This window comes from Microcella sp. (assembly GCF_046296455.1).
GTDB lineage: Bacteria > Actinomycetota > Actinomycetes > Actinomycetales > Microbacteriaceae > Microcella.
On sequence record NZ_JBKBLF010000002.1, the window covers coordinates 56,973 to 165,057 of the forward strand.

A 108,085-nucleotide genomic window follows, 5' to 3' on the forward strand; every position below is an offset into this window, starting at 1 on the left:
ACGAGCGCGAACGGCACGGCCGACAGCAGCTGCCCGCTCTGCCCGATCGTGCCCACCCACTGCGAGAGCTGCGGCAACCGCCCGGGCGAGAACCACGCGCCGAGAAGCCGCAGCACCGAGATGAAGGTCATGGCGTCGCCCGCGCCGACGAGCACGCGCCCGACCACGGCGACGGCGAGCTCATCGGCGTACGCGACCGCGATCTGGCCCCCGGCCATCGTCAGGGCCCCCGTGACGATGAGCACACGCGGACCGACACGATCGACGAGCACGCCGACGGGAATCTGCAGCAGCGCGTAGACCAGCAGTTGCAGCACCGCGAGGCTCGACAGCGCCGTCGCGTCGACGATGAAGCGCTCGCTCGCCGCGACCCCCGCGACGCCCATGCTCGAGCGCTGCAGCACGCCGACGATGTAGGCGAGCATCGCCACGAGCAGCACACCCCATGCGCGTCGCGAGTCCACCCCGTCAGCCTAGGTCGGGGCAGGGCGGCAGCCGCGCGGGCGTGCTACCGCGACTCGTCGTCGTCGGTCGCCTGGCGGAACGCGAGGAACTTCTCGAGCTCGGCAGCGATCGAGTCGGCGCTCGGCAGCTCGCCGTCTTCGTCCGTCAGCGGAGACCGCAGCGGGTTGTCCTCCATGTAGCTGTCGTGCCGCTCTTCGAGCGTGCCGACGAGGCGTGCGAGCTCGATGTTGCCCTCGACCTCGCCCTCGATCTTCGCGAGAAACTCGCGGCCATCGGCGCGCAGGCGATCGGTGGGGAAGAGGAGCCCCGTCGCTGCGGTGATGCTCTCGAGCGCCGTGACCGCCGCGGAGGGGAACTCGGTGTCGGCGAGATAGTGCGGCACGAGCAGCACGAAGCCTGCGATCGGATGCTGCGACTCGGTAAGCCGGTACTCGAGCAAGTGCAGCACGTTGCCGGGCACCTGGGTGGTGGGCCGCCACACCGAGAGCGACTCGATGAGCTCATCGCGCGTGCCGCTCACCGTGACGCCGATGGCGCGCGTGTGCGGCACGGGCATGGGGATGGCGTGCACCCACGTCGTCGTGGCCACGCCGTAGCGCTCGATGATGTCGAGCAAGGCCTGAACGAAGCGCTCCCACTGAAAGTCGGGCTCGTAGCCCGTCAGCAGCAGGAAGGGCGCGCCGAGGTCGTCGTGCGCAAGACGCAGGGCGAGCTGTGGGCGGCGGTAGTCCGTGATGCGGGTCTCTTCGAAGACCATGATCGGGCGCCGGGCGCGGTAGTCGAGCAGCTCGTCGTTGTCGAAGACGACCACGTCGCGGTGATCCAGCTCGTCGAGCAGGTACTCAGAGACCTGGGCGACGGCACCGCCCGAGTCGACGAAGCCCGTGAGGCCGACGACGAGCGGCAGATCGCGCGGCACCTCGTCCTCCGTCAGCACGACGGAGTAGAGATCAGCCGGATTCCGCATGCCTCCATGGTAGGTCGCGCCGCGCCCTCGACCCGGCCGCGCGGGGCGCGCTGAGAGCGAACATTGCCGCCCGACCGGCGTCGGTGACGCGGTGCGGCTCGCCGCTGCCGCGCGGATAGCCTGGAGCGCATGGCCTCCCCCGCGCTCTCCGTGTCGTCCCGTCCGCCCGTCGAGATCGCGTGCGATGCGCTCGTCGTCGGCATCGCCCCGGCGGCCGACGACGGCATCGCGGTCGTCGGCATCGACACCGGTCCGCTCGCGGCGCTCGCCGGGGGCCTCCGGATGCTCGGGCTCACGGGCGCCGTCGACGAGACCGCCCGAATCCCCGCGCCCGAGGGCGTCGCCGCCGCCAGCGTTCTCGTCATCGGCCTCGGCCGCGCTCCCCTCACGCCCGAGAGCCTGCGCAGCGCGGCAGGCACCGCCGCGCGGTCGCTCGGCTCGGCCGCGCGCATCGCGTTCGCCCTGCCGACGAGCTGGCCCGCCGACGTGCAGGCGGTGCTCGAGGGCGCCGCGATGGGCGCCTACCGCTTCACGGGATACCGATCGGGCGAGTCGGTCGCCGGCACGACCGAGATCGAGCTCGCCACCACGGTCGACGCCGCCGAGGCCGCGGCCGACGCCGCCCGGGCCACGTCGAGCGCCGTCGCGCTCGTACGCGACCTCGTCACCACCCCTCCCAACGACCTGTACCCCGCGAGCTTCGTCGAGCGCGCCCGCGCAGCAGCCGTCGGCCTGCCGATCGAGTTCGAGGAGTGGGGGCCCGACGAGCTCGCCGCGGGCGGCTTCGGCGGCATCCTCGGCGTGGGTCAGGGATCGTCGCGGCCGCCGCGCCTGCTCGCCGTGCGCTACCGGGCCTCGAGTGACCACCGGCATCTCGCGATCGTCGGCAAGGGCATCACCTTCGACTCGGGAGGGCTCTCGCTCAAGCCCGCCGCCGCCATGGTCGGCATGAAGTACGACATGACGGGAGCCGCCACGGCGCTCGCCGCCGTGATCGCGGCCGCGCGCCTCGACCTGCCGGTGCGCCTCACCGCCTGGCTCTGCCTGGCCGAGAACATGCCGTCGTCGACGGCCATGCGCCCCAACGACGTGCTCACGATCCGCGGTGGCACGACGGTCGAAGTGCTCAACACCGACGCCGAGGGCCGACTCGTGCTCGCCGATGGGCTCGTCGCGGCGAGCGAGGAACGACCCGACGCGATCGTCGATGTCGCGACCCTCACGGGCGCCGCGCGCGTCGCACTCGGCGAGCGCTATGCGGGGCTCATGGGCGACGATGCCCTCGTCGATGAGGTGCGAGCGGCGGCGGCCGACACCGGCGAGCTCGTGTGGCCCATGCCCCTGCCGGCTGAGCTGCGGCCGCTGCTCAAGAGCGATGTCGCCGACATCGCCAACGCCAAGCCGGGAAGCACCGCCGCGGGGATGCTGCTCGCGGGCGTGTTCTTGCGGGAGTTCGTGGGCCGCACTGGCGATGCTCCCGATGCGCCGCGCATCCCGTGGGCCCACCTCGACATCGCCGGCCCGGCCAACAACCCGGCGGCGGCCTTCGGATACACCCCCAAGGGCCCGTCGGGCGTGACCGTGCGCCTGCTCGTTCGTCTCGCCGAGCGGCTCGCGACCAAGTAGTAGGCTCGTCGGCGGGCACGTGACCGTCGTGCCGCACATCGGGTCGACCCGCCACCTCGACGTCGACCCCCGCACGACAATCCTTCGCGGATAAAGGAGTCTCTGCCGGTGTCTGACCAGACCTTCGACCTCGTCATCCTCGGTGCCGGAAGCGGCGGGTACGCCGCCGCCCTCCGCGCCAGCCAGCTAGGCATGAGCGTGGGGCTCATCGAGAAGTCGAAGGTCGGGGGCACCTGCCTCCACGTCGGCTGCATCCCGACCAAGGCCCTGCTGCACGCCGCCGAGGTGGCCGACGCCGCGCGCGACTCCGCCAAGTTTGGTGTCAAGGCCACGCTCGAGGGCATCGACGTGCCCGCGGTGAACCAATACCGCGAGGGCATCGTCTCGAGCAAGCACAAGGGCCTTCAGGGCCTCATCAAGGCCCGCGGCATCACGACGATCGAGGGCGAGGGGCGCCTCACCTCCCCCACGACTGTGCAGGTCGGCGACAGCACCATCACGGGCAAGAACGTCGTGCTCGCCACCGGCTCGTACTCGCGCACCCTCCCGGGGCTCGAGATCGGCGGCCGCGTCATCACCTCCGAACAGGCGCTGCAGCTCGACTACGTGCCCAAGAAGGTCGCCGTGCTCGGCGGCGGCGTCATCGGCGTCGAGTTCTCGAGCGTGTGGCGCTCGTTCGGCTCCGAGGTGCACATCATCGAAGCCCTCGCGCACCTCGTGCCGATGGAGGAGGAGTCGATCTCGAAGCAGTTCGAGCGCGCCTACCGCAAGCGCGGCATCGAGTTCACGCTCGGCGTGCGATTCCAGAGCGTCACCCAGAACGACCAGGGCGTCGTCGTAACGCTCGAGAACGGCGCGACCATCGAGGCCGACCTGCTGCTCGTGGCCGTCGGCCGCGGCCCCTCCACGGCCGGCCTCGGCTTCGAGGAGGTCGGTGTGGCGATGGATCGCGGATTCGTGCTCACGAACGAGCGGCTCGAGACGAGCATCCCGGGCCTCTACGCCGTCGGCGACATCGTCCCCGGCCTGCAGCTCGCGCACCGCGGCTTCCAGCACGGCATCTTCGTGGCGGAGGAGCTCGCGGGCCTGAACCCGGTCGTGATCAGCGACGTCAACATTCCCAAGGTCACCTACAGCGAGCCCGAGGTCGCCTCGGTCGGCCTGAGCGAGGCCAAGGCCAAAGAGCAGTACGGCGAGGCCGCCGTCGCGAGCTACGAGTACAACCTCGCGGGCAACGGCAAGAGCCACATCCTCGAGACGGCGGGCTCGATCAAGGTCGTGCGCGTCGTCGATGGCCCCGTCGTCGGCGTGCACATGATCGGCGCCCGTGTGGGCGAGCTCATCGGCGAGGCGCAGCTGGCGGTCAACTGGGATGCCCACCCCGAAGACGTCGCCCCGCTGCTGCACGCCCACCCGACGCAGAACGAGGCCCTCGGCGAGGCGTTCCTGGCGCTCGCGGGCAAGCCCCTGCACGCGATGTGACCCCCGCCCGACCCCGCAACTAGTCTGAAGACACATTGAAGGCTTCGAAGGAGCACTACTGATGAGCGAATCCGTCAACCTCCCGGCGCTCGGTGAGAGCGTCACCGAGGGAACGGTCACCCGATGGCTGAAGAACGTGGGCGACCGGGTCGAGGTCGACGAGCCGCTGCTCGAGGTCTCGACCGACAAGGTCGACACCGAGATCCCCTCCCCGGTCGCGGGAGTCATCGAAGAGATCCTCGTGGCCGAGGACGAGACCGTCGAGGTCGGCACGCCTCTCGTCCGGATCGGTGACGGCGGCGGTGCCGCCGCGGCTCCCGCTGTCGCGCCCGTCGCGGCACCGGAGCCCGTCGCGGCACCGGAGCCCGTCGCTGCTCCCGAGCCCGTCGCTGCTCCCGAGCCCGTCGCTGCGCCCGAGCCCGTCGCTGCGCCTGAGCCCGTCGCCGCGCCACCCGTTGTCGCCCCCGCTCCCGTCGTCGCGCCCGCCGCCCCTGCCGCCCCTGCGGCAGCCCCGGCTCCCGCAGCGAACGCCGCCGCGTACATCACGCCGATCGTGCGCAAGCTCGCAGCCGAGCACGGCGTCGACCTCGCGCGCGTCACCGGCACCGGTGTCGGGGGGCGGATCCGCAAGCAAGACGTCATCGCGGCCGCCGGGTCGACCGCTGGTGCCGCGGCGCCTGCGGCCCCGCGCGCCGAGCTCGAGGTGTCGCCGTTGCGCGGCACGACCGCGGCGATGTCGCGCCTGCGCAAGGTCATCGCCGAGCGCGCCGTCATCTCGATGCAGTCGACCGCGCAGCTCACGACGGTCGTCGAGGTCGACGTCACGAAGGTGGCCGCGCTGCGCACCGCGGTCAAGGGCGACTTCGAGAAGGCGACCGGCACGAAGCTCTCGTTCTTGCCCTTCTTCGCCAAGGCCGCGACCGAGGCGCTGCGCGCCTTCCCGATCATCAACGCCACGGTCGACGGCGACTCGATCGTCTACCCCGACACCGAGAACCTCTCGATCGCGGTCGACACCGAGCGTGGCCTGCTCACGCCGGTGATCCGCAACGCCGGCGAGCTCAGCATCGCCGACCTCGCTCGCGAGATCGCCGACCTCGCCGCCCGCACGCGCGACAACCAGCTCAAGCCCGACGAGCTGGCGGGGGGAACCTTCACGCTCACGAACACCGGCTCGCGCGGCGCGCTCTTCGACACGCCCGTGGTCTTCCTGCCCCAGGTCGCCATTCTCGGCACCGGCATCGTGAGCAAGAAGCCGGCCGTCATCCAGGTCGACGGCTCCGACGTGATCGCTGTGCGCTCGATGGTCTACTTCGCCCTGTCGTACGACCACCGCATCGTGGATGGCGCCGACGCCGCGCGCTTCCTCAGCGCGGTGAAGGCGCGGCTCGAAGAGGCCGACTTCGACGGCGACCTCGGCATCTAGCCGAGCACGTCGCGCAGACGCCATCCGGCCTCGCTCCTCACCACGAGGAGCGAGGCCGTCGTCGTCGAGTCGACCACGAGGTCGACGATCACCGCACCCCCCATGCGCTCGACCACGACGGCCTCGCCGTCACGATCGCTCCACTGCGCCAGCAGAGCGTGGCGATCGTCGTCGATGCCGATGAGCCGCGCGGCCGCCGAGCCGGCATGCGCGACCGTGTGACCGCACGCGTCGACGTCGCTCGTGCCGGCCCTGGCCCGACAGGTGTTCCAGCGACCGACCAGCTCGTCGACGATCGCCTGCCACTGCTCGGCAGCCGGGTGCGGGATGCGTTCAGGAAGCCCGGGCTCGAGCCCGGCGTCGACCGGTCGCGTCGCATCGTCGATCGCCGCCTGCTCTAGCGCCGTCGGCGACGCTCCGCCGCCGTCTGCGGCACCCTCTGCAGACGGGTCATCGGCGTCGCCGAGCCCCGCGAGCGCGACCGCGACGAGCACCGCCACGACCCCCGCGACTCCGGCGATCACGAAGCGCGGCCGGACGGCGCCCCGTGCCGTCGTCGCGCTGTTCGGCCGCGGCGGCACGCGCGACCCGGCGATGCGCGACCGCAGTGTTCGCACTCCCTCGAGAGCGCGGTCGACGGCGCGATGCACGGGCTCGATGACGGCCGCGGGCAATCCGAGCTCGCCCAGCACGTCGAGTGCGGCGGCGACGGCACGCGGCCGCGCAGTCGGCCCCGCCTCTCGCCCTTCGCGCGACTCGCCAGCGGGCGCGGCGCAGGAGGCGCGATGGGGTCGGGCCTCGACGGTCGTCAGCGGTGCCGGGGTGGTCTCGAGCGTCATGGCCTGCGTGGCCCGCCCCGGGCTCGAGGGCGCGAGGCGCAACGGCAGCGGATCGGCGAGGTCGAAGAGCGCGTGGGCGAGCGGCACGCCGCGGTCGGGAGCTCGAAGGGCCGCGATGAGCGCCGGGCGATCCGGCTCGACGACCGCCGCCGCCACGGTGGCCCCGAAGCGCTCGAATGCCGCGCGATCGGCGAGATGGGCGGCGTCGGCGGCACGGAACCGCTCGGGCAGTTCGGGCCCGCTGCGGGCATCCTGAACCCGCACGATGACGGGTGCGCCGTCGGCCCGCAACCGCACGCCCCGTGCCACGGGGCCGAGCCCCGTGAGCCCGATGCGGTGCGCGCTCTCGAGGGCGGCGGCGACCGTCGCGAGCACGGTGATGGCCTCGCCCAGCGCGAGCTCGCCACGGCGGGCGATCATGACGTCGTCGAGGCGGGGGCCGGGCACCTGCCCGAGGATGAGCGCCATTCGCCCGTCGGCGAGCGTCGCGAGATCGTGCAGCGTGACGACGTGGTCGCGCAGCGCCGACTCGGACCTGCCGATCGCGTCGTGCACCGCGACCTCGGCATCGATGGACTCATCGGAGCAGGTGCTCGCGAGAACGCGCGCGACGAAGGGGGCGCCGTCGGCATGCACGAGCGCCGTGATGGATCGGTCGTCCCGACCGAGCACGCGCACGACCCGGTAGCCGGCGATCTCGAGCGGCAGGCCCTCGAACGGAGCGGGGTCGTGAGAGGTCGCATCGGGCACGCGCCGATCATGCCCGCGAGTGCGGCCCGGACCCCGCGGGCCGATCGCGCTCGGGGAGGATCGGCTCTCGGCGAACGGCGGGGAGGAGCCGAGCGCTGGCCCTATCCTGGTAGGCATGGCCCGCACCTCCGCTCAGAAGCCCCCGAAAGAACCCGGTCGCATGAAGCAGATGTGGCAGGTGTTCCAGATGACGCGGCGGATGGATCCGCTCGCCGTGTGGATCATGCTGCTGTCGTTCCTGCTGCCGATCCTCGCCGGCGTGCTGCTTGCGGTGTTCGCCACGCCCGGCGACGTGCTCGCCGGCATCCTCTGGGTCGTCACGGGCGTGCTGCTGGGAATCCTGCTCGTGCTCATCGTGCTGGGCCGCCGCGCCGAGCGCGTGGCCTACCGTCAGATCTCGGGACAGCCCGGGGCCGTGGGCGCCGTGCTCAAGTCGTCGCTGCGCCGCGCCTGGCAGGCGAGCGAGATGCCCGTGACCGTGAGCCCCAAGACGCAGGATGCCGTCTACCGCGCGATCGGCAAGCCCGGCGTCGTCATCATCGGCGAAGGGCCCGCCTCGCGCACCCGCCGCATGATGGAGGACGAGCGTCGCAACGTGAACCGCATCGTTCCGAACGTGCCGGTGCACCTGCTGCACGTGGGTCCGGATGTCGAGAGCGTCAAGCTCGAGAACCTCGCGCGCACGCTCAACAAGCTCAAGCGGGCGATCACCAAGGCCGAGGTCTACGCGGTCAGCAATCGGCTCACCTCGCTCAGCAAGTCGAGCACCCTGCCGATTCCGAAGGGCATCGACCCGCTCAAGGCACGCGCGCCCAAACCGCGCTGACGCGACCGTCCGGTCAGCGGCGCAGAAGGATGGTGCCCGCGGCGCGGTCATGGAGTCCGCGCTGGTTCTCGTCGAACAGCAGGGCGGGGATGACGAGCGCGATGAGGAGGGCGCGCACGACCGGGCGCCAGACGCCCAGCAGGCCGCCCGCCATCGGCACCACGCGCATCCCGAGCACGGCGTGCCCGATGCTCGCATTGATGACGATCGTGAACAGCACCTGAAGTCCGACGAAGAGCAGCAGGGTCACGAGCGAGTCGTAGGCGAAGAACGCCGCCGAGAGCGCGACGGCGATGCCCCAGTCGACCGCGAGCGCGCCGATGCGGCGGCCGAGACGGGCGACCGACCGCGAACCGGTCTCGGGCAGGCCGAGACGCTGGCCGGGCCAGTCGGGCGGGGTCGGGGCAGGGATCGCGGTCACCCCCTCAGCCTACGAGCCGAGCACGGGCGTACACTGAGCGCGTGATCGACTTCGTCGTCACGGGGCTAAGCGCCAACTCCGTGCCGTATCAGTCGGGTCTCGAGCAGCAGCGTGCCCGGCACGCCGCCGTCGTCGAGGGCCGGGCGCCCGACACTGTCATGCTGCTCGAGCACGAGAGCGTGTACACCGCGGGTAAGCGCACCGAACGGCACGAGCGACCCACCGACGGCACCCCGGTGATCGAGGTCGATCGAGGCGGAAAGATCACGTGGCACGGCCCCGGCCAGCTCGTCGGCTACCCGATCATCCGTCTCGCCGACCCTGTCGACGTCGTGCAGTACGTGCGCCGGCTCGAGGCGATGCTCATCGCCGTTCTCGATGAGCTCGGGATCGTCGGGGCCGGCCGCGTCGACGGTCGCAGCGGCGTGTGGATGCGCGGCACCGACAAGATCGCCGCGATCGGCATCCGCGTGGCCCAGGGCGTGACGATGCACGGCTTCGCCCTCAACTGCTCCAACGGCTTCGAGGCCTACGACGCCATCATTGCGTGCGGCCTCGCCGACGCGGGCGTCACCTCGGTGAGCCGGGAGCTCGGTCGCACCGTGACACCGGCGCAGGTCATCCCGCTCATCGAGCGCCACTTCGGCCCGCTCGTCCACGACATCGTCGGCGTCGCTGTGCCGACCACCGAAGGAGTACCCGCATGACCGCGACCCCCGCCACGCACCCCGCCGAGGGCCGCAAACTGCTGCGGCTCGAGGTGCGCAACGCCCAGACGCCGATCGAGAAGAAGCCCGAGTGGATCAAGACGCGGGCGAAGATGGGGCCCGAGTACTCGGCGCTGCGCTCGCTCGTCGGCGAGCAGAACCTGCACACGGTGTGCCAGGAGGCCGGCTGCCCCAACATCTACGAGTGCTGGGAGGATCGCGAGGCGACGTTCCTCATCGGCGGCAGCCAGTGCACGCGCCGCTGCGACTTCTGCCAGATCGACACGGGCAAGCCCGCCGACTACGACCGTGACGAGCCGCGACGCGTCGCCGAGTCGGTCGTGCAGATGAACCTGCGCTACGCGACCGTCACGGGGGTCGCGCGCGACGACTTGCCCGACGAGGGCGCGTGGCTGCACGCCGAGACCGTGCGGATGATCCACGAGCTCAACCCCGGCACGGGCGTCGAGCTGCTCGCGACCGACTTCTCGGGCAACCCCGAGCTGCTGCGCGTCGTGTTCGACTCGCGCCCCGAGGTCTTCGCGCACAACGTCGAGACGGTGCCGCGCATCTTCAAGCGCATCCGCCCGGCGTTCCGCTACGAGCGCTCGCTCGACGTCATCACGCAGGCGCGCGACTACGGGCTCATCACGAAGTCGAACCTCATCCTCGGCATGGGCGAGACGCGCGAGGAGGTCTCGCAGGCGCTGCGCGACCTGCACGACGCCGGCACCGACATCGTCACGATCACGCAGTACCTGCGGCCGAGCTCGCGCCACCACCCGATCGACCGCTGGGTCAAGCCCGAAGAGTTCGTCGAGCTCAAGGCCGAGGCCGAGCAGATCGGGTTCCTCGGCGTGCTCGCGGGCCCGCTCGTGCGCTCGAGCTACCGTGCGGGGCGCCTGTGGGCGCAGTCGATGGTCGCGAAGGGGCGGCCGATCCCCGAGTCGATGCGCGCGCTGGCCGAGACGACCGAAGGGTTCGCGCAGGCCGTCGGCTGAGCATCCACCCGGGCTCTCAGAGTGAACGCGGCTCGGCCGTAACATCCCGGAAACAATGGGGACACTGCGGGGAAACGCCCTGCGCCTAGTCTCGGAGCCAGGCTGCGATTGCAGTCGTCCGGTACCAAGCTCAGGAGATCTGTCGCATGTTCAGTGATTCTTCCGAGGTGCTGAAGTTCATCAAGGACACGGACGTCAAGTTCCTCGACATCCGCTTCACGGACCTTCCCGGTGTCCAGCAGCACTTCAACATCCCCGCCTCGACCGTCGATGAAGACTTCTTCACGGTCGGCCAGCTGTTCGACGGCTCCTCGATCCGGGGCTTCCAGTCGATCCACGAGTCCGACCTGCAGCTCATCCCGGACGTGTCGACGGCCTACGTCGACCCCTTCCGCACCGAGCGCACGCTCGTCATGGTCTTCGACATCTACAACCCCCGCAACGGCGAGATCTACGCCCGCGACCCGCGCCAGGTGGCCAAGAAGGCCGAGAAGTACCTCGCCTCGACCGGTATCGCCGACACCGCGTTCTTCGCCCCCGAGGCGGAGTTCTACATCTTCGACGACGTGCGCTACGAGGTGAAGCAGAACACCTCGTACTACTCGGTCGACTCGAGCGAGGCGGCCTGGAACACCGGTCGCGTCGAAGAGGGCGGCAACCTCGCCAACAAGACCCCCTTCAAGGGCGGCTACTTCCCCGTGAGCCCGGTCGACCAGCACGCCGACCTGCGCGACGACATCGTCGTGAAGCTCATGGAGGTCGGCCTCGAGGTCGAGCGCAGCCACCACGAGGTCGGCACCGCCGGCCAGGGCGAGATCAACTACAAGTTCGACACGATGGTCTCGGCCGCCGACGACATCCTGAAGTTCAAGTACATCGTCAAGAACACGGCGCTCGAGTGGGGCAAGGTCGCGACCTTCATGCCCAAGCCCCTCTTCGGCGACAACGGCTCGGGCATGCACACCCACCAGTCGCTGTGGAACGAGGGCAAGCCCCTGTTCTACGACGAGGCGGGCTACGGCGGTCTCAGCGACATCGCGCGCTGGTACATCGGCGGCATCCTCAAGCACGCCCCGGCGATCCTCGCGTTCACGAACCCCTCGCTGAACTCGTACCACCGCCTGGTCAAGGGCTTCGAGGCGCCGGTCAACCTGGTCTACTCGGCCGGCAACCGCTCGGCGGCCATCCGCATCCCGATCACGGGCACGAACCCGAAGGCCAAGCGCATCGAGTTCCGCGCGCCCGACGCCTCGGGCAACCCGTACCTCGCGTTCGCGGTGCAGCTCATGGCGGGAATCGACGGCATCGTCAACAAGATCGAGCCGCACGAGCCCGTCGACAAAGACCTCTACGAGCTGCCGCCCGAGGAGGCCAAGGGCATCCCGCAGGTTCCCGGTTCGCTCGAAGAGGCGCTCGTCGCCCTCGAGAACGACCACGAGTTCCTGCTCGCCGGTGGGGTCTTCACCAAGGACCTCATCGAGACCTGGATCGAGTACAAGCGCACCATGGAGATCCTCCCGGCAGCGCAGCGCCCGCACCCGTTCGAGTACGAGCTGTACTTCTCGGTCTAGTTCGAGACTGCCACCACGGCACGAAACGACGGCCCCGTTCCCTCAGGAGCGGGGCCGTCGTCGTGCCTCGTGGATGCTCGCGCTTCGTCACCCGGGGGCGTAGAACCCCTTCTCGAACACCGTGCGGGCGAGCCGCGTCGTGCGCAGGTAGTCCTCCTCCAGCCGCGAGGCTCCCCCGGCCGGGTATCCCATGAGCCGGGCGACCCCCTCGAGCTGCGGGCGATCGACGGGCAGCACGTCGGCCGTCTTGGCGCTCCACAGGGTCAGCGCCGAGCGGGCGCGCGAGGCGATGAGCCACGCGGCGCGCAGACGCTCGGCGTCGATGGGCGGCACGAGCCGAGCATCCACCGCCGCCTGCAGGGCCTCGAGCGTCGAGGTCGTCGCGAGCGCGGGCACCGCCGCGGCGTGCTGCAGCTGCAGAAGCTGCACGAACCACTCCACGTCGCTCAGCGAGCCGCGGCCCAGCTTGAGGTGACGCGCGGGGTCGGCGGCCTGCGGCAGCCGCTCGGCCTCGACGCGGGCCTTGATGCGGCGCACCTCGCGCGCGTCGGCCTCGGGCAGCGAGTCGGGGTACCGCACCGTGTCGGCAAGCGCCGTGAAGTCGCGCTGCAGCGGCTCGTCGCCCGCGACCGCGCGGGCACGCAGCAGGGCTTGCGCCTCCCAGGTGAGCGACCAGCGCTCGTAGTAGGCGCGGTACGAGTCGAGCGACCGCACGATCGCGCCATTGCGCCCCTCGGGCCGCAGGTCGATGTCGAGGTCGAGCGGCAGGCGCAGGTCTTCGGTCAGTCGCTTGAGCTCGTGCACGATGTGCTCGGCTCGCGCCTGGGCGTGCTCGCCCGCTCCTGCGTCGCGGTAGACGTACATGACGTCGGCATCCGAGCCGAACCCCAGCTCGCCGCCGCCGTACCGGCCCATACCGATGATCGCGAACTCGATGCCGTCGCCGTAGCGGTGCACGAGCGACAGCGCCCCCGAGAGCACCGTCGTCGTGACGTCGCTGAGCGCGCGCCCGAGCTGCTCCACCGTGATGACGTCGAGGATGCCCGCGAGGGCCAGGCGCAGCACCTCGCGTCGCCGGGCGGTGCGCAGCGCCTTCGCCGCCGCCTCGATATCGCCGGCGTGACGGTCGACGGTGGCCTGCGCCTCGTCGAGCAGTGCCGCGAGCGGCCTCGGGTGCAGCTCCTCCTCGTTCTCGAGCCAGGCCGCACCCTCGGGGATGCGCTCGAACAGCCCGCCGACGTAGCGCGACGACGCCAGCACGCTCGTGAGCCGCTGCGCCGCCCCGCTCGAGTCGCGCAGCATGCGCAAGAACCAGTAGGTCTCCCCCAGGTCGTCGCTGAGCCGTCGAAAAGCGAGAAGCCCAAAGTCGGGGTCGGCGCCCTCGGCGAGCCACTGCAAGATGACGGGCAGCAGCGTGCGCTGGATCTGGGCGCGCCGCGACACCCCGCTCGTGAGCGCTGCGATGTGGTGCAGCGCTCCGCGTGCGTCGCTGAAGCCGATGGCCGAGAGGCGCGCTTCGGCCTGACCGCTCGTGAGGGCGAGGCCCTCTTCGGGCAGCGCCGCCACGGCCGACAGCAGCGGCCGGTAGAAGAGCTTCTCGTGCAGCGAGCGCACGGCGATCTTGGTCTGCTGCCAGCGCTCGGTCAGCTCGGCGGCCGATGCGGCGAGCCCCGTGGCGCGCGCGAGGACGCGCACGCGGTCGTCGTCGCGCGGCATCAGGTGCGTGCGGGTCATGCGGTCGAGCTGCACGCGATGCTCGATGACGCGCAGCAGCCGGTAGTCGCGCGCGAACGACGCCGCCTCTTCGCGGCCGATGTAGCCGTGCTGGGCGAGCGCGGCGAGCGCCCCGAGGGTATCCGGCTGCCGCACCCGGTCGTCGGTGTGACCGTGCACGAGCTGCAGCAGCTGGATCGTGAACTCGACGTCGCGCAGCCCGCCGGGCCCGAGCTTGAGCTGAACATCCACGTCGTCGGCGGGGATGTGCTCGGTGACGCGCTCGCGCATGCGCTGCACCGAGTCGACGAATCCTGCGCGCTGCGAGCTCGCCCAGACGAACGGGTGCACCGTCGCGCAGTAGCGCGCGCCGAGCTCGGCGTCGCCTGCGAGCGGTCGCGACTTCAGCAGGGCCTGGAACTCCCAGCTCTTCGCCCAGCGCTCGTAGTAGGCGCGGTGCGAGTCGATCGTGCGCACGAGAGCCCCATCTTTGCCCTCGGGCCGCAGGTTGGCATCGACCTCCCACAGCGGCGGCTCGACCCCCGGTTCTTGGATGCCCCGCGCCGTCTCTGACGCCAGTCGCGTCGCGATCTCCACGGCCCGCGCCGGGTCGAGCCCGCCATCGCCGTCGGCGACGTAGATCACGTCGACGTCGCTGATGTAGTTGAGCTCGCGCGCCCCCGCCTTGCCCATGCCGATGACCGCGAGGCGCGTGCGGGCGACCTCGACGGCCGGGAAGGTCGAGGTGCGGCGGGCGAGCAGCAGGCTCGCGTCGATCGCGGCGCCCGCGAGGTCGGCGAGGGCGGCGGCGACGCGCGGCAGAGCCTCGAGCGCGTCGGCATGCTCGAGATCCCACGCCGCGATGCGCAGTAGCCAGCGGCGGTACCGCACGCGCAGGGCCGTGCGCGCCTGCTCCACTTCGGCCGGGGAACCCAGGGGCGCGCCCTCGACGGCGGCGACCAGAAAGCGCCGAAGCTGCTCCGCCGTCGGCGGGGTGCGCAGCGGCTCGCGCAGCGCGAGCAGCTCGGCCGGCCGGCGCCGTACGAACTCCCCCAGGCCCTCGCTCGCGCCGAGCACGCGGATCAGGCGAGCGGCCCAGACCGGGTCGTCGAGCACGGGGCGCAGGGCATCCGGATGCTGCTCGATCAGGCGCCCGAGCAGCCGTAGCGCGCGATCGGGGTCGGCCGCCGCCCCGAAGGCGTCGAGGTGCTGCTCGAGGCCCACGAGGGCGTCGCGAGCTGTGCTGAGCTCGCCGAACCCCAATCGGGCGAACTCGGTCAGTGTCGACGGTTGTCGGGTCATGAGGTGCCCGCGGTGGGGCTAGAGGATCTCGAGATTGCTCTCGAGCTCGTACGGGGTGACCTGCGCGCGGTAGGCGGCCCACTCGCGCCGCTTGTTGAGCAGCACATAGTTGAACACCTGCTCGCCCAGCGTCTCGGCGACGAGCTCGCTCTCCTCCATGAGCCCGAGGGCGCGGTCGAGGCTCGAGGGCAGCGGTTTGTACCCGAGCGCGCGGCGCTCGACCTCGGTGAGCTCCCACACCGTGTTCTCGGCCTCGGGCGGCAGCTCGTAGCCCTCTTCGATGCCCTTCAGGCCCGCCGCGAGCAGCAGCGAGAAAGCGAGGTAGGGGTTGGCGGCCGAATCCATGCCGCGGTATTCGACGCGCGCGCTCTGGCCCTTGCCGGGCTTGTAGAGCGGCACGCGCACGAGCGCCGAGCGGTTGTTGTGCCCCCACGTGACGTAGCTCGGGGCCTCGTCACCCGTCCAGAGTCGCTTGTACGAGTTGACGAACTGGTTCGTGACGGCCGTGATCTCGGGCGCGTGCGTGAGCAGGCCCGCGACGAACTGGCGGCCGATCTTCGACAGCTGGTACTGCCCCGCCGGGTCGAAGAACGCGTTCGTGTCGCCCTCGAAGAGCGAGAGGTGCGTGTGCATGCCCGATCCCGGATGCGCGGCCAGAGGCTTGGGCATGAACGTGGCGTAGACGCCCTGCTCGATGGCCACCTCTTTGACCACGGTGCGGAAGGTCATGATGTTGTCGGCCGTGGTGAGGGCGTCGGCGTAGCGCAGGTCGATCTCGTTCTGACCGGGGCCCGCCTCGTGGTGGCTGAACTCGACCGAGATGCCGAGGTCTTCGAGCATGCGCACGGCGCGGCGACGGAAGTCGTGCGCGGTGCCGCCCGGCACGTTGTCGAAGTAGCCGGCCGCGTCGACGGGCTGCGGGCCCTTGGGGCCGTACTTGCTGCTCTTGAGCAGGTAGAACTCGATCTCGGGGTGCGTGTAGAAGGTGAACCCGCGGTCGGCCGCGCGCGCGAGCGTGCGCTTGAGCACGTGGCGCGGGTCGGCGGCGGCGGGCTGACCGTCGGGGGTCGTGATGTCGCAGAACATGCGCGCGGTCGGGTCGACCTCGCCGCGCCACGGGAGGATCTGGAAGGTCGTGGGGTCGGGGTGCGCGAGCACGTCGGCCTCATAGGCCCGCGAGAAGCCTTCGATGGCCGAGCCGTCGAAGCCGAGCCCCTCGGCGAACGCCCCCTCGACCTCGGCGGGCGCGACGGCGACCATCTTGAGCGTGCCCACCACATCGGTGAACCAGAGGCGCACGAACTTGACGCCGCGCTCCTCGATCGTGCGAAGAACGAAGTCGCGCTGCTTGTCCATGCCGCCCATTCCGGTGCTCACATCTCTCCCTCGGTCGACACAAAATCCCGCCATTAGGCTAACGGGTATGCCCCGCCTCCGCTTGGCCCTCGCCCAGTCGAACCCCATCGTCGGAGACCTCGCGGGCAACGCCGAGCAGATCGTCGCGGCTGCTCGATCGGCCGCCGCACAGGGCGCCGACCTGCTCGCGCTCGGTGAGATGGCCCTCACGGGCTACCCCATCGAAGACCTCGCCTCGCGCCCCTCGTTCCTCGTCGATGCGGGTCGCGCGGTGACGGCGCTCGCGGCCCGCCTCGAGGCCGAGGGTCTCGGCGCGCTGCCGGTCATCGTCGGCCACCCCGACGGTCCGCACGAGCCGCGCCTGCTCGGCACCTCGAACGCGCCCACGGCGATCGCGCAGAACTGCGCGAGCGTGCTGCAGGGCGGTCGCGTCGTCGCCCGCTACGCCAAGCACCACCTGCCCAACTATGGTGTGTTCGACGAGTACCGCATCTTCATCCCCGGCGACGAGCTGCTCGTGCTGCGGCTCGGCGGGGTCGATGTCGCGCTCATCATCTGCGAAGACCTGTGGCGCGACGGCGGCCCCGTCGGCCGCGTGCTCGAGTCGGACGCCGGCGTGCTGCTCGTCATCAACGCCTCGCCCTTCGAGCGCGATAAAGACGAAGTGCGGCTGCCGCTCGTCACCCGCCGCGCCACCGAGACGAGCACCGTCGTCGCTTACGTCAACATCGTCGGCGGGCAAGACGACCTCGTGTTCGACGGCGACAGCGTCGTCGTCGACGAGCGGGGCGGCATCCTGGCCCGGGCCCCCCAGTTCGTCTCGCACCTCCTGGTGGTCGAGGTGGATGCGGCCGACGCGACCGACACCGAGCTGCCCCCGAACGTGCGGCGGGTCGAGCTCGTGGGCGGCGGCGCCTCGAGCGAGCATCCGGTGACCGTCGACATCGCCGCATTGCCAGATGACCGCGAGCAGCTGTGGAACGCCCTCGTCACCGGCACGCGCGACTACGTGCGTAAGAACGGGTTCCGCAGCGTCGTGCTCGGGCTCTCGGGCGGCATCGACTCGGCCGTGTGCGCGGCCATCGCCGCCGACGCGATCGGCGCCGAGAACGTCTACGGCGTCTCGATGCCCTCGCGCTACAGCTCCGACCACTCGCGCAGCGACGCCGATGATCTGGCCGAGCGCATCGGGCTGAACTACTCCGTCGAGCCCATCGCCGACCTCGTGCAGCCGGTCGAGACCCAGCTCGCGCTCGACGGCGTGGCCGCCGAGAACCTGCAGGCGCGCATCCGGGCCATCATCCTCATGGGGCTGTCGAACATGCACGGGCACCTCGTGCTCACGACGGGCAACAAGACCGAGCTCTCGGTGGGGTACTCCACGATCTACGGCGACTCGGTCGGCGGGTTCGCGCCGATCAAGGATGTGCCGAAGCTGCTCGTGTGGGAGCTCGCGCGCTGGCGCAATGAGGCCGCGATCGCGCGGGGTGAGACCCCGCCGATCCCCGAGAACTCGATCGCGAAGCCGCCGAGCGCCGAGCTGCGGCCCGGCCAGGTCGACCAAGACACCCTGCCGCCGTACGAGGTGCTCGACGCCATCCTCGAGGCCTACGTCGACCGCGAGCTCGGGCGCGACGATGTCGTCGCCCTCGGTTTCGAGGCGGAGACGGTCGACTTCGTGACGCGGCTCGTCGACCGCTCGGAGTGGAAGCGGCGCCAAGGGGCGATCGGCCCCAAGATCTCGGGCATGGCCTTCGGGCGCGACCGGCGGATGCCGATCACGTATCGCCCCACGCGGTAGCCCCCGGGCTAGGGTGGTCGGCATGGCTGAGGCACCGAAGCGCGTCCGCACCCGTCACTTCGCTCGGGCGAAGGAGCAGGGCATCAAGATCACGGGGCTCACGTCGTACGACGTGCTCACCGCGCAGATCTTCGACGAGGCCGGCATCGACTTTCTGCTCGTCGGCGACTCGGCGGGCAACACCGTGCTCGGCTACGACACGACGCTACCCGTCACGATCGACGACCTCATCCCGCTCACGCGCGGCGTCGTGAGCGGCGTCAAGCGCGCGCTCGTCGTCGCCGATATGCCCTTCGGCTCGTACGAGACGGGGCCCGAAGAGGCCTTGCACACGGCCTTCCGCTTCATGAAGGAGACGGGCGCGCACGCCGTGAAGCTCGAGGGCGGGGTGCGGTCGGCCAAGCAGATTCGCCGCATCGTGTCGGCGGGCATCCCGGTCATGGCCCACATCGGCTTCACGCCGCAGAGCGAGCACGGGCTCGGCGGCCACGTCATCCAGGGGCGCGGCGAGGCGGCCGAGCAGCTGCTCGCCGACGCGCACGCGGTCGAAGAGGCCGGCGCGTTCGCCGTCGTGCTCGAGATGATCCCCGCCGAGGTGGCGAAGCGCATCACGGCCGAGCTGAGCATCCCGACCATCAGCGTCGGCGGCGGCCCGCACTGCGACGGCCAGCTCGTCGTCTGGACCGACTGGGCGGGCCTCACGGGCGGGCGCATCCCCAAGTTCGTCAAGCAGTACGCGAACCTGCGCCAGGTGCTGCGGGATGCCGCGCTCGCGTACAAGGCTGACGTTGAGTCGGGCGCCTACCCCGACGAGGCGCACAGCTACAGCGACGCGACGGCCGAGCAGGCGCTGCGCGACCGCACCGAGTAGGCGCTACTCCTCTTCGTCGGCCGCCCAGGCGCGAGCGCGCTCGCGGGCGATCTCGGGGGCGCGACGGGCGTCGGCTTCGGTCGGGTACGGGCCGTCGCGGTCGCTACCGAGCGACAGCGGGCCGTGCTCGACCTCACCGGTCTTGTGGTTGTACCACCACTGCTGCTCAGCCTCGTGGGCCATGGGCCGCTCCCCTCGCTCGGTAGACTCGACCCTATGCCTCGCGACGCCTCCGGTCACCTCGTCGCCGGGCGACTCTCGCCGCAGCGCACGGTGCCGCTGAGCATCCCGCGCCCCGAATACGTGGGCAAGGCCGCGCCCGCCCCGCACGTCGGCGGCGACGTCTACGACGCCGAGACGATCGAGCTCATCCGGCACAGCGGCCGCATCGCCGCGCAGGCCGTCGAGGCCGTCGGCGCCGCGATCGCGCCCGGCGTCACGACCGACGAGCTCGACCGCATCGCGCACGAGTTCCTGCTCGACCACGACGCCTACCCCTCGACGCTCGGCTATCGCGGCTACCCCAAGTCGTGCTGCACGAGCCTTAACGAGGTGATCTGCCACGGCATCCCCGACGACACCGTCATCGCCGATGGCGACATCGTCAACATCGACATCACCGCCTACGCGAACGGCGTGCACGGCGACCTCAACAAGACCTTCATCGCCGGCGAGGCGAGCGACGATGCTCGGCTGCTCGTCGAACGCACGCAGGAGGCCCTGAACCGCGGCATCAAGGCCGTCGCACCCGGGCGCGAGATCAATGTCATCGGGCGCGCCATCGAGGCCTACGCGAAGCGCTTCGGCTACGGCGTCGTGCGCGACTTCACGGGCCACGGCGTGGGGCGCTCGTTCCACTCGGGGCTCATCGTGCCCCACTACGACGCCGCGCCCGACTACTCCATCGTGATGCAGCCCGGCATGGTCTTCACGATCGAGCCCATGCTCACGCTCGGCGACATCGCGTGGGATCTGTGGGCCGACGACTGGACGGTCACGACGAAAGACAAGACCCTCAGTGCCCAGTTCGAGCACACGCTCGTGGTCACCGAGCGCGGGGCCGACATCCTCACCCTTCCGTGAGCGCCGCCCGCACGCGCCACCGCAACGACAGGAGAACCGCATGACGCTCGCGATCGGCATCGATATCGGCGGCACCGGCATCAAGGGGGCCGTCATCGATCTGGATGCGGGCGAGCTCGTCAGCGACCGCATCAAGCACCCCACTCCTGAGGGCGGCGAGCCCGAAGCCATCATCGAGACGGTCGCGCTGCTCGTCGACGAGCTCGGCACCGACGGCGTCGCGCACATCGGCGTGTGCTTTCCCGCCATCGTGCGCAACGGCCGCACCATGTCGGCGGCCAACGTCAGCGAGCGCTGGATCGGCCTGGACGCCGACACCCTGTTCGGCGAGGCCCTCGGCCGCGACATCCACTTCGTCAACGACGCGGATGCGGCCGGGTACGCCGAGACCCTGTCGGGCGCCGCGCGCGACCGGCGGGGACTGGTGATCATGACGACGCTCGGCACGGGCATCGGCAGCGCGTTCATCTACGACGGCGTGCTCATCCCGAACTCCGAGCTCGGCCACCTCGAGCTCGACGGCCGCGACGCCGAGGACTGGGCCGCCAACTCAGCGCGCGAGCGCGAGGGGCTGTCGTTCGCGCAGTGGGCAGAGCGCCTCACCCGCTACTACCGCCACGTCGAGTTCTTGTTCTCGCCCGACCTCTTCATCATCGGCGGCGGCGTCTCGAAGCAGCACGAGGAGTTTCTGCACCTCATCGACGTCACGACGCCGATAGTGCCGGCCGTGCTGCGCAACAACGCCGGCATCATGGGCGCTGCGGCGCTCGCCGCGCGCCACGCCCGCTGACCCCGGGGAGGCTCGGCCCCGCTGGCGACCGCGAAACAGCCCGTTTCTCGCATGTGATCCCGAACGTTTGGGCTGACGTGCGAGAAACGGGCTGAACCGCGCGCTGGAGCGGGGAGCGCCGGTCACTTCTGACCGGCGCCGCCTAGCTGCGGCGGAACTGATTGACGAGCGGGCAGTCGAAGGGGTCGCGGGCAGAGAGGCCGACGCGGTTGAGGTAGTCGATGACGATGCCGTACGAGCGGAACACGCCCGTCTCGGTGTACGAGATGCCCGTGGCCTGCGCGTACTCGCGCACGATCTCGCGCGCCTTGCCGAGCGCGGGGCGCGGCATGTTGGGGAAGAGGTGGTGCTCGACCTGGTGGTTGAGCCCGCCGAACAGCACGGTCGCCCACCAGCCGCCCTTGAGGTTGCGCGAGGTGAGGATCTGGCGGTGCAGGAAGTCGAGCGAGGTGTCGTTCTCGAGGATGGGCATGCCCTTGTGGTTGGGGGCGAAGGACGCTCCCATGTACACCCCGAAGACCGCGAGCTGCACGCCCAGGAAGGCGAAGGCCATGCCGAGGGGCAGGAACCAGAACAGCACGGCCACGTAGAGCGACAGCCGCAGGGCGATGAGGCCCAACTCGAGGAAGCGGTGCTCGACGCGGCCCTTGTCGAAGAGGCTCAGGATCGACCGGAAGTGCAGGTTGATGCCCTCGAGCGTGAGCAGCGGGAAGAACAGCCAGCCCTGATTGCGGGTGATGAGCGCGAAGGCACCCTTCGACTTCGCGGCGTCTTCGGGCAGGAACGCGATCGTGTCTTGCTCGATGTCGGGGTCGGCGCCCTTCTGGTTGGGCTTCGCGTGGTGGCGCGAGTGCTTGTGCATCCACCAGTGGTAGCTGATGCCGACGACAGCGGTGGCGAGGATGCGGCCGACCCAGTCGTTGACCTTGCCCGAGGCGAAGATCTGGCGGTGCGAGGCCTCGTGCGTGACGAACGCGATCTGCGTGAGCACGATGCCGAGCGCGCCGGCCATGAGCAGCTGGAACCAGCTGTCGCCGAGCAGCACCATGCCGGTGATGACACCGCCGAGCGCGACCGCGAGGCCCGCGAACACGGCGTAGTAGAAGCCCTCGCGGCGGCGCAGGAGGCCGCCGTCGCGCACCGTGCGCATGAGCGCCGAGTACGAGGCGGTGAGGGGCACAGCGTTGGGGTCGCGGGGCGTGGTCGTGCGCAGGGCGCCGAGCATGCCGGAATCGGCACCGGAGGAGGCGAGAGAGGTCATGAGGCCTTCGGGGTCGGAGTGCGACTTCCCAGCCGGCGCGAGGTGCAGGCCGTTGCCTGCGAGATACTCCGACTCTACGCACCCGCGTATGCCGAACGCGGAATGACAGGCCGATTCATAGCGGAGGCTTGCCTTGCTTGAGCAAGGTGAGGGAGCGCGGTTGACTGGCGGCATGAGCGAGCAGTCCAGCGACCCGACCAACCACACGCCGCACGATGCCGAGCCGCACGATCGCGGAGCGTTCAGCGACGGCCTCAACAAGCTGCGCGCGGGCGTGCTCGGCGCCAACGACGGCATCGTCTCGGTGGCCGCGGTTGTCGTCGGCGTGGCCGGCGCGACGAGCGCCCTCGCCCCCATTGTGACGGCGGGCGCCGCGGCCGTCGTCGGCGGGGCGATCTCGATGGCACTCGGCGAGTATGTCTCGGTCGCGAGCGCGCGCGACAGCCAGACAGCACTCATCGCGAAAGAGCGGCAAGAGCTGGCCGAGATGCCCGAGCAAGAACTGGCCGAGCTCGCGAGCATCTACCAGGCCAAGGGCCTCTCGCCCGCGACGGCCCAGAAGGTCGCCGAAGAGCTCACGGCGCACGACGCCCTCGGCGCGCACCTCGAGGCCGAGCTGCACATCGACGAGAACGAGGTGCTCAAGCCCTGGCAGGCGGCGATCGCCTCCGGCGTCGCCTTCCTCGCGGGCGCCGTGCTGCCCATGCTCGCCATCCTGCTGCCGCCGCCCGAGCTGCGCATCCCCATCACCTTCATCGCGACCCTCGCCGCCCTCGGCATCACGGGCGCCCTCGGCGCCGTGCTCGGCAAGAGCCCGTGGCTGCGGCCGACCGTGCGCGTGCTCGTGGGCGGCGCCCTCGCGCTCGCCGTGACGTTCGGCATCGGCGCGCTGCTCGGCACCCAGATCGCCTAGCGTCTCGACGCCGGGCGCACCGACCGCGGCCGGTATCCTGGCGTGTGCCTTCTGACCTGCCCGAGCTTCCCGACGACCGCGGTATCGACCCCGACGACCTCGCGACGACGCTGCGGGTACTGAGCACGCTGCACGAGCTCGACCACGAGCATCCCGACTTCATCGCGGTGCGCCACGCGACCGCGCACATGTTCCGCGCCGTCAAGGTTCACCGCCGCCTGACGAAGCGCGCCGAGGTGCTCGCCGCCGACAAGTCCGTCATCGAAGCCACCGCGACGGGTTCACCCGATCGCATCGACGACGAGACCCGCGGCGTCGACATCAGCTCGTCGACCGAGGCGCCCTTCGCGGGCGAGCTCACGCGCCCGCAGGCCTGCTACATCTGCAAGCAGCCGTACACGCTCGTCGACGCCTTCTACCACCAGCTCTGCCCCGACTGCGCGCGCGTCAACCACGCGAAGCGGGATGCCCGAACCGACCTCAGCGGACGCCGCGCCCTGCTCACCGGCGGCCGCGCCAAGATCGGCATGTACATTGCCCTGCGCCTCCTGCGCGACGGGGCGCACACGACGATCACGACGCGGTTCCCGCGGGATGCCGTGCGCCGCTTCTCCGCCCTCCCCGACGCGGCCGACTGGATCGACCGGCTGCGTGTCGTCGGCATCGACCTGCGCGACCCGGCCCAGGTCATCGGGCTCGCCGAGTCGGTCGCCGCGGCCGGCCCGCTCGACATCATCATCAACAACGCCGCGCAGACCGTGCGCCGCTCCCCCGGCGCGTACCAGCCGCTCATCGAGGCCGAGCTCGCTCCTCTGCCCGACGGGCCGCTGCCCGAGCTCGTGACGTTCGGCCACACGATGGATCCGCACCCGCTCGCCCTCGCCGAGTCGGTCGCCGCCCACCCGATCCTCTCGGCGGCCGCGGCGAAGGCCGAGCAGCTGACGCAGGCGGCGATGACCGCCGGCAGCGCATCCCTCGCCAAGCACCGCGACGGCACGGCGATCGACGCCGGTGGCCTCGTGCCCGACCTGCACGACGTCAACAGCTGGACGCAGGCGGTCGGCGACGTCGAGCCGCTCGAGATGCTCGAGGTGCAGCTGGCCAACTCGGTCGCGCCGTTCATCCTCGTCGACCGGTTACGACCGTCGCTCGCGGCCTCGCCCTTCGCGCGCACCTACGTGGTCAACGTGAGCGCCATGGAGGGCGTCTTCGGCCGCGGCTATAAGGGCCCCGGCCACCCGCACACGAACATGGCCAAGGCCGCGATGAACATGCTGACGCGCACGAGCGCACGCGAGATGTTCGAGACCGACGGCATTCTCATGACGAGCGTCGACACGGGCTGGATCACTGACGAGCGCCCGCACCCCACGAAGCTGCGGCTCGCCGAGGAGGGCTTCCACGCCCCGCTCGACCTCGTCGACGGCGCCGCGCGGGTCTACGACCCGATCGTGCGCGGCGAGGCGGGCGACGACCTCTTCGGGGTGTTCCTCAAGGACTACCGGCCGTCACAGTGGTAGGCGACGCAGTGGTGAGCGCGGCATCCGGAACCGACTGAGGCAAGTGGGTCGGCCGATACGCCGGGTTCTGTTCCAGGAATCGCTTCCCTTCGACGGCCATCTCTCTCGACGTGACGTTGCCGGCACGTTCTAGCGGTCTACCCGACACCTCGGCGAGCAGCGTCAACGGTGTCTGTCTGACCTTGCTCCGGGCGAGGTTTACCTAGCGAGCCCGATCACTCGGGCCCCTGGTGGTCTCTTACACCACCGTTTCACCCTTACCGCCGGCCGAGGCCGGAGGCGGTCTGCTCTCTGTTGCACTGTTCTCGCGGATTTCTCCGGGTGGGTGTTACCCACCGCCCTGCTCTACGGAGCCCGGACGTTCCTCGGCGAGGCCGTTCCCCTCGCGGGGCGTGCGCTCGACGCGACCGTCTGGCCGGCCCACTTGCGCTCTCAGGATACGCCCGGCGCGCCGTCAGCGTGCCCGATGGCGGCGACGCAGCGTCTCCTCGGCGACCGAGACGGCGATCGATCGTCCGCGAACGGCCCGACGATAGTTCGGACGGATGCTCGAAAGCCAGATGCGCACGACACGATCGAGATCATCGCGAGCCGTCTCTGATTGCTCGGTGCTGAACGCACCTACGGGCGGCGGCTCGGCCAGCGGATCGTCGGATGAGTGAATCGGCATCGACACGGGGGCACGACCTTCCGGAGCACGGCACGAGTGCGCCGAGGTCTGGGGCGTGCGCTCAGGCTACCGCGGCGCCCGCTCGAACGCGGGCCCGGCGGGTCACGATTCGACTGTCGTTCTCGGAGACGAGCCGCCGAGAATGCCCGGGAGCGTGCGGTCTGCGACCTGCTGGGCGACGTCGCGCAACGACATCCGGTGTGCCCGCGCGTAGTCGCGAAGCGTCGCGAAGGCCTCGTCCATATCGAGTGAGGCGGTGGCCGCCAGTACCCCCTTGGCCTGTTCGATGAGCACGCGGCTCTCGAGCGCGCGCTGCAGCTGCTCGTTGAGGATGTGGGTCTCGCGGATGCTGCGCTCGTGCAGGATTCCGATTGTCGCGATATCGGCCAGGGCCTGCGCGATGACCGCGTCGGCCTCGGTGGGCCCACCCGGCTCGACGCTGAAGAGGTTCATCGCGCCGAGCACCTCGCCGCGCAGGCGCATCGGCGTCGCGAAGACGGCCCGGAACCCCTGGGCACGCGCCGCCTCTTGGAAGACCGGCCAGCGATCGCCCTCGACGAGGATGTCAGCGACCGTGACCGGCGAACCCGTCGTGAAGGCGTCGACGCACGGCCCGACTCCAGCACTGAGCTGCATGATCTCGACGAGCTGGGCCTGCTCGCTCGTGGAGGCGACGAGCTGCAGGTCGCCGTTCTCGTCGGCGATGACGAGCCCGCCCGCGTCGACGTCGAGCAGCGCAACGCACTCAGTGACGAGCGTGTGCAGCAGGTCGATCATGTCGAAGTTGTCGGTCAGCGTGTCGGCGACCCGCACGAAGGCGTCAGCGACCCGCTGTTCTCGAGACATCTCGCTCACGTGGAGTCCTTCGGTCAGGATGCACCGCCCGCAGGGGCAGGCGGCGTGCGGTGGACGGTCGTCTCGGGCGCCAGCCCGCGGCTCGAGTGGGGACGAGTCTACGCCCGTGCAGCGCCGATCGAGGCGATGGGCCGTACACTGGGCCTCCCGACGCTGCCCACCCTCCGTGGTCGTGGCCCCGCCGGCCGACCAAGGCGGGAACCCCATGGCAGAGCGTCACCCGTCCCAGGGCGCGCACGTGCGGCACCCCGACCGATGGGGGCTGTGCGGCCCGTTCATGACGCAGCTGCCCGTCTCGGGGGCGTTGCTTTCGGTCGTCGATCGGCACGGTCACCGCGCGACAGTGCGAACGACCGACCCGGTGGCGGCGCGCTGGGACGAACTCGAGCTGGAGCTCGGTGCTGGACCCTTGCACGACGCGATGGTCGATTCCCGCCCCCAACTCGTCCCCGACGTCGCGCACAGCGCCATGACACCGCTGCTCGCGTCGCCGCTCGCTCGGCTCGGCGTGCGAGCGCTCTTCGCCTTCCCGCTCATCATGGGCTCGGCGACGGTCGGCGTCGCGGGGCTCTACCGCAACCGGCCCGGCGCACTCTCTGCGGAATCGCTCAGCAGGGCGATCGCGCTCGCGCGATCGGCGACCGTACCCGCCGTGCAAGAGGCGCTACGGCTCGCCGAGAGCGAGGTCGACACTGACGAGCGCGAGACCCGGCCGGGCTTGCGCCGCGAAGTGCACCAGGCGACGGGCATGATCAGCGCGCAGCTCGACGTGTCGACGACCGAGGCGTTCGCCCGGTTGCGCGCCTACGCGATCACGACGAACCGCTCGATCTCGGCTGTCTCGCTCGACGTCGTCGCGCGCACGATCGACTTTCTCGACCTCGACTGAGCGGCTGGGCTCAGCGCGAGAACGAGGCGCGCGCATCCATCGCGTCGTTCGCGCACTTGTCGGCGCGCGAGTTCTGCAGCCGAGGCACCCACTCGAAGCGCACGGGGGTGCCGCTGAGCACCGTGCGCGCCTCGGCGGCGAGCTCAGCCATGGCCGGGTGCTTGATCTTCCAGCGGCCCATCATCTGCTCGACGACGAGCTTGCTGTCCATGCGGATCGTCAGCTCGGCGTCGGGGTCGAGCTCGAGCGCCCGGCGCACGCCCGCGAGCATGCCGCTGTACTCGGCGACGTTGTTCGTCGCCGTGCCCACCCACACGCCGACCTCGGCGATGACTTCGCCGGTGGCGGGGTCGATCACGACGGCTCCCCCGGCAGCGGGGCCCGGGTTGCCCCGCGAGCCTCCGTCGGCCTCGACGAGCAGCTCGCGGCTCACAGGCCGCTCTCGTCGGTGCGCACGAGGATCGCGTTCGAGTCGGGGCACAGCAGCACCGCATCGGGCGCGGCCGCGCGCACGGCGGCGAGGTCGCTGCCGGTGAGCTCGACACCGCTCGCGCTCGAGATGCGCGCACGCAGGTGCGAGGCGCCGACGCCGTAGCGCTCGCGCTGCTTCTCGTAGAGCGCCATGAGGTCGTCGGGCACGGTCGCGACGATCGCGGCGCGCTGCGAGCGCGCTGCAGCGGCCTCGGCCGTGATCGTCGCGAGGGCGGCGTCGCGCGCGGCCTCGGCGTCGGCGAGCTGCTGCTGGTGGGCCTCGAGCGACGCCGTCGCCGATGCGAGCTCGGTCTCGATCGCCTCGACCTTCTCCATGACCGAGAGCTCGATCTCTTCGAGATCGCCGAGCCGGCCGCGCAGCGACTCGAGCTCGTGCTCGAGACCCGCGATGTCTTTCACCGATGAGCTCGCCTGCAGGCGCTCGCCGTCGCGGGCGATGCGGGCCTCGACGATGGCGACGTCGCTCTCGACCCGGCCGAGCTCGATGCGCGCATCCTCGAGCTCGCCGCGGCGCTGGATGACGAATTCGCGCATGACGTCGGCCTCGGCCGACAGGGCGTCGACGACCGCCCGCTCGGGCAACGCGCGCTCGCGGTGCGCGAGCTGCTGCAGCGTCGTGTCGAGCGCCTGCACGTCGAGCAGGATGCGCTGGGCGTCGGGGCTGGCGGTCAGGGCCATGCGGGGCTCACCTGGTCTCTCGAGGTCGCTGCGGTTCGGGGGCGGGATCGCCGACGGGTGCGCCCCTACTGTACGACCACGAAGTCCCACGGGTCGGTGCGCAGCTCGCTCACGACGACCTCGACGCCCGCAAGCTCGGCGCGCAGCTCGGCCGCAGCGGTCTCGAGCCAGAGCCACTCGCTCGCCCAGTGCGAGACGTCGATGAGGGCGGGGCCGCCCGCCACGCGCGCCGACTCGACGGCCTCGCTCGCGGGGTGGTGCCGCAGGTCGGCGGTGACGTAGACATCGGCGGCGAGCACCGCCGGCTCGGCGAGCAGCGAGTCGCCCGCTCCCCCGCAGACGGCGATCGTCTGCACGGGTCGGTCGAACTGCCCCGCGACCCGCACACCGGTCGCCGTCGGGGGCAGGATGCTCGCAAGGCGCCGCGCGAGGGCTCCGAGCGTCGTCGGCTCGGGTAGCGCCCCCACCCGGCCGAGACCGAGCCCGGGCGCGGTCTCGACGATCGGCACCGCATCCCGCAGCCCCACCAGCTCGGCGAGGCGCGCGCTCGTGCCGGTCGCCACGATGTCGGCGTTCGTGTGGGCGGCGATGAGGGCGCAGCGGCCGCGGATGAGCCGCGCCAGCAGGGCGCCCTTCGCGGTGGACTCGGCCACCGTGGTCACGCCGCGCAGCAGCAGCGGGTGGTGCACGAGCAGCAGGTCGGCGCCGAGCTCGATCGCCTCGTCGACCGTCGCCGACACTGCATCGACCGCGAGCAGCACGCGCGCGACGGGCGCCGCGGGGTCGCCGCTCAGCACGCCCGGGGCGTCCCAGGCCTCGGCGGCGGCGATCGGCCACAACCGCTCGACCGCGGCGGCGGCCTCGGCGAGAGTCGTCACGGTGCGAACGGCTCGACAGAGGCGGCCACGGGCGGCTGGTCGACGAGGGTCTCGGCCTCGGTCGCGGCCCGCTCGGCCGACTGCAGGCGGCGCAGCGCGGGAATACCGGCCACGAGCGGCACGAGCAGCCCGAGCAGCAGCGCGATCAGCACGCCCGGGTCGCCCTGCGCGAGCGGCGAGGCCGCATCGATGCCGAGCGGGGCGAAGAGGTACCCCTGCCACTGCAGCCCCGCGATCGACGCCGTGCTGACGCCCCAGCCGAGCCCCGTGATGACGACGAGCATCACGAGGTTGACCCACCGCACCGAGGGGTAGACGCCCCCGCGCCGCAGCAGCGAGGGCGAGTGCACGCGACGGGTGCGGATCATCGTCTCGGCGCCGAAGATGCCCGCCCAGGCGGCGACCGGCACCGCGAGCGTCGTGACGACGTCGCGGAAGAGCACCGAGACGTCGGGGACGACGAGCAGCAGCACCGCGAGCACGGCGCCCGTGAGCACGACGGCGATGAGCACGCTGGCCGTTCGCGGGGCGCGCACGCCGAGCGCGAGTACCGCGAAACCGCCCGAGTACAGCGCGAGCGCCGCGGCGCAGAGCAGGCTCAGCGCGACCGCGGCGACGAGCGGAACGGGATACCAGAGCGGCAGCAGGCGACCGAGCAGGTCGAGGGGGTTCGACTGCAGACCCTCGCTGATGAGGGGGTTCGACGCCGCGAGCACGGCGCCCCAGCAGATGAGCACGAACGCGGGGATCGTCGCGCCGAACGCCGTGAAGAGCACGGCCGACGATCCGTAGGTGCCCTTCGCCTGGTACCGGGCGATGTCACCGCTGCTGTTGGCCCAGGCGAGGCCCACGACGCTGAAGACGAGCACGGCGCCGCTGATGAGAAGCATCCAGTCGCCGTCGGGCACCGAGAGCGCGACGGCCAGATCGATAGCCGGCAGCGTCAGAACGATGAGGCCGACAACCAGCACGGCCGAGAGCGCGCTCACCACGGCGCTCACGACGGCGACCATGGCGAACCCGAAGCCCGCGATGACGGCGGCGAGCACGAGGGCGACGGCCGCGACCGCGATGCCGAGCTCGAGCCGGCCGAGCCCCGAGACGAGGCCCGAGGTCACGAGAACCTCGGCGACGCCCGCGCCGAGCATCCAGAGCAGGGCCGCAGCCCAGGCAACCCGCGTGATGACGGCGAGCAGCGCCGGCAGCGTGTTGCCGACCGTGCCGAAGGTGGCGCGCGAGACCACCATGGTCGGCTGCCCGCTCCACTTGCCGGCGAGCGTGCCGAGGCCCAGTGGCAGGAACGAGACGGCCACGCCGATGAGGGTCGCGAGCACGGCCTGGCGCAGGCTCACTCCGAGCCCCAGGATGACGCCGCCGAGGGCGAGGCTCACGACCGAGGCGTTGACCGCGAACCACAGCCAGAAGAGTCGCACCGAGCGGCCCGCGCGCTGCTCGGCGGGCGTGGGCTCGAGGGCGCTCACCTCGATACGCCCGGCACGAGGTGCCGGCACAGCAACCTCGGCAGGCGCGGCCTCTGCCGCATCATCGCCGACGCCCATCGAGGGCTCGGCGGCGGCGCGGACAGCCGGTTCGGCCGGCGCCAGCTCGGTCTCGGGCTCGCGCAGCAGTTCGTCGAAGGCCGTAGCGACAGGAGCGCCTGCCGCGACGACCGGCTCGACGAGCGGGGGGACGTCGGGCGCGGCCAGCAGCTGCTCGAGGCTCGTCGGCCCGGTCGGCGACGGGGCCGAGGACGACGAGAGCGCGATCGGGATGCTCGGCTCGACGAGAGCCTGCGGCGCCGGTGGGGCGGGCGCGTCGATCACTGGCTCGTCGTCGGCAACCAGGTACTCGGGAGCCGACGGGGGCGGCGCCACGGCCGACGGCACCATGCCGTAGGGAGGGGGCGCGTCGGCGAGGGCAAGATCGATGCGCGACGCGCCGCCCAAGCCGGGGGGCGATGGCACCGACGGCGTCGACGGCACTGGGGCCTCGGCAGAGGTCGGTGAATCGATGGCACCGGTGATCGAGGGGGGCTCTGGGGCCATTGCTGCCGCAGCCGGCGCGACGGTCGGCACGATGTCAGAGAACTGCGCGCGCACCTGCGTGACGATGTCGTCGGCCTCAGGCACGGCGGCCGCCCGCACCTCGGCCTCCCACTGCTGCACGCGGCGCGCTTCGGCCTGCCGCAGCTCGAGCTCGCGCTCGACCAGGTCGAGCAGAGCCGCAGTGTCGTGGTCGGGGGCATCGAGGTCAGCAGCCGCGAGCAGCTCGGCGTCGGTCAGCGACAGGCGCTGCGGGGGCGGCGGGATGGCCGATTCCGCGGAGGCCGGCAGGTCGGCACTCGGCTGGAGAGCAGCGGATGGCGCGAACGGGCGCTCGGGAGCCGCCATGGGCTCGGGCGCCGGCATGGGCTGCGGCACGGGCATCGGCTCGGGGGCGGGCATCGCGCCCGGGGTCACGCCGCCGAGGGGTGCGGCCGGCACGGCGACGGGAGCGGTCGGCGGGGCCCAGCGCTGAAACTCCTCAGCGAGAGCGCCCGCAAGGGCGTCGTCGTCGGTCGACTGCGCAGCATCCCCGGAGATGGGTCGGGCCGCGCCCGCGGGGGGCGGCGTGTACGTCGAGCGGCGGGGCCCGGGAGGCGTCACCGCATCGGCATCCTCGTTCGGCGGCAGCTCGTCGTCGACCATGCCCCGATGATAGGGCGGTCAGGCCCGCGAACGCGGTTGCCGAGCCGAGGAAAGCACGGTAACCCCGACGAGGATGAGCACCAGCCCGATCCAGCCGAGCGGTTCGAGCCGCTCGCCGACGATCAGCACGGCGAGCAGCGTCGCCACGAGCGGTTCGAGCAGAGTGATGACGGTGACCGTGCTCGACGCGAGCGCGCGCACGCCGACCGCGAAGAACAGGTACGCGAGGAACATGGGGCCGACAGCGAGGTAAACCGCGATCGCAATACTTGAGCCGCTCGCGAGCAAGGGGGCGCCGATCGCGAGTAGAACGACAGAGAGCGGCAGCGCGGCGAGGCCGAACGCGGCGCCCATGGTGGCCCGACCCGAGTGCCCGCGGCGGATGACGATGCCCGAGGCGAAGGTGAACAGCGCGTAGCCGGCGCCCGCGACGAGGCCGAGCACGACGCCGGCGGGGATGCCCGCGGCATCGACCGGCGAGTCGTCGCCGTGCCCCCCGACCACGAGCAGGGTCATGCCGGCGAGGGCAATGCCCGCGCTCAGCATCCATCGCCGCGTCAACCGGCTGCCGCTCACGCGCCATTCGAGCAGGGCGGCGAACAGGGGGCCCGACCCGAGCGAGACGACGTTGCCGATCGCGACGCCCGCGAGATCCATCGAGGCGTAAAACGCCAGCGGGTAGGCGACCATGCCGAGCGCCGCCGCGATCAGCCAGCCCCGCACGGCGCGATCGCGCATGACCCCGATCGCCGCCCGCCGGCTGACCGCGAACAGCAGTGCTCCCCCGAGGGTCATCGTGCTGGCGCCGACGGCCAGCGGGCTCACGGCATCGGGCAGGAACGAGGCGGCTGTGCCCGTCGTGCCCCACAAGACGCAGGAGGCGACGAGCGCCCAGACGGCGGGGGTCATGCGGTTCTCCGGGGTGTCGAGCACGGCGCGGGGCGGCGACGTACAGTGGGGCGCATGACCGAGAACGAGTTGATCGCCCTGTGGACGCGCGCACGCTGGCACATTATTGTGTCGCAGCTGGCGCCGACCTTCTTGCTGGCCGTGACGGTGTGGATGCTCGTCGGTGGTCTCGCCGAGACCGACCTGCCCGTGCGCCTCGCCGCCACCGGCATTCTGCTGGCCTCGGGCGTGCTCGGCGCGACCGTGCAGTACGCCGCGGCGCAGGAGGGGCGCGCCATCATCGCCGACCTGCGCGATCTGCAGGTGGTCTCAGCGGTCGGTCGCCGCATCATCGCGAGCGAGCGCGGCGTCGACATCGTGCGCTTCGTCGGGCCGGCGATCTTCGTCGCGACCTTCGCTGCCCTGCTCTGGGCGCTGTACCTCTAGGTCGCTGTGCCTCTGGGCGGTCGCCGCTCAGAACGGCTCGTCGCCGTCGCCATCGCCGCCATCGAGGGGCAGCGTCGAGGCCGCATAGCCCGGAACAACCCCGAGCACGAGCCAGTCGCGCGCGATGTCGAGAAACTGCGCGGGACTGGGCGCGCGTCCCTGCGTCTCGGCGGCGTGCAGGCGCCAGACCGTGTGCCGCGCGTGCCCGGCTTCGAGCGCGCCGACCTCGATGACGACGCCCTCGCCCGCACGCGCGCACTGCGCAAAGCGCTGGCCCGGGTCGTGCCGCCGTTGCACGACGATCCATCGCCACGACCGCGTCTCGACGCGGCCCGAGAGCGCCGCGAGGTGCGCCCACGACCGCACCGGCGCGTACGAGCCCGGGATCGCGTCGGCGGTGTACTCGAGGTCGGCGGGCGCTGTGGCGACGGTGGGCGCTGTGGCGACGGCGGGTGCTCGGCCTTCGATCGAGATCGTCATCGCTCACCTCCTCCACTCGCTGGTACGGCCGAGGCTACGGGCGACCACCGACAGGGCTGCGGCCGGCCGCCGTCCTCCGGTAGGCCTTCACGAGCAAGTCGCCCCGAACCTCGCCCATGCGCTCGATGAGCGCGTCGACCGATGCGCCCGAGACGCCCGCCACTACGAGGTCGTCGGGCCCGAGCGCGCGCAGCGGGCGGCATCGCAGCCGCACAACGTGCCACCCCACCTGCGCGAGCACCGCGTCTTTGCGGCGGTCAGAGCCCTCGCGGCGCCCGACGTGCTCGTCGCCGTTGCGCCCCACCGTGTCGAGCTCGACGGCGATCGCCAGCTCGGGCACGATGACGTCGGGCCACACCTCGAGCCGACCGAAGAACGGCGAGCGCACGCGCACGGCGTTCGGGCTTAGGTCGACGTCGAGCCGCTGGGCGATGAGCGCTCGCAGCCGGCCCTCGGCCGCCGAGGTCGCCCGTGGCGCACGCTCGCTGCGGAACGCCTCGCCCGGCGAAACCTCCGCCGCCGATCTCCACAATTCAGGAGTCGGCGAACCGTGGCGCGGGGCGACACGCCGTGCGGGCATCCGGGAACTCGTCTCGACCGCCTCCCCTCCTGAATTGTGGAGACGCGGCCAGCGCGGCGCTGGCGGCAGCAGCGAGGGGGTCGCGCACACAGGGCACCACGAGCGCGAGGATCGCGTGCGACCCGGGCGGCCGCGCTGCTCGGCGGGGGTCGCGACGAACTCGTGCCCCACCGTGCACACCCAGACGAGGTACACCTCGGCCGCGGGCGGGATCTGCGACAGCACGAGGCCGTGATTGCGCTCGGGGCGGTACTGCTCGACGAGAGCGGTGAAAGGCGCCCAGGCGTCGCGATAGCGGCCGATGGGGCTCGGCACCGCGAGCCCGGTGATGCGCTGGCGGCGCTGCCACCACTGCTCGACGCTCCACGGCACGCGACCAGGCTAGGAACGACCGCCGACACGGCGCGCGATCAGTGGGCCCTGAGGGACTCGAACCCCCGGCATCCTCGGTGAAAACACGACAGTTGGCAGAGATCATCTCATTCCCGACGTCGCGAGCCATCTGATGGCCGACACGGCCGCCCGCCGAGTGGGCTCCTGCCTGGCGTGTGGGACGGTGGCTCCCGTCGTGAACTACGCGCCGACCGCACACGGCGAGGAAGGCTACATCGGCCGACACACCCGCCCTGGCACACGCGCAGGCAGCAATTGCAGGGGCTCCTTCGGCGGCTGGGCCGAGCGCAATCGAGCACCTACCTACGTCGTGGTCTGATGTCCACTCCCGCGATCGGGGCACTCGCGCGTGCACATGAGCGCTGGTCACAATCGACCATGGCTCACGACGACGTACTCCAGCAGTTCGCCGCCTACCAAAGATCAACGGGACTCGCGGCGACCACCATTCGCAACCGGCACAGCATCCTCAGCCACCTCCAGCACTGCAGCGGACGGCCGCTGCTCGAGCTCACCACAGCTGACCTGCGTGCACACATCGGCCGCGAGACCCGCCAAGACGGGAAGCCGCTCAAGCTCGGCACCAGACGCACAGAGCGCAACGCGATCATCGCCTTCTACACCTACGCGATCGACGACGGACTGATCGACCACGACCCCAGCCGACGACTCGACCGAATCAGCGCACCCCGCGGCAAGGCCCGCCCCTTCACACGCGAGCAGATCGACGCCATGCTCACCAGCGGTGCCTACCATCGCACCCGCGTGATGATCCTCCTCGGCTACTACCAAGGCTTCCGAGTCTCCTCAATCGCGCGCGTGCACGGGCACGACATCGACCTGCTCAGCGGCACCATCCGCAGCACCGTGAAGGGCAGCAAGCCCCTCGTGTTCCCCCTGCACCCAGTCATCGCCGCGATCGCGCAGATCATGCCGAAGGACGACTACTGGTTTCCCGCGCGCGGCGGCCGCACAGGGCCAATCCACTCCGGCAGCGTCACCGACGCCATCCACGACGCGAAGCTGCGCGCCGGGATCTACGACGAGCAGCTGACAGCGCACTCGCTCCGGCACTCGTTCGGAACCGACCTAGTCGACGCCGGCGTCGACATCCGCGTCATCGCCGAGCTCATGGGGCACGAATCGGTCGCTACGACCCAGATCTACACCGCGGTGAGCGCCGAGCGAAAGCGTGCCGGGATCCACGCGCTCGAGCAAGGAGAGGTGCCTACAGCTTCAGGGCGCTCCCGGGCCGCTCTGGCTGCTTGACTCTCGACGCGAACGCGCAGCGCCACGTAGGGTGTCGCCATGTCGCGAACTTTCCTCGAACGCTTCCTCGGCATGCTCCGTGACCACACGAACGGTGCCGCAGAGCCAGAGGGTGCGAAAGCCGACGACGATCCGTCGATCCTCGATCTTCGCCATCTGCCGATGCGTCGAATGCGCGTCCGAGGCACCGCCTACGTCGTCTCATCGCGACGGCGATTGTCGGCGGGCGCTCACGAGTACATCCTCCGTCGAGAGCCGACGAACAAGCACGACAGCTACGCGATCGCCATCTACGACGGGACCAACAAAGTTGGCTACCTCACGACCTCGACGGCAAGCAGGATGGCGCCGCTGCTCGACCTGCTCGGGCACGAGGGCTACCGCGTCGGCGGTCTGCCTTCTGACGGCGTGAGCGTGAAGCTCTGGGTGGACGTGCCGCTGATGGATGGTCTCAAGAGGCTCGTAAAGAGTCATGCGCCCCGGTCTTCGGACCTTGAGCCATGACGATGGACATCCTCGACTTCGTCGCCGACCCAAACTGCCCCAAGTGCCTCGAGAAGATGACCGTCGTCGTCGGCGGGTGGTGGTGCGAGGCCTGCCGCGAGGTCGTGCGCCCGGCCTAGACTGCTGATCTGCAGCGGCCGGGCTGCTCCCCCATCGAGGAGCACCATGACCGTCTGGCATCCGATCCTCGCCGCGCACGAGTACGCGGCTGGCGAATGGATCCTTGTCGACCCCAGCGCGAAGCCTTACGCGGTCGTGCGGTCGATCGAGCTCGGCGGCGAGCGCGGCTATCGGGCGGTGACGTGGGCGAAGAGGTCGGAGGATCGTCGACTGATCGGCTATTGGCAATCGTTGCGTGCTGCCTGTGCGGGTGCTCACCGCGCGTACTTGGCAGGTCACGGACCCGGGGAGTTCGCGGGGTATCCGTCGCACGACAAAGACGCCCCGCGTCCAACCCGGTGAAGGGTCGGACGCGGGGCGTCGGCCTGCGCGCGCAGCGCTGCAGGGGTGCTTATTGGCAGGACTCGCAGTGGAGGTCGTCCATCGGGTCGACGGGCACTTGGTAGCCGTCGACGGTGTCGCCGCCGATCACAGCTTGCCGAGCCCGTTCGCCACCGGGTCGAGGTGCGGCTCCTCCACGCGGACGTTCACACCGATCTCGGTCGCGATCGCCTGCAATGCGGCGAGGGCAACGATGATGAGCGCCTGCCAGGTGAAGCCGACGAGCAGCGGGATCAGCAGCGTGGCCACGGCGGCGAGCACCGCGGCGCCCGTCTTGAGCAGGCCCGCCCAGCGCCCCGCCGAGAGCGGCACGAGGTAGCTGGTGATGACGCCGGCGACGAGCGCAAGCAGCTGGCCGGCCTCGACCTGGTCGATGACGTTGTCGGCGAGCGCGGTCTGCAGGGCGCCGAGCAGAATGATGATGGCCGGCAGGAGCGCGGCCGCGTACTTGCGGAGCATGGTGACCTCCTCAGGTCGATTGAGTGGTGATGTGCTCGATCAGGAGCTTCTGGGTAGCGGCCGCGGTCGACTTGGCCGCCGACGCTGTGCGGGCTGCGGTGGTGACCTTCTTGTCGATGCCACCGACCGTCTTTCGCAGTTCGCTGACCTCGCCGGCGACCTTCAGCACGTCGTCCTTGAGAGTGGAGCCGCCGTTGGTCTGCAGCTGGCCCTTGACGAAGTCCATGTCGTCGGCGAGCTTGAGAATCTGATCGACGCCCTTCACGGCTCGTTGCATCCAGGACACGACGGCGCGGACCTTCTGCCAGCCGTTGCCTTTCACCCAGACCACCATCACGGCGACGAGTAGCAGGGCCCACAGCAGCGGGGAGAGCCACGGCGAGGCATCCTGGATGCCCGTCCAAGCCCAGTCGATGAGGTCCCGCCAGGTCGAGATGTCGTCGAAGGCGACGAGGGGCACGTGCTTCATCCGCTCAGGCGGCTGCCGAGCTCGTCGACGGTCTCAGCGGGTACATCGGCGATCGCACCCTCGACACGCTGGAAGTCGTCGGCAAGGCGAGCCTCGACCGCCGCGGCGATCGCCTGTTCGTTGGCGTCGGCGGTGACCGTGACGCCTGCGGCGATGCCCTCGAGCACCTTGTCGGCGATCTCCTTAACCAGCTGCGCACGGTTCATCTCCGCGCGGGTGATGCGCTGCACAACCGTCTCGTGCTTCACGCTCTTCGGCGCGAAGCCGAGCGCGGCCGCCGCGCGGTTCAGCAGCGTCTCGTTCGTGCCGTACCGGGTCACGAAGAGGGTGTCGACCTCGAACCCGCTGCCCTTGCTGGTGCCGCTGTTGGACTTCATCAGAGCTGCCATGAACGTCTCCTCTGCTCCTCGTCGTTGGTCTTCGGGAAGTTCTCCCGCAGGTTGCGGTAGTGCCACGGCTCGCTCGGGAACGGGCGACCGTCGATCTGCTGGTTGTAGAAGCCGTGGTTCGCCAGGATCGTCGTGAACTTCGTCCGGTCGACGTCGTGATACGCCTGCCAGTTGCGGATGTCAGCCGCACGGCCCTTGCAGTGGTCGGTGTCATCCGGCGAGACGTTCTGCCCGTACTTCTCGTTGATCGCCACCTGCACCGCACGCGTGCGGTATAGGCCGGTCGACACCACCTCGGGGCGGAACCCGAACTCCTGCTCGAGCTCGTCGCCGGCGAGCACCCACCAGGCGGCGACGACGTCCAGCAGCTGGCCACCCTCGACGTCGGTCAGCTCGGCCGCGGTCAATTCTCCGGGCCGGCTCATGCGATGCCATAGACGCGCACGGCGCCTGTCGCCGTGCCGCCGGAGATCAGGAGTGACAAGCCGTCGTACGCAGTCGAGGAGCGGTGCAGGCCTCCACGCAGGGTCAGCGCGGTCGTGTTCGCCGCGGTCGCCGGGTTCCGGGTCGAGAACGACTCTGTCTTCATCAGGGTCGGCGTGGCCGAATCCGGCCGCGCCAGCTCGATCTCGCCGAAGTGCAGACGGGTGCCCGTTGTGGAGCTGATCGCCCAGCTGCCCTGCGCCAGGTTGCTGACCGCCACAGCGTTCGTGTCCGCACCGCGCGACACGTTCGATTGTGTGTCGTAGACCGCCGACGAGTCATCCGTGCCGGCAGCGCGAAGCCGCGCGTTGATCGTGATGTCAGCCGAGCTGGTCGGGAAGTCGAAGTGGACCTCATAGCGCGAATAGTCAGTGGTAAAGATGTCGTTCAGGCTGATCGTCGTCGCCGCCGCGACCGTCACCAACCCTGTCGCGTCGACCGAGACGCCAGTGCCTGCGACCGAGCCGGGGATGATCGGCACCATCCCCGGCGGCCGCGACTCCAGCAGATCGATGATGGCATTGATGATGAAGGCGAAAGCCTTGCCGCCGACAGTCGCTCGCGTGAGCGCCATAGTGTTCCTCCTTTAGAAGGCGAAGCGAGCATCGGGGTAGATCTGCACTGCGGCGCCGGCAGAGTGAGCGGCCGCGGTCGTGCCCTCTGCACCGCGCGTGACGGTGAGCACCTGCGGGGTGGCCGAGGTGCACGCGGTCACGTTGAGCAGTTCGTCGTCGATCTGGATCGTGTACGGCGTCTCGGTCGTGCTCAGCTTCGTCAGCGTCGTGGCCACGCTGAGCGACGTCGCCGAGTTCGTGATGCCGGCGGACAAGGTGAGCTCGTCGTCGTCGGCCATGAACCGGTCGACGTCGAAGCGGGCCTCGTCGAACGCGCGCGCGAGCCGCAGCGTGAATCGGTTCCGACTCGAGGCGTGCAGCTCGCCCAGACCCACGAGCCAGCCGTCCCACTCGGCGATGCCGTACTGCGTCGCCGGCAGCTGCTCGATGCGGACGCGATCGCCGAACTGCAGCTCGAGCAGGTCCGCCCAACGGTCGGTGTCGGCGCCTCGAGCGTCGACGACGAATGACTGGACCTCGATCGTGGGGCTGTAGCCGCGGTTGATGCGATCTTCCGCCCAAGCGGTGAGGTCCACCTGCTCAAGCAGCAGGGTGTCCTCGCGGCGACTGGTTACGCCGACCGCCGTCTCGACGTCGATCGAGCGAGCGACCGCCGCCTCCACGGGGCCAGCGTTGATGACCTCGGATGCGACGTTGGTGGAGTTCAGATCGACCGTCGGCTCTCCGCTGACGTCCTCCACGGTCACGAAGCTCTGAGAGACCGTCGCCGGGCGCGTGCGCTCCCGGATGACGATGGCCGTCTCCGGCGCTGTGAGCGTGCCCGTCGTGGCCGTGGAGAGGTAGCCCTGCTCGGTGCGCACGATCGCGTTGAGGTAGTCCAGGAGCGACTGTGCGTTCGTGTCTGGCCCGATGAGCGCCCCGGAGAGCACATCAGGGGCGACGTCGATGTCGATCTCGGGCAGGGCGGTGGCGATCGCCGTGATGCGCTGCTCCGACGTCGACAGCCGCGTGAACTCGCCCTGGATGCGCGTGCTCGAGACGCTGAACTCAGACAGGTACACCGACGTCGCGCCGCCGGCTGTGTCGCCGACGATGATCTGCGAGGTGACGACAGTCGGCGGGTAGATCGGCGGTGCGCCGAGCAGCACTTGCTCTCCATCGACCCACAGCTCGTTGCTTCCGCCGGAGGAGACGAAGTAGGTGCGGCCGGTCTCGAAGGCCCACGTCTGGCCGTTGCCGATCACGAAGTTGCCGTTGATGACTGCGAACAGGCGGACGCCGTTCCGCAGCTTGAAGTCGACGAACCCGGTCGCTGTCATCGGGGTGATCCAGAAGTTCACCCACGTCGCCACCGCATCGAAGCCCAGGGGCAGCGATGAGACGCGGCTGATGCCCGCCGCGGTCTGCAGCAGCGCGCGCGTCCGAAGACCGCCCGCCTCACCGTCCTGGCCGAAGGTGAACACGTTGCCCGACCACGCCGGCCCCTGAGCGCCAGACTGCTCGACCGCGACGCCGCCGGCGGGATCCGTGAGGGGCCAGTACAGGTCGGCATTGCGGCGCGCGATGGTGTCGCTGAGCGACCCCGAGAGGCGCACGTCGGCCGGCAGGCTGAGCATGTCGAGGCAGCTCACCCGCATCCGCGCGGTCTCCTCGTTCGCGATGTCAGCGAACGTCGGCGAGAAGTCCGACATGCGGGCCTCGAAGAGGCGGTCGTTGAGCTGCCAGCAGACGCGCATGCCGCGCTGCAGCGGCAGGTCCAGCGGCGTCGACGTGCTGCCCGGGGTGAAGCGACCGTCGGAGTTGTCGAGCGTGAACGCGAACGAGCCCGGGCGGGCGTCTTCGAACGGGGACGAGAGGCCCGACGATCGGGTCACGTCGCCCTCGTCGAAGAGGATGTAGTCGCTGACATCGACGAACGAGCCCCCCGAGCCGCACGCGATGGCGATCTTGAACTCGGAGGGCTCGAACATCTAGTTCTCCTGCCAGTTGACGGGGATTCGGCCGCGACGGATTCCCGTCCGGATACTCGTGGTGACCACATCAGCGAGGTAGTCCTCATTGCCGATTGCGCCGGCAGTCACCGACACGGGGATGGTGATGTTCATCACCGTGGTGCCCCCACCGCCTCCACCGCCGACGAGCGGAGCAGCGCCGAGGCGAGCGCCGGCGTCTGCCCAGATCGCCAGGTTGCGGCGTTCCTGGCCGGGCTTGCCGGAGATGAACGCTTCCCACGGCACGTTCGGCTCGGCGAACTTGAGGATGCCGCCAGGGCGACCGCGGTAGATGCCCTCGCGGACGCCACCGTTCTCGTACTCCTCGATGCCGCCGTTCTCCCGACCCTGAGCAGCGAGCGCCTGGCCGGTGTACCGGGCGACCTCAGCCGCGAGACCCTTGCGAAGTCCCGTCGTGTCGGCGATGAACTGGACCGTGACCTTCTTCGTCGACCACTCGCGGTAGAACTTCGCCAGCATGTTCTGCGACGCCGTCACTCCGGTGACGCTCACCTGCGTGGCGATCGCCTCAGGCGTGGCGATGTAGGCCTCGTTGAGGATCTCGACCTCGCTGCGAGTGTCGCCAGCTGCGCGCGCCGTGCGAAGGTACTCAGCTCGAGCGCGATCGAGAATCGCGGTCGTCTCGTCCAGGCTCCCGTTCTGCGCGTACACCGACGCCGCGACCGCGTTGGCCGAGCTCGAGATCTGATCCAGAGCGTCCTGGTTCGCACGCCCGGCGGCGGTGTTCACATCGAGCGTGCGCCCGTTGCGGGCTACAGCTGCGGCCGCGTCGTCGATTGCGCTCTCGAAGTCGCGCGTCGCCGCTCTGGTGTCGAGCTGGCTCTTGCCGAAGTTGCGGATCTGCTCTGCCAGGTCCGAGATCTCCCCCGACGCATCCGTCGCCGCCGCAGCGACATCCGACAGGCTCGACTCGTTCGCTTCGGCCGCCCGTGTCGCGTCCCAGAAGTTGTCCTGGCTCTGTTCGACAGACTGCGACAGCGACTGAATCGTGTCGGCCGCGTTACCCGCGCGGATGCCGACGCCCGTGAAGAACGTGCCGATCGTGTTGTTGGCCGCGAGCTTCTTGCGCACGTCCTCAAGCGCCGTGCCGCCGGCGATCACAGCGTCGGTGAGCTCGCGCTGCGAGATGCCCGCCTCACGCGCCGCCTCGAACGCACCGGACTCGGCGAGCTTCTTGGCGACGAGCTCGCGCGAGTACTCGGTGAGGGCACCCGTCGCCTGATTGAGCGAGTCCTGCAGCTCCGACGTCGTCGCGGCCGCCTCGGCCTGCCGCTGAACGAAGAACGCGATCGCGATCGTTGCGAGACCGATCGCGCCACCGATGCCGATGATGCGACGTGCCGCCGTGCCAGCAGAGATGCCGGTCGCTGCAAGCGACGTCTTCAGCGCGATGTACTTCGGCACGGCGACGAGCGCCGCGCCGCCCGAGAGCGCGATAGCGCCCGTGACAGCGACGAACGCCAGAGCGCCGTTGAGCACGGGCTGGGGCAGGCCGCCGACCGCGTCGACCAGGAACGTCGCCGACTGCACGAGCGAGCGCAGGGTGTCGTTCGCACCCGACCCGGTCTTGATGAGCGCCGAGTCGAACGCGCCGCCGAGCTTCTCGACGTCGCCGGCCAGGTTGTCGAGCCGGTCGGCGGCGACACGGGCCGCGTAGCCGGAGTCGTTGGTCGCGTCGATCCAGCTCTGGATTCCCTCAGCGCCCTGCTCATAGAACACCGACGCAGCGCGCACCGCGTCCGAGCCGAAGATGACCGCCAGCGACGCGTTGCGCTGCTGATCGGTCAGACCCTTCAGCCCGCTGCGCAGCTCGCCGGCGAACGCTGCAGCGCCGATGAAGGCGCCCTGTGAGTCGTAGGCGGAGATCCCGAGTCGATCGAGCTCACGCTGAGCCTCGGCCGACTGCGGAGTGAGTCGCTGCAGCATGGACCGGAACGAAGTGCCTGCGTCGGAACCGATCAGGCCAGCCGACGCGAACGCCGACAGCACGCCGGTCGTCTCCTCGACGCTGAGGCCAGTCTGTGCAGCCACGAGGGCGGCCTGGTTGAGGGCCTGCGCGAGATCCTCGACGTCGCCAGCAGCCTTACCGGCACCAGCGGCCAGCAGGTCCGTGACGAGGGTCGCCTGCGAGCCGTCGAGCTCGAACTGCTTCATCGTGATCGCCGTGATCTCGGCGGCGCGCTTTACGTCGAGCTGTCCCGCCGCGGCGAGACTCAGGGCGGCCTTGAGGCCTCCGCCGAGGATCTGCGCCGTCGACAGGCCGGCCTTCCCGAGCTCCTCGATCGCGTTCGCAGCCTGCACGGCGGTGAACACCGTCTCGCCGCCGGCCTCGAGTGCGGCCGCGCGCAGCAGCTGCATGTTCGAGGTGGTCTCCTGCGTGGCCGCCTTGACGTTGGAGATCGCCTGGTCGAAGTCGACGAACCGCTTGACCGCCAGGCCGACAGCGGCCGCGGCGACGACACCGACCGCCAGCGAGGCACGGCCGAGTCCCTCGAAGGCTTCACGCTGCTGCTGCAGCTTCGCCTGCGACTGGTCCGACATCTCACGAGTCGCACGGGCGGCGCGCTCCATGCCGGCGACGTAGCCGTTGACCTCGGCGATGAGGCCGACCTTGACTGTGCGGTTGGCCACGGTCGCCTCCTTCGGCTCAGGGTGATGTCGGGCGGGGCGTGTCGCGCAGCTTCACGCGCCACATGAGCCCGGCACGTTGCACGGGCGCGCCGGGCTTGTCGTACTGCTTGAAGTACGCGTCGCGCGCGTCGGCCAAGGTCGTCGCCGCCCAGTCGCGGAACGGGCCCTCGGTGACGAATCCGAACTGGTTCTCCGGGTCAGTCGCCACCTCGAGCGGAATGCCGTGGCTTGGCGTCTTGCGGTTGCGCAGGTGCGCGCGCATCAGCGCCAGCTGGTGGCGATCCCACTCGGGCTCACGAATGACCTCATGGCCAACCGCGACGCCGTTCTCCTCGACCAGGCGGTGGAACTCGCGCGGCTCCCACCCCTGCAGGCGTCGGGGCGCTACTCCAAGCTCGAGGGCGAGGTCGAGGATCTCCGCGATCGCTTCGGCGCTTTTCGCGCGGCATCGACCTCTTCCCGCGGTCCAACTTCGTTGAGCTGGAAGATCGCGTCGCTGACGCGCTGGAACGCTGCCCCGTCGAGCGCGTTGAGCAGGTCGGCCCAGTCGCTCGCGCTCAGCTCGGCCCCGTCGGGCACGCTGCCGCACAACGGTGCAGCGTCGAGGATGACGGCGCGCAGGTTGTAGCCGTAGCGCACGTCGACCCAGACGGGAGGGATCTCGACATCGTTCTCATCCTTCCCGCCGATGCGGGGCGGGTGCCGGTCGATGAGCTCGGCCCAGGTGAGGCCGTCGAGGCGTCGGAACTGCAGGGTGTGCTTGTTGCCGTTGAGCACCACGTCGACGTCGAGCGTCGGTGCGGGCTTTGCGATCTCTGCCTGGAGGTCGTCGAGGAATGACATGGGATACCTTTCGCCGTCGCCGTTGATAAGTCGGAGGGCGGGGTGGGCAGCGGCGATCCGCCCACCCCGCCGGTCGTGCAGGTCGCTACGCGGCGACCGTCTGCCGGGTCACGACGCCGGTCACGAAGAGCTTCTGCGACTTCGTGAACACGCCGTTCGCCACGGGGGCGTCGTCCATCTGCTCACCGCAGAGGATCGGCCACACCACGACCTTCTGCGCGGCCGCGACATCCGTCGCGTTGGCGATGAGGGGTCGGATGACGATGAAGCCCGCGAGGCCCTCGGTCAGCACGGAGGCGGCGCCAGCGGCACCGTCGATGTACTTGACGGTCAGGCCCTTGGTCTTCGTGCCGGGACGCTGCAGCACCTGCTCGAGGGTGAGGCGTTCGTCGGTGACGACGGTCTGGTCCTGCTCGGGGTTCCACCCGTCGGGGGTGAGCGAGTAGGTGATGTCGTCACCGTCCTCGAGCTCGGCCACGGTGATCGCCGCGCCGGCGATCGTCGGGACGAACTTGATGCGGTAGTTGTCGGTGGTCTGAGTGCTCGCGGGAACCAGTTCCTGAGCCATCGCGTCCTTCTTTCGTGAGGCCCCGGAAGTGGGGCAATCGGAGGGTGAACGCCCCGCCTACTTGGCGGAGCCCTTGCTGAACCGGTCGTCCTTGACGTCGGCGCCGGTGGCGACATCCGCCTTGCCCGGCTCCGACGGCGCGGGCGCCGCCTGCGAGGTCTTGTTCGCCGTGTCGTTGTGCTTCGGGGGGCGCACGCGCTCCACCTCGACGCTGTCGATGACGTCCCAGTCTTCGGCGCGCCGGGCGGCGTGCTCGGGGCTGACGTCGAACTCGTGTCCGGTGGCCTTGCTCTTGACGCGGATGAAGCCCATGGTGCGTTCCTTTCGATCAGGGGGTGCTCGGCTGGGATCTCCAGCCGACGCGGAAGACGTGGTACAGCAGCGGCGGGGTGACGCTGGTGTCGCGCTGCAGCGTGGTCGGACTCTCGAACCACAGCCGGTCGTTGTCGCGACCGTCGACCTCGACGCGCACGCCGAGCCCGCCCGGGTAGATCTGCTGCTTGAGCAGGTCCAGCAGAACGTTCGCCTGCTCGGCCGAGTCGCCCACGATCCACCCGGTGAACTCAGGGTTCGTGATGACCTTCGGTCCGGTGAGGCTCTCGCTCGTGTCGACACCGTCGGCGGGGAACAGCACCACGTAGGGCGGCAGCACCTTCTGGGTGTCGTTCGGCGGTGGCCTCTTCGCCTCTCCGACGAAGGTCGCCGTGGCCAGCGCAGGAATCGCCTGGATGAGGGCCTTGACGGCTTGCGTGTCGGCGTACGTCATGCGCCACCTCTGTTCACGTAGTTGGCGATGATCCCGCGAGTGCTGCTCTGACGCAGAGCTTCTGCTGTCCCGTCCTCGAGCGCCTTGGAGAGGCCGCGCTCGAAGTCGGGTTCGGTTTCCTGCAATGCCCCAGACCCGTACCCACGCGGAGCCGTGTTGTTGCCGGGCGCCCCGAACTCGTTGATGACGACCAGCGGAGCTTGCAGGCGACCGCGCTCTGCACCGACCTCAGCCTCGAGAATTGAGACCCCGAAGCCCCGAAAGACGCTGATGTCGTAGGTGATTGAGCGATGCGCGTGCTTCATGCGCGGTTCGCCCTCGAGCTTCGCTGCCCACTTGTCCTTCAGCGTTCGTGCGCTGACCTCGACGGCCTTGCGCAGGTACGGGCCCGCGACCGTCGGCGCATCATCGAGATTCGCCGACATCTGGTCGAGCTGGGAGAAGTCGAACTCGATGCTCATGTCATCAGCTCCACCTGCAGGCGCCGTGCCGTCGAGTGCGTCTGGAACTGGATGCCGCGCACGCGGAAGGTCACGCCGACGACGCTCGTGTCGAGCGGGTTGGCTGTGATCGTGACGCTCATGTCCGGCCGCACATCCCCCGACCCGGCCGCTTCGACCGGGATCGAGATCTCCGGCATCTGGCGAGCGAGCATTTGCCCGGCCGCGTCGACGTCGGCCGCCCACGAGCTCGGCAGGCGCAGCCGGCACTTGCCGGTGTAGATGGTGGTCGTGGTCTGCGTGCGCAGGCCCGTCTCGGGATCGATCTCGTCGGCAGCGACCTTGGTGATGGTGCAGGTCGACTCCATCAGCGACTCGGCCTGTCGACGCCCCATGCGGGCGACGCCCGCTGCGATGCTCATCGGCTGCCCGCCACATGTACCTGCCGCACCCCAAACTGCTGCCGCAGCAGCTGGATGTTGCGATCGCTCAACGCGATGCCGGACATCTCGCCAGCGTCAGCGAACGCTGCTCGGAAGTCGTCAAGCTGCACCGAGGAGAGACCGCCGGCGGTGAGGCCGAGGTTCGCTTCGATGGGGAGCAGCGCCTGCGACACCAGCACGCAGGTCCATCGCTTCAGGGACTCGGGTGCGGTCTCGTAGCCGTAGGTGAAGGTGACATCGACGGGTGCCTCGACGCGGGTGGCTGTGGTGACGGCGGGCGTGGCGAACGCGATGGGCACCCAGATGGTGTTCTCGCGTTGCGTGTACTCGATCGCTTCACCGTCACGCTCGACAGCGTCGATCGAGATCAGCGGCTGCGTGGGGATGTCGACGCGGCCACCTTCGGGCCACAGTCTGACGGTGCTGGTGCTCTGCGGGTAGACCTGCAGGCCCAACACGTCGTTACGAAGGTAGGTGGACGCATCCTCCAGCAGGGTCGTGATCCAGGGACGCTCATCGACCGAGAACTCTCGGTGCAGTCGAGCTTCCAGATCCGTGTACGTGGCGAATGCGTCCACCATCTCTCCTTAGGAAGCCGGGAGGTACGTCTGCACCGCGGTGGCCCGCAGCACCTTCGTGCCGAACACGTTCAGGCCGCGGATGTAGTCCGCGAACTTGGTCTCCATGCGGCCGGACTCCAGCTTCTGGATCTGGCCGACGTAGGCGACGGAATTGGCGTGGTAGCCGATCATCGCCGGGCGGTTCGACGTGTGAGTCAGCTGCGGGTGCTCGACGACGGTGAAGCCGAGCAGGCGGCCGATCACACCGTTGCGGACAGGCTCGTCGCCGACCGGGTCGAAGGAGGTGAGCTTCGAACCCGTGCCGAGGAGCAGCGAGGCCGCCTCGGGCGAACAAACCAGCACACGCCCGGTGGTCGGCACGTTGGCCTTGACCAGCGCCTGCCGGATTGCGATGATCGCTGCGTAGGCCGCATCGGCCGTGGCGATCGCACCCGTTCCGGCCGAAGTACCGCCAGCCTTGAGGGCGGCGATGACCGTGGCCTCCGCGTCCTCGGCCAGTGCGGCGCCCGCGTCGCGGGTGACGGCGTCGAAGGAGCCAGCAGCCTGCACCGCATCGATGTCATCGACGATGAAGCTGAACGCCTTCTCGTTGTTGATGACGAGCGACTGGGTCGTGTCCGTCATCTGCGCGGGCGTGATGGTGCGCGACGCGGCCGCGTAGTCGACGATCGTCGGGGTGTTGACGGACGTGATCTTGACCGTGTTGCCGGCGGCCAGGATGCCCTCGTACTCCGAGTTCAGCCCGGGAATCAGCACGTTGGCCGTGTTGAACCGCTCGAGAATCGCGGCCGACCACATGGTCGGGAGGAAGTTCGTGATAGCCATGGTGGCTACCCCTTTCTGGTTAGTTGATGCCGAGGATCTTGTTCAGGCGCCCCTCGCGGCGCGCCTTGTTGATCTCTTCGGGTTTCATGGATTCGAGTTCGGCGCGGGTGACCTGACGCTTCTCCTCGCTCTTGCGCGCGCCCTGGTCGGCGTCGCCGTCGAAGCGCTGCTTCTGAACGGCGCCGAGGTGGGGCTTGCGGGTGAGGAGTTCGTCGATCGCGTCCGACAGTGCGTCGGTGTCGACATCGCCGTTGTCGCTGACCTCGAACTGGGTCAGGTCGATGAACAGCGCGGCGTCAGCCGGGTCGGCGAGCTTGCCCGTGGCGACGGCGCGCAGCTCGCTGCGGAGGATGCGCTCGTTCGCAGCCTTGGTGGCCTCGGCGCGCGCCTCAGCGCGTGCCTGCTCGAGCGCCTGCTCTTCAGCGGGCTTGTCCTTCAGGGCGAGCTCGTCCTGCAGCTTCTTCAGGGCCGCGGCGGCTTCGCGTGCTGCAGCCTTGGCCGCGTTGCGCTCGGCCTTCATCGCGTCGATGGCCTTCTTACCCGCGTCACCGAGGGTGTTCTCGGCTTTGTCGGTGCTGTCGGCGCCGTCGGCGCTCTGCTCATCGCTGGCGTCGTCCTCGGACGCGTCAGCGTCCGGGGCGTTGCCGGCGGTGCCGTCGCCTGCGCCGTCGACGAATCGAAGGCGCGGACGGTGCGGCATGAGAGGACTGCCCGCGTTGAGTGCGCGGCTCTGCTGCGTGGCGATGTCGTCGGACGTTGCGTCCGAGGTGACGTGTTCGGACATAGTGGAGTTGCTCCCTTGTCGATTGGTGAGGTGCTGCGTTGCGCAGCGGAGTCCGCTCGTGGGGAGCGGAGGTCTTGGTGTCCGTTCAGCGGACGGTCGGCGGCTGCCAGAGGTAGCCGTACCGGTAGAGCAGCTCACGGAGCCGCTCCGGGTCGTTGCCTGCCATGCGGACGATCTGCTCGGGCATGAGCCGGACGGTGGTTGTCCGCCGATATCGGCCTTCGCGGATAGCGTCCGCGCCGGCCGCGCGTTCGCGTCGTCCGAAGACTCCGCGGACCGTGGTGCCTTCGCTGGTCGCGTACACGGTCAGCGGGGTGCCGTCCGGGCGGACGCCGATCTGGATCGGACGGAGCCGACGCATCGGGACGCTAGGCGGCGTGGACCCGAAGTAGCCGCGGCGAGCGTTGACGACCTGGATGGGGTCCGCTCCTGCGCGGATCGCGTCCGCGCCCGCCTTCGTGAACACCCGGTTCTGTTCGGCCGGACTGAGGCTGTCGAAGTACTCTCCCGGCGACGAGGCCAGATCCTCTGGGATGGGGCCCTGCCGGTTGGCTGCGGTGCCCTCGACCGGCCACATCTGGCAGCGACATCGCGGGTGGCGGAGGAACGGCTTCCGGTAGTCATCGCGGCCCGCGAGGATCGCGCACCGCGAGCATGCTCCGGGCGAGACGACGCGGACGTAGCGGCTGTAGCCCTTCGCCGTGGCGATCGTCATGTCAGCCTGACGGCCGATGTCCTGCACCATCGCCCCCACCAACGTGGCCAGGTAGGCCGCGCCAGCCTGGAACGCGTCCTGGCGAGGCACGCCTCTCCCGATGAGCGTCTTGGTCTGCGTGACGGCCGAGTACATCTCGGGGCCGACCTCACGACCGGCCAGCGTGACGCCGGCGAAGCTTTCGACTGCGAGCTGCGCGTCGACCTCGTTCCGCTGGTACCGGTCGACGGCGCGCATGTACCGCTCCGCCTGCTGTGCGGCCTCGACCTGCGCCGCGGCGACGGCGGCGACCATCGACGGTGCTGCGAAGTCCCAAACGGCGTCGAGCGCGTCGACGTCGACCATGCGCCACATACCGATCACCGCGCGGGTGACGCGGTCGACGGTCGCGACGCGAGCGTCGTGGTGCCGGCCGACGATCTGGCTAGGCGTCGACACCGCTCATGCCGTCCTGCACGGCCTGCTGCACGGAGAAGCCGAACAGCGCCTCCTCCTGCTTCTGCTTGAGCTCCAGAATGCGAGCGCGCTCAAGCGGTCCGACGCCGTCGAGCTCGAGCAGGTACTCGAACGGGTAGCCCATCTGCTGCTTCTTCAGCAGCGAGTCCGCCAGCTGCGCCTCGGATCGGATCTCCGGGTTCATCCAGGAGACCTTGGCCAGGCGCACCTGCTCGGCGATCGCCGGCTGGTCCAGCACGAGCGCGATGAGTCGGTTGACCTCTCGAAGGGCCGGTGAGGCAAATACCTCGAAGTCGGTGACCTTCTTGTTCAGGCCGATCTCGCTCGCCTTCAGGCCCTCGCTGTTGACGTTCGACATGCCGGTCTTGGACACCAGGTAGGTCGGCGGGGTGCGGGTCTGCGAGGAGATGTGCGCCACCGCGACGTCGATGGTGTCGGTGAAGACGTCAAGCCGTGCGGCTTCCCACGAGTCGATCTTCGGATCATCGCCGTCGACGTAGAAGAGGCGCCTCTCGCTGAGCTCCTTCATGTCCACAGGCTTCTCGCCGACCAGGTTGCCGTCACCATCGAGGATCGAGATCATCGGCGGTGCTGCACCAAGGACGACTCGGGCCGGCATCGATGCGTAGTCTGCCGCCAGGAACAGGTAGGCCCAGAGCAGGTTGATGGCGTCCTGCATCGACACGACGCCGGCGATCTCGCTGATCGGGTCGCCCTTGAGCGGCGGGCGGTTTGCGACCTCGACAACGGGCACGACGCCCAGGGGGTTGGCCAGTGGCCACGACTCCTCCGCGATCTCGCGCATGATCCAGCCGCCGTCGGTAGCGCGCTCTGAGCGAGCTTGCTCCGCCTGCGACTCCATCTGATCCTTGACGGTGGTCCGCCCGCGCTGGAACTTCCAGACCCACTCGGGCGTGTAGAGGGTGGCGTACTCCCACTCCTCATCGAGCCACGTCTTCAGCGCGGCGACGCGGCGCATGGGGTTGGCGAAGTCGTACTCGATCTCCACCTGCGAGGGGTGCTCCCAGGTGACGATCGGCTCCTGGGTGACACGGTCCGCCCAGACGATGACGAAGCTGCGTCGCGCGGTCAGGGTGGTGACCCAGCCTTGCGAGGACTGCATGTCGAGCTCGTTGCGAAGCCAGCACTCGTGCAGCATGTCCGACGCTGCCTTGGCCATCTCGGCGTCGACGCCGGAGCCCTGTCGCATATTCAGCCCGGTGTACTGGATCCGCTCGGACTCCGCGTTGACTACGGGCGCCGTCCAGTTGTCGGCGAATGTGTCGTAGCGGGCAGCGTTCTGCGCCTGCCATTCCTTGGTGGCGAAGGTGAGCGGCTGCTTGCCGAGGTAGTAGTCCTCGAACCGGATGATCTCGTCGCGACGGTTGTTCAGGCGGGCGTAGATGCGGTTCACCATGTGGAGAGCGCCAGCGGAGTCCATGCGTTCCCCTTCAGTAGTAGATGGTGGTCTTGCCTTGCGCGGAGTACCCGGACGCTGCAGCGTCAGCTGCTGCCTCATGCGCGAGAACGGAGCTCATCGCGAGGTCGATCTTCTGGGTCTCGGACCCGTGGGGCTTGAAGATCAGGTACGTCTGGTTGGGCCGGGGCACCTCGATGGCGTTGCGGATGTGCGTGGCCACCTGCTCGTCGCCGTCGTGGGTGAAGCCCGAGTCGGGCTGCACGACGTCGGTCTTGAATCGCTCGAGCGCGGCGTGCATCGGCTTCGGTCGGTATGTCTCCCAACGCAGAACCTTCTTGGGCCCGTACTTCGCCGCGAGCATGTCGATCTCCGACTGCCAGTACGGCGGGTCGAGGTATGCGCGCGCGACGTCGTAGCGCTTGAAGAGCTCCTCGAACGCGGCCATGACCTCGAGCCGTGGGATGCGGCCGCCGAACTGTGCAGGGTCCCAGATGGTCGGCCGTCCGTCCGTGTGGAAGGTCGGCGTGAACTGGTAGCCGTCGAGGGTCTCGGCGCGGATCCCAGACCAGTCGTCGACGTCGGAGCCGTCGAAGCCGAGGCAGATCGTCGTGCGCGGCTTGACGACGCGCGTCGCAGCTTTCGCGGTCCACTTCGCCACGGGCAGCCATGAGCCGGCGCCAGCGACGACGCGGTTGCCGAAGAAGCGCTCGGCGTCAGCTGGGTTGCGGAGGATGACTTCTGCGGCTTCGGCTTCGATGGCGTCGATCGAGACCCACGGAGCGCCTTGGTAGTTGAATGCCAGGATCCGACGACGCTCGCGCTTGTTGAGGAAGCTCAGCTGCGCGGGCGGCTGTCGGAAGTCCTTGTTGATGTCCTGAGCCGGCGACTCGTTAGTGCGTTGCGCGACCGAATCCTGCGAGGGGTCCCACGCGTTGGTGGTCTCGATCGCGCGGCCGCCCATGCCGGCGAGGCCCCGGCGTTGTGTCTCGGCGAGCTTGTGGCCGCCGTTCGCCTTCAGCCACAGGCCGGTCTCATCCTGCGGGGCGAAAGTGACGCGCTGGCCGAGCCGCGAGTTCGCCTTCGAGGTGACAACGTCGATGCGGCCGTCGCCGGGCAGTCGGATGAACTCCTCACCCGTCTTTGGGATCAGGTCGGCCAGTGGGCCCAGGTCGATCATCGGCCGCAGCGCGTCGTAGGTGTTGTCGGTCTGATCCTCCGACGTCGCGGTGATCTGAATGAGCGGCGTCGACCATGGGCGCCCCATCGGCTCCCCGGGCTCGTAGAAGTACTCGAACCCGCAGCCGCATCCCCAGTCGCGGCAGTCGTAGAGCTCGCCGCCGGTGGCGAAGCCGTCGAAGATCGCGGGCCCGACTCCCTCCAGGCAGACGAAGCCGGCGATGAGCGGAGACTTGCCCCACTTCTGCGCGCGGACAATCTGAGAGCGGCGGTAGCGGAATGCGTCGGCTGGCTTGACGTAGCGGCCGTGGCGGTCGCGATCGCCGGCGCGCTGGGCGGTGGGCTTCACGGTGTAGTGCTTGACCATGAAGGTGAGCTGCTCGTCGCCGAGGATGAACGGCTCGCCGCGGTGATCGCCGTCGGGGATGACGCAGTGTGCTTCGACCCAGGTGGGTGCGACGAGGAGGCTGAGGTTAGGCTCCATCGGCGATCGCCTGCAGACGGTCGCGGACGTTGCCCGGTGCACGGGTGCCGGTGGGCGCGGATGCAGCGGTCTTGGCTTGGCGCCGTTCGCCGAGCTCGTCGGCGACGATCTTCCACCGCAGTGAGTTCATGCCGACGATGGACAGGCCGAGCTCGGCCTCCATGCGCAGTACCGCGGTCTTGATGCCGGCCGTCGCGTCGATGTCGATCGAGGCGATGTAGGCGCGCGTGTACGCGGCGACCTGGCGCTGAAGTCCGAGGGCCTCCCACTGGATGGCCTGCGGCTTCTTCCACAGCTCCGACCACAGCTCGCGCTCGAGCCGATTGGCTCCCGGAAGCGGCAGCGCGGGCGCGCGGCCCTTGCGGCCTTCGCTGGGCAGGGAAACCCAGGCCTTGTCGTCCTTGCGCTCACGTCGGAGTGCGTTGGGGTCGGCGGGCGGACCGCTTCGTGCTCGTGCTCCACCACTGGGCATGTCGATCTCTCTTCCTCGCCGTTGCGGCGCCCCCGTTGCGGGGGTTTGAAGCGCCGGCAGAGGGCCGGCCAGAGTGTTTTGAACCCGTCGGACGAAAAGTTCCCCTCCCCGGCGCGTCCCGGTACGAGGGCAGAGGGGGTCTCCCCCCACCCCTCTGACGCCACGCCCCGGGGGTGCGGAGCGTCGTCGGCTGGCTAGGTGACGCTCGGTCGTGCGTTCCATCCGCCGGGCTGGTGCGCAGCGGTCTGCGCGGCGTGGCACGGCGTGCACAGGCCTCGGCCGTACTTCGGGTCGTTCGGATCCAGCTGCAGTGCGACGAGTTCCTCGCGGCTTCGTGGGAAGTGGTCGGCTTCGTTGGATTCGCGTTGCTGGCAGAGGACGCAGATGGGGTCTCGGCGGAGGACTGCGAGGCGGAAGCGGACTCTGTGGCCCTTGGTGTTGTAGGCCTTGCTCTTGCTCCAGTGAGACTGCTTGGCCTGCTGCTCGTGCGTTGCGCATCGTGAGCCGGGGAGGTTGTGCACCTCGGGGCAGCCTGGGGTGGAGCAGACGCGGAATCTGGTGGGCATTGTGAGCGATGCCCCCTGCCTCGTGGACTGATCGAGGATCGGGCTATTCGTCGTCCTCGTCGTCGGTGTACCAGATCACGTGCTCGCTCGCGTACCGGAATAGGCCAGCCATGACGTGCACGGGTTGGTTCGTGTTCGCTTCGATGAAGTACGCGGTGCGACCCGTGCCGATGCTCTCGATCGAGCTCGTGGCGGCCACGAGGGCCCAGTCGGTGACGATGTCACCGTCTGTCTGGTCGGCGATGTGGGCGCTCAGGGCTGCTTCGAGGGCAGCCTTAGTCTTGTCGGACACGATCACTCCCGGGCGCGCACGAGGTGGGACGCAGTTGCCCCTGGTCGATTGCTCGATGTCGTGGGGGCACTTCGCCGGAGAAAGCGGACGTTGACGTCCCACCTCGACGAGCGCGATTGCGCTCAGGCCGCCCGTGGCCAGTCAGGAAAACAAAAAGGCCCCGATCTCTCGAGGCCTTGCGGGTGCAGATCACCCACGCTACGTGGAGAACTTCCCAGCATTGAGTCCCGAGTGTCGTGATTGGGATCGGCGTGTCGTCGATTCCCTACGGCGAGCGCTGACCTAAGCGCTGATGGTTCGGGGCGAGGACGCTGGGGTTTGGTGCGGGAAGTTGACCATGAGACCGCGCGAAGTTGCAAGTAGCTCGGTACCGGTGCGCTTGATGGCGGCGGTATATCGAATCGAGTACCTGTACAGAGGGTGGGAGTCGTAAAGGGCCGCGATGCTCTCTGCGTCGTCGTAGGTGAGCAGCCAGGGGTTGCTGAGCTCGTGAACTTCGTCGGCCAGCAGTTCGTGGTCGTTGCCCTCGAAGTAGTTGGAGTAGAGCCCTCGACCTTTCTCGAAATAGGGCGGGTCGATGAAAAAGAGCACCTTCTCGGTCCTGTCGCGCTCGGCGAGGAAGGTTCGACCGTCGAGGTTGGTGAGTTCGATCTGAGCCTTGTACTTGGCGATTCGTTCGACCTTCTGGTCGAGAGTGTCACGGTTGAAGCGGCAATCAAGAGGGTATTCACCGGTTTGGTCGAGCCCGCCGATAACTCCGCCCTTGATGACCCCCGATCGGTTAGTTCGGTTGAGGAACAACGCTGAGAAGCCGAGGCGTACGGGGTCGGTGGTGTCGGCTGCGAAGTAGGTGATGCGCTGTTGGTGCCACTCGTCGATGGTGATCGGGGTTGAGGCGATGAGCGTGCGCAGCTCCTTGGTCTCGTTGAGGATGGTCCACCAAAGCGCGTGTATGGCCGGGTCGAGGTCGTTGAGCGCGATGCGGTGGGTGTGTCGTCCGTAGAGAAGTCCGAGAGCTAGGCCGCCCCCACCTGCGTAGGGCTCGGCGTACTGATGGTGTTCGAGCTTGTTGTCGGCGATTGTTTGAATGACCGCCTTGGTGAGGGCGCTTTTCCCGCCCGGGTATCGCAGGGGTGAGTGGGTACTGGGCACGGTCTATCTGCCTCCTCTTTCAGAGGTTAACAGTCAGGGCGCGGCGTGGCCATGGGCAGTTTCGACGTGCTTCATGATGCGCCGAATGATCGGCAGGAGCGCGTCCCACTCCCTCACCAGGCTGTCCCAGGAAGGAACGTGCGCACCATGCGCAGCGGCTCCCAACGCCGCCGGGCTTAGCACGTTGCCGGAGTTATTGGCGCTGTCAAGAAGGCGCTGGAGAGCAGCCTTCTCCTTTCGGTCCAGATTCCACTCCTTCACATGCGGGATCATGTGAATGACCTTGGTGTGCAGCTTCGAGTCCGGATTGATCGTGGTCGGCAATGTGTCCCAGAGGTCTAGATAAAGGCTCTCCAATAGAACGCGCGCCACGAGTGCAGCTGCAAGCGGCGTCTCTTTGCGGATTCGGGCGAGCTCATAGACGAAGTACTGCCGCATTTGATCGGCAGTGCCGTCTGGGAACGAGCGACCATCGACTAAGTTCGCGCGCGAAGTGGGTGACGCAGGCCGGGATACCTTTGGCAGCGCCGGGAGTGGTGCGTCATCCCCACCACTCGGAGCGACCGCTGTCGATTCTTCATCGCCTGCCCGCGATTCAGGGACTCTCTCGACATGCCCGCCAGTTGGCGAGCCGCTCGTCACTGACTGGTCTGCCTGATCGTCGTCCGTACCCTCGGCCCTCGCACCCCCTTCGTCCTGAGGGCCAAGTCGATCGTCTACCCACTTTGTGATGTCGTTTGCCGACATCCTCGAGGTCACGGTCGGCGTTGGGGCGAAGAGCTCATCGAAGAAAGCCTGCAGTCGCTCGTTGAATACTTCGTCGCCAAGGCCGGTCTTGTAGTCCGGATCGGTCCGCCCAGTTGTAATCCCCAAGAAGTTGCGTCTGAACGACTCCTTGTCCGTGAATCGACGCACCGTGGTGAGAACTCGGCGGGCTCCCTGCTCTTTCGTGATCAGAGCTCTCTCGACCGCGACACTCATCAGTCGAAGCGCGAGCGCGTTGTCGGAGGTTCCGAAGTGACGACCCTGAGCGATCGCACTCCAAGCCTTCAGGCCGACACCACCTAATGCCCCTTGATGGCGACGTTCAAGCCAAGGGTTGGCTTCCTCACGCGTGTCGAAGATCGCTACATCGATCTCGATCAGCTCCGGCTTCCAGCCTTGCGCCGCGGCTCGTACTCGAGCTCGATACTTCGCCGGCGCTAACTCGGGATCGTTCAGGAGCATAAGAGAGCAGAGTCGCCGATTGCCCTCGATCGCAATGAGCAGATCGCCGGATCGAAGAGCGCCGAACCGATCGAAAGGGCTGAGTGAACGCTGGGCCGCAATGTCCTCGAGCAACGGCAAGACGTCTTCGTTTGCCGTCAAGTAATCGACGATGTCCTGTTGCTGCGATTGGGGCTCGTGACGGGGGTTCTGAGCGTCGAGTCGGAATCGCCAAAGCTCCTCGGCCTTGATCGTGACTTTCTCCACCATCGGATACTCCTGCCCACGTCGACAATCTGGTTCAGGCTATCGCGATGTGAGGCAACTTCGTCAACGGTGGACTCCTCCGCGAGGGTCGGATCCACCCGGCGGCTCCGCACTACACGTGCCTCTAGCGTGTCGATGAATCGGGAGAACTGTGCACGAACGTCGTCAAGGCGAGCAGTGCGCCCTGAGCGATGCCGCGCCGATAGCCAGCGCGGAACGCCTGGTATCGCTCCGGGTGGTTATTCTCGGGGTTCGCATCGCGGTACTCGCTCCACGCGACTTTGAGCGCGGCGGGCTCGTAGCTGTCCTCCACGATGCGACCGGTCGGCCTCCGCACGCTCATTGGTCGCTCTCCCGCTGGTCAAAGTCGCAACGGTACCCGACGCCGAACTCGCTCACCCACTGGGAAAAGACGCCGCCGTTCTCGTTGCACACGTCACGCGCCGCCGCCAGCTCCTCGACCTCCTCAACGCTCATGCGAGAAGGTGAGCATCCGGCCAGGCTTACCACGAGCGCCACGCCGACCAGCGCGACCAGCAGCCGCCTCATTGGTCGCTCTCCGAGGCGACAGCAGTGCACGAGCACAACGCTCCCGGCCATCCATGCCAGTGCGTTACCGGACGCGGCACAGTACTCACAGCTGTCTCAGCCACGTTCGGTCTCCTCGGTAACAGGGGCGGTACCGTAGTCCATCTCCCACGTCGGATGCACGGGGAACGGCTTGCCCCCGGAAGCGGAACGGATTCGCAGTCGCAGAGTCCCGCGCTCAGACCCCGTGATGATGTGCCGTTCACCCTGGAACAGCAACATTCGGCCTTGCTTAGCCGGGACGTTGTACCGGCGTCTGATCGCCTCAAGCGTCATCGTTTTTCTCCTCGGTAGACGATGAATCGGGCGAAGTCGGCACGAGCAACGCATCCAGCAGGCCGCCCGACCACGCCCACGACCCGGTCACTCCGTAGTCGGCCTCGTCGAGCGTCCACATAGTGTTGCTCTCCATGTCCCACACGGTCACGTCGCCGCAGTCGGGGCAGCGGAAGGCGTGCAGGTCGTAGCAGGGCCAGTAGAGCGCCGTGCGTCGGCCGATGCGCGGCAGTCGGTCGAGCCGCGCTGTGAGAGCCGGGTCGGCGTCGCGCAGACCGCGCGCCGTATAAGGCTTCGCCGTCGAGCCGCACTCGCAGCGCTCATCCTTCGGCGGCGGGCAGATGAAAACGGGCTGTGGAGCCTCCCAGCGATCCCACTTGACCGAGCGCCCGTCCCATGCCACTGGCAGCGGGAACGACGCGATGGTCAGCGTCACGAGCTCGCCCCTGAATCGGGCGATGATGGGATGACCACAGGCGCGTGGCCGCGGGCCTCTGCCACGTCCCACGGGATGATCGTCTGGAGTTCCTCGAGCTCGACGGGCGGCTCAGCCTCCGAGCACGCGCGGCACGCCTCGATCTTGAGCGGCTCGCAATCGCCTTCATGGGAGCACTCTCCATAGATGCAATCCCACGGGAGCACTTCTTCGAAGCTGGGCTGGTGCATGGGCAGTGTGTCCATCAGTCGGTTCCTCCCGAAGAATCGGACGAAGTTGAGTCCTCGACCACCGAGTTCTCGAGCTCGAGAATGTCGGGCAGGCTCATCGCGAACGGCAGTGCGTAGGCGCGCTCGGTGAACAGCGCGACCGGCTCGTGATGATCGAGCGCGACGGCGATCGGGTACTCGTCACGCTCACGGCCCGGGTTCTCGTAGATGCGGATGAATGTGGGCGTGCCGAGCATGGTGATGTTCGTGCTCTTCCTCACTGGGGCGCCTCCTCTGAATCGGGTGTTTTCGGGTCAGCCCCTTCGGCGAGCGCCGGGGTGTTGAGGATCGCGTCGGAGAGAGCGAGGGCGTCGCGTTCGTGTGACCAGACAGCGTGTGCCACTCCCCCGCCGGCGATCTTCGCCTTAGCGCGGGCTAGGGCGTGCTGGAGGATCTGCAGCTGAGCGTCGATGGTGCGGTGGAGGGTGACGATGAGGTGCGCGTCGTCGCTGAGGAACAGGTCGGTGATGACTCGGCGTCCTCCGCCAGGGTTGGTGGCTTCGATGTCCGTCACGCCGTTGATGTAGGTGCTGGCGTGCCAGTCCTCGCCGGTGAAGTCGGTGAGGGTGGCGATCGCGGCTTGCAGCCGCTCCACGGGGGTCATCGGTTGCTGTCCTCTCGCTGGTCGAAGTCGCAGCGCCAGCGCTGCCCGAAGTCGGTGGACCACTGGACGAAGAGGCCGCCGGCTTCGTTGCATGCGTCGCGGGCCTCGGCGATCTCCGCGATCTCGTCGGGCGTCTGGGCGTAGTTGCCGCCACATCCTGCGAGCAGGAGGACGAGTGAGGCTACGGCGAGCGCCGTGGTCTTGGTCTTCATCGGGCTGCTCGGATTCGGTTGATGCGGCGGGAGCGGCGGGCGGCCTTGTTGCGGGCGCGGCGCTTGTGGAGGGCGGCGGTGTCGAGGTTCTGGTGGCGTTCGGCGCGTGCGAGGCCGAGGGCGGGCTGGCCGTTCTTGGTGAGGCGGATGCCGAGGGCGGTGGCGAGCTGCTCGATGGGGTTCTTCATGGTGTTCCTTTCGGGTGGGCGGGTCAGTAGCAGATGTCGCAGGTGCAGTTGTCGTGGCCGCCGGATTGGCAGGCGGGGTGTGCGGGGCGAGGTGGAGTCGGCCGGGGTGGGGTGGTGACCTTGTCGGCGTTGGTGGGTTCGGTGAGCTCGAGGATGAGGAAGCGGCATTCGGCTTCGGAGGCGCGGGCCTCGTCGAGGTGTACGAACTTGCGGTCGGTGAGGGCTTTGTCGCCGGTGCGTTTCCACATGGCGGCGCGCTTCTCGAGCAGGTGCACGAGGTGGGTGAGGGGTGCGTCTGGTGCGGGGCTGCTGTGGTGGTGCGGCGGGTCGACGAGGGTGACGGGGTCGGCCGGGTGGTGCTGTTGCCGGTTCGAGGTGCCGTCCGGCAGGCGGAGGTTGACGATCGTGATGGGGTCGCCGCCGAAGATGCTGGTGCGGTGCTCGAGGTCGTGGATGCGTCCGGTGACGCCGTTGACGGTGACGGTGTTGCCGATGTGGATGGCGGTCAGGTGGCCAGCGCGGATGTGGTTAGGCACGGTTGGCCTCCTGGTGGTCGCGGATGATCTCGGACACCTTGCTCTTGCCGTAGGGGACGTGCTCGGCGATGTCACGGGCGCCGAGGCCTTCGCTCTTAAGGCGGAGGATCGTGGCCAGATGCTCGGGCGGAACAGGGGCGCCGCGGCGTGGGCGTTGAGCGGACGGAGCTGAGGACAAGGCGCGGACCGGTGCCGGGTCGTGGCCGGTCGCGGACGGACGGGCGGTGGCGGTCGTGGCCGGCTGCTGGTCGGTGGTGCGGCGCGGCGGACGGTTCGCGGGGTTCAAGACCGTGTTGACGGCCAGGTGGACAACCACGAAGAGGGTGATGGCGGGCACGGCGTGGACGGCGATCGCGGCCCACATCGGCATGGTCACCTTCTCCGGCTCCAACACGAGGACGCTGAGGCTGTTGTTCGCGACCGACAGCGCGGTGAAGAACGCGACCGTCCACCACACGTATCGGCGCTGCCCGTGCGTGAGGGTCGGAATCCAGATGCCGATCAGCATCGCGACGAGGATCGCGGCGTCGACCACGAGCGGGTAGAAGATGCCGAGCTCGAGCGGGATGCCGGCGGCCGCGGCGATCTTCACGTGGTGGTCGAAGCTCATGCGGAACGCGGCCGCGCCGACGAGCAGCAGGATGACGTTCAGGGCGATGCGTTGACCGAGGGACGCCACCGGGGGCGTGGTCTGCTTGCGGTTGGCCAAGAGGGACTCCTTCAGGACTGGACGGCCGCTGAGGCCGGGGTCAAAGTGGAACGGTCAGAGGTGCGCCGGTGGTACGTGTTGAGCACGTCGCGGTACGAGAACTGGGCAGGGCGCGTGTTGGGTCGACGTCGCCACTTCTCGATCGCGGCGAGGTTCGACGCGCGCTTCGCGGAGACGCCGAGCATCAGGCCGGCCGTGTGGGCATCCACCCAGCGGGTCTCACCCATGCGGGCGCCCTTGGTCGACGGCGAACGTCATCCACTCGTCGCGCGAGTAGCGGCGGTGCTCGGGGTTCGCGGTGCAGACGATCTCGGACGGCTGCTTGTCGCTCGGGCGGCGCAAAATGCCGACGAGGGGCGCCTCGCAGTGGACCACACCGGCGTCGAGCTCGAGCACCTCCTCACGGCAGCGTGCCCCGTCGAGGGCGACGCGGCGGAACGAGGGCCCGTTGATCGCGCCCTCGCACGAGCGGCGCAGCTCGAGCAGGGATCGCAGGATGTCCGGGCCGACGCCGCCCGGATAGCGGGCCAGCCAGTCGCCGTACCAACGCGACAGGGCGACGAGGGCTACACGGGCGTCGAGGCCCACGCGGAGCGCGCCATGGTCGGCTGCGACGTCGGGCGTCGATGACCGGTACTCGCGCAGCACCGTGCCGACGAGGTAGTCGCTGAAGTCCTGCACCTTCGTCGCCACGACCGTCGCGCGCGGGTTCCACAGCTGCGACACAGGGTCGGGCACCGTCGACGACGCTCCGCCGCGGCCGCCATCGTTCGCCTGCGTCCGCAGCACCGCCGCACGAACATCCGGCAGACGTCCCGCGAGATCCATGAGGACGCGACGCAGCTGACGCTCATGGTGGATGCAGAGCTCCGAACCGTGCACCGGATGCCGCGGGGCGACCCCGAGTGACGAAGCCACGGCGCCCTTGTAGGCCGAGCCGTCGACCATCGCGCAGTTCGGCGCAGCACACTCGTGGGCGTTGCTCGGGGTGACCCAGTCGGGATAGCGGTGCATGGTTGATGTGCCTCCTCAGGCGTGACGGTCGGGAGTGTGCTCAGCGAGCAGCGCGCGGAATTGCGGCAGGTTGGTGGCGTGCGCGCCGAGACGATCGACCGCGTCGAACCGGATGCCGTCGATGCGGATCGTGAGGACTCGCGTCGTGAGGTCCTTCGACATCACCAGGCGACGGTCCTCGTGATCCATGTCGACGACCCACTCGAAGCCGGCCTTCTCGACCGCATCGCGCAGCGAGACGCCGAGCTCCACGGCGAGCGCCGCAGCGACCTCGGTGGCGGTCACAGGGACGTCTCCCGCTTGAGGAGCTCGATTGCCTCGGTGACGAGCTGGAACCTGTTCGCGTCTCCACCGCGGTCGGGGTGCGTGAGGGCCTGGGCCCTTCGGGCGATCGTGCGGAGATCGATGTGCGGGTTCGAAGGGTCGCCTGCGATGTCGCGGAGGTACTTGGCGGCGCTGTCGACGTCGTGGAACGGGCGCGCTGCCGTTGCTTCGAGCGCGAGGAAGCCGCGGTACTGCTCGCCGCGCTTTGTCACGCCGTACCGGTCAACCTTGCGCAGTGCTTCGAGTGCGAGAGCGATCGCGCGGAGGTTGTCCTGCCAGGTGGTGAAGGTGTCGCAGGGGTACGACAGGGGGCCGTGCTTGGACTGCAGTGTCAGGATCACACCGGAGTGTTCGGGTTTCGCGGTCGCGCGCGGGTAGCCGTCGAGGCGGAACTGCTCGGGCGGGATGGCGATCTGCATGCGGGCGTCTCGGCCGCCGAGCTCGCGGATCTCGCGCTCGAGCACTTCGAGGGTTGCGCTGAGGTTTGCAGAGAACGGTGAGCGCTGCTGTCGTGCTGTGCGGGCGCCGGGCCACTGCCCGATCGGGTCGACCTTGAGTCGCGTGGGCCAGTCGTTCATCGCTTCGCCTTCGCGCTCGTGGCGGTCGTCTCTTCGATGTCGGAGAGGGTGTAGCCCCAGGTGGAGAGCACGCGGAGGTAGTCGGGGGTGCGCGAGTTCTTCCAGCCGCTCTTGCCGTACTCGTACTCGCCCTCGATCGAGGCGAGGGCGTGTGCGAGGAGCAGCTGTGGTGCCCGGTTGGGGTGGGCGTCGAGCCACTTGCCCTGGCCGGTCTCGTTGGTGATCTGGAGGAGGTTCTCGACGGTGGAGCGGATGCGGTAGTCGCTGTCGGTGCCGCGGGCGAGGTATTGGGCGACGAAGAGGTCCCAGCCCTTGGGGGGTTCGGGGGTGGTGAGGAGGGTCTGGAGGAAGGCGATGCGGACGGGGGTGGCGGAGGTCCAGGCTTTGTTGTTCTCTCGGGCTTGGCGGCGGGCTTCCTTCTCGGCTGCATCGACTGCGCCGCCGGTTGCGGTGCTGCCGCGCTTGAAGTGGCCGTTGGCTTTCCAGTCGGTGCAGTAGGGGTGCTCGGTGACGGTGACGGCTCGGTCGGCGCCCCAGTCGATGGACGCGTGGACGTAGATGGCGTGGCCTGGGCAGGTGGTGTGGTTCTCCAGCTCGATCGACGTGTAGGCCTTCGCGGCGGCCGCGGTGGGGCTGAGCTCGCGCAGCGCCAGGATCGTCTTGTTGTCGTAGTCGGGTCGCTGCAGCAGCAGCGGCACGCCGGCGGCTTCGAGATCGGCGATCGCGGTCGCGCGTGCCTGTGCGATCGCGCGGTCGTCGCGGGCGCGGCTGAGCTCGTGGGCGAACCGGGACGGCGAGTCGGCGGCGATCGCGGCGAGCTTCTCGGAGATCTCCGGGCTGTCCTCGAAGTCGGCGAGCGCCGCTGCCTGGTCGAGGGTGATGGCGGGGGTGTTGGCGATCGCGTTCGCGGCGGTGGGTGAGGCGATGATCTTGAGGGCGTTGTCGACGCGGGGTCGGGGGGTCTTGGTTTTGCGGGCGATCTGGTCGGCGGTGAGGCCGTAGTCGAAGAGGGTCTGCATGGCGGCGACGCGGTCGGCGTCGGTGAGCTGCTCGCGGTGTTCGTTGACGACGAGTTGGCGGACGATGTGGTCGCTGTCGCTGGTGGAGCTGCTGATGATGGTGGCGGGGATCTGGGTGAGGCCGGCGTCGATGGCGGCGAGGATGCGGCGTTGTCCGTCGATGAGGTGGTGGGTGCCGTCGGGGCGGAGTTCGACGATGAGGGGGACGAGGACGCCGTCTTGCTTGACGGAGGCCCAGAAGGGCTTGTCGGTCTTGACGGTGCTGCGGATGTTGGCGTCGACGACGACGTCGGTGGGGGCGATGAGGACGGTGGTGGGCGGGGCGGCGGGGGTGCTGGTGGGGGTCATGCGGTTCTCCTTGCGGGGTTGAGGGTTGCGGTGAGGTGGGGGCTGGTTGGGGTGATGTCGTAGAGTTCGCGGCGGATGAGCTGCTCGATGGCGGTGGCGGGGTCTTGGCGGCTGGTGGTCCAGCGTTCGAGCTCGAGGCGGGCGAGGTCCGGGGTGAGCTCGGTGAGGGCTGCGGCGGCGAGTTTGCGGCTGATGGTGGTCTTCTTCGTCATCGATCGGCCTCGGTTGTGGTGCGGGGTGCGGCGAGGCGTTCGCGGACGCGGCGGGCGGTGATGGGGTCCTGTTCGAGGGCGTCTTTGGTGATGACGTAGGCAGCGAGGATCTGCCAGTACTTCGTTCGCGTGATGCCGAAGTGGCGGCGGATGAGGGCGTCCTTCCCGGCCGGGTGCGGGTAGGTGGCTTCGAAGTCGAGAAGGGCTGCTGCGGTGACGGGGGTCGTGGGGCCGTTGGCGGTCATGCGAGACGTCCTGGCAGCTCGACGGTGCGGGGGTTGGCGAGCCAGTCGTGGATCTGGTGCGTGTACCAGTGGATGGGGCGCCAGACGGCGACGGCGACGCCGGCGGTGTGGAGGTCGCGCAGCCAGGTCTGCTGGGCCGGGGAGAGTTTGCCCTTCATGGTCTTCAGCTCGATGAGGGCGGAGACCTTGTGGCGGGCGTGGAGCAGGTGCAGGTCGGGGTAGCCGGGTTCGCTGCGGACCGAGGAGTAGGTGTGGTAGACGCGCCAGCCGAGGGTGCGGGCGACGCCGATGACGTTGTCCTGCAGTCGCTTCTCGGGCATCTCGGCGGCCTTCATGGCGTGGTAGTCGGCTTCGCTAATCGAGGCGGCTTCCATCAGTGGCTCCCGGGGGTGCCGAGCATCTCCTGGTGGCGTTCGACGAGCGAGATGACGAGCTGCTCGACGATGACGCTCAGGACGGCGTGCGCCATGCGGGGCGGGCCGAATCGGAGGATGGTGCGGGCTGCGTCGCCGAGTTCGTCGTTGCCGTGGGCGCGGCTGAGCATGAGTGCGCCGGCGAGCATGCCGGATGTGGCGGAGCCCTCGAACCTGTAGCCGGCGAGGCCGAGACCGCCGTCGGCTTGGCGCGTGCGGGCGATCGCCGCGCCTTCGTGGAGCAGCTGGTTGAGGAACACCGTGATGAGCTCGTTGACGTCGTCGGTGGCGATCAGGTCGCGGAAGTCGCGCTCGAGCTGCTGCTGCAGCGGGCAGGAGTCGTTGTCTTCGGTGCAGCGGGTTCCGTCGGGCTTGGAGTGTTCGATGGCGTACTCGACGAGGGTCGATCGGAACGAGTCGCGGGTGACGGTGGCAGGCATGGGCGTGGTCTCCGGGTTCAGGCGCTGAGCAGGGGGTGGACGGTTGCGCCGAGGCTGCGGGCGCCGATGGTGTCGGCGAGTTCGCGGATCTCGTGCGGGTTCTGCCGGCAGGTGCCGGCGATGTACGCGTCGACGTCGCGGACGGGCTGCTGTCGCGGGTCGCGGCGTCGCATGACGGCCTCGACGATTGCCAGGGCGCCGAGGTCGGTGAGCGGTGTCTCGGCGGTGGCGGCGAGCAGGTCGCGGGTGGCGTCGATCTTGCGGACGCCGAGGCTCTCGGCAAGGTTCGCGGCGTGCTGCTCGAGGGTGATTTCCTGTCCCTCGTCAGGTCCGATCTCGCGCACGCTGGGGTCTGGACTTGACTCAGGACGGGGGGAAAGGTCTGTCAAGTCAGGGGACGGGACGGGACGGGACGGGACGGGGTGTTCGGACACCTGCTCCTGTCCCTCGGGTGTCGTGCGCGCCTTCCGCGCGTTGTCCCGCTGGGACACCTTGCGGACGCGCTCGGCCTCACGCTTGTCCTCGACCTGCTTCTTCGAGGGGTTGAGGGCGAGGTAGTCGTGGATGACGATGCCGCCGGCGGGCGGCTGGGGGCAGCGTTGGCAGTCGTGACCGGTGGAGTGCCACAGCTGGACGCGCACGAGCTCGTCGATGAGTGCTTGCTTCGCGCCGAGCTCGTCGAGTTCGAAGTCCTCCAGCACGCCATCGGTGAGGCCGCGTCCCGATGCGGAGAGGGCGAGGGTCCACAGGCCCATGCATTCCAGTCGGGTGCGGCGCTGGATCTTGATGACCTTGCGGTGCACGCCCAGCTGGTCGTCGAGCTTGAGCCAACTCATTCGGCCGCCCTCCCCTCGGTGCGGGTGGCGCGCTGGCGCTCTGTGAGGGTCGTGGCGGCGTTAGGCGTCGACGGGTGGGCGGGGCGTGTGTCTTCGTCGATGTCGTCCCAGGCCCACGGCGATGCCCACTCGTGGGTGATGGCGAGCTCGCGGCACATGACGGTGAGCTGCTCGGCCGCCAGAGCGGTCTTCATCGTCGGTGCCGGTATCTCCTCGCGCATCTTGCGGAACTCGCGGTCGACGATGCGGTGCGTGACTTCGTCGACGTCGTCGACGAGCTCGTGCAGCAGCCACCAGACCGCGTCGACGCCGATCTGAGTGCGGCGGGCGATCGCGACGGGGCTGTGGCCGGCGAACAGGAGCCCTTGCAGACGCCGTGAGGCGCCAAGGGCGGGTACGCGGCGGCCGGTCAGCGAGTCAGGCTGCGTGGGCGGCTCAGGCTCGATTGCGGGCCCTGAGGCGTCATTGACCGCCGGCTGCGTGTCTTCTTCACGCTCTGCCTCGCGCTTGTTACGGAGGCGTTCCCGATTGGCGGCGGAAGCGGCAGTGCGGCACTCCTCGTGAGTGCATCCCCGGGTGTAGTGGCCACGCTTCTGGGCGTCGGTCATGGTCTCGTGGTCGCCGTCGAGGATGAGCTCGGGGCGCGTGCGGGGGCGACCTCGCTTCTTGGCGGGTGCGGTCGTGTCGGTCATCGGCGGCCTCCTACTTGGGCGCAGCGCGGGCATGCGACGATCTGGGACGCGGCGGGCGCCTCGGAGGCGATCTGCCACCCAGCAGCGCTGAGGTAGGCCGTGACGACCGCCAGCGGCACGGTGTCGGTGTGCACCACCTGGGCGGGGCAGAGGTCGCAGTTGAGCTCGACGACGATGCGAGGGCCGTCCTGAGTCGTGACGGCGGTCATCCGGTCGCCTCGAGCTGCTCGAGCATCTGATCGACGACGATGTCGCCGACGAGCTGGGTGGCCTGTTCAGGGGTGAGGCCCTGGGCGTCGATGAACGTCGCGACAGGCGTGCGCGACAGGGTGAACGTTCGGCCGTTGACCTGGTCGACGAACACCAGCGTGTATTTCTCCGGCAGACCTGCCGGCCGGTCGGCGCTCACGCGGTGCCATCCAGGATCGTGAGAGTCGGCTGCTCTTCGAGGTTGAGGGTGGCGATGCCACCGAGGCGGGTGTGCAGTTCGGTGAGGCCCGCGCTGGTGATGCGGATCTGCGGGTACAGGACGCGCTCGGATCGCTTTTCATAGCCCAGGCGCACCTGGTGCCGCACGAGCCATCCCTCGGCGATGGTCTGCTCGGCGGGCACCCAGATGCCGAGCTCGCGTGCGATCCATCCGAACCGGGACATGGCGTCGAAGAGGGTCTGCTGGCCGTAGGTGAGCGCGGGGTCGCGGCTGAGGATGCGAGCGGCTCTACCGATGGAGAAGGTCGAGGGTTCTGCGGGCGCCTGCGGCTCGCTGCTGTTCCGCTCCGGCAGGCGGCGGACGGGGGGTGCGATCAGGTCCGCGATCGCATCACCGAGCCACGTCAGCAGCTCGTCGACGAGGGTCGGGTCTGCGGGGCTGTGGCGGACGATCTGCTGAATGCGGTGGAGGGGGTAGAAGAGTGTTGCGGAGTGGGATTCGTCGACGACGTGGTCGAGGAAATTCACGCCGGCGGGGAGCACGCCGATGGCGGCGAGCGGGTAGGCGCTGTGGCGTTCGATGGTGTCGGTGAAGACGTCGAGGGCTCGGAAGACGTCGAATGCGTAGACGAGCACCTGGTGGTTGTGCGTGATGGTGACGCGCACGTCCTGACCGCGGCCGAGCCAGCGGAGCGGGACGATGACCGGCGTCTGGATCATCGTGGCGGCCATCAGCTGGTGCGGCGCTGGTGGCGGGCGAGGATCTGGAAAGCGACCATCGTGGCTCCGATGAGCAGCGCGGTCGTGATGATGATCGTGCCGGCGACGAGGGAGGCGACGAGGCCCGGGTTGTCGTGGGTGGCGATCGCGAGGCTGATCGATGCGCCGATCGGGCTGATGGCGACGATGCCGATCCCGGTGACGACGGCGACGAAGGCGACCTCGGCCGCGATGACGGGGTTGGTCAGGATGCGGCGCCAGGTGCGGCGACGACGGCGAAGTTCAAGCATGATGAGGCCTCCGGGCGGTGAGGACGGTGATGGCGAGAAAGGTGATTGCGAGAGCGACTGCTGCGGCTGGGTGAGTGGCGGCGGCATGGACTACGAAGAAGCCGCCCGCGAGGACGAGGACCTTGACGGCGTAGCGGATGGGTGCGGGGGCGACCGGTGCTGCAGCACTTCGGGTGTGTGTGCTCCGGTCACCCCCGACGGGTACATCGACGGTGACCTGGGTGGAGGTCGGTGAGACCGTCGAGCGGGCGGGCCGATTGGGGGCAAGGCCTGCCACGGTGGTCCCACGCCCGCTCCGGCCCCGAATCGGAGCGGACGTGGAAGTTGAGAAGCCCGGGGTGGCTGCGATGGCGGACGCGCCACCCCGGGGGCCGCGAGAATGCGGCCTGGCCCCGAGGCGCGGCGTTCCACCGACCGGTGTCCGGGCGTTCATGCGACGACTCCCGCCACGAGCTGCAGCACTCCGAGGAGTGCGGAGAGCACCATGGCGATCGTGGCGAGCAGAGCGAGCACGGCGATACCCGGCGCGATCATCGGGAGTCGGCGCGGAACGATGGTGAGCAGCGCTGCCGCGACGAACAGGACCACGGCGAACAGGCCGAGCGCGCCGGCGATGGCGAGGGCGATCATGCGGCACGCACCTTGGTAGAAGAAGCGGCTGTGCTGACACAGACCGTTACGGTGGGCGGATGGGAAAGCTGCTGTTCGGAAGTCAGGTCGAGCTCGACGTGGACGACGAGTCGCTTTTCCACCTGGACGCGGCGTTGGCCGAGCTGGCGCCCGAGGGAATCGACCCCCGTGTGCACGCCTCTGACGGCCATCGGATCGTCAGCGCCTCCGGAAGCGGGATCGCGCTCGTCTACAAGAACGGGCCGCACCTGAGCCTGGATGCAGGGCTGCTGGACACGATTCTCGATGTCGCCCGAGCGGGGCAGTTCTTGGTTCTGCCGTTCCTGACGACTCCGTTCAAGCGCTAGGTCTGCAAAGTCACTCGTTCGTTGAGCGCCGAGGTGGATCTTGATTCGCTTCATCGTCTGCCCCCTCGTGCACGGCGGCGCGCGTTGATGGCGGCCATGCCGACCGCGATCAGCAGCAAAGGCACGAGCGCCAGTCCTTCGGTCGGACCTGTAAGGGCGAGCTCGTCGCGCAGAGGGGCCGGCATCGGCAGCTGAACATCCTCGACGCAGTCGACGGTGCAGGGAGCCTGCTCGAGGCGGTCGTCGATGTCGTTGCTGTTCTCGTCAGGGAAGCCAGGCGTGATGATGTCAACTGACGGGCTCGGGGTCGGAGTAGGCGTGAGCATGGCTACTCCCCGCCTTCGGCGAGCGCCGTGGCTTCCGCGGCTCGCATGGTCGTTTCGAGCTGGCGGCGGTTGGTGGCGAAGTCGCGGGTGTGAAGTGCGGGGATGCCGGCGGCTTCAAGGTCTTTGGCGACGGCTTCGAGGGCGATCGCGAGTGCTTGTGCTTCGAGCGCTCCGCTGGCGTAGATGACGGCTTCGACGGGGCGCGAGGCCTTTGTCGCAAGGTTGCGCTGGGTCATGCTGCGTCACCGCCTTCGGCGAGCGCGGTGCCGCTCCGGAGTGCTTCGACATCCTCGGCGCGGAACCGGCGTTGGCCACCGGGCGTCCGGAAGGTGGCGATCTTGCCGCTCTTCTCCCAATTGCGTAGCGTGCCGACCGAGACGCCGAGCATTCTGGCGACTTCCCCGATGGGGAGCGCTGCCTGCCCCTGGTAGGTCTTGCTATCGGTCATGATGCCGACAGTAGGCATTGCTAGCAATGTTGTCAAACAGTAGTCGCGGCGTGTCGTAGGTATTGACACGTTTAGGCAGGTTTATCTACGATGGCCACATGAGCACTGCCACGAACGTGACGCCGCTAAGAGGTCGGATCCCCGAATGGACGTTTGCTGAGCGCGCACGCAAAGTGCGTCGAGACATGGGTCTAACGCAGGAGCAGATGTCTGACCAGCTTGAGGTCGGCTTGAAGGCCTACTCCGCCTGGGAGTCAGGCAAGAACTCGCCCGAGAACATCGCCGCGATCGCGGTCCGCTTTGAAGAGGTCAGCGGGGTGCCCCGCACCTGGTTCCTCGGTTGGGCTGACAGCCCGCCCTCCGGAGGCGGGACCAACCTGTTTGGCGAGCGAGGACTTCGCCTTGGTCATCTGAAACTCGTGGGCCCTGAGGGACTCGAACCCCCGGCATCCTCGGTGTAAACGAGGCGCTCTACCAGCTGAGCTAAGAGCCCGTGCCCCTTCAGGCTACCCGCCGCCGCCGCTTCAGAGCGCGGCGATCGCCTCGCGATAGGCGGCGAGCGGCCGTGCTTCGCCCGGTGGGACGACGAAGGATGCGCGCACGACGCCCTGCGCATCCACCAGCACGGTCAACCGCGTGGCGAAGCCCTTCTCGTCGATGAAGGCGCCGTAGCGACGGGCCACCTCGCCGTGGGGCCAGAAGTCGGCCAGCAGGGTGAAGTCGTAGCTCTCGCGCTCGGCGAACTCGCGCAGGGTTGCCGTCGAATCGACGGAGATGCCCACGAGCCGCACGCCCGCGGCGCGGAACATCGCGAGGTTGTCGCGCAGCTCGCACAGCTCGCCCGTGCAGGTTCCGGTGAAGGCGAGCGGGAAGAAGACGATGGCAACCGCAGAACCGCCGCGAAAGCTGCTCAGGGTCACCGACTGGCCGAACTGATCACGCAGCGTGAAGTCGGGCGCGACGCTGCCGACGGCGGGAGGGGCGGGCTGCGGCACGGGCGGCTCCTGGCGCTCATGGGGCTCGCACCGAGCGGTGCGGAGCGGGTGACTAGACTCGACAGCGCTCGTGCGATGCTCGGCGCCGTGACCCGGCGCGGGCGTTCGTGCCGACACACTCTGTCTACCACCAGGAAGAGGTCAAGGGTGACGGTCAACGACCAGGATCCGTACTCGGTCAGCCATGTCGACTCCGATCCGGAGGAGACCGCCGAATGGAACGCGTCGCTCGACGCGGTCGTTCACGAGCGGGGCGCCGAGCGCGGGCGCGACATCATGCTGAGCCTGCTCAAGCGCTCGAAAGAGCTGCACCTCGGGGTGCCGATGGTGCCGACCACCGACTACCTCAACACCATCGCCCCCGAGAACGAGCCCGCGTTCCCCGGCGATGAAGAGATCGAGCGCCGCTACCGCGCCTGGATCCGCTGGAACGCCGCGATCACGGTGCACCGCGCGCAGCGCCCCGGCATCGCCGTCGGCGGCCACATCTCGACCTATGCCTCGAGCGCCGCGCTCTACGAGGTCGGCCACAACCACTTCTTTCGCGGCGCCGACCACCCCACGGGCGGCGACCAGATCTTCTACCAGGGCCACGCCTCCCCCGGCATGTACGCGCGCGCCTACCTCGAGGGGCGCCTGAGCCCCGCCCAGCTCGACGGGTTCCGGCAAGAGAAGTCGCACGCAGGCGCGGGCGGGGGGCTCTCGAGCTACCCGCACCCGCGGCTCATGCCCGACTTCTGGCAGTTCCCGACCGTGTCGATGGGCCTCGGCCCGATCAACGCGATCTACCAGGCCCAGCTCAACAAGTACGTGAGCAACCGGGGTATCGCGCAGGCCGATGACAGCCAGGTCTGGGCGTTCCTCGGCGATGGCGAGATGGACGAGGTCGAGAGCCGCGGCGCCCTGCAGCTCGCCGCGAACGATGGTCTCGACAACCTCAACTTCGTCATCAACTGCAACCTGCAGCGCCTCGACGGCCCCGTGCGCGGCAACGGCAAGATCATCCAGGAGCTCGAGAGCTTCTTCCGCGGCGCGGGCTGGAACGTCATCAAGGTCATCTGGGGCCGCGAGTGGGACTCGCTGCTCGAGCAAGACCACGACGGCGCGCTGCGCGACCTCATGAACCGCACCCCCGACGGCGACTACCAGACCTACAAGGCCGAGTCGGGCGCCTTCATTCGCGAGCACTTCTTCGGGCGCGACCCGCGCACCGCCGCGATGGTCGCCGACTACACCGACGATCAGATCTGGGGCCTCAAGCGCGGCGGTCACGACTACCGCAAGGTGTACGCCGCGTTCAAGGCCGCGAGCGAGCACACGGGCCAGCCGACGGTCATCCTCGCGAAGACCGTCAAGGGCTACGGCCTGGGCCCGAGCTTCGAGGGCCGCAACGCGACCCACCAGATGAAGAAGCTCACGCTCGACAACCTCAAGCAGTTCCGCGACGAGATGCGCATCCCGATCACGGATGCCCAGCTCGAGGCCGATCCGTACCAGCCGCCCTACTACCACCCGGGCGAGAACGATCCCGCGATTCAGTACCTGCAGGAGCGTCGGCGCGAGCTCGGCGGCTACGTGCCCGAGCGCCGCTCGAAGTACACGCAGGTCTCGCTGCCCGAGTCGGCGACCTACGAGATCGCGAAGAAGGGTTCGGGCAAGCAGGAGGTCGCCACGACGATGGCCTTCGCGCGCCTGCTGAAAGACCTGCTGCGCTCGAAGGACTTCGGGCACCGCATCGTGCCGATCATCCCGGATGAGGCGCGCACCTTCGGAATGGACGCCTACTTCCCGACGTCGAAGATCTACAACCCGAACGGCCAGCACTACACGAGCGTCGACCGGGAGCTGCTGCTCGCTTACAAAGAGAGCCCGCAGGGCCAGATCATCCACACGGGCATCAACGAGGCGGGCGCCGTCGCGGCGTTCACCGCGGTGGGCACGAGCTACGCGACCCACGGCGAGCCGCTCATCCCCGTGTATGTCTTCTACTCGATGTTCGGGTTCCAGCGCACGGGCGACGCGTTCTGGGCCGCGGGCGACCAGATGACGCGCGGGTTCATCATCGGCGCGACCGCGGGCCGCACGACGCTCACGGGCGAGGGCCTGCAGCACGCCGACGGCCACTCGCCGCTGCTCGCCAGCACGAACCCGGCAGTCGTGACATACGACCCGGCCTTCGGCTACGAGATCGGGCACATCATGCGCGCCGGACTCGAGCGCATGTACGGAGGGGCGCATCCTGACCCCAATGTCATGTACTACATCACGGTCTACAACGAGCCGCAGGTGCAGCCCGCCGAGCCCGAGAACCTCGATGTCGAGGGCCTGCTGCGGGGCATCTACCTGCTCAAGCCCGGCACGGCGGTGGGCCCGAAGGCCCAGATCCTCTCGTCGGGTGTCGCGGTGCCGTGGGCGCTCGAGGCGCAGCAGCTGCTGGCCGACGACTGGAACGTCTCGGCCGATGTGTGGAGCGTCACCTCGTGGAACGAGCTGCGTCGCGACGGCCTCGCCGTCGACGAGCACAACTTCTTGCGCCCGTCAGAAGAGCCGAAGGTGCCCTACGTGACCCGCAAGCTGCAGGGTGCCGAGGGGCCGTTCATCGGCGTGACCGACTTCATGCACGCAGTGCCCGACCAGATCAGGCCCTTCGTGCCCGGCGACTACGCGACGCTCGGCGCCGACGGCTTCGGCTTCAGCGACACTCGGCCCGCGGCCCGGCGGTTCTTCACGATCGACGGCCCGTCGATCGTGGTGCGCACGCTGCAGCAGCTCGCGCGCCGTGGCGCCGTCGACCCCAGCGCGGTGCCCGCCGCGATCGAGAAGTACCGCCTCTACGACGTGACGGCCGGCACCACCGGCTCGGCGGGCGGAGAGTCCTAGCACCGGCCGAGGGGGCGCGCACCGCTCGGTGCGGGCTCCCTCGCCGTATCGAAGGAGCACGGTGGCAGAGCTGACGAAGGCGCAGACGCTGCAATGGCTGCGCAACATCTCGGGCGAGCTGGCGACAGCGACGCTCAAGAGGCTCGACGACACGCTGCCCTGGTACAGCACGATGCCGCCGAGCCGCCGGTCGGCCGTCGGACTCGTGGCGCAGGCCGGCATCACCTCGTTCATCAGCTGGTACGACGACCCCACCTCGCAGCCATGGATCGCCGCCGACGTGTTCGGCGCCGCTCCGCGCGAGCTGCTGCGCTCGGTGAGCCTGCAGCAGACACTGCAGCTCATCCGCGTCGTCGTCGAGGTGGTCGAAGACCGCGTGAAAGACCGCGACGAGAACCTGCGGCACGGCATCCTGCTCTACAGCCGCGAGATCGCCTTCGCGGCGGCCGACGTCTACGCGCGCGCCGCCGAGGCACGGGGGCTGTGGGATGCCCGGCTCGAGGCCCTCGTCGTCGACAGCATCCTCAGCGGCGAGTACGACAACGAGCTGCCAAGCCGCATCGCCGCGCTCGGGTGGAACGGCCACGGCGAGGTCTGCGTGCTCGTGGGAACGACCCCGCGCATCGTCGACGTCGATCAGATCCGCCGCACGGCGCGCCACGTCGACGCCGATGTGCTCATCGGCGTGCAGGGCAACAGGCTCGTGGTCGTCATCGGCCGCGCGACCCCGCGCACCGACGACGAGTCGCCGCAGCCCGAGCCCAGCCACACCTTCCCGCAGATCGCCGAGGCACTTGAGCCGAGCTTCGGCGCCGGCAACCTCGTGCTCGGCCCTGAGGTGCCCGACGTCGTCGAGGCGGGCAAGAGCGCCAAGGCCGCCCTCGCCGGGTTCGCCGTCGCACGGTCGTGGCGCAACGCCCCGCGCCCGACCCTCGCCGACGACCTGCTGCCCGAGCGCTCGCTCGCGGGCGACCCCATCGCGCGCGGCACGCTCATCAACCGCATCTACCGCCCCCTCAAGGCGCACAACCCCGAACTGCTGCTCACCCTGTGGGCCTACCTCGACAACGGGCGCAGCCTCGAGGCGACTGCGCGCGAGCTCTTCGTGCACCCGAACACCGTTCGCTACCGCCTCAAGCGCATCAGCGAGGTCATCGGGTGGGACGCCACCGGGGCGCGCGAAGCGCTCATTCTGCAGTGCGCCCTCATCGTCGGCTCGATTGCCGAGCCCGAGAGCAGCGCGCGCCGCTGACTGTAGAACCACGACAAGGTCGTTGTACGTTTGTGCACGACATCCCTACCGCCACCCCGCACCGCCCCTTGGGAGGATGAAATCCATGATCGTCGTCGTCGCACCCGGCCAGGGGTCGCAGTCCCCCGGCTTTCTCGAGCCGTGGATCGCCGACCCCGCGCATCGCGAGCGCCTCGAGCGCTACTCCGAGGCCGCGGGCATCGACCTCGTCGCGCACGGCACGGTGTCAGACGCTGACACCATCCGCGACACGGCCATCGCCCAGCCTCTCATCGTCGCCGCCTCGCTGCTGAGCGCGGCCGCGCTGCTCGAGGGCCGTCGCGAGCGGGTCGGCGCTGTCGCCGGGCACTCGGTCGGCGAGTTCGCCGCCGCCGCCATTGCGGGCGTGCTGAGCGACGACGACGCCCTGCGGCTCGTGCGCGAGCGCGGCCTCGCAATGGCCGATGCGGCCGCCGCGGTGCCCACCGGCATGAGCGCGGTGCTGGGCGGCGACGAGCAGGCCCTCGCGGCTCGGCTCGCCGAACTCGGCCTCTCGCCTGCCAACATGAACGGCGGCGGGCAGACCGTCGTCGCCGGCGAGCTACCCGCGCTCGCGGCGCTCGCGGCCGAGCCCGTGGCCGGCTCCCGGGTCATTCCGCTGCAGGTCGCTGGCGCGTTCCACACGCAGTACATGAGCCCGGCGGTCGAGCGGCTGCGCAGCGCCGTCGCGGGCGTCGCGGCCCAGGATCCGAGCATCCGGCTATACACGAACCGTGACGGGTCGGTCGTGACCGCGGGGGCCACCGCCGTCGACCTGCTCGTCGGCCAGGTCTCATCGCCCGTTCGATGGGACCTCTGCATGCAGTCGTTTGCGGCCAACGGCGTGACCGGCGTGATCGAGCTGCTGCCTGCTGGCGCTCTCGTCGGCCTCGCCAAACGTGCACTGAAGGGCGTGCCGACCGTGGCCGTCAAGACCCCCGACGACCTCGCGGCCGCCATCGACCTTCTGGAGAACGCATGACCGAGCCCACGCTGCACCAGTCCATCGGCGTTCCCTACACGCGCATCTACGCGGTCGGCGCCGCCCGCGGCGACCTGACCGTGACGAACGACGACATCGCCGGGCCGATCGACTCGAGCGACGAGTGGATCCGACAGCGCACGGGCGTCATCACGCGCAAGCGTGCCTCGAGCGAGGTGTACGCGATCGACCTCGCCGAGGCCGCCTCTCGCGAGGCGATCGCCAAGGCGGGCATCTCGGCCGACCAGATCGGCGCGGTCATCGTGTCGACCATCAGCAACAGCGTGCAGACGCCGTCGCTCGCCGCCCTGCTCGCCGACCGCATCGGCGCCACGCCCGCGCCCGCCTACGACGTCTCGGCGGCCTGCGCGGGGTACACGTACGGCATCGCCCAGGCCGACGCCTTCGTGCGTGCGGGCCTCGCGACCTTCGTGCTCGTGGTCGGGGCCGAGAAGCTCAGCGACTTCGCCAACCCCACCGACCGCACGATCTCGTTCCTTCTCGGCGACGGTGCTGGCGCGGCGATCGTCGGCCCGAGCGACACGCCGGGCATCGCCGCGACGGTCTGGGGCTCTGACGGGTCGAAGTGGGACGCGGTGGGCATGGACCGCCCGCTCAAAGAAGCTTTCGACGACCCCGAGGGCGGATTCCCCACCCTTCGCCAGGAGGGCCAGACCGTCTTCCGCTGGGCCGTGTGGGAGATGGCGAAGGTGGCGCAGCAGGCCCTGGATGCCGCGGGGATCACCTCGGACCAGCTCGCGGCGTTCATCCCGCACCAGGCGAACATGCGCATCATCGACGAGTTCGCGAAGCAGCTGAAGCTGCCCGAGAGCGTCGTCATCGCGCGCGACATCGCGACGACGGGCAATACCTCGGCAGCGTCGATCCCGCTGGCCACGCACCGTCTGCTCGAGGAACACCCCGAGCTCAGCGGTGGGCTCGCGCTGCAGATCGGCTTCGGCGCCGGCCTCGTCTTCGGCGCCCAGGTGGTGCGCCTGCCCTAGACCGCCCGTTCCCTCGTGGCCTCCCCCCGCGCGGCGCACCGCCGCTCTAGGATTGGAGGCGGTCATACGACACCCCAAGGAGAAAACACATGGCACTGTCCACCGAAGAAGTTCTCGCCGGCCTCGCCGAGCTCATCAACGACGAGACGGGCATCGCCACCGACTCGGTCGCGCTCGACAAGTCGTTCACCGACGACCTCGACATCGACTCGATCTCGATGATGACGATCGTCGTCAACGCCGAGGAGAAGTTCGACGTGAAGATCCCCGACGACGAGGTCAAGAACCTCACCACCGTCGGCGACGCCGTCACCTTCATCGTGAACGCCGCGGCCTAGAGCCGCCGCACGATGCCGCGCAGCGGCCGGGGCCGATCGTCCGATCGGTCCCGGCGCTGAGCGGTCGAACCATCACCCCTGCAGAGAGTTGACGTTATGACCACCATCGTCGTCACCGGAATCGGTGCCACCTCGCCCATCGGCGGAACCGCTCGCGAGAGCTGGGACGCCCTGCTGCGGGGCGAGTCCGGCACGCGCACGCTCACCCACGACTGGGTCGCCGAGCACGACCTTCCGGTCACCTTCGCCGCCGAGGCCAAGGTGCGGCCCGACGAGGTTCTCGAGCGTCAAGAGATCAAGCGCCTCGACCCCTCGGCCCAGTTCGCCCTGATCGCGGCCCGCGAGGCCTGGGCCGACGCCGGCTCTCCCGACGTCGCCCCCGAGCGCATCCTCGTCGACTACGCGACGGGCATCGGCGGCCTCTGGACCCTGCTCGACGCCTGGGATGTGCTGAAGGAGAAGGGCCCGCGCCGGGTGCTCCCCATGACGATCCCCATGCTCATGCCCAACGCCGCCGCGGCCGCGATCAGCATGGGCCTGGGCGCTCGCGCGGGCGCTCGCACGGTCGTCTCGGCCTGCGCCTCGGGCACCGAGGCCATCGCCAACGCCTACGAGCACTTGCAGCAGGGTCTGGCCGACATCGTCGTCGCCGGCGGCACCGAAGCGGTCGTGCATCCCCTGCCCATCGCCGCCTTCGCCTCGATGCAGGCGCTCTCGAAGCGCAATGACGACCCCGCCGCCGCCTCGCGCCCCTACGACGTCGACCGCGACGGCTTCGTGCTCGGCGAGGGCGCAGCGGCGATCGTGCTCGAGACCAAAGAGCACGCGCTCGCGCGCGGCGCCCGCATCTACGCCGAGCTCGCGGGTGGGTCGGTGACGAGCGACTCGTACCACATCACGGCTCCTGACCCCGAGGGCTCGGGTGCCGCGCGCGCCGTGCTCGCCGCGCTCGCCCAGGCCGGCGCGACACCCGACGACGTCTCGCACATCAACGCGCACGCGACCTCGACCCCGGTCGGCGACATCGCCGAGTACAACGCGCTCTACCGCGTCTTCGGCGAGCGGGTGACGAGCATCCCGGTGTCGGCCACGAAGGCGTCGACCGGCCACCTGCTGGGCGGCACGGGCGCGCTCGAGGCGGTCTTCACGATCCTCGCACTGCACGAGCGCACGGCACCGCCGACGATCAACCTCGACAACCAAGACGAGGCGATCCCGCTCGACGTCGTCACCGCGCCGCGGCCGCTCGGCGACGGCCCGCTGCTCGCGATCTCGAACTCGTTCGGCTTCGGCGGCCACAACTCGGTCGTCGCCTTCCGCACCGTCGACTAGAACGCGTCTCCACAATTCAGGAGTCCTGACACGAAGAGCCCCGCGACACGCTGTCGCAGGGCTCATTCACGCCTCTGAGCGCCGTCGACTCCTGAATTGTGGAGAAGGGCGGGGTGCGGTGGGATGCGGGGCTCAGCCCGCGCGGTGCAGCCAGACCACGCGCGCACCGTCGCCGGCATGCCGGAACGGCTCGAGTTCGTCGTCCCACGCCTGCCCCAGGGCCAGGCGCAGCTCGCGGTGCAGCTCGAGCGTGTTCGACCCGGCGACCTCGATCGCGTAGCGGATGCGGTCTTCGGGGATCACGGTGTTGCCCGCGGTGTCGGTCTGGGCGTAGAAGATGCCGAGATCGGGGGTGTGCATCCAGCGCCCGCCATCCGTGCCGAGCCCGGCGTCTTCGGTCACCTCGAAGCGCAAGTGCTCCCAGCCGCGCAGCGCGCTCGCGATCTTCGCGCCCGTGCCCCGCTCGCCCTCCCAGACGAACTCGGCACGCTGGGTGCCCTTGAGCACGGGCTGGTCGATCCAGTCGAAGTTGACGGCACGATCGATCGCGCGACCGGCAGCCCACTCGATATGCGGGCAGAGCGCACGAGGAGCGGAGTGCACGTAGAGCACTCCGCGGGCTGTCGCGACAGTGTTCGCGACCGCGGTGTTGTTTTCCACAGTTCACTCCGTTTCGTTCAGGTGCGACTTCCCCATCGACCTGGTGCACGGAGTGCGTGGTGTATTCACTTGGAACGGTTGCCCGTCTGCTAGCAGTATGACGCAGGACCCTGCGGAATCACAAGGCTGGAATCACAGTGCTGTGATTCGTGCTCCCTCCCCGCCCCAGCCGACGCCCGCTGCATGACGATCAGGTGAATTGTGGATCGATAGTCACTGCGCATGCATACGCCGAATAGTGTTGAGGCATGACCCTGCGTCACTCGCTCCTCGCTGTCTTGACCCTCGGCCCCGCCTACGGCTACCAGCTGCACGCCGAAGTGGTGGAGCGCACGCGCCGCGACGCTCCCCTCAACGTGGGTCAGGTCTACTCCACCCTCGACCGACTGCGCCGCGACGGACTCATCGAAGACGCCGGCAGCACCCCCGACAACCTGCCCCTCTACGGGCTCACCGACGCGGGAGCCATCGAAGCGCGCATGCACCTGACCGAACCCGACCTGGCCGACTGGCACGAGATGGTCGAGCGCGTGCTGCTCGCGCTCTCGCTGCCGGGTGACCACGTCGAGGTGCTCGTGCGCAACTACCGGCGACTGTGGGCGCCGCGGCGCGGGGCGAGCGACGAGGTCGCCGACCCGACGGGCGGGGCCGCACAGGCGGCCGCGCAGCATGCGGCGCGCCTGCTGCAGGCCTCGGCGCTCGCGTGGCTCGATTCGCTGCCCGAGGTCGAGCCGTGGGCCCTGCGCACCGATCGGCGGCGCCGAGGGCGGCGGGCGGCCGAAGCCGTGCATCCACCCGTCTGACAGCCCGGGGCCGAGAGCTACTTCGCGTCGCTGTACCGCTGCACCGCGGCGACCGACACCGGAAAGCTGACCGGTGACGACCCGAACACGATGCGACCGGCATCGGCCGCTGCCTCGCGCAGCACGTGCTCGACCTCGGCGACGCGATCGAGCGGGCTGTGCACGATCAGCTCGTCGTGCACGAAGAAGACGAGGTGGGGCTGGGCCTCGAGCGCGACGGAGTCCGGCGTCCACAGGCGTCGGCGCACGCCCGCCATCCACGCCAGGGCCCACTCCGCGGCGGTGCCCTGCACCACGAAATTGCGCGTGAACCGCCCCCACGAGCGAGCCGCAGAGCGCGCGGCACGACCGGCCGCTTCGTCAGCGCCCTCGGAGCTCGCGGCTCCCTGGTGCTCGCGCCAGGCCGCGGACGGCGCGGGCGATGTGCGTCCCAGTCGCGTCGAGACGCGCTCGCCGCGCTCCCCCGCGCGCGCCGCGGCCTCGACGTAGCCGATCGCCTGCGGGAACGATCGGGCCAGGCGCGGCAGCACCTGCGCGCTCACCCCCGTCGTGCCGCCGTACATGGCGCCGAGCATCCCGACCTTGGCGTGCTCGCGCGAAACGACCGCCCCGCTCACGACGATGCCCGCGTACAGGTCGACTCCCGCCCCGGCGCGGGCCATCGCGGCGTCGCCCGAGAGCGCTGCGAGGATGCGGGGTTCGAGCTGCGCCGCATCGGCCACGACGAGCGCCCACCCGTCGTCGGCCTGCACCGCCGCGCGCACCTGCTTCGGCAACTGCAGCGCTCCCCCGCCGTCTGACGCCCAGCGCCCCGTTACGACGCCCCCCGGTACGAAGGTCGGACGGAACCGGCCGTCGCGCACCCACTCGTCGAGCCAGTTCCAGCCGTTCGCCGTGTGCAGGCGGCTGAGGGTCTTGTATTCCAGCAGCGGTGCGATCGCCGGGTGCTCGAGCCGCTTCAGCTCGGCCGAGCGCGTCGAGGCGACCTCGAGCCCGGCGCGCCGCAGCGCCTTGACGAGCTCGGGCGGCGAGTCGATCGGCACCGGGCCGACGCCGAGCAGCGTCTCGACCTGCGCGGCGAGCTCGTCGAGGCGGGCGGGACGCCGGCCGGCTGCCGGGCGCGGGCCGAGCGTCTTGGTCAGCAGGGCGTCGTGCGCGGCGGCGCTCCATGGCAGGCCGGTGTGCTGCATCTCGGCGGCGGCGAGGGCTCCGGCAGACTCGGCCGCGGCGAGCAGGGCGAGTCTCGCGGGGTCGGCGTGGGCCGCGATGGCGGCGCGCTGCTGCTGCCAGGCGCGGGGCGCGGTGATCGTGGGCGACGCATCCATCGCCCCATCGAGGTCGAAGAGGGTGTCGGGGCGGGCCGCTTGGGGCGCGCGGCCCCACTGCAGGCGCGGCGGCCGCCCCTCGATCCCCGCGAGGATCTGGTCGACCAGTCGCAGGTCGTGGCAGCGTTCGACGCGCACGCCCGCGGCGAGCAGCGGCGGGTACGACTGCGCGGTGTCGGTCCACACCCAGCGCGGATGCTCCGCCTCGCGCTCGGCGACGGCCGCGGCGAGCCCCGCTTCGGGCACGAGGGTCTCGCCGCCCGCGTCGTCGATGAGCACGACCCCCTCGGGGCGGCGGTCGACGACGATGTGCACGCCCCCAGTCTGCCGCTGCGCGGCGACACCGCCCGCCGGCGGCCTCCACAATTCAGGAGTCGCCGCGCGCAGGGGCGGCCGACACGCCGCAACGAGTGCCGAAGCGGCATGCCTCGTGGGTGCCACTCCTGAATTGTGGAGACGCGCGGGGGCGCGGGGGCCGGCGGGCGGGCCGCGCTAGTGCAGCAGCGAGCCGTCGGCCGCGAGCACGTTCTTCTCGCCCGCCTCGACGCGGAACGGGAAACGGTTCTGCTTCGGCGGCAGCGGGCAGTTGAAGGCGTAGCTGAAGGCGCAGGGCGGCAGGATGGCGGTGTTGAAGTCGAGCGTGATGGTGCCATCGGGATTCGGCGCGAGGAACAGGAACCGGCCGACGCTGTAGGTGTCGTCGCCGTTCGTCGCGTCGGCGAAGACGAGCTGCAGCGCGCGACCCGACTTGAAAGCCGCGATGTCGTACTCGACCCCGTCGTGCGTGAAGCGGATCTCGCCCGGCACCACCTCACCGCGCGTCTTGCCGTCGTCTTTCAGGTGCTCGAAGCCGACGACCGTGCCGCCCTCGATCTCGCGGAACGTGCCCGTCACGACCCACTCGGGTGCGTACTCGAAAGCGTCGATACCGCCGAAGTTCTGAATTCCCTCGCTCTGGGCATCCCAGACCCGCAGGGCGTAGAGGCCGTCGTCGCCCGCGATCACGAAGCCCGTCGTGTGCTCGTCGAACACGATCGCCGAGGGTTTCGGGTCGTCTTTGCCGCGCACGAGCACTGTGCCGTCGACGAGCGCGCCGTCGACGTGGATGCCCGCCTCCGCCTCAGCGGTCACGAGCAGTCCGCTCGTTCCGGCGGGCGCGGGGGCCCAGCGTCCGGGCACTCCCCACACCGTCTGCTCCTCCGCGATCCACTGCGTGTTGGTGAGGGCGAGGGGACCCTGCGGCTGCACGGCGGCGAGGGCGCGCCGCTCGCGGAACACGGCGTAGCGCTCAGCGGGCGTCACGGGGGCGGCGGGGGCGGTGTCGGTCATGGTGTCCATCCTGTCGGTCTGGTCGGTGCAACCCGGTCGCGAGCCCGGCGATTCCCCGAGGGGATGCCCGGCACCGCGCCCGGCGAGCCGCTAGAGCAGCGCCGAGGGGCGCGCGAGGCCGACGGCGAGCACGAGCAGGGCGATGCCGGTGCCGAGCGTCACCGCCGTGCGCAGCAGCTCGGCCCGCGGGTCGGTGATCAGGCCGAGCTGCCACCGGCGCTCGATCCACCAGAGCGCCGCCGCGAGCACGAGCAGCACGATCGTGAGCACCCGCACGATCAGTGCCGGGGGCACCCCGACCGCGAGGCCGACCACCTGGTACAGCGCGACGACACCCCAGGGCACGATCGCGATCGCGGCGCCCGCGCTGTACGGCCAGGCCGAGCGTCGCTGCTCGATCGGCGCACTTCCCTGTACCCACAGAACGCCGATCGCGGCGGCGGCGATGGCGTAGCAGAGGATGAGCGCGCCGGCCTCGGCGACGCCGTTGAGCTGCGCGACGAGGAAGAGGCTGATGCCCGAGACCTGCGAGAGCTCAAGGGCGCGGATGCCGGTGCGCCGCTCGGGCGACACGGCCGCGGCGACGCGCGCGGCGACCGAGCAGAGCAGCACGACGGCCGCCGCGGCGGCCAGGTCGACCCCTGCGAAGGCTGCCGGGGCGGCACCGGACAGCGAGAGCGCGACGGGCAGCACGATCGACGCGCCGCCGATCGCGACCGTGACGTGCGCGAGGGCGACGACGAGATGCGCGGCCGCGACGGTCAGGTCGACCGTTCGCGCTCGAGCGGCGATGCTGACGGGGGTGGTCGTCATGCGGGCTCCCTTCGATGCGGTGCCATGCCGGATCGGTAGGGCGGACGGGACTTGAACCCGTGACCGATGGATTATGAGTCCACTGCTCTGACCAGCTGAGCTACCGCCCCGCGCACCGCTGACTCGCGGCGCAGCCCCACTCTACCGAGCGCGCCCGAGCGGATCAGGGAGCGGCGGCGGGAGCGCGCATCCGCGTCAGGGAGCGACGGTATCGACGTCGTCGGCGACCGGGTCGACGACGGGCTCGCCGCGGTAGAGCGCCTCGAAGGTGTCGAGCGTGCGATTGATGTCGTGCCCCTGCACGATGCGCAGGCTCTCGCGCTTGAGCTCGAGCAGCTCGTCGTGCGGCATCGTGAACACCTTCGTGAGCAGCGCAGCGAACTGGTCGACGTCGCCCGGCTCGTAGAGAAACCCGTTCTCGCCGTCGTGAATGAGGTGCGGCAGTGCCATCGCGTTCGCCCCGATCACGGGAAGACCCGAGGCCATCGCCTCCATCGTCGCGATCGACTGCAGCTCGGCGCGCGAGGGCATCGCGAAGACGGATGCCCGGGTCAGCTGTTGACGCAGGTACGCCTCGGGCGCGTGGCCGGCGAAGTGCACGCGGTGCGAGATGCCGAGCTGCGCGGCGAGCTTCTCGAGCGCGGGGCGCTGCTCGCCGTCGCCGATGATCTCGACCTTGACGTCGAGCGCGGGATCGAGCTTGGCCGCCGCGCGCAGCAGCTCTTCGATGTGCTTCTCGGCCTCGACTCGGCCGAGGAACAGCACGACGTTCTCGGTGCGCGGGGCGAGGTTGGGCGTGTAGTGGTCGATGTGCAGGCCGCAGCTGATGGGGTGCACCTCGGTGAGCTCGGTGTACTTCTCGAGGTAGTCGGCCGCTTTGCGCGTCGGGGTCGTCACCGCTTCGGCGAGCCCGAAGGTGCGACCAGCCGCCTTCCACGCGGCGCGGATGGCGGGCTCGCGCAAGGCTCCGACGAAGGGGGTGAACTGCAGGCCGTTCTCGGGCATGAAGTGGTTCGTGCCGATGACGCGGATGCCGCGCTTGACGGCCTCGCGCGCGAGGCCGCGCCCGACGACGATGTGCGACTGGAAGTGCACCACATCGGGCTTGACGGTGTCGAGGATGCGCGCGGCGTTCTGCTCGATGCGCCACGGCAGCGCGTAGCGCAGCCACGGGTGCGGGTACCAGCGCCACGAACGCAGGCGGTGCACGGTCATCGGCTGGTCCTCGTGCACCTCGGTGCGCGTCACGTTGGGACCGCCTTCGGCGCCGGGTGCGACGATGTGCACCTCGTGGCCGCGCTCGACGAGTCCGGCGGCGAGGCGCTCGGCGAACTTCGCGGCACCGTTGACGTCGGGGCCGAAGGTGTCGCCGCCGATCAGAACGCGGAGGGGGCGGTTCGCAGAGCCGCCGTCATGCGGAGCGTCAGGCACAGTGGTGGTGATCCTTGCTTCTCGGTGGTGGGCGCCGCTCGAACGCGAACGCGAGCGAGCGCCGGGGACAAGAGGAGAACCGTCGTCCTACGCTACCGCAGGAGGCGCCGACCGCGCGGGAGGGAGAACCCCCGCATCGGCGCCGCCTCAGCGATGGGTCTGCGGGTGGTGCTTGGCGAGCTGCAGCACGCCGAGGATGGCGACAGCCCCGGCGACGACCGCGACGATCGCGAAGGCGGGCGGGATCAGCGCGGCTTCGCCGAGGACGACGACACCGATGAGCACGGCGACGAGGGGATCGACCACGGTGAGGCCCGCGATGACGAGATCAGGGCTGCCGACCGAGTAGGCGGTCTGAACGAAGTAGCTGCCGAGCGCCGCCGAGGCGAGCAGCGCGACAATGGCGAGCACCGTCAGCCACTCGAAGTTGTTGTTGAGGATGCGGTTGATGACGACCTTCGCCAGCGTCGCCACGAAGCCGAAGAGCACCCCGGCACCGACGATGTAGAACATGGCACCGACGCTGCGGCGCGCGAACGCGAAGGCGACGCCGAAGGCCGCGAGCACGAGGCCGAGGATGCCGAGCACGATGAGCAGCTGCACCTCGGTGATCTCGTTCTCGATCGCGTAGACGGCGGCGATCGCCACGAAGATGCCCACGCCGCTCACGCACATCGCGATCGCGCGCACGGCGTGGCGGTCGAGCTTGATCTTCGAGACGCGCGCGTTGAGCACCGCGGTCATCACGAGCGCCACGACCCCGAGCGGCTGCACCACGATGAGCGGCGCGAACCCGAGACTCGTGAGCTGGAACAGGATCGCCAGGCCGAGCATGAGGGTGCCGACCACCCACGAGGGTCGCGCGAGCAGGTGCATGAGCTGCCGCATGCTGAGACCGGCCTTGTCGCCGTTGCCGTGCGTCTCTTCGACGCGCGTCACGCCGCGGTGCTGGAACTGGGCCCCGAGCGAGAGGAAGACAGCCCCGATGAGCGCGATCGGGATGCCGATCGACTGGTAGGGGGTGAGGGTGATCTGCTCGGTCAGGTCACTCAGCTCGGGCGGCACCCGGTCAATCTACCCCGCAGGCCGCCGATATTCTGGATGAATGGCCGCGCTTCCGATCTGCATCACCGGCGAACCGGTGCTCCACTCCGTCGCCGCAGAGGTCGAGGTGATCGACGACGCGCTGCGTGCCCTCGTCGCCGACATGTTCGCCACGATGGAGGCGGCGCCCGGGGTGGGCCTCGCCGCCCCACAGGTGGGGGTGGATGCGCGACTCTTCATCTTCGACTGGACCGACGACGACGCCGTGCGCTGGCGCGGTGTCGCGATCAACCCCGAGCTGCTCGTGAGTCCTGCACCCGTCGGCGACGCCGACGAGGAGGGCGACTCGGAGGGCTGCCTCTCGGTGCCCGGCGAGCGGTTCCCGCTGCTGCGGTCGGAGCGTGCACTGCTGCGCGCCATCGACCTCGACGGAGAGCCCTTCGAGATCGATGCGACCGGGTGGCTGGCGCGCATCTTCCAGCACGAGTACGACCACCTCGACGGCGTGCTCTACGTCGACCGGCTGACGCATCCGTACGACCGGGCCGCCGCCAAGGCGATTCGCAAGCGCTCGTGGGGATCGGCCGGCCAGACCTGGCTGCCCGGCCGCGACCACCTCGAAGACTGAGCGTGCGCTAGCCCCAGCCGAGCGCCCGCAGCCCGGCCGCCGTGGCCGCCGCCGCGATGATCACAACGATGAAGGGCACACGCAGGGCGAAGAGCCCGGCGGCGACCAGCAGCGCCGGCAGTCGGGCGTCGATGATGATGCCCTGGCCGGCCCCGATCGTCTGCACGACGATGAGCGCTGAGAGCAGCGCCACGGTCGTGAGCTCGGCGGTGCGCGCCGCGGTCGGGGTCTCGAGCACGCGCGGCGGCACGAGGTAGCCGAGCAGCTTGATGCCGAGCACGAGGATCGACGCGAGCAGGATGATCTGCCAGACGGTCACGCAGCCTCCCCCTCCCCCCGCGCCGGCCGGCGCCCGAGCAGGTTCGGCACCCCGACCACGACGGCGACGAGGGCTGCCACGAGCACGGGCACGCCCTGCGGCAGGGCGGGCAGCAGCACCGCGGCGACGACGGCAGATCCGACCGCGACGGCCACGGGCTGGAGGGCTGTCAGGCGGGGCCAGACGAGGCCGAGGAAGGCCGCGCCCGCGGCCGCATCCAGACCGAACTGCCGCACGTCGCCGAGCAGGTCGCCCAGGATGGCGCCGACGAGCGTCATGAGGTTCCAGCCGACGTAGATGATCGCGCCCGTCGCCCAGAAGCCGATGCGCTGGCTCTCGAGGGTGGGCTGCGCTGTGGCGACCGCCGTCGACTCGTCGATCGTCAGGTGGCCGGCGAGCAGTCGCTTGGCCCACCCGGGGCCGATGATGGGCGACACCCGGATGGCGTAGAGGCCGTTGCGCAGACCGAGCAGGGTCGCCCCGGCGATCGCGGCGGGGCCCGCGGCGGCTCCTCCCGAGGCGAGCACGCCGATGAGCGCGAACTGCGAGCCGCCCGAGAACATGACGAGGCTCAGCACGCAGGCCTGCCAGATCTCGAGCCCCGAGGCGACCGCGAGGGCTCCGAACGAGATGCCGTAGGCCGAGACCGCGAGACCGACGGCGAGGGATGCGCGCCAGGCCGCCTGACGCAGCGCCGCGTCAGTCATCGACGGCGCGACCGCGAACCACCGAGTCGCGCTCGTGGCGGGTGCTCACGAGCGGTCGAGCCGCACCCCGTGCACGCCGTTGTGGAAGCGGAGCGCGGGGAAGACGACCGAGAGCGAGAAGCCGACTCCGGGAACGGTCGAGGCGGTGAGGATCCCGCCGTAGAGCTCGGCGCGCGACCGCATCTCGTGGATGCCGCGTCCGCTCGGCTCGTCGGTGAGCGCCTTGAGGTCGTCGTCGATCGTGTAGCCGACCGCGCTCGCATCGTTCGGGTCGAGGCCCTCGCGCCGGGCCGAGGCGCGGATTCCATCGTCGTCGACCTTGACGTGCAGCCCCTCAGTGCCCCACGTGAAGCTGATCCGCGCCTCAGTGCCGGCGCCCCCGTAGCCGAGCGCGTTCGCGAGCGCCTCTTGCAGAATGCGGTAGATCGCGAGCTCGGCGCCGGGCTGCAGCTCGAAGGGCTCGCCCGACTCGTCGAACACGACCTCGAGGCCGCTCTCGCGCATCGCGTCGAAGAGCTCGCTCGTTGAGGTGAGGCGAGGCTGCGGTGCGGCGCTCGCCTCGCCCTCGCTCGCGAGACCGATCACGCGCCGCAGGTCGCCCAGCGTGGTGCGGGCGGCCTCGCCGATCGACTCCGCGGCCCGCGCGGCGGCCGAGGCATCGGCGCTCGCGGCGTAGCGCGCGCCGTCGGCCTGGCTGATGATGCCCGTGAGGGCGATCACCGAGACCTCGTGCGCCTCGCGGATGATGCGCAGCCGCCCGGTCTGCTCGGCGAGGCCGAGCTCGAGGTCGATGCGCTGGCGCTCGGCGGCGGCACGGTCGAACGCCGTGCGGCGGGCACGACCGCGCGCGCGCAGCCAGGCCACGAGCAGCACGATGCCGAGCACGAGCAGCAGAGCGGTGGATGCGGCGAGCACCATCACGAGCATCGTCGCGTCAGCGGTCACCGCGTCGAGAGGAGTCGTGGCGAGCATCGCGGGCCCCTTCGAACGGGAGTCGGTGCCGCACCACGAGGATGCTGTGGTGCGCGAATGAGGAGACGTGGCTCCCCGACTTGGACTCGAACCAAGAACCTGCCGGTTAACAGCCGGCTGCTCTGCCAATTGAGCTATCGAGGATCGCTGAAACAGCCCTGCCAATCTAGCAGAATCGCAGAGGTGCGTTGTGCGCTCAGTACCCCGAGGCCGGGTCGACGATGCCGACGAAGCGGCGGTCGCCCAGAAAGGCCCGCACGTTCTCGGTGATGCGGCGGGCGAGCAGCGGCGCCGTCATCTCGGGAGTGTCGGCGGAGTGCGAGGTGATGAGGCAGCGGGCCTGCGACCACAGGGCGTGCTCGGCGGGCAGCGGCTCGGGAGTCGTCACATCGAGCCCCGCGCCGAGCAGGCGCTTCTCGCGCAGCGCCTCGGCGAGAGCATCCTGATCGACGAGCGACCCCCGGGCGATGTTGACGAGCGCCGCGGTGGGCGGCAGCAGCGCCAACTCGCGCGCTGCGATGAGGGCGCGGGTCTCGTCGGTCGCGGCGGCGGCGAGGATGAGCACCTCGGCCTCGGGCAGCACCGCGTGCAGCTCGCGGGTGGTCACGGTGCGATCGGCACCGGGCATCGATCCCGCAGAGCGCCGCACGACCGTGATGCGCACGCGATACGGCTGCAGCAGCCGGATGATCTCGGTCGCGATTCCGCCCGCGCCGACGATGACGACGTGGCGGCCGTAGAGCGACAGGCCTGTGCGCACGGGGGCCCAGCGGTCGACGCGGGCCTTGGGGGCGAGTTCGCGCAGCACCGCCTGGGTGAGCGCCACGGCGTGCTCGGCCACCGGCTCGGAGTAGGCGCCCTTCGCGCTCGTGAAGAGCGGCCCAGAGCCGTCAGCGAAGCGCGCGAGCACCGTCGCGAAGCCGTCGACGCCGGCCCACGGCAGCTGCACCCAGCCGATGCCCGGATGGGTCTGCAGAATCTCGTCGAGCTCGTCAGCGCGCTGCTCGCTCAACCACACGAGCCCCCGGGTCTCGGGCGAAAGCTCGCCGATCTCGGCCCCACCGGCGATGACCGCCTCGGTGAAGAACGCCGAGGCGTGCGGCAGCACGGCGATCGGACCAAGTTGCGGCGGCCGTGCGGGAACCCGGCCCTGCCCCGCGAGCGGGTCGCGATGCTGATCGGTCAGCAGGAACGCGGCGTCGGCGGCGAACGTCGCCGAGGCGACCATGCGATCACTCGTGGTCACGGGGCACCTCTCTTCTCACGATCGAAACGGGCAGCGCGTCACACACGCGCTCGCGCGAGCTGCGCCAGTCGGTGCACATAGGGGTGCGAGGGGTCGTCGAGCACCTCGTCGATGCCGCCCATGCCCACGATCGTGCCGCGGTGCAGCACCGCGAGCCGGCGCGAGAGCCGACGCACCTCGCCGATCTCGCTGCTGACGATGAAGGCCGCGAAGCCTCGGCGGCGCTGCACTTCGGCGAGGTGGCTCAGGATCGTGCCGCGCACCGTGGCGTCGATGCCCGCGGTCGCCTCGTCGGCGACCAGCAGATCGGGATCGAGCACGAGCGCCCGGGCGATCGCGACGCGCTGGCGCTGTCCGCGGCTGAGCTCGTGCGGGTACTTCGGGATCGTCGCGAGCGTCAGGTGCATCGCGTCGATCGACTCGGCGACGATGCCGCCGGCGCGCTTCTTGGCTAAGGCCTTGTCGCGCTGAAAGAGCGGCACGGCCACGTTCTCGCCGACCGTGAGGTGCGGGTCGAGCACCGTGCCCGCGTCTTGCGGCACGTAGCCCACGCGCAGCGCGAGCTCGTCGTCGCCGTGGCGGTGCAGTCGACGCACGTCGATACCGAGCACCTCGAGCGAACCGCCCACGATCTCGACGCCACGATCGACACTGCGCGAGGTGTAGCCCGCGATGGCACGCGCGAGCGTGCTCTTGCCGCTGCCCGCGTCGCCGATGACGGCGAGCGTCTCGCCCGGGGCGATGTCGAGGCTGAGCCCCGTGATCGCGGCAACCGGGCGACGACCGAGCCCCGTGCGGTACCGAAGGGTCAGGTCGCGGGCGCGCACAGCGGGTTCGGTCACGCGAGCGATCCTAGTCTCCGCGCACGCGGCGGCGTTCGGCCTCGAGCTCGACGAGCTCGCGCTGCAGGGCTCGGTGGCGGTCGGGCTCGGCCTCCGCATCCGTGCGCTGCAGCGCGCCGAGCAGCTCGGTCTTGCGCCGCAGCAGGTCGCGCTCGATGAGCGAGGTCGTCACGCCGCGGCAGTACTCGGCCGCGAAGCCCTCGCGAATCGGCAGCGGGGCGATCGCGAGCTGGGTCACGAGCGGGCTGAAGGCCTGCGGCGACTCCTCAGCCACCCGGCGCGCCCACTCGCTCGACCCGTAGGCGTCGATCGCCGCGAGCAGCGCGTCGCGCACGGTCGCGAGCGCAGGCTGGCTGAAGGTCGTGTGCAGCGCGCGCCGCGCGGTCTCGAGCGGGATCTCGTCGGGGTGCTGCAGCAGCGCCATGAGCAGCTCGCGCTCGAGGCGCGTGACGGGATCGTTGGGCAGCTGGGCGATGCCGATCGTCGGCACGACGGCCTCGGCCATGGCCGCGTGCGCATCGCCGACCGGGATGCGCGCCGCCGATTGCGCCGCGCCCGGCTCGCTCTGCCCCGCTGCGGAGCCCTGCCCCGGCGCAGCGTTCGACGCGGGCGCTCGGCTCGGGGCAGGGCGCGCCGGAGCGCGGCGCGCCGCTCGCACGGCCTGCGCGACCTCGGTCGGATCCATGCCGATCCACCCCGCGAGCGTGCGGGTGTAGCCCACCGAGAGCGACTCGTCGCGAATGCCCGCGACGATCGGTGCGGTCGCGCGCAGCGCCGCGACGCGGCCCTCGACCGTCTCGAGGTCGTAGACGTCGAGCTGCCGCCGCACCATGAACTCGTACATGGGCTTGCGACCCTGGATGAGCAGACGCACGGCGTCGTCGCCACGCTGCAGGCGCAGGTCGCAGGGGTCGAGGCCGTCGGGGGCGACGGCGACATAGGTCTGCGCCGCGAAGCGCTGCTCGTCGGCGAACGCGCGGCTCGCGGCCTTCTGCCCTGCTTCGTCGGGGTCAAAGGTGAACACGACCTCGCCGAGCCCGTGGGAGTCGCGGTTGTCGACGTCGCCCATGACGCGCCGGATGATCGTGATGTGGTCGCTGCCGAAGGCCGTGCCGCACGTGGCCACCGCCGTCGTGATGCCCGCGAGGTGGCACGCCATGACGTCGGTGTAGCCCTCGACGACGACGACCTGCTTGCCGCGCGCGATGTCGCGCTTGGCGAGATCGAGCCCGTAGAGCACCTTCGACTTGCTGTAGACGGGCGTCTCGGGGGTGTTGAGGTACTTGGGCCCCTGGTCGGTCTCGAGCAGCTTGCGGGCGCCGAAGCCGAGCGTCTGCCCGGTGACGTCTTTGATCGGCCAGATCAGACGGCCGCGGAACCGGTCGTAGGGCTTGCGATCACCCTGGCCCTGCAGGCCCGAGGCGAGCAGTTCTTCTGCCGTGAAGCCGAGCCCCCGCAGGTGGTCGCCGAGCGCCTCGTACGAGTTGGGGGCGAAGCCGATCGAGAAACGCTCGGCGGCGATGGCGTCGAACCCGCGCTCGCCCAGGAATCGCCGCGCCGGCTCAGCGGCGGGCGTGCCGAGCTGGTCGCGGAAGAACTGCTCGGCGGCCGCGTTGGCGGCCAGCAGGCGGCTGCGGTTGCCCTGGTCGGCAGCAGGCCCGCCATCCTCGTAATGCAGCGTGTAGCCGAGGCGGCCGGCGAGGCGCTCGACGGCCTCGCTGAAGGTGACGTGATCCATCTTCTGCAGGAAGGTGAAGACGTCGCCGCCCTCGCCGCAACCGAAGCAGTGGTAGAAGCCCACCTGCGGGCGCACGTGAAAACTGGGGCTGCGCTCGTCGTGGAAGGGGCACAGGCCCTTCATCGAGCCGACGCCCGCGCTCTTGAGCGTGACGTAGTCGCCGACGATGTCGGCCAGATTCGTGCGCGACCTGACCTCGTCGATGTCGCTACGTCGGATCAGGCCTGCCACAGGGGCGATTCTAGGCCCGGGGTGCTGAGCGCCGTCGCCGCGCTTGACAGGCTCAGGGGACGAGCCGCTCGTGCCAGCTCATGGCGCTCTGGTCGGTGAGCGAGGCGACCTGGTCGACGATCACGCGACGGCGGGCGTCGTCATCGCCGGCCGCCCGGAAGTCGTCGGCGAACGCGCGATCGAGCGCATCCGGCCCCACCGCCCAGAGGGCGTCGGCGAGCTCGACGAGCAGGGCGCGCTGCCGCGCGTAGATCGGCTGCCGGGCGTTCGTCGACATGACGTTGGCAGCGACGATGCCCTTGAGCACGGCGATCTCGGCCTGCGTCTCGCGCGGCACGACGACGTCGGCGCCGAATCGGGCGAGCGCGCCCTGGGGATGCGCCTCGCGCGTCGCGTGCACGGCCTCGTGCGCGAACCGCCCGATCAGCTGGCTCGTGAGGTTCTTCAGCCGGGCGAGGTCGCGGCGCGAGCCGTCCCACGTCTCGATCCACGCGTCGAGGTGGTCGAGACGGTCGAAGGCCGCGATGAGCTCGTCGTGGCTGATCTCGCCGCCGATCCACTCGAACATCGCGTCGACGAGCGCGTCGTGCTCGACCCGGGCGCTCAGCGCGGGCACGTCGAGGTACCCGCTCACGATGGCGTCTTCGAAGTCGTGCACCGAGTAGGCGATGTCGTCGCTCAGGTCCATGACTTGCGCCTCGATGCAGCGCACGCGGTCGGGTGAGCCGCCGCGCATCCACTCGAAGGCGGCCGCGTCGTCGTCGTAGAAGCCGAACTTGCTGCGCCCGCTCGGGTCGGGGATTCCCTGCGACTGCGGCCACGGGTACTTCGTGCTGGCGTCGAGGCTCGCGCGCGTGAGGTTGAGGCCATAGCTGCGGCCGTCGGGCCCGAGCACCTTGGGCTCGATGCGCGTGAGCAGGCGCAGCGTCTGGGCGTTGCCCTCGAAGCCGCCGAAGGCCGCGGCCCACTCGTTGAGGGCGCGCTCGCCGTTGTGCCCGAAGGGCGGGTGGCCCAGGTCGTGGGCGAGGCACGCCGTGTCGACGACATCGGGGTCGAGGCCCAGACTCGTCGCGAGCTCGCGTCCCACCTGCGCGACCTCGAGCGAGTGGGTCAGGCGGTTGCGGGCGAAATCGAGGCCGGCCGTGGGACTCAGCACCTGGGTCTTGGCGGCGAGACGGCGCAGGGCGCTCGAGTGCAGCAGGCGGCCGCGGTCGCGCGCGAAGTCGCTGCGGCGACTGCTGTGCTGCTCGGGCAGCCAGCGATCGGCATCGGCCGGGCCGTAGCCCGGCGTGAGGTCGTCGTGCACGCTCAGCCGCCCGAGTGGTGCAGCTCGGCAGCGGTCACTTCGGCGCGGCTCGCACCGGTCAGCTCGCGGCTCTCGAGCCAGCGGTCGGGCAGGGCGGGCTTCTTCGGGGTGCCGGCACGGCCGCGTTGGCCCTCGGCCGCTTCGCCCGGGTAGGGGGCGTCGCGGTCGAGCTCGCCGAGCAGGTCGTCCATGTGCTGCAGGCTCTCGACCGCGGCGAGGCGCGCGCGCAGCTCGCCGCCGACCGCGTAGCCCTTGAAGTACCAGGCCACGTGCTTGCGGATGTCGCGGCAGGCCTTCGCCTCGTCGTCGAAGAACTCGACGAGCAGCTCGGCGTGCCGGCGGAAGGCGTCGGCGACCTCACCGAGACCCGGCATGGCCTTGTGCTCTTCACCCCTGAACGCGGCCGAGAGGTCGCCGAAGAGCCACGGACGCCCCAGGCAGCCGCGCCCAACCACGATGCCGTCGCAGCCCGACTGCTCGACCATGCGCAGAGCATCCTGCGCCGACCAGATGTCGCCGTTGCCGAGCACGGGGATGCTCGAGATCGTCTCCTTGAGCGTTCCGATCGCGTCCCAGTCGGCGTTGCCCGAGTAGAAGTCGGCGGCCGTGCGCGCGTGCAGGGCGACAGCCGCGACCCCCGCGCCCTCAGCGGCCTTGCCGGCCTCGAGGTAGGTCAAGTGGTCGGCGTCGATGCCCTTACGCATCTTGACCGTCACGGGAATGTCGCCGGCAGCCTTCACGGTCGCCTCGACGACGTTCCTGAAGTGGTTCAGCTTCCAGGGCAGGGCGGCTCCCCCGCCCTTCTTCGTGACCTTGGGAACGGGGCATCCGAAGTTCATGTCGATGTGGTCGGCGAGACCCTCACCCGCGAGAAAAGCCGCCGCCTCGCCCGCCGTGGTGGGGTCGACGCTGTAGAGCTGGATGCTGCGCACCGTCTCGCTCTCGTGGTGCCTGATGAGGCGCAGACTCTCGGGGGTGCGCTCGACCAGCGCGCGGCTCGTGATCATCTCGCTCACGTAGAGCCCCGCGCCGTATTCGCGGCACAGCCGCCGGAACGCCGTGTTCGTGATGCCCGCCATGGGCGCGAGCACGACGGGCACGCTCAGCGGGATCGGGCCGATGCTGAGCGGCGCGGCCTGAGGCAGTGAGGGCAGCGTGGCGGTCGACATGGTGGCTCTAGTGTCCCAGGTCGCGCCGTGATGCGCTGTCAGCGCCGACACCCGGGCTCAGCGGGCTGCGAGCGCGTGCGCCTGCTCGATGATGCGCACGGTCTCGAGGGCGTGGCGGGCATCGACCGGAACCGGGGCACCGTCGCGGATGCTCGCCGCGACCAGCGCGTAGAAGTCGGGGTAGCCGCCCGCCTCGGTGGGCACGGGCACGAGCGGTTGTTCGCCGTTGTCGACGCCGAGCACGCCCCACTGCGCCTTCGGGGTCTCACCGTAGCCCTCGGCACCCGGCCAGCGGCCCACCTTGAGGTCGGGCTCCTGCCCGTCGAGGCCGTAGACGCTGTAGCCGCTCACATCGCCGAGCACACGGAACCGCGGCCCGCTCTGCGCCGCGACCCGGCTCATCGTGAGGTGGCTGCGCACCCCGATCTCGTGCCGCAGCGAGACGAACGCATCGTCTTCGCTGCCGAGCCCTTCGCGCACAGCCCGAAGCTCAGCGACCTCGAGCGTCGCGGGGCCGAACAGGGTGAGCGCCTGGTCGATGAGGTGGCTGCCGAGATCGAAGAGAATGCCGCCGCCCTGCGCTGCGCTGATCTGGCCTTGCCACTGATCGCGCTTGGGGGCACCGAAGCGCTCAAAGGTCGACTCGAAACGGTGCACGGTGCCGATCGCGCCACTCTGCACGAGGCGCGTGACTGTGCGAAAGTCGCCGTCCCACCGGCGGTTCTGAAACACCGTGACCGGGCGACCGGCCTTCTCGGCGGCGGCGATGATCACCTCGGCATCTGCGACGGTCGGCACGAAGGGCTTGTCGATGACGACGGCGGCTCCGGCCTCGAGTGCCGCCACGGCTTGCTCGCGGTGAACGTGCGGCGGCGACGCGAGCACGACGAGGTCGAGGTCGGCGGCCTGCGCGAGCAGGGCATCCGTCGTCTGGATCTCGGCGCCCGGATGCGCCGCTCGCGCCTGCGCGGCACGGGCCTCGTCGCTCGTCGCGATCGCCGCGATCGTGAACGCCGGATTCGTGGCGAGGAAGGGGGCGTGGAAGACTCGACCCGCGAGTCCGAAGCCGATGATGCCCGCTCTCAGGGGTGCGCCGTTGCTCATGGGCTCAGCCTAGAACGCGGAGGGTAGGGGCATGACGCAGGGCGGACGCGAGCGGGTGGCGGCGGACGCCGCGGCCCGCGGACTGGCGGTCGAATTCATCGAGCGGATGCGGGCCTCGTCGCTCGAGGAGGCCGCCGAGATTCTCGGCATCACCCCGGCCGACATCGTGAAATCGCTCGTCGTGAAGCGCAGCGATGACACCTACCTCTTCGCGCTCATCCCCGGCGACCGGCAGATCTCGTGGCCGAAGCTGCGCGCGCTCGTCGGCGTCAACAAGCTGCAGCTACCCTCGCCCGAGCTCGCGTTGCAGGCCACCGGCTACGAGCGCGGCACCATCACGCCACTCGGCTCGACGACCGCGTGGCCCGTGTATGCCGATGCGGGCATGGTCGGGCGGCGCGTCTCGATGGGCGCGGGCGAGCACGGATACTCGCTCTTCGTCTCCGCTGATGAGTTGCTCACCGCCCTCGGCGCCGTCGTCGCCGACATCAGCGAGCCCCTCGCGCCCCGCTGAGCCCTGGCTCGCCGAGCCGCCGCGCCCCGCCCGCGCATCTCCACAATTCAGGAGTCACGCGGGTCGATGCCGCCGTGGGAGCGCTCGCACGGCGTGTCGGGCGGCTGGCGAGGCGGCTACTCCTGAATTGTGGAGAAGCCCGAGGGGGTCGGATGCGCGGGGATCAGGCAGGCGTCGCCCTCGCAGGCCTCGGCGGCGGGGTCGCCGAGCATGGCGAAGGGCTTCGGCGCAGCATCCATCGTCATGATGCCTCGACGGGGGTCGACTCGCGCTCGGCCGCGGCCTGCTGCAGCGCGGCCACGAATGTCGCGGTCTCTTGCGCACCCGAGATGCCGTAGCGGTCGTCGATGACGAAGAACGGCACGCCCTGGATGCCGTACGCGACCGCTTGCGCCATGTCGGCCTTCACGTCCGGCAGGTAGGCGTGCTCGGCAAGGGCGGTGGCCGCGGCGCTCGCGTCGAGGCCGATCTCGCCGGCCAGTTCGGCGAGCTCACCGGCACGGCCGATGTGGCGGCCTTCGGTGAAGTAGGCGCGCAGCAGGCGCTCTTTGAGCTCGACCTGCTTGCCGTGCGCCTTCGCGAAGTGCAGCAGCTCGTGCGCGAGCACCGTGTTGGTCTGGTGGATGCGGTCGTAGTGGTACTCGAGGCCGACCGACTCGGCGATGCCGCTCACGCGGTCGACCATCATCTGCGCCTGCTCGGGCGTGACGCCCTTGCGCTGGCTGAGGTAGTCGATGGGCGTGCCTTCGAAGTCGACCGGTGTGTCGGGCGCGAGCTCGAAGCTGCGGTAGGTGACCGTCACCTCGCCGTCGAACTGCGCGACGGCGGCCTCGAACTTGCGCTTGCCGATGTAGCACCAGGGGCACTGCACGTCGGACCAGATCTGCACATCGATGGGGTTGCTCACACTGAGGTCAACACGGCCCGCCCGGGGGTATTCCCGGGGCGCCGCGGCGGGCTCGTCTCCACAATTCAGGAGTCGTGCCGGGTTGCAGGCCCGGGGGCGCGCTCTCACGGCGTGTCGCGGGCCTTCCGACCTGCGCGACTCCTGAATTGTGGAGATCGACGAGGATGCCGCGCTCGCGCAGCGCGCGCACGAGAGCCGCCTGTACCGCGGGCCAGCGGGTGAAGACCTGCCGGGCGCTCGGCCGCACCGCGTGCAGCCCGACCCGCGTGATCGCCAGGTCGCGCGCACGGTCGACCTCGAACCGCTCGCGGTGATGCTCATCGCCGTCGACCTCGACGGCCACGGCGCCCTCGAGCACGAGGTCGATGTGCTCGAGCCCGTCAGTGAACCCGACCTGCGTGCTGACCTGCACCCCCGCGGCGCGCAGTCGCGTACGCGCGAAGCTCTCGGGCAGCGAGTCGCAGTTGTCGACGCTCGCATCGACGAGCCAGCGCAGCGGCCCCAGCCGTTCGCGCAGCGCGGCGAGCTCGATGCGATCGAGCTGGCCCGTGCGGCGCACCCAGTCGAGCACGGCGATCGCTTGCTCGGCGGTCTCGGTGCGGCAGACGAGCTCGACCGCCTCGGGGAGGTCGACGATGCCGGTCGTGGAACCCCGATCGTGCGCCAGCGCCACCCAGTGCACGACGGCACCGTCGTCGTGAGTATCCGCCCGCCGGATGTCGCGGCGCCACTGGCTGCGCAGCCGTGCGGCGTTGACGGGCACGGCGACGTGCAGCGGGCGGCGGCCGAGCACCCAGCAGCCGAGCGCGGCGATGGCGCTGATTCCCGTGAGACGCCCGCCGACACGCATGGCCCGGAAACGCGGATCGCGCTCACCCCAGCTGGAGTACCAGCCCCGACGGGGGCGGTTGAGCGATCCGGCCCTCAGCGCTCGGCGCAGATCGTGGTCGGTAGCGCCGAGCTCGTGCAGCCGGCGTCGGTCGAGAGCGCCGCCGTGGCGGGCGACGAGGTGCGCAGCATCCATCGCCGCAGGATGCCCCGGCCGCGCGCGACCCGCCCGGTGAGCTCGACGCCCAGAGGCCGACACCCCGCGCTCGCCCCGTGTGAGGGACCCCCGGCCCCGGCGCGCCTCCACAATTCAGGAGTCAGCGACGACGAGGGGCGCCGACACGCCGACAGGGCCCCGTGGATGCCCTCCCGCGCGCCGCGACTCCTGAATTGTGGAGACCGGCGCGGGTCGCGGGGATACGCGGCCTCGAGGCGTGCGCGGCCTGGGGCGAGCGGACTAGGCCGCGTGGCTAGGAGCCGAGCAGCTCGCCGGCGAGGTACGCCTCGAGCTTGTCGAGCGGGATGCGCTCTTGCGCCATGGTGTCGCGCTCGCGCACCGTGACGGCCTGGTCGTCGAGGGTGTCGAAGTCGACCGTGACGCAGAAGGGCGTGCCGATCTCGTCTTGACGGCGGTAGCGGCGGCCGATCGCGCCCGCGTCGTCGAAGTCGACGTTCCAGTGCTGGCGCAGGCGGTCGGCGAGCTCGCGCGCCACGGGCGAGAGCTGCTCGTTGCGCGAGAGCGGCAGCACCGCGGCCTTGATGGGAGCGAGGCGCCGGTCGAGGCGCAACACGGTGCGCTTGTCGACGCCGCCCTTCGTGTTGGGAGCCTCGTCTTCGAAGTACGCGTCGACGAGGAAGGCCATGAGCGAGCGCGTGAGGCCGGCGGCGGGCTCGATGACGTATGGCACCCAGCGTTCCTCTTTGCTCTGGTCGAAGTACGAGAGGTCGACGCCCGAGTGCTCGCTGTGGGTCTTGAGGTCGAAGTCGGTTCGGTTGGCGATGCCCTCGAGCTCGCCGAACTCCGAGCCCGTGAAGCCGAAGCGGTACTCGATGTCGACGGTGCGCTTGGAGTAGTGCGAGAGCTTCTCCTGCGCGTGCTCGTACAGCCGCAGGTTCTCAGGGTTGATGCCGAGATCGGTGTACCAGGCGAGCCGCGTGTCGATCCAGTACTGGTGCCATTCCTCGTCGGTGCCGGGCTCGACGAAGAACTCCATCTCCATCTGCTCGAACTCGCGCGTGCGGAAGATGAAGTTGCCCGGCGTGATCTCGTTGCGGAACGACTTGCCGATCTGGCCGATGCCGAACGGGGGCTTCATGCGCGAGGCGTTGAGCACGTTCGCGAAGTTGACGAAGATGCCCTGGGCGGTCTCGGGGCGCAGGTAGTGCATCCCGGATTCTTCTTCGACCGGGCCGAGGTAGGTCTTGAGCAGGCCCGAGAACTCCTTGGGCTCGGTCCACTGCCCGCGCGTGCCGCAATTGACGCACACGATGTCGGCGAGGCCGTTCTCGGGCGCGCGGCCCTTCTTCTCCTCGTACTCCTCTTCCAGGTGGTCGGCCCGGTAGCGCTTGTGGCAGCTGAGGCACTCGACGAGCGGGTCGCTGAAGACCTCGACGTGGCCGGAGGCCTCCCACACGCGGCGGGGCAGGATGACGCTCGAGTCGAGCCCGACGACGTCGTCGCGGCGCGTGACCATCGCGCGCCACCACTGGCGCTTGATGTTCTCCTTCAGCTCGACGCCGAGGGGTCCGTAGTCCCAGGCAGAGCGCGAACCGCCGTAGATCTCACCGGCCTGAAAGACGAAGCCGCGCCGCTTGGCGAGCGCGATGACGTTGTCGAGCCGAGAGGGGGCAGCCACGGGGAGGTCTCCAATTCTGGCCGAGCTGGATGCCCGGCGCCGAGTAACGCAATGCCGAGAAGTCTAGTAACCGCGGGTGGTGCGGCTCGACGCGAGGGCTACGCGGAGGGAGCATCCACCGCCCCGCCGAAGCGGCGGTCGCGGCGCGCGAAGTCTTCGATGGCGTCCCACAGGTGTCGGCGCCGGAAGTCGGGCCAGAGCGTGTTGAGGAACACCATCTCGGCGTAGGCGCTCTGCCAGAGCAGAAAGTTGCTCGTGCGCTGCTCGCCGCTCGACCGCACGAAGAGATCGACGTCGGGCTGGTCGGGCTCGTAGAGGTGCTTCGCGATCGAGCGCTCGGTGATGCGCGCGGGGTCGACACGACCGGCCTTGACGTCGGCGGCGAGGGCGCGCACGGCATCCACCAGTTCGACGCGGCCGCCGTAGTTGACGCACATCGTCAGCGTGAGCCCGGTGTTGCCGGCCGTGCGGGCCTGCGCCTCTTCGAGCTCGCTGATGACGCTGCGCCACAGCCGCGGGCGGCGACCCGCCCAGCGGATGCGCACGTTCCAGGCGTCGAGCTGGTCGCGGCGGCGGCGCAGCACCTCGCGGTTGAAGCCCATGAGAAAGCGCACCTCGTCGGGGCTGCGGCTCCAGTTCTCGGTGCTGAAGGCGTAGACGCTGAGGTGCTGCACGCCGATCTGCACGGCGCCGGCGACGACGTCGAGCAGGCTCGCCTCGCCCGCGCGGTGGCCCTCGACGCGCGTGAGGCCCTGGCGGTTGGCCCAGCGACCGTTGCCGTCCATGACGATGGCGACGTGCTGCGGCACGAGTTCTCTCCGCAATTCAGGAGGATGCTCACCCGTCCAGTCGATCGGACGCAGCGGCTCGGCGTGTCGCGGCTGCTTGCTCACGCCGACTCCTGAATTGTGGAGGCCGCCGCGGCGGCGTGGGCGAGGTCGCGGTCGGCCTCGCGCTCCGCTTCGCGCTCGTCGTACCGCGCGTCGTGGCGATCGACGTGGGGCAGCGAGCGCAGCCCGCGCTCGAGGTGGAACTGCGCGTAGGCCGCGACGATGCCGTTCGCCTGCGCCCGCGCGCGCTCGCTGGCCGCCTCGGCCGTCTGCCAGTCGCCCGTGAGCAGGGCGGCCAGCAGCTCGCGGGTCTCGGTGCTCACGCGCGGGGCGCCGGGCGGGGCGACCTCGTCGGCCACCATGCCTCCCAGCTGCACCACGAACGCGCTGTGGGGGCCGGGCGCGCCGGTCACGGCGCAGTCGCCGAAGGTCGGCGCCCATCCCGCGATCGACAGCGACCGCAGCAGGTAGCTGTCGAGCGTCAGACCGGGTGGATGCTCGCCGCGGGCCAGCGAGCGCAGCGCGCCGACCAGCAGCAGGTACTGCTGCACTCCCCCGCCGTCGTCGCCCGTGACGCGGTCGGCCGTCTCGACCATGACGTTGGCCGCCGTGTAACTGCCGTAATCGGCCGAGATCTCGGCGCCGTACGAGCCGAGGCTCTCGGCCTGCTGCACGATGTCGAGGCTGCGGCCCGCGTAGAGCTGCACATCGGCGACCATGAAGGGCTCGAGCCGAGCGCCGAACTTGCTCGCCGTGCGCCGCACGCCCTTGGCCACGGCGCGGATCTTGCCGTGATTGCGGCTGAGCATCGTGACGATGCGGTCGGCTTCGCCCAGCTTGTGGGTGCGCAGCACGACGATCTCGTCACGGTAGGTCGGCACTGCTCCAGTATCGCGCGCGCGGGTGCGAACGGGCCCGGCGGCGCGGCGGGCATCCGCGATTCGGGCGCCCGTCTCGCCGGGCGCCCGTCTCCACTATTCAGGAGTTTCGGCGGATGCTCAGCCCAACCCGCGCAGCGAGGCCGCTGATTCCGCGAGCTCACGCGCTGCGGTGTCGAGCGACTCCTGAATTGTGGAGACGCCCCAGCTGAAGCGCACCGCGGTTCGTGCGGTGTCGGGATCGTAGCCCATCGCGAGCAGCACGGGCGAGGGCTCGTCGCGGCCGGCCGCGCACGCCGAGCCGCTCGAGGCGAGGATGCCGCGGTCGTCGAGCGCGATGAGCAACGGTTCGCCGCCGATGCCGGGCACGACGAAGGAGGCGTGGCATGGCAGCCGCCGAGCGGCGTGGCCGGTCAGCTGCGCGCCCGGCACGCTCTCGAGCACCTCGGCGATGAAGGCATCGCGCCGGGCCTCGAGCGCGCCGAGCGGATGCGCCTCGCGCTCGGCCTCCGCGAGCTCGAGGGCGACGGCGAGCCCCACGGCCCCCGCCACGTTCTCGGTGCCCGAGCGGCGGTCGCGCTCCTGCCCTCCGCCGTGGATGAGCGGCTCGATCGCCGCGCCCGTCGGCAGCAGCAGCGCGCCGACCCCCTTCGGGGCGCCGAGCTTGTGGCCCGAGATCGTCACGGCGTCGAGCGCGGCGAGCCCCGCGAGGGGGTACCAGCCGGCGTACTGCACGGCGTCGGTGTGCACGAGGGCACCCACGGTGCGCGCGGCCGAGAGCACGGCGTCGAGCGGCTGGAGGGTTCCGACTTCGTTGTTGGCGGCCTGCACGCTCACGAGCGCCGTACCGGGTCGGAGGGCGGCGAGCGCTGCGTGAGCATCCACCACGCCGTCGGTGTCGACCGGGATGCGCGTCACCTCGACGCCGTGCCAGCGCTCGAGGTACGCGGCCGACTCGAGCACGGCCTCGTGCTCGATGGCGCTGACGAGCACGTGCCGGTCGCGGCCTCGCGCGATCGCCGCCAGGGTGAGGCCGATGACGGCGAGGTTGTCGCTCTCGGTGCCGCCGCTCGTGAGCACGACCTGCGCCGGGCGCACGCCGGCGATGCGGGCGATGCGCGCGCGGGCGTCCGCGAGCGCACCGGCGGCGCGCTTGCCGAGTGAGTGCGTCGACGAGGGGTTGCCGTGTTCTCCCGTGAGCCACGGCCACATCGCCTCGAGCACCTCGCGGCGCACCGACGTGGTCGCCGCCTGGTCGAGATCGATCAGAGTCACGGATGCTCTCTAGCGCTCGCCGCCGGCAGCGCCGCCCGGCTCGGCCGTGATCACGATGTCGAGCCCGAGGTCGAGAGCAGGCGCGCTGTGGGTAAGCGCCCCCACCGAAATGACATCGACGCCGGTCTCGGCGATCGCGCGCACGGTGTCGAGCGTCACGCCGCCGCTCGCTTCGACCGTGGCACGGCCGGCGATAATCGCCACCCCCGCCCGCAGGTCGCCGAGGCTGAAGTTGTCGAGCATGATCGTGTCGGGCTCTGCGGCGAGCACCGCTTCGAGCTGGGCGAGATGATCGACCTCGACTTCGAGGTGCATCGTGTGCGGGATGCGCGCACGCACGATGCGAATCGCCTCGGTGAGGCCAAAGCCGTGCGCCCCGAGCACGGCAAGATGGTTGTCTTTCAGCATCACCGCGTCGCTGAGCGAGTGTCGGTGATTGTGCCCACCGCCCGCGCGCACGGCAGACTTCTCGAGCACGCGAAGCCCCGGCGTGGTCTTGCGGGTGTCGACAATGCGCGCGTTCGTGTGCGCGACCGCCTTGACGTAGCTGCGGGTCAGCGTCGCGATGCCGCTCAACCGTTGGGAGAGGTTGAGCGCTACCCGCTCGCCCCGCAAGATGCTGCGCGCCGAGCCCGTGATCGTCGCGATGGCCGTGCCTGGTGCGAGCGGGTCGCCGTCGACGGTGTGGCGCTCGACGACGAGGGTCGGGTCGACGCGCGTGAACGCGAGCTCAAGGGGCAAGCCGCCGGCGAACACGCCGTCGACGCGGCTGACCACTCGAGCCGCGGCGGTTGCCGTCGAAGGGATCGCCGCCTCGCTCGTGGCGTCACCCCAGGGCGCGTCTTCGTCGAGCGCGCGGTCGACGATGGCCGTGATGGCCGCGAGCGTAGCGCCGTGCACCTCGTCGCTCATGCCGACACCTCCGCGCGGGCATCCGATCTCCACAATTCAGGAGAATCGGATGCGGGGCGCACGACGACACGCCGCACGCGCTGCGCGGGGTCGGTGTCAGGAAAGTCGTCGCGCCAGTGTGCGCCACGCGACTCGGTGCGGGTGAGCGCAGCGGCGGCGGTCAATCGCGCGAGCGGCAGCAGCGAGCGGGCTTCGTCGTCGGCGGGGCGAGCATCCTCGAGTTCTCGGGCGAAATCGGCCATCTCGTCGCCGTTCCGTTCAAGCCCGAGCGCCTCCCAGGCGCGATCACGGATGCGGTCAGCACTCCACGCGACTGTTCCGTCTGCGAGGGCGTCGGCCGCGATCTCGCGCACGAGCGACACGGGGGTGTCGAGCTCGCCGCCATACGGCGACTCCTGAATTGTGGAGGTCGACGTGGAGCCCGTGTCGCTTAGGGCGGGCAGGGGCAGCGCCGGCACCGAGCCCGCGGCCCCGACGGCGTCGCCCGCGCGCCAGCCCACGACGAGGGCCTCGAGCAGCGAGTTGGACGCGAGGCGGTTGGCCCCGTGCACGCCCGTCGACCCGGTTTCGCCCACAGCGAACAGGCCCGGCACCGTCGTGCGGCCATCCATGTCGGTGAGGGCGCCGCCCATCGCGTAGTGCGCCGCGGGCGTCACAGGCACCGGTTCACGCGCCCAGTCGACGCCGGTCGCGCGCACGAGTGCGTCGATCGTCGGGAAGCGCTCGGCGAGCACGGCGGCGCCGAGCATCGTCGCGTCGAGCAGCACCGGCCGGCCATCCTGCGCCCGCATCTGGCGGGCGATCGCGCGCGCCACGATGTCGCGCGGCGCGAGCTCGGCACGCGGGTCGACGTCGAGCATGAAGCGGCGGCCTTCGGCGTCGAGCAGCGTCGCCCCCTCGCCGCGCACGGCCTCGGAGACGAGCCCGCCCCCGGCGAGCACGGTCGGGTGGAACTGCACGAACTCGAGGTCGGCGATCGCCGCCCCGGCCGCATAGGCGAGGATCACGCCGTCGCCCGTCGACACCGGCGGATTGGTCGTGTGGCGGTAGAGCCGCCCGTTACCGCCCGTCGCGAGGATCACGGCGTCGGCCGCGACCTCGGCGACACCCTCCGGCCCCTCGACGACCGCACCCGCGATCGCGCCGTCGCGCATGATGAGCGAGGTCGCGCGCGCGAATTCTCGGGCCCGGATGCGCCCCTCGCGCACGGCGGCGGCCAGGGCCGTCTCGATCACGCGCCCCGTCGCATCCCCGCCCGCGTGCAGCACGCGGGCGACCGAGTGGGCGGCCTCGAGCCCGCGAGCCCAGTCGCTCACCTCGTCGAAGGGTGCGACGGCGCCCTCGGCCGGGTCGAAGGCCACCCCGAGGGCGACGAGGTCGTGCACCCGGGCGGGCCCCTCGGTGCAGAGCACGTCGACGGCGGCAGGATCGCTCAGCCCGGCCCCGGCGATGAGCGTGTCGCGCGCGTGAAGCGCCGCCGAGTCGTCGGGGAAGACGGCGGCCGCGATGCCGCCCTGCGCCCAGGCGGTCGAGCCGGCCGTGAGCACGTCTTTCGTGACGATCGTGACGTCGTGCCGGCGGGCGGCCCGCAGAGCGGCGACGAGGCCGGCCATGCCGCTGCCGATGACGAGGATGTGGGCCACGGGTCAGTCCCGCGGCTTGGCCGCGAGCATGCGCTCGAGCGCGAGCTTGGCGTCGGCCTGCACACCCGCGTCGACGACGATCTCGTTGACGACGCGGCCCGCGACGAGCTCTTCGAGCACCCAGGCGAGGTAGCCGGGGTGGATGCGGTACATCGTCGAGCACGGGCAGATGACGGGGTCGAGGCAGAAGATCGTGTGCTGCGGGTACTCGGCCGCGAGCCGGTTCACCATGTTGACCTCGGTGCCGATGGCGAACGTCGTCGGCTCCGTCGCCCCCGCGACGGCGCGCCGGATGTAGTCGGTCGAGCCCGCCTCGTCGGCCGCGTCCACGACCTCCATGGGGCACTCCGGGTGCACGACGACCCGCACATCCGGGTACTGCGAGCGCGCGGACTCGATCTGCGCGACCGTGAAGCGCTTGTGCACGCTGCAGAAGCCGTGCCAGAGCACGACGCGAGCATCGAGCAACTGCTGAGCCGTCGAGCCGCCGAGCGGCTTGCGCGGGTTCCACATCGGCATCTGCTCGAGCGGCACGCCCATCGCCTTGGCGGTATTGCGGCCGAGGTGCTGGTCGGGGAAGAACAGCACGCGCTGCCCCCGCTCGAAGGCCCACTCGAGCACCGTCTTGGCGTTCGAGGAGGTGCACACGATGCCGCCGTTGGCTCCGCAGAACGCCTTGAGCGCGGCGGAGGAGTTCATGTAGGTGACGGGGATGATCGGCGCGCGCCCCTCGGCGTCGGGCTCGGCCCCGTAGACGGAGAGCAGCTCGTCCCACGCCGCTTGCACCGAGTCGATGTCGGCCATATCGGCCATCGAGCATCCCGCGGCCAGATTCGGCAGGATCACCGTCTGCGAATCGCGGGCCAGAATGTCAGCCGTCTCGGCCATGAAGTGCACGCCGCAGAAGACGATGTACTCGGCGTCGGGCTTGGTCAGTGCGGCGTTGGCGAGCTGGAACGAGTCGCCGAGGAAGTCGGCGTGCTGCACGACCTCGTCGCGCTGGTAGAAGTGGCCGAGAATGACGAGGCGGTCGCCGAGGGCCTCTTTCGCGGCGCGGATGCGGGCGTGCAGCTCGTCGTTCGAGGCCACCTGGTACTGCTCGGGCAGGGCGGCCTGGCGCGGCGAGCCGGTGGGGATGACGTCGTGCATGGACGAGCCGGGGCCGTACCCGGGGATCGGGTCGAACTGCCACGGGCCCTCGTCGAGCTCGGGCGTGCAGGTCTCGCCCGGAGCCTGGCCGTTCGTGATCAGGCGGATGGTCGTGGCGACGCTGGCGTCGATCGTGGTCATGCGGGGATCCTCGTGTCGGGCCGGGCCGCGGCGGCGGCGCGACGGCTCAGGGGGCCGGCGTCGACGAGGTCGACGGCGCCGGTGTAGCGGTAGAGGCGCGGCGGGCGGTGGCGGCCGCCCGTGACGACCTCGCCCGTGGGCTCGATGACGCCGCTCGTCTCCATCTGACGGCGGAAGTT

127 protein-coding genes, 3 tRNA genes and 1 other RNA gene (2 of these 131 only partly in view) are annotated in these 108,085 nt (G+C 69.9%); 30 read left to right on the plus strand and 101 right to left on the minus strand.

Annotated elements, in window-relative coordinates; translation table 11 throughout:
- Both ACK4HH_RS01680 and ACK4HH_RS01685 read right to left on the minus strand, forming a co-directional pair.
- A protein-coding gene (locus tag ACK4HH_RS01680; RefSeq protein WP_409647725.1) for an MFS transporter crosses the window boundary here: on the minus strand, positions 1-464 show its beginning. Its footprint begins 877 nt before the window's first position; only the first 464 of its 1,341 coding nucleotides appear in the window; it begins with the start codon at positions 462-464; the stop codon falls past the left edge of the window.
- A 44-nt stretch (positions 465-508) separates the two neighbouring features.
- Positions 509-1,432, minus strand: a complete 924-nt coding sequence (locus tag ACK4HH_RS01685) for a proteasome assembly chaperone family protein (protein ID WP_409647728.1) — start codon at positions 1,430-1,432, stop codon at positions 509-511.
- A gap of 129 nt (positions 1,433-1,561) precedes the next feature.
- Here ACK4HH_RS01685 and ACK4HH_RS01690 point away from each other — a divergent pair, with 129 nt between their 5' ends.
- The 3 genes from ACK4HH_RS01690 (at position 1,562) to sucB (ending at position 5,966) form a co-directional block, all read left to right on the plus strand.
- On the plus strand, positions 1,562-3,058 hold the full coding sequence (locus ACK4HH_RS01690) for a leucyl aminopeptidase (protein WP_409647731.1): 1,497 nt from the start codon (positions 1,562-1,564) through the stop codon (positions 3,056-3,058).
- A gap of 108 nt (positions 3,059-3,166) precedes the next feature.
- Positions 3,167-4,540 (plus strand): dihydrolipoyl dehydrogenase, encoded by a 1,374-nt coding sequence (lpdA, locus tag ACK4HH_RS01695; RefSeq protein WP_409647734.1) that lies wholly within the window; start codon positions 3,167-3,169, stop codon positions 4,538-4,540.
- A gap of 61 nt (positions 4,541-4,601) precedes the next feature.
- On the plus strand, positions 4,602-5,966 hold the full coding sequence (gene sucB / locus ACK4HH_RS01700; protein WP_409647737.1) for a 2-oxoglutarate dehydrogenase, E2 component, dihydrolipoamide succinyltransferase: 1,365 nt from the start codon (positions 4,602-4,604) through the stop codon (positions 5,964-5,966).
- Here sucB and ACK4HH_RS01705 read toward each other — a convergent pair.
- Complete coding sequence (locus ACK4HH_RS01705; protein WP_409647740.1) at positions 5,963-7,555, minus strand: hypothetical protein; 1,593 nt, start codon at positions 7,553-7,555, stop codon at positions 5,963-5,965. The two genes, sucB and ACK4HH_RS01705, sit on opposite strands and share 4 nt — an antisense overlap.
- A gap of 115 nt (positions 7,556-7,670) precedes the next feature.
- On the opposite strand from ACK4HH_RS01705, the gene ACK4HH_RS01710 reads away from it, so the two are divergent.
- Positions 7,671-8,381, plus strand: a complete 711-nt coding sequence (locus ACK4HH_RS01710; protein ID WP_409647743.1) for a DUF4191 domain-containing protein — start codon at positions 7,671-7,673, stop codon at positions 8,379-8,381.
- A 13-nt stretch (positions 8,382-8,394) separates the two neighbouring features.
- On the opposite strand, the gene ACK4HH_RS01715 is transcribed toward ACK4HH_RS01710, so the two are convergent.
- On the minus strand, positions 8,395-8,802 hold the full coding sequence (locus ACK4HH_RS01715; RefSeq protein ID WP_409647746.1) for an RDD family protein: 408 nt from the start codon (positions 8,800-8,802) through the stop codon (positions 8,395-8,397).
- Positions 8,803-8,843: 41 nt separating this feature from the next.
- Between ACK4HH_RS01715 and lipB the strand changes: the two genes are divergently transcribed.
- The 3 genes from lipB (at position 8,844) to glnA (ending at position 12,081) form a co-directional block, all read left to right on the plus strand.
- Entirely contained in the window at positions 8,844-9,509 is a 666-nt protein-coding gene (gene lipB, locus ACK4HH_RS01720; RefSeq protein WP_409647749.1) for a lipoyl(octanoyl) transferase LipB, read from the plus strand.
- Positions 9,506-10,510 (plus strand): lipoyl synthase, encoded by a 1,005-nt coding sequence (gene lipA / locus ACK4HH_RS01725; protein ID WP_409647752.1) that lies wholly within the window; start codon positions 9,506-9,508, stop codon positions 10,508-10,510. The genes lipB and lipA overlap by 4 nt, the downstream gene beginning before the upstream one ends.
- A 146-nt stretch (positions 10,511-10,656) precedes the next feature.
- Positions 10,657-12,081, plus strand: coding sequence for a type I glutamate--ammonia ligase (gene glnA / locus ACK4HH_RS01730; RefSeq protein WP_409647756.1), 1,425 nt, complete (start codon positions 10,657-10,659; stop codon positions 12,079-12,081).
- Positions 12,082-12,168: 87 nt separating this feature from the next.
- Here glnA and ACK4HH_RS01735 read toward each other — a convergent pair whose 3' ends face one another.
- Together ACK4HH_RS01735 and ACK4HH_RS01740 are read right to left on the minus strand one after the other, a co-directional pair.
- Positions 12,169-15,096, minus strand: coding sequence for a bifunctional [glutamine synthetase] adenylyltransferase/[glutamine synthetase]-adenylyl-L-tyrosine phosphorylase (locus ACK4HH_RS01735; RefSeq protein ID WP_409647760.1), 2,928 nt, complete (start codon positions 15,094-15,096; stop codon positions 12,169-12,171).
- An 18-nt stretch (positions 15,097-15,114) separates the two neighbouring features.
- On the minus strand, positions 15,115-16,452 hold the full coding sequence (locus ACK4HH_RS01740) for a glutamine synthetase family protein (RefSeq protein ID WP_409647981.1): 1,338 nt from the start codon (positions 16,450-16,452) through the stop codon (positions 15,115-15,117).
- Positions 16,453-16,519: 67 nt separating this feature from the next.
- On the opposite strand from ACK4HH_RS01740, the gene ACK4HH_RS01745 reads away from it, so the two are divergent.
- Complete coding sequence (locus ACK4HH_RS01745; RefSeq protein ID WP_409647763.1) at positions 16,520-18,253, plus strand: NAD+ synthase; 1,734 nt, start codon at positions 16,520-16,522, stop codon at positions 18,251-18,253.
- A 22-nt stretch (positions 18,254-18,275) separates the two neighbouring features.
- Complete coding sequence (gene panB / locus ACK4HH_RS01750; protein WP_409647766.1) at positions 18,276-19,124, plus strand: 3-methyl-2-oxobutanoate hydroxymethyltransferase; 849 nt, start codon at positions 18,276-18,278, stop codon at positions 19,122-19,124.
- 3 nt (positions 19,125-19,127) lie between these two features.
- Here panB and ACK4HH_RS01755 read toward each other — a convergent pair whose 3' ends face one another.
- Positions 19,128-19,307, minus strand: coding sequence for a methionine aminopeptidase (locus tag ACK4HH_RS01755; RefSeq protein WP_409647769.1), 180 nt, complete (start codon positions 19,305-19,307; stop codon positions 19,128-19,130).
- A 33-nt stretch (positions 19,308-19,340) separates the two neighbouring features.
- Between ACK4HH_RS01755 and map the strand changes: the two genes are divergently transcribed.
- Both map and ppgK read left to right on the plus strand, forming a co-directional pair.
- Complete coding sequence (gene map / locus ACK4HH_RS01760; protein WP_409647772.1) at positions 19,341-20,207, plus strand: type I methionyl aminopeptidase; 867 nt, start codon at positions 19,341-19,343, stop codon at positions 20,205-20,207.
- A 40-nt stretch (positions 20,208-20,247) separates the two neighbouring features.
- Positions 20,248-20,997 (plus strand): polyphosphate--glucose phosphotransferase, encoded by a 750-nt coding sequence (gene ppgK, locus ACK4HH_RS01765; RefSeq protein ID WP_409647775.1) that lies wholly within the window; start codon positions 20,248-20,250, stop codon positions 20,995-20,997.
- A 142-nt stretch (positions 20,998-21,139) separates the two neighbouring features.
- Here ppgK and ACK4HH_RS01770 read toward each other — a convergent pair whose 3' ends face one another.
- Complete coding sequence (locus ACK4HH_RS01770; RefSeq protein ID WP_409647778.1) at positions 21,140-22,258, minus strand: fatty acid desaturase family protein; 1,119 nt, start codon at positions 22,256-22,258, stop codon at positions 21,140-21,142.
- A 172-nt stretch (positions 22,259-22,430) separates the two neighbouring features.
- On the opposite strand from ACK4HH_RS01770, the gene ACK4HH_RS01775 reads away from it, so the two are divergent.
- Positions 22,431-23,171 (plus strand): VIT family protein, encoded by a 741-nt coding sequence (locus tag ACK4HH_RS01775; RefSeq protein WP_409647780.1) that lies wholly within the window; start codon positions 22,431-22,433, stop codon positions 23,169-23,171.
- 44 nt (positions 23,172-23,215) lie between these two features.
- Positions 23,216-24,691 (plus strand): SDR family NAD(P)-dependent oxidoreductase, encoded by a 1,476-nt coding sequence (locus ACK4HH_RS01780; RefSeq protein WP_409647782.1) that lies wholly within the window; start codon positions 23,216-23,218, stop codon positions 24,689-24,691.
- Between the two features lie 40 nt (positions 24,692-24,731).
- Here ACK4HH_RS01780 and rnpB read toward each other — a convergent pair.
- From rnpB to ACK4HH_RS01795, 3 genes are all read right to left on the minus strand, one after another.
- Positions 24,732-25,114: RNase P RNA component class A (gene rnpB, locus ACK4HH_RS01785), an RNA gene on the minus strand.
- A 31-nt stretch (positions 25,115-25,145) separates the two neighbouring features.
- Positions 25,146-25,367, minus strand: coding sequence for a hypothetical protein (locus ACK4HH_RS01790; protein ID WP_409647783.1), 222 nt, complete (start codon positions 25,365-25,367; stop codon positions 25,146-25,148).
- A gap of 96 nt (positions 25,368-25,463) precedes the next feature.
- Positions 25,464-26,207 (minus strand): ANTAR domain-containing protein, encoded by a 744-nt coding sequence (locus tag ACK4HH_RS01795; RefSeq protein WP_409647983.1) that lies wholly within the window; start codon positions 26,205-26,207, stop codon positions 25,464-25,466.
- 214 nt (positions 26,208-26,421) lie between these two features.
- On the opposite strand from ACK4HH_RS01795, the gene ACK4HH_RS01800 reads away from it, so the two are divergent.
- The gene (locus tag ACK4HH_RS01800; RefSeq protein WP_409647785.1) at positions 26,422-27,105 is read left to right on the plus strand and encodes a GAF and ANTAR domain-containing protein; all 684 of its coding nucleotides are present in this window, start codon (positions 26,422-26,424) and stop codon (positions 27,103-27,105) included.
- 10 nt (positions 27,106-27,115) lie between these two features.
- Here the strand turns inward: ACK4HH_RS01800 and ACK4HH_RS01805 are convergent, their stop codons facing one another.
- From ACK4HH_RS01805 to ACK4HH_RS01825, 5 genes are all read right to left on the minus strand, one after another.
- Positions 27,116-27,538, minus strand: a complete 423-nt coding sequence (locus ACK4HH_RS01805; protein ID WP_409647786.1) for a reverse transcriptase-like protein — start codon at positions 27,536-27,538, stop codon at positions 27,116-27,118.
- Positions 27,535-28,275, minus strand: coding sequence for a zinc ribbon domain-containing protein (locus tag ACK4HH_RS01810; protein WP_409647788.1), 741 nt, complete (start codon positions 28,273-28,275; stop codon positions 27,535-27,537). The genes ACK4HH_RS01805 and ACK4HH_RS01810 overlap by 4 nt, the downstream gene beginning before the upstream one ends.
- A 65-nt stretch (positions 28,276-28,340) precedes the next feature.
- Positions 28,341-29,153, minus strand: coding sequence for a Nif3-like dinuclear metal center hexameric protein (locus ACK4HH_RS01815; protein ID WP_409647790.1), 813 nt, complete (start codon positions 29,151-29,153; stop codon positions 28,341-28,343).
- Positions 29,150-31,840: a cytosine permease gene (locus ACK4HH_RS01820; RefSeq protein WP_409647792.1), complete on the minus strand. Its 2,691-nt coding sequence runs from the start codon at positions 31,838-31,840 to the stop codon at positions 29,150-29,152. Before ACK4HH_RS01820 ends, ACK4HH_RS01815 begins: the two co-directional genes overlap by 4 nt.
- An 18-nt stretch (positions 31,841-31,858) precedes the next feature.
- Positions 31,859-32,749, minus strand: a complete 891-nt coding sequence (locus ACK4HH_RS01825; protein WP_409647794.1) for a DMT family transporter — start codon at positions 32,747-32,749, stop codon at positions 31,859-31,861.
- Between the two features lie 54 nt (positions 32,750-32,803).
- On the opposite strand from ACK4HH_RS01825, the gene ACK4HH_RS01830 reads away from it, so the two are divergent.
- On the plus strand, positions 32,804-33,175 hold the full coding sequence (locus ACK4HH_RS01830; RefSeq protein WP_409647796.1) for a hypothetical protein: 372 nt from the start codon (positions 32,804-32,806) through the stop codon (positions 33,173-33,175).
- 27 nt (positions 33,176-33,202) lie between these two features.
- Here the strand turns inward: ACK4HH_RS01830 and ACK4HH_RS01835 are convergent, their stop codons facing one another.
- Together ACK4HH_RS01835 and ACK4HH_RS01840 are read right to left on the minus strand one after the other, a co-directional pair.
- Positions 33,203-33,655 carry a hypothetical protein gene (locus ACK4HH_RS01835; protein ID WP_409647797.1) on the minus strand — a complete coding sequence of 151 codons (453 nt, stop codon included), beginning with the start codon at positions 33,653-33,655 and terminating at the stop codon, positions 33,203-33,205.
- Positions 33,656-33,689: 34 nt separating this feature from the next.
- Positions 33,690-34,607 (minus strand): hypothetical protein, encoded by a 918-nt coding sequence (locus ACK4HH_RS01840; RefSeq protein ID WP_409647799.1) that lies wholly within the window; start codon positions 34,605-34,607, stop codon positions 33,690-33,692.
- 399 nt (positions 34,608-35,006) lie between these two features.
- On the opposite strand from ACK4HH_RS01840, the gene ACK4HH_RS01845 reads away from it, so the two are divergent.
- From ACK4HH_RS01845 to ACK4HH_RS01860, 4 genes are read left to right on the plus strand one after another with little or no spacing between them, the layout of a single operon-like run.
- Positions 35,007-35,897 (plus strand): tyrosine-type recombinase/integrase, encoded by an 891-nt coding sequence (locus ACK4HH_RS01845; protein WP_409647800.1) that lies wholly within the window; start codon positions 35,007-35,009, stop codon positions 35,895-35,897.
- Positions 35,898-35,936: 39 nt separating this feature from the next.
- The gene (locus ACK4HH_RS01850; RefSeq protein ID WP_409647801.1) at positions 35,937-36,401 is read left to right on the plus strand and encodes an HIRAN domain-containing protein; all 465 of its coding nucleotides are present in this window, start codon (positions 35,937-35,939) and stop codon (positions 36,399-36,401) included.
- Positions 36,398-36,520: a hypothetical protein gene (locus ACK4HH_RS01855; protein ID WP_409647802.1), complete on the plus strand. Its 123-nt coding sequence runs from the start codon at positions 36,398-36,400 to the stop codon at positions 36,518-36,520. Before ACK4HH_RS01850 ends, ACK4HH_RS01855 begins: the two co-directional genes overlap by 4 nt.
- 46 nt (positions 36,521-36,566) lie before the next feature.
- Positions 36,567-36,863, plus strand: coding sequence for a hypothetical protein (locus tag ACK4HH_RS01860; RefSeq protein WP_409647804.1), 297 nt, complete (start codon positions 36,567-36,569; stop codon positions 36,861-36,863).
- A gap of 126 nt (positions 36,864-36,989) precedes the next feature.
- Here the strand turns inward: ACK4HH_RS01860 and ACK4HH_RS01865 are convergent, their stop codons facing one another.
- The 50 genes from ACK4HH_RS01865 to ACK4HH_RS02110 form a co-directional block, all read right to left on the minus strand.
- Complete coding sequence (locus tag ACK4HH_RS01865) at positions 36,990-37,361, minus strand: hypothetical protein (protein ID WP_409647806.1); 372 nt, start codon at positions 37,359-37,361, stop codon at positions 36,990-36,992.
- A 10-nt stretch (positions 37,362-37,371) separates the two neighbouring features.
- Positions 37,372-37,821, minus strand: coding sequence for a hypothetical protein (locus ACK4HH_RS01870; RefSeq protein ID WP_409647807.1), 450 nt, complete (start codon positions 37,819-37,821; stop codon positions 37,372-37,374).
- Between the two features lie 5 nt (positions 37,822-37,826).
- A complete protein-coding gene (locus ACK4HH_RS01875; protein WP_409647809.1) occupies positions 37,827-38,219 on the minus strand; it encodes a hypothetical protein in 393 nt (130 codons plus the stop codon).
- The gene (locus ACK4HH_RS01880; RefSeq protein WP_409647811.1) at positions 38,207-38,644 is read right to left on the minus strand and encodes a hypothetical protein; all 438 of its coding nucleotides are present in this window, start codon (positions 38,642-38,644) and stop codon (positions 38,207-38,209) included. Before ACK4HH_RS01880 ends, ACK4HH_RS01875 begins: the two co-directional genes overlap by 13 nt.
- Positions 38,641-39,276, minus strand: coding sequence for a hypothetical protein (locus tag ACK4HH_RS01885; protein WP_409647813.1), 636 nt, complete (start codon positions 39,274-39,276; stop codon positions 38,641-38,643). Before ACK4HH_RS01885 ends, ACK4HH_RS01880 begins: the two co-directional genes overlap by 4 nt.
- 12 nt (positions 39,277-39,288) lie before the next feature.
- Positions 39,289-41,247 carry a hypothetical protein gene (locus tag ACK4HH_RS01890; RefSeq protein ID WP_409647815.1) on the minus strand — a complete coding sequence of 653 codons (1,959 nt, stop codon included), beginning with the start codon at positions 41,245-41,247 and terminating at the stop codon, positions 39,289-39,291.
- Positions 41,248-43,920 carry a phage tail tape measure protein gene (locus tag ACK4HH_RS01895; protein WP_409647816.1) on the minus strand — a complete coding sequence of 891 codons (2,673 nt, stop codon included), beginning with the start codon at positions 43,918-43,920 and terminating at the stop codon, positions 41,248-41,250. It lies immediately after the preceding gene.
- Between the two features lie 16 nt (positions 43,921-43,936).
- Entirely contained in the window at positions 43,937-44,182 is a 246-nt protein-coding gene (locus tag ACK4HH_RS01900) for a hypothetical protein (protein ID WP_409647818.1), read from the minus strand.
- 122 nt (positions 44,183-44,304) lie between these two features.
- Positions 44,305-44,763, minus strand: a complete 459-nt coding sequence (locus ACK4HH_RS01905) for a hypothetical protein (protein WP_409647820.1) — start codon at positions 44,761-44,763, stop codon at positions 44,305-44,307.
- 85 nt (positions 44,764-44,848) lie between these two features.
- Entirely contained in the window at positions 44,849-45,331 is a 483-nt protein-coding gene (locus ACK4HH_RS01910) for a hypothetical protein (RefSeq protein WP_409647821.1), read from the minus strand.
- Between the two features lie 57 nt (positions 45,332-45,388).
- A complete protein-coding gene (locus tag ACK4HH_RS01915; protein ID WP_409647823.1) occupies positions 45,389-45,643 on the minus strand; it encodes a hypothetical protein in 255 nt (84 codons plus the stop codon).
- Between the two features lie 16 nt (positions 45,644-45,659).
- Complete coding sequence (locus ACK4HH_RS01920) at positions 45,660-46,097, minus strand: hypothetical protein (protein WP_409647825.1); 438 nt, start codon at positions 46,095-46,097, stop codon at positions 45,660-45,662.
- On the minus strand, positions 46,094-46,558 hold the full coding sequence (locus tag ACK4HH_RS01925; protein WP_409647827.1) for a hypothetical protein: 465 nt from the start codon (positions 46,556-46,558) through the stop codon (positions 46,094-46,096). Before ACK4HH_RS01925 ends, ACK4HH_RS01920 begins: the two co-directional genes overlap by 4 nt.
- Positions 46,555-46,959, minus strand: a complete 405-nt coding sequence (locus ACK4HH_RS01930; protein WP_409647829.1) for a DUF6093 family protein — start codon at positions 46,957-46,959, stop codon at positions 46,555-46,557. Before ACK4HH_RS01930 ends, ACK4HH_RS01925 begins: the two co-directional genes overlap by 4 nt.
- Positions 46,956-47,561 carry a hypothetical protein gene (locus ACK4HH_RS01935; protein WP_409647830.1) on the minus strand — a complete coding sequence of 202 codons (606 nt, stop codon included), beginning with the start codon at positions 47,559-47,561 and terminating at the stop codon, positions 46,956-46,958. The genes ACK4HH_RS01930 and ACK4HH_RS01935 overlap by 4 nt, the downstream gene beginning before the upstream one ends.
- Before the next feature lie 6 nt (positions 47,562-47,567).
- Positions 47,568-48,386: a P22 phage major capsid protein family protein gene (locus tag ACK4HH_RS01940; protein WP_409647832.1), complete on the minus strand. Its 819-nt coding sequence runs from the start codon at positions 48,384-48,386 to the stop codon at positions 47,568-47,570.
- A gap of 19 nt (positions 48,387-48,405) precedes the next feature.
- Positions 48,406-49,170, minus strand: coding sequence for a hypothetical protein (locus tag ACK4HH_RS01945; protein ID WP_409647833.1), 765 nt, complete (start codon positions 49,168-49,170; stop codon positions 48,406-48,408).
- A gap of 85 nt (positions 49,171-49,255) precedes the next feature.
- Positions 49,256-50,323: a hypothetical protein gene (locus ACK4HH_RS01950; RefSeq protein WP_409647835.1), complete on the minus strand. Its 1,068-nt coding sequence runs from the start codon at positions 50,321-50,323 to the stop codon at positions 49,256-49,258.
- The gene (locus tag ACK4HH_RS01955; RefSeq protein ID WP_409647837.1) at positions 50,310-51,758 is read right to left on the minus strand and encodes a phage portal protein; all 1,449 of its coding nucleotides are present in this window, start codon (positions 51,756-51,758) and stop codon (positions 50,310-50,312) included. Before ACK4HH_RS01955 ends, ACK4HH_RS01950 begins: the two co-directional genes overlap by 14 nt.
- 34 nt (positions 51,759-51,792) lie before the next feature.
- A complete protein-coding gene (locus tag ACK4HH_RS01960) occupies positions 51,793-53,421 on the minus strand; it encodes a hypothetical protein (RefSeq protein WP_409647839.1) in 1,629 nt (542 codons plus the stop codon).
- Positions 53,411-53,893: a hypothetical protein gene (locus tag ACK4HH_RS01965; protein WP_409647841.1), complete on the minus strand. Its 483-nt coding sequence runs from the start codon at positions 53,891-53,893 to the stop codon at positions 53,411-53,413. The genes ACK4HH_RS01960 and ACK4HH_RS01965 overlap by 11 nt, the downstream gene beginning before the upstream one ends.
- A gap of 609 nt (positions 53,894-54,502) precedes the next feature.
- Complete coding sequence (locus tag ACK4HH_RS01970) at positions 54,503-54,751, minus strand: hypothetical protein (RefSeq protein WP_409647843.1); 249 nt, start codon at positions 54,749-54,751, stop codon at positions 54,503-54,505.
- 282 nt (positions 54,752-55,033) lie between these two features.
- Positions 55,034-55,903 (minus strand): DNA adenine methylase, encoded by an 870-nt coding sequence (locus tag ACK4HH_RS01975; protein ID WP_409647845.1) that lies wholly within the window; start codon positions 55,901-55,903, stop codon positions 55,034-55,036.
- A gap of 33 nt (positions 55,904-55,936) precedes the next feature.
- The gene (locus ACK4HH_RS01980) at positions 55,937-57,379 is read right to left on the minus strand and encodes a hypothetical protein (RefSeq protein WP_409647847.1); all 1,443 of its coding nucleotides are present in this window, start codon (positions 57,377-57,379) and stop codon (positions 55,937-55,939) included.
- 121 nt (positions 57,380-57,500) lie between these two features.
- Entirely contained in the window at positions 57,501-57,689 is a 189-nt protein-coding gene (locus ACK4HH_RS01985) for a hypothetical protein (RefSeq protein WP_409647849.1), read from the minus strand.
- Between the two features lie 26 nt (positions 57,690-57,715).
- Positions 57,716-57,925 carry a hypothetical protein gene (locus ACK4HH_RS01990; protein ID WP_409647851.1) on the minus strand — a complete coding sequence of 70 codons (210 nt, stop codon included), beginning with the start codon at positions 57,923-57,925 and terminating at the stop codon, positions 57,716-57,718.
- Positions 57,926-58,229: 304 nt separating this feature from the next.
- The gene (locus ACK4HH_RS01995) at positions 58,230-58,676 is read right to left on the minus strand and encodes a hypothetical protein (protein ID WP_409647853.1); all 447 of its coding nucleotides are present in this window, start codon (positions 58,674-58,676) and stop codon (positions 58,230-58,232) included.
- Positions 58,673-58,921, minus strand: a complete 249-nt coding sequence (locus ACK4HH_RS02000) for a hypothetical protein (protein ID WP_409647855.1) — start codon at positions 58,919-58,921, stop codon at positions 58,673-58,675. Before ACK4HH_RS02000 ends, ACK4HH_RS01995 begins: the two co-directional genes overlap by 4 nt.
- Complete coding sequence (locus tag ACK4HH_RS02005) at positions 58,921-59,166, minus strand: hypothetical protein (RefSeq protein WP_409647857.1); 246 nt, start codon at positions 59,164-59,166, stop codon at positions 58,921-58,923. Before ACK4HH_RS02005 ends, ACK4HH_RS02000 begins: the two co-directional genes overlap by 1 nt.
- Complete coding sequence (locus ACK4HH_RS02010) at positions 59,163-59,549, minus strand: hypothetical protein (RefSeq protein ID WP_409647859.1); 387 nt, start codon at positions 59,547-59,549, stop codon at positions 59,163-59,165. Before ACK4HH_RS02010 ends, ACK4HH_RS02005 begins: the two co-directional genes overlap by 4 nt.
- The gene (locus ACK4HH_RS02015; RefSeq protein ID WP_409647861.1) at positions 59,546-59,761 is read right to left on the minus strand and encodes a hypothetical protein; all 216 of its coding nucleotides are present in this window, start codon (positions 59,759-59,761) and stop codon (positions 59,546-59,548) included. Before ACK4HH_RS02015 ends, ACK4HH_RS02010 begins: the two co-directional genes overlap by 4 nt.
- Positions 59,758-59,949, minus strand: a complete 192-nt coding sequence (locus ACK4HH_RS02020) for a hypothetical protein (RefSeq protein ID WP_409647863.1) — start codon at positions 59,947-59,949, stop codon at positions 59,758-59,760. The genes ACK4HH_RS02015 and ACK4HH_RS02020 overlap by 4 nt, the downstream gene beginning before the upstream one ends.
- Positions 59,950-59,972: 23 nt before the next feature.
- Complete coding sequence (locus ACK4HH_RS02025) at positions 59,973-60,485, minus strand: hypothetical protein (RefSeq protein WP_409647865.1); 513 nt, start codon at positions 60,483-60,485, stop codon at positions 59,973-59,975.
- Positions 60,478-61,194 (minus strand): DUF2637 domain-containing protein, encoded by a 717-nt coding sequence (locus ACK4HH_RS02030; protein ID WP_409647867.1) that lies wholly within the window; start codon positions 61,192-61,194, stop codon positions 60,478-60,480. The genes ACK4HH_RS02025 and ACK4HH_RS02030 overlap by 8 nt, the downstream gene beginning before the upstream one ends.
- Positions 61,195-61,205: 11 nt before the next feature.
- Positions 61,206-61,421: a hypothetical protein gene (locus ACK4HH_RS02035; RefSeq protein ID WP_409647869.1), complete on the minus strand. Its 216-nt coding sequence runs from the start codon at positions 61,419-61,421 to the stop codon at positions 61,206-61,208.
- Positions 61,414-62,208, minus strand: a complete 795-nt coding sequence (locus ACK4HH_RS02040; RefSeq protein ID WP_409647871.1) for a hypothetical protein — start codon at positions 62,206-62,208, stop codon at positions 61,414-61,416. Before ACK4HH_RS02040 ends, ACK4HH_RS02035 begins: the two co-directional genes overlap by 8 nt.
- 15 nt (positions 62,209-62,223) lie before the next feature.
- Positions 62,224-62,493 carry a hypothetical protein gene (locus tag ACK4HH_RS02045; protein WP_409647873.1) on the minus strand — a complete coding sequence of 90 codons (270 nt, stop codon included), beginning with the start codon at positions 62,491-62,493 and terminating at the stop codon, positions 62,224-62,226.
- Positions 62,490-62,996 (minus strand): hypothetical protein, encoded by a 507-nt coding sequence (locus ACK4HH_RS02050; RefSeq protein ID WP_409647875.1) that lies wholly within the window; start codon positions 62,994-62,996, stop codon positions 62,490-62,492. The genes ACK4HH_RS02045 and ACK4HH_RS02050 overlap by 4 nt, the downstream gene beginning before the upstream one ends.
- A 110-nt stretch (positions 62,997-63,106) precedes the next feature.
- Positions 63,107-64,477 carry a ParB/RepB/Spo0J family partition protein gene (locus ACK4HH_RS02055; protein WP_409647876.1) on the minus strand — a complete coding sequence of 457 codons (1,371 nt, stop codon included), beginning with the start codon at positions 64,475-64,477 and terminating at the stop codon, positions 63,107-63,109.
- Complete coding sequence (locus ACK4HH_RS02060; RefSeq protein ID WP_409647878.1) at positions 64,474-64,689, minus strand: hypothetical protein; 216 nt, start codon at positions 64,687-64,689, stop codon at positions 64,474-64,476. Before ACK4HH_RS02060 ends, ACK4HH_RS02055 begins: the two co-directional genes overlap by 4 nt.
- Positions 64,686-64,934 (minus strand): DUF3263 domain-containing protein, encoded by a 249-nt coding sequence (locus ACK4HH_RS02065; RefSeq protein WP_409647880.1) that lies wholly within the window; start codon positions 64,932-64,934, stop codon positions 64,686-64,688. Before ACK4HH_RS02065 ends, ACK4HH_RS02060 begins: the two co-directional genes overlap by 4 nt.
- Entirely contained in the window at positions 64,931-65,308 is a 378-nt protein-coding gene (locus tag ACK4HH_RS02070) for a VRR-NUC domain-containing protein (protein WP_409647882.1), read from the minus strand. The genes ACK4HH_RS02065 and ACK4HH_RS02070 overlap by 4 nt, the downstream gene beginning before the upstream one ends.
- Complete coding sequence (locus tag ACK4HH_RS02075; protein WP_409647884.1) at positions 65,308-65,787, minus strand: hypothetical protein; 480 nt, start codon at positions 65,785-65,787, stop codon at positions 65,308-65,310. The genes ACK4HH_RS02070 and ACK4HH_RS02075 overlap by 1 nt, the downstream gene beginning before the upstream one ends.
- Before the next feature lie 17 nt (positions 65,788-65,804).
- Entirely contained in the window at positions 65,805-66,623 is an 819-nt protein-coding gene (locus ACK4HH_RS02080; RefSeq protein ID WP_409647886.1) for a hypothetical protein, read from the minus strand.
- Positions 66,620-67,315 (minus strand): hypothetical protein, encoded by a 696-nt coding sequence (locus tag ACK4HH_RS02085; protein ID WP_409647888.1) that lies wholly within the window; start codon positions 67,313-67,315, stop codon positions 66,620-66,622. Before ACK4HH_RS02085 ends, ACK4HH_RS02080 begins: the two co-directional genes overlap by 4 nt.
- Entirely contained in the window at positions 67,312-67,524 is a 213-nt protein-coding gene (locus ACK4HH_RS02090; protein WP_409647890.1) for a hypothetical protein, read from the minus strand. The genes ACK4HH_RS02085 and ACK4HH_RS02090 overlap by 4 nt, the downstream gene beginning before the upstream one ends.
- Positions 67,521-67,724 (minus strand): hypothetical protein, encoded by a 204-nt coding sequence (locus ACK4HH_RS02095; RefSeq protein ID WP_409647892.1) that lies wholly within the window; start codon positions 67,722-67,724, stop codon positions 67,521-67,523. Before ACK4HH_RS02095 ends, ACK4HH_RS02090 begins: the two co-directional genes overlap by 4 nt.
- Entirely contained in the window at positions 67,721-68,476 is a 756-nt protein-coding gene (locus tag ACK4HH_RS02100) for a phage antirepressor KilAC domain-containing protein (protein WP_409647894.1), read from the minus strand. The genes ACK4HH_RS02095 and ACK4HH_RS02100 overlap by 4 nt, the downstream gene beginning before the upstream one ends.
- Positions 68,476-68,754 (minus strand): hypothetical protein, encoded by a 279-nt coding sequence (locus ACK4HH_RS02105; RefSeq protein ID WP_409647896.1) that lies wholly within the window; start codon positions 68,752-68,754, stop codon positions 68,476-68,478. Before ACK4HH_RS02105 ends, ACK4HH_RS02100 begins: the two co-directional genes overlap by 1 nt.
- Positions 68,755-69,183: 429 nt before the next feature.
- Positions 69,184-69,384 carry a hypothetical protein gene (locus tag ACK4HH_RS02110; RefSeq protein ID WP_409647898.1) on the minus strand — a complete coding sequence of 67 codons (201 nt, stop codon included), beginning with the start codon at positions 69,382-69,384 and terminating at the stop codon, positions 69,184-69,186.
- 59 nt (positions 69,385-69,443) lie between these two features.
- Here ACK4HH_RS02110 and ACK4HH_RS02115 point away from each other — a divergent pair, with 59 nt between their 5' ends.
- Positions 69,444-69,731 (plus strand): hypothetical protein, encoded by a 288-nt coding sequence (locus tag ACK4HH_RS02115; RefSeq protein ID WP_409647900.1) that lies wholly within the window; start codon positions 69,444-69,446, stop codon positions 69,729-69,731.
- Positions 69,732-69,781: 50 nt separating this feature from the next.
- Here ACK4HH_RS02115 and ACK4HH_RS02120 read toward each other — a convergent pair whose 3' ends face one another.
- Genes ACK4HH_RS02120 through ACK4HH_RS02130 form a run of 3 tightly spaced genes read right to left on the minus strand, consistent with a single transcriptional unit; the run spans position 69,782 to position 70,505 of the window.
- Positions 69,782-70,057: a hypothetical protein gene (locus ACK4HH_RS02120; protein WP_409647902.1), complete on the minus strand. Its 276-nt coding sequence runs from the start codon at positions 70,055-70,057 to the stop codon at positions 69,782-69,784.
- A 2-nt stretch (positions 70,058-70,059) separates the two neighbouring features.
- Positions 70,060-70,293: a hypothetical protein gene (locus tag ACK4HH_RS02125; RefSeq protein WP_409647904.1), complete on the minus strand. Its 234-nt coding sequence runs from the start codon at positions 70,291-70,293 to the stop codon at positions 70,060-70,062.
- Complete coding sequence (locus ACK4HH_RS02130) at positions 70,290-70,505, minus strand: MerR family DNA-binding transcriptional regulator (RefSeq protein WP_409647906.1); 216 nt, start codon at positions 70,503-70,505, stop codon at positions 70,290-70,292. The genes ACK4HH_RS02125 and ACK4HH_RS02130 overlap by 4 nt, the downstream gene beginning before the upstream one ends.
- 98 nt (positions 70,506-70,603) lie before the next feature.
- Here ACK4HH_RS02130 and ACK4HH_RS02135 point away from each other — a divergent pair, with 98 nt between their 5' ends.
- A complete protein-coding gene (locus ACK4HH_RS02135) occupies positions 70,604-70,966 on the plus strand; it encodes a helix-turn-helix domain-containing protein (RefSeq protein ID WP_409647985.1) in 363 nt (120 codons plus the stop codon).
- On the opposite strand, the gene ACK4HH_RS02140 is transcribed toward ACK4HH_RS02135, so the two are convergent.
- A tRNA-Val gene (locus ACK4HH_RS02140) sits at positions 70,926-70,998 on the minus strand. The two genes, ACK4HH_RS02135 and ACK4HH_RS02140, sit on opposite strands and share 41 nt — an antisense overlap.
- A gap of 31 nt (positions 70,999-71,029) precedes the next feature.
- A complete protein-coding gene (locus tag ACK4HH_RS02145) occupies positions 71,030-71,500 on the minus strand; it encodes a peroxiredoxin (RefSeq protein WP_409647908.1) in 471 nt (156 codons plus the stop codon).
- Between the two features lie 147 nt (positions 71,501-71,647).
- Here ACK4HH_RS02145 and aceE point away from each other — a divergent pair, with 147 nt between their 5' ends.
- From aceE to ACK4HH_RS02175, 6 genes are all read left to right on the plus strand, one after another.
- Complete coding sequence (gene aceE, locus ACK4HH_RS02150) at positions 71,648-74,380, plus strand: pyruvate dehydrogenase (acetyl-transferring), homodimeric type (protein WP_409647910.1); 2,733 nt, start codon at positions 71,648-71,650, stop codon at positions 74,378-74,380.
- Positions 74,381-74,450: 70 nt separating this feature from the next.
- A complete protein-coding gene (locus ACK4HH_RS02155; protein WP_409647987.1) occupies positions 74,451-75,632 on the plus strand; it encodes a PucR family transcriptional regulator in 1,182 nt (393 codons plus the stop codon).
- A gap of 85 nt (positions 75,633-75,717) precedes the next feature.
- Positions 75,718-76,632 (plus strand): ACP S-malonyltransferase, encoded by a 915-nt coding sequence (locus ACK4HH_RS02160; RefSeq protein WP_409647912.1) that lies wholly within the window; start codon positions 75,718-75,720, stop codon positions 76,630-76,632.
- Entirely contained in the window at positions 76,629-77,636 is a 1,008-nt protein-coding gene (locus tag ACK4HH_RS02165; protein ID WP_409647914.1) for a beta-ketoacyl-ACP synthase III, read from the plus strand. The genes ACK4HH_RS02160 and ACK4HH_RS02165 overlap by 4 nt, the downstream gene beginning before the upstream one ends.
- 89 nt (positions 77,637-77,725) lie before the next feature.
- Positions 77,726-77,974 carry an acyl carrier protein gene (locus tag ACK4HH_RS02170; RefSeq protein WP_255159604.1) on the plus strand — a complete coding sequence of 83 codons (249 nt, stop codon included), beginning with the start codon at positions 77,726-77,728 and terminating at the stop codon, positions 77,972-77,974.
- Between the two features lie 96 nt (positions 77,975-78,070).
- Entirely contained in the window at positions 78,071-79,306 is a 1,236-nt protein-coding gene (locus tag ACK4HH_RS02175; RefSeq protein WP_409647916.1) for a beta-ketoacyl-[acyl-carrier-protein] synthase family protein, read from the plus strand.
- A 132-nt stretch (positions 79,307-79,438) separates the two neighbouring features.
- Here the strand turns inward: ACK4HH_RS02175 and ACK4HH_RS02180 are convergent, their stop codons facing one another.
- Positions 79,439-79,966, minus strand: a complete 528-nt coding sequence (locus ACK4HH_RS02180) for a DUF3145 domain-containing protein (RefSeq protein WP_409647918.1) — start codon at positions 79,964-79,966, stop codon at positions 79,439-79,441.
- 248 nt (positions 79,967-80,214) lie between these two features.
- On the opposite strand from ACK4HH_RS02180, the gene ACK4HH_RS02185 reads away from it, so the two are divergent.
- Positions 80,215-80,769 (plus strand): PadR family transcriptional regulator, encoded by a 555-nt coding sequence (locus ACK4HH_RS02185; RefSeq protein WP_409647920.1) that lies wholly within the window; start codon positions 80,215-80,217, stop codon positions 80,767-80,769.
- Positions 80,770-80,786: 17 nt separating this feature from the next.
- Here the strand turns inward: ACK4HH_RS02185 and ACK4HH_RS02190 are convergent, their stop codons facing one another.
- The 6 genes from ACK4HH_RS02190 to ACK4HH_RS02215 all read right to left on the minus strand — a co-directional run bounded on the left by ACK4HH_RS02190 (position 80,787) and on the right by ACK4HH_RS02215 (position 86,732).
- Entirely contained in the window at positions 80,787-82,409 is a 1,623-nt protein-coding gene (locus ACK4HH_RS02190) for a bifunctional 3'-5' exonuclease/DNA polymerase (protein WP_409647922.1), read from the minus strand.
- Between the two features lie 177 nt (positions 82,410-82,586).
- Positions 82,587-83,423, minus strand: coding sequence for a DUF1684 domain-containing protein (locus ACK4HH_RS02195; RefSeq protein WP_409647924.1), 837 nt, complete (start codon positions 83,421-83,423; stop codon positions 82,587-82,589).
- Between the two features lie 90 nt (positions 83,424-83,513).
- A complete protein-coding gene (locus ACK4HH_RS02200; protein ID WP_409647926.1) occupies positions 83,514-84,236 on the minus strand; it encodes a hypothetical protein in 723 nt (240 codons plus the stop codon).
- A gap of 36 nt (positions 84,237-84,272) precedes the next feature.
- Positions 84,273-84,346: transfer RNA gene (locus ACK4HH_RS02205), tRNA-Ile, on the minus strand.
- 85 nt (positions 84,347-84,431) lie between these two features.
- The gene (locus ACK4HH_RS02210) at positions 84,432-85,667 is read right to left on the minus strand and encodes a glycosyltransferase (protein WP_409647928.1); all 1,236 of its coding nucleotides are present in this window, start codon (positions 85,665-85,667) and stop codon (positions 84,432-84,434) included.
- A gap of 147 nt (positions 85,668-85,814) precedes the next feature.
- Positions 85,815-86,732 carry a DMT family transporter gene (locus tag ACK4HH_RS02215; protein WP_409647929.1) on the minus strand — a complete coding sequence of 306 codons (918 nt, stop codon included), beginning with the start codon at positions 86,730-86,732 and terminating at the stop codon, positions 85,815-85,817.
- A gap of 40 nt (positions 86,733-86,772) precedes the next feature.
- Between ACK4HH_RS02215 and def the strand changes: the two genes are divergently transcribed.
- Entirely contained in the window at positions 86,773-87,339 is a 567-nt protein-coding gene (gene def / locus ACK4HH_RS02220; RefSeq protein ID WP_409647931.1) for a peptide deformylase, read from the plus strand.
- 7 nt (positions 87,340-87,346) lie between these two features.
- On the opposite strand, the gene ACK4HH_RS02225 is transcribed toward def, so the two are convergent.
- The 10 genes from ACK4HH_RS02225 to ACK4HH_RS02270 form a co-directional block, all read right to left on the minus strand.
- On the minus strand, positions 87,347-87,658 hold the full coding sequence (locus ACK4HH_RS02225; RefSeq protein ID WP_409647933.1) for an AzlD domain-containing protein: 312 nt from the start codon (positions 87,656-87,658) through the stop codon (positions 87,347-87,349).
- A complete protein-coding gene (locus tag ACK4HH_RS02230) occupies positions 87,655-88,365 on the minus strand; it encodes an AzlC family ABC transporter permease (protein ID WP_409647935.1) in 711 nt (236 codons plus the stop codon). The genes ACK4HH_RS02225 and ACK4HH_RS02230 overlap by 4 nt, the downstream gene beginning before the upstream one ends.
- Before the next feature lie 45 nt (positions 88,366-88,410).
- Complete coding sequence (locus tag ACK4HH_RS02235; protein WP_409647937.1) at positions 88,411-89,337, minus strand: sensor histidine kinase; 927 nt, start codon at positions 89,335-89,337, stop codon at positions 88,411-88,413.
- 68 nt (positions 89,338-89,405) lie between these two features.
- Positions 89,406-89,481: transfer RNA gene (locus ACK4HH_RS02240), tRNA-Asn, on the minus strand.
- 52 nt (positions 89,482-89,533) lie between these two features.
- Complete coding sequence (locus tag ACK4HH_RS02245) at positions 89,534-90,583, minus strand: NAD(P)-dependent oxidoreductase (RefSeq protein ID WP_409647939.1); 1,050 nt, start codon at positions 90,581-90,583, stop codon at positions 89,534-89,536.
- 38 nt (positions 90,584-90,621) lie between these two features.
- Complete coding sequence (locus ACK4HH_RS02250) at positions 90,622-91,425, minus strand: ATP-binding cassette domain-containing protein (protein ID WP_409647941.1); 804 nt, start codon at positions 91,423-91,425, stop codon at positions 90,622-90,624.
- Between the two features lie 10 nt (positions 91,426-91,435).
- On the minus strand, positions 91,436-93,394 hold the full coding sequence (gene dnaG, locus ACK4HH_RS02255; RefSeq protein ID WP_409647943.1) for a DNA primase: 1,959 nt from the start codon (positions 93,392-93,394) through the stop codon (positions 91,436-91,438).
- A gap of 52 nt (positions 93,395-93,446) precedes the next feature.
- On the minus strand, positions 93,447-94,700 hold the full coding sequence (locus tag ACK4HH_RS02260; protein WP_409647945.1) for a deoxyguanosinetriphosphate triphosphohydrolase: 1,254 nt from the start codon (positions 94,698-94,700) through the stop codon (positions 93,447-93,449).
- 2 nt (positions 94,701-94,702) lie between these two features.
- The gene (gene dusB / locus ACK4HH_RS02265; RefSeq protein ID WP_409647947.1) at positions 94,703-95,869 is read right to left on the minus strand and encodes a tRNA dihydrouridine synthase DusB; all 1,167 of its coding nucleotides are present in this window, start codon (positions 95,867-95,869) and stop codon (positions 94,703-94,705) included.
- Between the two features lie 57 nt (positions 95,870-95,926).
- The gene (locus tag ACK4HH_RS02270; protein ID WP_409647949.1) at positions 95,927-96,973 is read right to left on the minus strand and encodes a Gfo/Idh/MocA family oxidoreductase; all 1,047 of its coding nucleotides are present in this window, start codon (positions 96,971-96,973) and stop codon (positions 95,927-95,929) included.
- A gap of 31 nt (positions 96,974-97,004) precedes the next feature.
- Here ACK4HH_RS02270 and ACK4HH_RS02275 point away from each other — a divergent pair, with 31 nt between their 5' ends.
- Complete coding sequence (locus ACK4HH_RS02275; RefSeq protein WP_409647951.1) at positions 97,005-97,487, plus strand: aminoacyl-tRNA deacylase; 483 nt, start codon at positions 97,005-97,007, stop codon at positions 97,485-97,487.
- A 116-nt stretch (positions 97,488-97,603) separates the two neighbouring features.
- On the opposite strand, the gene ACK4HH_RS02280 is transcribed toward ACK4HH_RS02275, so the two are convergent.
- The 11 genes from ACK4HH_RS02280 to ACK4HH_RS02330 form a co-directional block, all read right to left on the minus strand.
- On the minus strand, positions 97,604-97,726 hold the full coding sequence (locus ACK4HH_RS02280; protein WP_409647953.1) for a hypothetical protein: 123 nt from the start codon (positions 97,724-97,726) through the stop codon (positions 97,604-97,606).
- Positions 97,727-97,728: 2 nt separating this feature from the next.
- The gene (locus ACK4HH_RS02285; protein WP_409647955.1) at positions 97,729-98,394 is read right to left on the minus strand and encodes a DsbA family protein; all 666 of its coding nucleotides are present in this window, start codon (positions 98,392-98,394) and stop codon (positions 97,729-97,731) included.
- Positions 98,395-98,401: 7 nt separating this feature from the next.
- Positions 98,402-99,418, minus strand: coding sequence for a hypothetical protein (locus ACK4HH_RS02290; protein ID WP_409647957.1), 1,017 nt, complete (start codon positions 99,416-99,418; stop codon positions 98,402-98,404).
- 274 nt (positions 99,419-99,692) lie between these two features.
- Positions 99,693-101,078: a glycine--tRNA ligase gene (locus ACK4HH_RS02295; RefSeq protein ID WP_409647959.1), complete on the minus strand. Its 1,386-nt coding sequence runs from the start codon at positions 101,076-101,078 to the stop codon at positions 99,693-99,695.
- 98 nt (positions 101,079-101,176) lie between these two features.
- Positions 101,177-101,971, minus strand: a complete 795-nt coding sequence (locus tag ACK4HH_RS02300) for an isoprenyl transferase (RefSeq protein WP_409647961.1) — start codon at positions 101,969-101,971, stop codon at positions 101,177-101,179.
- Positions 101,968-102,789, minus strand: coding sequence for a DNA repair protein RecO (gene recO, locus ACK4HH_RS02305; RefSeq protein ID WP_409647963.1), 822 nt, complete (start codon positions 102,787-102,789; stop codon positions 101,968-101,970). Before recO ends, ACK4HH_RS02300 begins: the two co-directional genes overlap by 4 nt.
- 117 nt (positions 102,790-102,906) lie before the next feature.
- The gene (locus ACK4HH_RS02310) at positions 102,907-104,061 is read right to left on the minus strand and encodes a cysteine desulfurase family protein (RefSeq protein WP_409647965.1); all 1,155 of its coding nucleotides are present in this window, start codon (positions 104,059-104,061) and stop codon (positions 102,907-102,909) included.
- A gap of 9 nt (positions 104,062-104,070) precedes the next feature.
- Positions 104,071-104,973, minus strand: coding sequence for a carboxylating nicotinate-nucleotide diphosphorylase (gene nadC / locus ACK4HH_RS02315; protein WP_409647967.1), 903 nt, complete (start codon positions 104,971-104,973; stop codon positions 104,071-104,073).
- On the minus strand, positions 104,970-106,616 hold the full coding sequence (gene nadB, locus ACK4HH_RS02320; protein WP_409647969.1) for an L-aspartate oxidase: 1,647 nt from the start codon (positions 106,614-106,616) through the stop codon (positions 104,970-104,972). The genes nadC and nadB overlap by 4 nt, the downstream gene beginning before the upstream one ends.
- 3 nt (positions 106,617-106,619) lie before the next feature.
- Positions 106,620-107,906, minus strand: a complete 1,287-nt coding sequence (nadA, locus tag ACK4HH_RS02325) for a quinolinate synthase NadA (RefSeq protein ID WP_409647971.1) — start codon at positions 107,904-107,906, stop codon at positions 106,620-106,622.
- Positions 107,903-108,085: the final stretch of an NUDIX hydrolase gene (locus ACK4HH_RS02330; protein WP_409647973.1), read on the minus strand. It continues 540 nt past the right edge of the window; 183 of the gene's 723 nt are visible here — the last part of the coding sequence; the start codon falls outside the window, past its right edge — the gene reads right to left on this strand; it ends in the stop codon at positions 107,903-107,905. The genes nadA and ACK4HH_RS02330 overlap by 4 nt, the downstream gene beginning before the upstream one ends.

Excerpts from the sequence above, each read along its gene's own strand:
- ACK4HH_RS01685 (WP_409647728.1), bottom strand. The coding sequence starts at position 1,432 with ATGCGGAATCCGGCTGATCTCTACTCCGTCGTGCTGACGGAGGACGAG.
- ACK4HH_RS01690 (WP_409647731.1), top strand. The coding sequence starts at position 1,562 with ATGGCCTCCCCCGCGCTCTCCGTGTCGTCCCGTCCGCCCGTCGAGATC.
- sucB (WP_409647737.1), top strand. The coding sequence starts at position 4,602 with ATGAGCGAATCCGTCAACCTCCCGGCGCTCGGTGAGAGCGTCACCGAG.
- ACK4HH_RS01710 (WP_409647743.1), top strand. The coding sequence starts at position 7,671 with ATGGCCCGCACCTCCGCTCAGAAGCCCCCGAAAGAACCCGGTCGCATG.
- lipA (WP_409647752.1), top strand. The coding sequence starts at position 9,506 with ATGACCGCGACCCCCGCCACGCACCCCGCCGAGGGCCGCAAACTGCTG.
- glnA (WP_409647756.1), top strand. The coding sequence starts at position 10,657 with ATGTTCAGTGATTCTTCCGAGGTGCTGAAGTTCATCAAGGACACGGAC.
- ACK4HH_RS01735 (WP_409647760.1), bottom strand. The coding sequence starts at position 15,096 with ATGACCCGACAACCGTCGACACTGACCGAGTTCGCCCGATTGGGGTTC.
- ACK4HH_RS01740 (WP_409647981.1), bottom strand. The coding sequence starts at position 16,452 with ATGGACAAGCAGCGCGACTTCGTTCTTCGCACGATCGAGGAGCGCGGC.
- ACK4HH_RS01745 (WP_409647763.1), top strand. The coding sequence starts at position 16,520 with ATGCCCCGCCTCCGCTTGGCCCTCGCCCAGTCGAACCCCATCGTCGGA.
- panB (WP_409647766.1), top strand. The coding sequence starts at position 18,276 with ATGGCTGAGGCACCGAAGCGCGTCCGCACCCGTCACTTCGCTCGGGCG.
- ACK4HH_RS01755 (WP_409647769.1), bottom strand. The coding sequence starts at position 19,307 with ATGGCCCACGAGGCTGAGCAGCAGTGGTGGTACAACCACAAGACCGGT.
- map (WP_409647772.1), top strand. The coding sequence starts at position 19,341 with ATGCCTCGCGACGCCTCCGGTCACCTCGTCGCCGGGCGACTCTCGCCG.
- ppgK (WP_409647775.1), top strand. The coding sequence starts at position 20,248 with ATGACGCTCGCGATCGGCATCGATATCGGCGGCACCGGCATCAAGGGG.
- ACK4HH_RS01770 (WP_409647778.1), bottom strand. The coding sequence starts at position 22,258 with ATGACCTCTCTCGCCTCCTCCGGTGCCGATTCCGGCATGCTCGGCGCC.
- ACK4HH_RS01775 (WP_409647780.1), top strand. The coding sequence starts at position 22,431 with ATGAGCGAGCAGTCCAGCGACCCGACCAACCACACGCCGCACGATGCC.
- ACK4HH_RS01795 (WP_409647983.1), bottom strand. The coding sequence starts at position 26,207 with ATGTCTCGAGAACAGCGGGTCGCTGACGCCTTCGTGCGGGTCGCCGAC.
- ACK4HH_RS01800 (WP_409647785.1), top strand. The coding sequence starts at position 26,422 with ATGGCAGAGCGTCACCCGTCCCAGGGCGCGCACGTGCGGCACCCCGAC.
- ACK4HH_RS01810 (WP_409647788.1), bottom strand. The coding sequence starts at position 28,275 with ATGGCCCTGACCGCCAGCCCCGACGCCCAGCGCATCCTGCTCGACGTG.
- ACK4HH_RS01820 (WP_409647792.1), bottom strand. The coding sequence starts at position 31,840 with ATGGTCGACGACGAGCTGCCGCCGAACGAGGATGCCGATGCGGTGACG.
- ACK4HH_RS01825 (WP_409647794.1), bottom strand. The coding sequence starts at position 32,749 with ATGACCCCCGCCGTCTGGGCGCTCGTCGCCTCCTGCGTCTTGTGGGGC.
- ACK4HH_RS01830 (WP_409647796.1), top strand. The coding sequence starts at position 32,804 with ATGACCGAGAACGAGTTGATCGCCCTGTGGACGCGCGCACGCTGGCAC.
- ACK4HH_RS01835 (WP_409647797.1), bottom strand. The coding sequence starts at position 33,655 with ATGACGATCTCGATCGAAGGCCGAGCACCCGCCGTCGCCACAGCGCCC.
- ACK4HH_RS01845 (WP_409647800.1), top strand. The coding sequence starts at position 35,007 with ATGGCTCACGACGACGTACTCCAGCAGTTCGCCGCCTACCAAAGATCA.
- ACK4HH_RS01850 (WP_409647801.1), top strand. The coding sequence starts at position 35,937 with ATGTCGCGAACTTTCCTCGAACGCTTCCTCGGCATGCTCCGTGACCAC.
- ACK4HH_RS01855 (WP_409647802.1), top strand. The coding sequence starts at position 36,398 with ATGACGATGGACATCCTCGACTTCGTCGCCGACCCAAACTGCCCCAAG.
- ACK4HH_RS01860 (WP_409647804.1), top strand. The coding sequence starts at position 36,567 with ATGACCGTCTGGCATCCGATCCTCGCCGCGCACGAGTACGCGGCTGGC.
- ACK4HH_RS01865 (WP_409647806.1), bottom strand. The coding sequence starts at position 37,361 with ATGCTCCGCAAGTACGCGGCCGCGCTCCTGCCGGCCATCATCATTCTG.
- ACK4HH_RS01875 (WP_409647809.1), bottom strand. The coding sequence starts at position 38,219 with ATGGCAGCTCTGATGAAGTCCAACAGCGGCACCAGCAAGGGCAGCGGG.
- ACK4HH_RS01880 (WP_409647811.1), bottom strand. The coding sequence starts at position 38,644 with ATGAGCCGGCCCGGAGAATTGACCGCGGCCGAGCTGACCGACGTCGAG.
- ACK4HH_RS01885 (WP_409647813.1), bottom strand. The coding sequence starts at position 39,276 with ATGGCGCTCACGCGAGCGACTGTCGGCGGCAAGGCTTTCGCCTTCATC.
- ACK4HH_RS01890 (WP_409647815.1), bottom strand. The coding sequence starts at position 41,247 with ATGTTCGAGCCCTCCGAGTTCAAGATCGCCATCGCGTGCGGCTCGGGG.
- ACK4HH_RS01900 (WP_409647818.1), bottom strand. The coding sequence starts at position 44,182 with ATGCGCGCGCACCTGCGCAACCGCAAGACGCCAAGCCACGGCATTCCG.
- ACK4HH_RS01905 (WP_409647820.1), bottom strand. The coding sequence starts at position 44,763 with ATGTCATTCCTCGACGACCTCCAGGCAGAGATCGCAAAGCCCGCACCG.
- ACK4HH_RS01910 (WP_409647821.1), bottom strand. The coding sequence starts at position 45,331 with ATGGCTCAGGAACTGGTTCCCGCGAGCACTCAGACCACCGACAACTAC.
- ACK4HH_RS01915 (WP_409647823.1), bottom strand. The coding sequence starts at position 45,643 with ATGGGCTTCATCCGCGTCAAGAGCAAGGCCACCGGACACGAGTTCGAC.
- ACK4HH_RS01920 (WP_409647825.1), bottom strand. The coding sequence starts at position 46,097 with ATGACGTACGCCGACACGCAAGCCGTCAAGGCCCTCATCCAGGCGATT.
- ACK4HH_RS01925 (WP_409647827.1), bottom strand. The coding sequence starts at position 46,558 with ATGAGCATCGAGTTCGACTTCTCCCAGCTCGACCAGATGTCGGCGAAT.
- ACK4HH_RS01930 (WP_409647829.1), bottom strand. The coding sequence starts at position 46,959 with ATGAGCATCGCAGCGGGCGTCGCCCGCATGGGGCGTCGACAGGCCGAG.
- ACK4HH_RS01935 (WP_409647830.1), bottom strand. The coding sequence starts at position 47,561 with ATGGTGGACGCATTCGCCACGTACACGGATCTGGAAGCTCGACTGCAC.
- ACK4HH_RS01940 (WP_409647832.1), bottom strand. The coding sequence starts at position 48,386 with ATGGCTATCACGAACTTCCTCCCGACCATGTGGTCGGCCGCGATTCTC.
- ACK4HH_RS01945 (WP_409647833.1), bottom strand. The coding sequence starts at position 49,170 with ATGTCCGAACACGTCACCTCGGACGCAACGTCCGACGACATCGCCACG.
- ACK4HH_RS01955 (WP_409647837.1), bottom strand. The coding sequence starts at position 51,758 with ATGGTGAACCGCATCTACGCCCGCCTGAACAACCGTCGCGACGAGATC.
- ACK4HH_RS01960 (WP_409647839.1), bottom strand. The coding sequence starts at position 53,421 with ATGGAGCCTAACCTCAGCCTCCTCGTCGCACCCACCTGGGTCGAAGCA.
- ACK4HH_RS01965 (WP_409647841.1), bottom strand. The coding sequence starts at position 53,893 with ATGCCCAGTGGTGGAGCACGAGCACGAAGCGGTCCGCCCGCCGACCCC.
- ACK4HH_RS01980 (WP_409647847.1), bottom strand. The coding sequence starts at position 57,379 with ATGGTGGAGAAAGTCACGATCAAGGCCGAGGAGCTTTGGCGATTCCGA.
- ACK4HH_RS01990 (WP_409647851.1), bottom strand. The coding sequence starts at position 57,925 with ATGAGGCGGCTGCTGGTCGCGCTGGTCGGCGTGGCGCTCGTGGTAAGC.
- ACK4HH_RS02000 (WP_409647855.1), bottom strand. The coding sequence starts at position 58,921 with ATGGACACACTGCCCATGCACCAGCCCAGCTTCGAAGAAGTGCTCCCG.
- ACK4HH_RS02010 (WP_409647859.1), bottom strand. The coding sequence starts at position 59,549 with ATGACCCCCGTGGAGCGGCTGCAAGCCGCGATCGCCACCCTCACCGAC.
- ACK4HH_RS02015 (WP_409647861.1), bottom strand. The coding sequence starts at position 59,761 with ATGAAGACCAAGACCACGGCGCTCGCCGTAGCCTCACTCGTCCTCCTG.
- ACK4HH_RS02020 (WP_409647863.1), bottom strand. The coding sequence starts at position 59,949 with ATGAAGAACCCCATCGAGCAGCTCGCCACCGCCCTCGGCATCCGCCTC.
- ACK4HH_RS02035 (WP_409647869.1), bottom strand. The coding sequence starts at position 61,421 with ATGGGTGAGACCCGCTGGGTGGATGCCCACACGGCCGGCCTGATGCTC.
- ACK4HH_RS02040 (WP_409647871.1), bottom strand. The coding sequence starts at position 62,208 with ATGCACCGCTATCCCGACTGGGTCACCCCGAGCAACGCCCACGAGTGT.
- ACK4HH_RS02055 (WP_409647876.1), bottom strand. The coding sequence starts at position 64,477 with ATGACCCCCACCAGCACCCCCGCCGCCCCGCCCACCACCGTCCTCATC.
- ACK4HH_RS02060 (WP_409647878.1), bottom strand. The coding sequence starts at position 64,689 with ATGACGAAGAAGACCACCATCAGCCGCAAACTCGCCGCCGCAGCCCTC.
- ACK4HH_RS02065 (WP_409647880.1), bottom strand. The coding sequence starts at position 64,934 with ATGACCGCCAACGGCCCCACGACCCCCGTCACCGCAGCAGCCCTTCTC.
- ACK4HH_RS02070 (WP_409647882.1), bottom strand. The coding sequence starts at position 65,308 with ATGGAAGCCGCCTCGATTAGCGAAGCCGACTACCACGCCATGAAGGCC.
- ACK4HH_RS02075 (WP_409647884.1), bottom strand. The coding sequence starts at position 65,787 with ATGCCTGCCACCGTCACCCGCGACTCGTTCCGATCGACCCTCGTCGAG.
- ACK4HH_RS02080 (WP_409647886.1), bottom strand. The coding sequence starts at position 66,623 with ATGAGTTGGCTCAAGCTCGACGACCAGCTGGGCGTGCACCGCAAGGTC.
- ACK4HH_RS02085 (WP_409647888.1), bottom strand. The coding sequence starts at position 67,315 with ATGACCGACACGACCGCACCCGCCAAGAAGCGAGGTCGCCCCCGCACG.
- ACK4HH_RS02090 (WP_409647890.1), bottom strand. The coding sequence starts at position 67,524 with ATGACCGCCGTCACGACTCAGGACGGCCCTCGCATCGTCGTCGAGCTC.
- ACK4HH_RS02100 (WP_409647894.1), bottom strand. The coding sequence starts at position 68,476 with ATGGCCGCCACGATGATCCAGACGCCGGTCATCGTCCCGCTCCGCTGG.
- ACK4HH_RS02105 (WP_409647896.1), bottom strand. The coding sequence starts at position 68,754 with ATGCTTGAACTTCGCCGTCGTCGCCGCACCTGGCGCCGCATCCTGACC.
- ACK4HH_RS02110 (WP_409647898.1), bottom strand. The coding sequence starts at position 69,384 with ATGATCGCCCTCGCCATCGCCGGCGCGCTCGGCCTGTTCGCCGTGGTC.
- ACK4HH_RS02115 (WP_409647900.1), top strand. The coding sequence starts at position 69,444 with ATGGGAAAGCTGCTGTTCGGAAGTCAGGTCGAGCTCGACGTGGACGAC.
- ACK4HH_RS02120 (WP_409647902.1), bottom strand. The coding sequence starts at position 70,057 with ATGCTCACGCCTACTCCGACCCCGAGCCCGTCAGTTGACATCATCACG.
- ACK4HH_RS02125 (WP_409647904.1), bottom strand. The coding sequence starts at position 70,293 with ATGACCCAGCGCAACCTTGCGACAAAGGCCTCGCGCCCCGTCGAAGCC.
- ACK4HH_RS02130 (WP_409647906.1), bottom strand. The coding sequence starts at position 70,505 with ATGACCGATAGCAAGACCTACCAGGGGCAGGCAGCGCTCCCCATCGGG.
- ACK4HH_RS02135 (WP_409647985.1), top strand. The coding sequence starts at position 70,604 with ATGAGCACTGCCACGAACGTGACGCCGCTAAGAGGTCGGATCCCCGAA.
- ACK4HH_RS02160 (WP_409647912.1), top strand. The coding sequence starts at position 75,718 with ATGATCGTCGTCGTCGCACCCGGCCAGGGGTCGCAGTCCCCCGGCTTT.
- ACK4HH_RS02165 (WP_409647914.1), top strand. The coding sequence starts at position 76,629 with ATGACCGAGCCCACGCTGCACCAGTCCATCGGCGTTCCCTACACGCGC.
- ACK4HH_RS02170 (WP_255159604.1), top strand. The coding sequence starts at position 77,726 with ATGGCACTGTCCACCGAAGAAGTTCTCGCCGGCCTCGCCGAGCTCATC.
- ACK4HH_RS02175 (WP_409647916.1), top strand. The coding sequence starts at position 78,071 with ATGACCACCATCGTCGTCACCGGAATCGGTGCCACCTCGCCCATCGGC.
- ACK4HH_RS02185 (WP_409647920.1), top strand. The coding sequence starts at position 80,215 with ATGACCCTGCGTCACTCGCTCCTCGCTGTCTTGACCCTCGGCCCCGCC.
- ACK4HH_RS02195 (WP_409647924.1), bottom strand. The coding sequence starts at position 83,423 with ATGACCGACACCGCCCCCGCCGCCCCCGTGACGCCCGCTGAGCGCTAC.
- ACK4HH_RS02200 (WP_409647926.1), bottom strand. The coding sequence starts at position 84,236 with ATGACGACCACCCCCGTCAGCATCGCCGCTCGAGCGCGAACGGTCGAC.
- def (WP_409647931.1), top strand. The coding sequence starts at position 86,773 with ATGGCCGCGCTTCCGATCTGCATCACCGGCGAACCGGTGCTCCACTCC.
- ACK4HH_RS02230 (WP_409647935.1), bottom strand. The coding sequence starts at position 88,365 with ATGACTGACGCGGCGCTGCGTCAGGCGGCCTGGCGCGCATCCCTCGCC.
- ACK4HH_RS02235 (WP_409647937.1), bottom strand. The coding sequence starts at position 89,337 with ATGCTCGCCACGACTCCTCTCGACGCGGTGACCGCTGACGCGACGATG.
- dusB (WP_409647947.1), bottom strand. The coding sequence starts at position 95,869 with ATGTCGACCGCCACGCTGCCCTCACTGCCTCAGGCCGCGCCGCTCAGC.
- ACK4HH_RS02270 (WP_409647949.1), bottom strand. The coding sequence starts at position 96,973 with ATGAGCAACGGCGCACCCCTGAGAGCGGGCATCATCGGCTTCGGACTC.
- ACK4HH_RS02275 (WP_409647951.1), top strand. The coding sequence starts at position 97,005 with ATGACGCAGGGCGGACGCGAGCGGGTGGCGGCGGACGCCGCGGCCCGC.
- ACK4HH_RS02280 (WP_409647953.1), bottom strand. The coding sequence starts at position 97,726 with ATGGATGCTGCGCCGAAGCCCTTCGCCATGCTCGGCGACCCCGCCGCC.
- ACK4HH_RS02290 (WP_409647957.1), bottom strand. The coding sequence starts at position 99,418 with ATGGATGCTGCGCACCTCGTCGCCCGCCACGGCGGCGCTCTCGACCGA.
- nadC (WP_409647967.1), bottom strand. The coding sequence starts at position 104,973 with ATGAGCGACGAGGTGCACGGCGCTACGCTCGCGGCCATCACGGCCATC.
- nadA (WP_409647971.1), bottom strand. The coding sequence starts at position 107,906 with ATGACCACGATCGACGCCAGCGTCGCCACGACCATCCGCCTGATCACG.